Origin of the sequence: Terrabacter sp. 2RAF25 (assembly GCF_052115265.1) — a bacterium.
Lineage (GTDB): Bacteria > Actinomycetota > Actinomycetes > Actinomycetales > Dermatophilaceae > Terrabacter.
The window spans coordinates 1-110,694 of sequence record NZ_JBFRGJ010000006.1; the positions used below are offsets into that span (position 1 = coordinate 1).

General features: G+C 71.6%; 114 protein-coding genes (1 of these 114 only partly in view). 68 read left to right on the top strand and 46 right to left on the bottom strand.

Annotated features, from left to right (window positions below; translation table 11 throughout):
* The first annotated feature begins 286 nt into the window (after positions 1-286).
* The 7 genes from AB4091_RS15075 to AB4091_RS15105 all read left to right on the top strand — a co-directional run bounded on the left by AB4091_RS15075 (position 287) and on the right by AB4091_RS15105 (position 7,504).
* Complete coding sequence (locus AB4091_RS15075) at positions 287-1,330, top strand: S66 family peptidase (protein WP_442292575.1); 1,044 nt, start codon at positions 287-289, stop codon at positions 1,328-1,330.
* Positions 1,331-1,525: 195 nt separating this feature from the next.
* The gene (gene ftsH / locus AB4091_RS15080; RefSeq protein ID WP_442292576.1) at positions 1,526-3,634 is read left to right on the top strand and encodes an ATP-dependent zinc metalloprotease FtsH; all 2,109 of its coding nucleotides are present in this window, start codon (positions 1,526-1,528) and stop codon (positions 3,632-3,634) included.
* Between the two features lie 2 nt (positions 3,635-3,636).
* Positions 3,637-4,209, top strand: a complete 573-nt coding sequence (gene folE / locus AB4091_RS15085) for a GTP cyclohydrolase I FolE (RefSeq protein WP_442292577.1) — start codon at positions 3,637-3,639, stop codon at positions 4,207-4,209.
* Positions 4,210-4,262: 53 nt separating this feature from the next.
* On the top strand, positions 4,263-5,084 hold the full coding sequence (gene folP / locus AB4091_RS15090; RefSeq protein ID WP_442293104.1) for a dihydropteroate synthase: 822 nt from the start codon (positions 4,263-4,265) through the stop codon (positions 5,082-5,084).
* Positions 5,084-5,971 carry a 2-amino-4-hydroxy-6-hydroxymethyldihydropteridine diphosphokinase gene (gene folK, locus AB4091_RS15095; RefSeq protein ID WP_442292578.1) on the top strand — a complete coding sequence of 296 codons (888 nt, stop codon included), beginning with the start codon at positions 5,084-5,086 and terminating at the stop codon, positions 5,969-5,971. Before folP ends, folK begins: the two co-directional genes overlap by 1 nt.
* On the top strand, positions 5,968-6,447 hold the full coding sequence (locus tag AB4091_RS15100) for a DUF3180 domain-containing protein (RefSeq protein WP_442292579.1): 480 nt from the start codon (positions 5,968-5,970) through the stop codon (positions 6,445-6,447). Before folK ends, AB4091_RS15100 begins: the two co-directional genes overlap by 4 nt.
* Before the next feature lie 88 nt (positions 6,448-6,535).
* Complete coding sequence (locus tag AB4091_RS15105; RefSeq protein WP_442292580.1) at positions 6,536-7,504, top strand: hypothetical protein; 969 nt, start codon at positions 6,536-6,538, stop codon at positions 7,502-7,504.
* A 45-nt stretch (positions 7,505-7,549) separates the two neighbouring features.
* Here the strand turns inward: AB4091_RS15105 and AB4091_RS15110 are convergent, their stop codons facing one another.
* On the bottom strand, positions 7,550-7,804 hold the full coding sequence (locus AB4091_RS15110) for a hypothetical protein (protein ID WP_442292581.1): 255 nt from the start codon (positions 7,802-7,804) through the stop codon (positions 7,550-7,552).
* Positions 7,805-7,812: 8 nt separating this feature from the next.
* A complete protein-coding gene (locus AB4091_RS15115; protein ID WP_442293106.1) occupies positions 7,813-8,916 on the bottom strand; it encodes an NADH-quinone oxidoreductase subunit D in 1,104 nt (367 codons plus the stop codon).
* A 235-nt stretch (positions 8,917-9,151) separates the two neighbouring features.
* Between AB4091_RS15115 and AB4091_RS15120 the strand changes: the two genes are divergently transcribed.
* On the top strand, positions 9,152-9,547 hold the full coding sequence (locus AB4091_RS15120) for a VOC family protein (RefSeq protein WP_442292582.1): 396 nt from the start codon (positions 9,152-9,154) through the stop codon (positions 9,545-9,547).
* A 16-nt stretch (positions 9,548-9,563) separates the two neighbouring features.
* Here the strand turns inward: AB4091_RS15120 and AB4091_RS15125 are convergent, their stop codons facing one another.
* Together AB4091_RS15125 and AB4091_RS15130 are read right to left on the bottom strand one after the other, a co-directional pair.
* The gene (locus tag AB4091_RS15125; protein ID WP_442292583.1) at positions 9,564-10,118 is read right to left on the bottom strand and encodes a copper resistance CopC family protein; all 555 of its coding nucleotides are present in this window, start codon (positions 10,116-10,118) and stop codon (positions 9,564-9,566) included.
* A gap of 4 nt (positions 10,119-10,122) precedes the next feature.
* Entirely contained in the window at positions 10,123-11,166 is a 1,044-nt protein-coding gene (locus tag AB4091_RS15130) for an SAM-dependent methyltransferase (protein ID WP_442292584.1), read from the bottom strand.
* Between the two features lie 32 nt (positions 11,167-11,198).
* On the opposite strand from AB4091_RS15130, the gene AB4091_RS15135 reads away from it, so the two are divergent.
* The 6 genes from AB4091_RS15135 to AB4091_RS15160 all read left to right on the top strand — a co-directional run bounded on the left by AB4091_RS15135 (position 11,199) and on the right by AB4091_RS15160 (position 18,024).
* Positions 11,199-12,098, top strand: coding sequence for a Rossmann-like and DUF2520 domain-containing protein (locus AB4091_RS15135; RefSeq protein WP_442292585.1), 900 nt, complete (start codon positions 11,199-11,201; stop codon positions 12,096-12,098).
* Positions 12,099-12,124: 26 nt separating this feature from the next.
* Positions 12,125-12,997: a pantoate--beta-alanine ligase gene (panC, locus tag AB4091_RS15140; RefSeq protein ID WP_442293108.1), complete on the top strand. Its 873-nt coding sequence runs from the start codon at positions 12,125-12,127 to the stop codon at positions 12,995-12,997.
* Between the two features lie 47 nt (positions 12,998-13,044).
* Positions 13,045-13,479: an aspartate 1-decarboxylase gene (gene panD / locus AB4091_RS15145; RefSeq protein ID WP_442292586.1), complete on the top strand. Its 435-nt coding sequence runs from the start codon at positions 13,045-13,047 to the stop codon at positions 13,477-13,479.
* Positions 13,480-13,490: 11 nt separating this feature from the next.
* A complete protein-coding gene (locus AB4091_RS15150; protein ID WP_442292587.1) occupies positions 13,491-15,269 on the top strand; it encodes an L-aspartate oxidase in 1,779 nt (592 codons plus the stop codon).
* The gene (gene nadC / locus AB4091_RS15155) at positions 15,266-16,150 is read left to right on the top strand and encodes a carboxylating nicotinate-nucleotide diphosphorylase (RefSeq protein ID WP_442292588.1); all 885 of its coding nucleotides are present in this window, start codon (positions 15,266-15,268) and stop codon (positions 16,148-16,150) included. The genes AB4091_RS15150 and nadC overlap by 4 nt, the downstream gene beginning before the upstream one ends.
* A 233-nt stretch (positions 16,151-16,383) precedes the next feature.
* On the top strand, positions 16,384-18,024 hold the full coding sequence (locus AB4091_RS15160; RefSeq protein WP_442292589.1) for a LuxR C-terminal-related transcriptional regulator: 1,641 nt from the start codon (positions 16,384-16,386) through the stop codon (positions 18,022-18,024).
* Positions 18,025-18,050: 26 nt separating this feature from the next.
* On the opposite strand, the gene AB4091_RS15165 is transcribed toward AB4091_RS15160, so the two are convergent.
* The 3 genes from AB4091_RS15165 to AB4091_RS15175 all read right to left on the bottom strand — a co-directional run bounded on the left by AB4091_RS15165 (position 18,051) and on the right by AB4091_RS15175 (position 20,854).
* The gene (locus AB4091_RS15165) at positions 18,051-19,169 is read right to left on the bottom strand and encodes a flavin-containing monooxygenase (RefSeq protein WP_442292590.1); all 1,119 of its coding nucleotides are present in this window, start codon (positions 19,167-19,169) and stop codon (positions 18,051-18,053) included.
* A 189-nt stretch (positions 19,170-19,358) separates the two neighbouring features.
* On the bottom strand, positions 19,359-20,057 hold the full coding sequence (locus tag AB4091_RS15170) for a class I SAM-dependent methyltransferase (protein ID WP_442292591.1): 699 nt from the start codon (positions 20,055-20,057) through the stop codon (positions 19,359-19,361).
* On the bottom strand, positions 20,054-20,854 hold the full coding sequence (locus AB4091_RS15175; protein WP_442292592.1) for a hypothetical protein: 801 nt from the start codon (positions 20,852-20,854) through the stop codon (positions 20,054-20,056). The genes AB4091_RS15170 and AB4091_RS15175 overlap by 4 nt, the downstream gene beginning before the upstream one ends.
* Positions 20,855-21,050: 196 nt before the next feature.
* Here AB4091_RS15175 and AB4091_RS15180 point away from each other — a divergent pair, with 196 nt between their 5' ends.
* On the top strand, positions 21,051-22,388 hold the full coding sequence (locus tag AB4091_RS15180; RefSeq protein ID WP_442292593.1) for a hypothetical protein: 1,338 nt from the start codon (positions 21,051-21,053) through the stop codon (positions 22,386-22,388).
* 51 nt (positions 22,389-22,439) lie between these two features.
* Here AB4091_RS15180 and AB4091_RS15185 read toward each other — a convergent pair whose 3' ends face one another.
* Positions 22,440-22,799, bottom strand: coding sequence for an SPW repeat protein (locus AB4091_RS15185; RefSeq protein WP_442292594.1), 360 nt, complete (start codon positions 22,797-22,799; stop codon positions 22,440-22,442).
* Between the two features lie 138 nt (positions 22,800-22,937).
* Between AB4091_RS15185 and AB4091_RS15190 the strand changes: the two genes are divergently transcribed.
* The 5 genes from AB4091_RS15190 (at position 22,938) to AB4091_RS15210 (ending at position 26,978) form a co-directional block, all read left to right on the top strand.
* Entirely contained in the window at positions 22,938-23,552 is a 615-nt protein-coding gene (locus tag AB4091_RS15190; RefSeq protein WP_442292595.1) for a TetR/AcrR family transcriptional regulator, read from the top strand.
* A 10-nt stretch (positions 23,553-23,562) separates the two neighbouring features.
* Positions 23,563-24,342 (top strand): ABC transporter ATP-binding protein, encoded by a 780-nt coding sequence (locus tag AB4091_RS15195; protein ID WP_442292596.1) that lies wholly within the window; start codon positions 23,563-23,565, stop codon positions 24,340-24,342.
* On the top strand, positions 24,339-25,073 hold the full coding sequence (locus tag AB4091_RS15200; RefSeq protein WP_442292597.1) for an ABC transporter permease: 735 nt from the start codon (positions 24,339-24,341) through the stop codon (positions 25,071-25,073). Before AB4091_RS15195 ends, AB4091_RS15200 begins: the two co-directional genes overlap by 4 nt.
* A gap of 128 nt (positions 25,074-25,201) precedes the next feature.
* A complete protein-coding gene (locus tag AB4091_RS15205; protein ID WP_442292598.1) occupies positions 25,202-26,131 on the top strand; it encodes a Ppx/GppA phosphatase family protein in 930 nt (309 codons plus the stop codon).
* A 49-nt stretch (positions 26,132-26,180) separates the two neighbouring features.
* Positions 26,181-26,978, top strand: a complete 798-nt coding sequence (locus tag AB4091_RS15210) for a sugar phosphate isomerase/epimerase family protein (protein ID WP_442292599.1) — start codon at positions 26,181-26,183, stop codon at positions 26,976-26,978.
* A gap of 58 nt (positions 26,979-27,036) precedes the next feature.
* Here the strand turns inward: AB4091_RS15210 and AB4091_RS15215 are convergent, their stop codons facing one another.
* The 3 genes from AB4091_RS15215 to ku all read right to left on the bottom strand — a co-directional run bounded on the left by AB4091_RS15215 (position 27,037) and on the right by ku (position 30,163).
* A complete protein-coding gene (locus AB4091_RS15215) occupies positions 27,037-27,780 on the bottom strand; it encodes an SDR family oxidoreductase (RefSeq protein ID WP_442292600.1) in 744 nt (247 codons plus the stop codon).
* Positions 27,781-27,854: 74 nt separating this feature from the next.
* Positions 27,855-29,081 carry an acetyl-CoA hydrolase/transferase family protein gene (locus tag AB4091_RS15220; protein WP_442292601.1) on the bottom strand — a complete coding sequence of 409 codons (1,227 nt, stop codon included), beginning with the start codon at positions 29,079-29,081 and terminating at the stop codon, positions 27,855-27,857.
* Positions 29,082-29,185: 104 nt separating this feature from the next.
* Positions 29,186-30,163 carry a non-homologous end joining protein Ku gene (gene ku / locus AB4091_RS15225; RefSeq protein WP_442292602.1) on the bottom strand — a complete coding sequence of 326 codons (978 nt, stop codon included), beginning with the start codon at positions 30,161-30,163 and terminating at the stop codon, positions 29,186-29,188.
* Positions 30,164-30,181: 18 nt separating this feature from the next.
* On the opposite strand from ku, the gene ligD (AB4091_RS15230) reads away from it, so the two are divergent.
* The gene (gene ligD, locus AB4091_RS15230; RefSeq protein WP_442292603.1) at positions 30,182-31,129 is read left to right on the top strand and encodes a non-homologous end-joining DNA ligase; all 948 of its coding nucleotides are present in this window, start codon (positions 30,182-30,184) and stop codon (positions 31,127-31,129) included.
* Positions 31,129-32,013 carry a non-homologous end-joining DNA ligase gene (gene ligD / locus AB4091_RS15235; RefSeq protein WP_442292604.1) on the top strand — a complete coding sequence of 295 codons (885 nt, stop codon included), beginning with the start codon at positions 31,129-31,131 and terminating at the stop codon, positions 32,011-32,013. The genes ligD (AB4091_RS15230) and ligD (AB4091_RS15235) overlap by 1 nt, the downstream gene beginning before the upstream one ends.
* A gap of 88 nt (positions 32,014-32,101) precedes the next feature.
* Here ligD (AB4091_RS15235) and AB4091_RS15240 read toward each other — a convergent pair whose 3' ends face one another.
* Positions 32,102-32,431 (bottom strand): histone-like nucleoid-structuring protein Lsr2, encoded by a 330-nt coding sequence (locus AB4091_RS15240; RefSeq protein WP_442292605.1) that lies wholly within the window; start codon positions 32,429-32,431, stop codon positions 32,102-32,104.
* A gap of 206 nt (positions 32,432-32,637) precedes the next feature.
* Positions 32,638-32,850, bottom strand: a complete 213-nt coding sequence (locus AB4091_RS15245; protein ID WP_442292606.1) for a hypothetical protein — start codon at positions 32,848-32,850, stop codon at positions 32,638-32,640.
* Between the two features lie 71 nt (positions 32,851-32,921).
* On the opposite strand from AB4091_RS15245, the gene radA reads away from it, so the two are divergent.
* Genes radA through AB4091_RS15260 form a run of 3 tightly spaced genes read left to right on the top strand, consistent with a single transcriptional unit; the run spans position 32,922 to position 36,409 of the window.
* The gene (radA, locus tag AB4091_RS15250; protein ID WP_442292607.1) at positions 32,922-34,337 is read left to right on the top strand and encodes a DNA repair protein RadA; all 1,416 of its coding nucleotides are present in this window, start codon (positions 32,922-32,924) and stop codon (positions 34,335-34,337) included.
* Positions 34,338-34,392: 55 nt separating this feature from the next.
* A complete protein-coding gene (gene disA / locus AB4091_RS15255) occupies positions 34,393-35,469 on the top strand; it encodes a DNA integrity scanning diadenylate cyclase DisA (protein ID WP_442292608.1) in 1,077 nt (358 codons plus the stop codon).
* Between the two features lie 19 nt (positions 35,470-35,488).
* The gene (locus AB4091_RS15260; protein ID WP_442292609.1) at positions 35,489-36,409 is read left to right on the top strand and encodes an A/G-specific adenine glycosylase; all 921 of its coding nucleotides are present in this window, start codon (positions 35,489-35,491) and stop codon (positions 36,407-36,409) included.
* A gap of 161 nt (positions 36,410-36,570) precedes the next feature.
* Here the strand turns inward: AB4091_RS15260 and AB4091_RS15265 are convergent, their stop codons facing one another.
* The 3 genes from AB4091_RS15265 to AB4091_RS15275 are packed head-to-tail and all read right to left on the bottom strand — an operon-like array spanning position 36,571 to position 39,091.
* Positions 36,571-36,960 carry a PPOX class F420-dependent oxidoreductase gene (locus AB4091_RS15265; protein ID WP_442292610.1) on the bottom strand — a complete coding sequence of 130 codons (390 nt, stop codon included), beginning with the start codon at positions 36,958-36,960 and terminating at the stop codon, positions 36,571-36,573.
* Between the two features lie 17 nt (positions 36,961-36,977).
* Positions 36,978-38,594 (bottom strand): GntT/GntP/DsdX family permease, encoded by a 1,617-nt coding sequence (locus tag AB4091_RS15270; protein WP_442293110.1) that lies wholly within the window; start codon positions 38,592-38,594, stop codon positions 36,978-36,980.
* A complete protein-coding gene (locus AB4091_RS15275; protein ID WP_442293112.1) occupies positions 38,594-39,091 on the bottom strand; it encodes a gluconokinase in 498 nt (165 codons plus the stop codon). Before AB4091_RS15275 ends, AB4091_RS15270 begins: the two co-directional genes overlap by 1 nt.
* A 149-nt stretch (positions 39,092-39,240) precedes the next feature.
* On the opposite strand from AB4091_RS15275, the gene AB4091_RS15280 reads away from it, so the two are divergent.
* From AB4091_RS15280 to AB4091_RS15290, 3 genes are read left to right on the top strand one after another with little or no spacing between them, the layout of a single operon-like run.
* Positions 39,241-40,035 carry an ABC transporter permease gene (locus tag AB4091_RS15280; protein WP_442292611.1) on the top strand — a complete coding sequence of 265 codons (795 nt, stop codon included), beginning with the start codon at positions 39,241-39,243 and terminating at the stop codon, positions 40,033-40,035.
* On the top strand, positions 40,028-40,852 hold the full coding sequence (locus tag AB4091_RS15285) for an ABC transporter permease (protein WP_442292612.1): 825 nt from the start codon (positions 40,028-40,030) through the stop codon (positions 40,850-40,852). The genes AB4091_RS15280 and AB4091_RS15285 overlap by 8 nt, the downstream gene beginning before the upstream one ends.
* A complete protein-coding gene (locus AB4091_RS15290; protein WP_442292613.1) occupies positions 40,849-41,781 on the top strand; it encodes an ABC transporter ATP-binding protein in 933 nt (310 codons plus the stop codon). Before AB4091_RS15285 ends, AB4091_RS15290 begins: the two co-directional genes overlap by 4 nt.
* Before the next feature lie 51 nt (positions 41,782-41,832).
* On the opposite strand, the gene AB4091_RS15295 is transcribed toward AB4091_RS15290, so the two are convergent.
* The 11 genes from AB4091_RS15295 to AB4091_RS15345 all read right to left on the bottom strand — a co-directional run bounded on the left by AB4091_RS15295 (position 41,833) and on the right by AB4091_RS15345 (position 54,284).
* On the bottom strand, positions 41,833-42,357 hold the full coding sequence (locus tag AB4091_RS15295; protein ID WP_442293114.1) for an amino-acid N-acetyltransferase: 525 nt from the start codon (positions 42,355-42,357) through the stop codon (positions 41,833-41,835).
* 5 nt (positions 42,358-42,362) lie between these two features.
* Positions 42,363-43,613 carry an LCP family protein gene (locus AB4091_RS15300; protein WP_442292614.1) on the bottom strand — a complete coding sequence of 417 codons (1,251 nt, stop codon included), beginning with the start codon at positions 43,611-43,613 and terminating at the stop codon, positions 42,363-42,365.
* Between the two features lie 22 nt (positions 43,614-43,635).
* Positions 43,636-44,967, bottom strand: a complete 1,332-nt coding sequence (locus tag AB4091_RS15305; protein ID WP_442292615.1) for an FtsX-like permease family protein — start codon at positions 44,965-44,967, stop codon at positions 43,636-43,638.
* The gene (locus tag AB4091_RS15310; RefSeq protein ID WP_442292616.1) at positions 44,964-45,866 is read right to left on the bottom strand and encodes an ABC transporter ATP-binding protein; all 903 of its coding nucleotides are present in this window, start codon (positions 45,864-45,866) and stop codon (positions 44,964-44,966) included. Before AB4091_RS15310 ends, AB4091_RS15305 begins: the two co-directional genes overlap by 4 nt.
* 221 nt (positions 45,867-46,087) lie before the next feature.
* Positions 46,088-48,706 (bottom strand): ATP-dependent Clp protease ATP-binding subunit, encoded by a 2,619-nt coding sequence (locus AB4091_RS15315; RefSeq protein WP_442292617.1) that lies wholly within the window; start codon positions 48,704-48,706, stop codon positions 46,088-46,090.
* Positions 48,707-48,958: 252 nt separating this feature from the next.
* Entirely contained in the window at positions 48,959-49,879 is a 921-nt protein-coding gene (locus tag AB4091_RS15320; RefSeq protein WP_442292618.1) for a hypothetical protein, read from the bottom strand.
* Between the two features lie 191 nt (positions 49,880-50,070).
* Positions 50,071-50,559 (bottom strand): nucleoside deaminase, encoded by a 489-nt coding sequence (locus tag AB4091_RS15325; protein ID WP_442292619.1) that lies wholly within the window; start codon positions 50,557-50,559, stop codon positions 50,071-50,073.
* Positions 50,556-51,308 carry an SAM-dependent methyltransferase gene (locus tag AB4091_RS15330; protein WP_442292620.1) on the bottom strand — a complete coding sequence of 251 codons (753 nt, stop codon included), beginning with the start codon at positions 51,306-51,308 and terminating at the stop codon, positions 50,556-50,558. The genes AB4091_RS15325 and AB4091_RS15330 overlap by 4 nt, the downstream gene beginning before the upstream one ends.
* A 75-nt stretch (positions 51,309-51,383) precedes the next feature.
* Positions 51,384-52,670, bottom strand: coding sequence for an alpha-hydroxy-acid oxidizing protein (locus tag AB4091_RS15335; protein ID WP_442292621.1), 1,287 nt, complete (start codon positions 52,668-52,670; stop codon positions 51,384-51,386).
* Between the two features lie 82 nt (positions 52,671-52,752).
* Entirely contained in the window at positions 52,753-53,571 is an 819-nt protein-coding gene (locus AB4091_RS15340) for a maleylpyruvate isomerase N-terminal domain-containing protein (RefSeq protein WP_442292622.1), read from the bottom strand.
* Positions 53,571-54,284, bottom strand: a complete 714-nt coding sequence (locus tag AB4091_RS15345) for a hypothetical protein (RefSeq protein ID WP_442292623.1) — start codon at positions 54,282-54,284, stop codon at positions 53,571-53,573. Before AB4091_RS15345 ends, AB4091_RS15340 begins: the two co-directional genes overlap by 1 nt.
* Positions 54,285-54,585: 301 nt before the next feature.
* On the opposite strand from AB4091_RS15345, the gene AB4091_RS15350 reads away from it, so the two are divergent.
* The gene (locus AB4091_RS15350; protein WP_442292624.1) at positions 54,586-55,536 is read left to right on the top strand and encodes a proline dehydrogenase family protein; all 951 of its coding nucleotides are present in this window, start codon (positions 54,586-54,588) and stop codon (positions 55,534-55,536) included.
* 11 nt (positions 55,537-55,547) lie between these two features.
* Positions 55,548-56,354 (top strand): pyrroline-5-carboxylate reductase, encoded by an 807-nt coding sequence (gene proC, locus AB4091_RS15355; RefSeq protein WP_442292625.1) that lies wholly within the window; start codon positions 55,548-55,550, stop codon positions 56,352-56,354.
* Between the two features lie 51 nt (positions 56,355-56,405).
* Here proC and AB4091_RS15360 read toward each other — a convergent pair whose 3' ends face one another.
* A complete protein-coding gene (locus AB4091_RS15360) occupies positions 56,406-56,987 on the bottom strand; it encodes a hypothetical protein (RefSeq protein WP_442292626.1) in 582 nt (193 codons plus the stop codon).
* A 108-nt stretch (positions 56,988-57,095) separates the two neighbouring features.
* On the opposite strand from AB4091_RS15360, the gene AB4091_RS15365 reads away from it, so the two are divergent.
* Both AB4091_RS15365 and AB4091_RS15370 read left to right on the top strand, forming a co-directional pair.
* Positions 57,096-57,662 (top strand): GNAT family N-acetyltransferase, encoded by a 567-nt coding sequence (locus AB4091_RS15365; protein WP_442292627.1) that lies wholly within the window; start codon positions 57,096-57,098, stop codon positions 57,660-57,662.
* 105 nt (positions 57,663-57,767) lie between these two features.
* On the top strand, positions 57,768-58,295 hold the full coding sequence (locus AB4091_RS15370; RefSeq protein ID WP_442292628.1) for a GNAT family N-acetyltransferase: 528 nt from the start codon (positions 57,768-57,770) through the stop codon (positions 58,293-58,295).
* A gap of 87 nt (positions 58,296-58,382) precedes the next feature.
* On the opposite strand, the gene AB4091_RS15375 is transcribed toward AB4091_RS15370, so the two are convergent.
* Complete coding sequence (locus tag AB4091_RS15375; RefSeq protein ID WP_442292629.1) at positions 58,383-59,051, bottom strand: potassium channel family protein; 669 nt, start codon at positions 59,049-59,051, stop codon at positions 58,383-58,385.
* A gap of 50 nt (positions 59,052-59,101) precedes the next feature.
* Here AB4091_RS15375 and AB4091_RS15380 point away from each other — a divergent pair, with 50 nt between their 5' ends.
* From AB4091_RS15380 to AB4091_RS15405, 6 genes are all read left to right on the top strand, one after another.
* Positions 59,102-60,298: an acetoin utilization protein AcuC gene (locus tag AB4091_RS15380; RefSeq protein ID WP_442292630.1), complete on the top strand. Its 1,197-nt coding sequence runs from the start codon at positions 59,102-59,104 to the stop codon at positions 60,296-60,298.
* 455 nt (positions 60,299-60,753) lie between these two features.
* Positions 60,754-62,034, top strand: coding sequence for an aspartate--tRNA(Asn) ligase (gene aspS, locus AB4091_RS15385; RefSeq protein ID WP_442292631.1), 1,281 nt, complete (start codon positions 60,754-60,756; stop codon positions 62,032-62,034).
* Positions 62,035-62,273: 239 nt separating this feature from the next.
* Positions 62,274-62,474 (top strand): helix-turn-helix domain-containing protein, encoded by a 201-nt coding sequence (locus AB4091_RS15390; protein ID WP_020145054.1) that lies wholly within the window; start codon positions 62,274-62,276, stop codon positions 62,472-62,474.
* Positions 62,475-62,719: 245 nt separating this feature from the next.
* Positions 62,720-62,818, top strand: a complete 99-nt coding sequence (locus AB4091_RS15395) for a 30S ribosomal protein bS22 (RefSeq protein ID WP_003792170.1) — start codon at positions 62,720-62,722, stop codon at positions 62,816-62,818.
* 255 nt (positions 62,819-63,073) lie between these two features.
* Entirely contained in the window at positions 63,074-64,120 is a 1,047-nt protein-coding gene (locus AB4091_RS15400; protein ID WP_442292632.1) for an NAD-dependent epimerase/dehydratase family protein, read from the top strand.
* Complete coding sequence (locus AB4091_RS15405) at positions 64,117-66,021, top strand: 1-acyl-sn-glycerol-3-phosphate acyltransferase (protein WP_442292633.1); 1,905 nt, start codon at positions 64,117-64,119, stop codon at positions 66,019-66,021. Before AB4091_RS15400 ends, AB4091_RS15405 begins: the two co-directional genes overlap by 4 nt.
* A 150-nt stretch (positions 66,022-66,171) precedes the next feature.
* Here the strand turns inward: AB4091_RS15405 and AB4091_RS15410 are convergent, their stop codons facing one another.
* The 3 genes from AB4091_RS15410 to AB4091_RS15420 all read right to left on the bottom strand — a co-directional run bounded on the left by AB4091_RS15410 (position 66,172) and on the right by AB4091_RS15420 (position 68,602).
* Positions 66,172-67,476: a hypothetical protein gene (locus AB4091_RS15410; protein ID WP_442292634.1), complete on the bottom strand. Its 1,305-nt coding sequence runs from the start codon at positions 67,474-67,476 to the stop codon at positions 66,172-66,174.
* Positions 67,477-67,562: 86 nt separating this feature from the next.
* Complete coding sequence (locus AB4091_RS15415) at positions 67,563-67,700, bottom strand: hypothetical protein (RefSeq protein ID WP_442292635.1); 138 nt, start codon at positions 67,698-67,700, stop codon at positions 67,563-67,565.
* Positions 67,701-67,822: 122 nt separating this feature from the next.
* Positions 67,823-68,602, bottom strand: a complete 780-nt coding sequence (locus AB4091_RS15420; protein WP_442292636.1) for an RNA polymerase sigma factor — start codon at positions 68,600-68,602, stop codon at positions 67,823-67,825.
* 143 nt (positions 68,603-68,745) lie between these two features.
* Here AB4091_RS15420 and AB4091_RS15425 point away from each other — a divergent pair, with 143 nt between their 5' ends.
* The 9 genes from AB4091_RS15425 to AB4091_RS15465 all read left to right on the top strand — a co-directional run bounded on the left by AB4091_RS15425 (position 68,746) and on the right by AB4091_RS15465 (position 77,570).
* Entirely contained in the window at positions 68,746-69,009 is a 264-nt protein-coding gene (locus tag AB4091_RS15425) for a glutaredoxin family protein (RefSeq protein ID WP_442292637.1), read from the top strand.
* A 209-nt stretch (positions 69,010-69,218) separates the two neighbouring features.
* Complete coding sequence (locus AB4091_RS15430; RefSeq protein ID WP_442292638.1) at positions 69,219-69,902, top strand: redox-sensing transcriptional repressor Rex; 684 nt, start codon at positions 69,219-69,221, stop codon at positions 69,900-69,902.
* The gene (hemA, locus tag AB4091_RS15435; RefSeq protein ID WP_442292639.1) at positions 69,899-71,281 is read left to right on the top strand and encodes a glutamyl-tRNA reductase; all 1,383 of its coding nucleotides are present in this window, start codon (positions 69,899-69,901) and stop codon (positions 71,279-71,281) included. Before AB4091_RS15430 ends, hemA begins: the two co-directional genes overlap by 4 nt.
* Entirely contained in the window at positions 71,278-72,246 is a 969-nt protein-coding gene (hemC, locus tag AB4091_RS15440) for a hydroxymethylbilane synthase (protein ID WP_442292640.1), read from the top strand. The genes hemA and hemC overlap by 4 nt, the downstream gene beginning before the upstream one ends.
* A complete protein-coding gene (locus tag AB4091_RS15445; RefSeq protein ID WP_442292641.1) occupies positions 72,243-73,892 on the top strand; it encodes a uroporphyrinogen-III synthase in 1,650 nt (549 codons plus the stop codon). Before hemC ends, AB4091_RS15445 begins: the two co-directional genes overlap by 4 nt.
* A 10-nt stretch (positions 73,893-73,902) precedes the next feature.
* The gene (hemB, locus tag AB4091_RS15450; protein ID WP_442292642.1) at positions 73,903-74,868 is read left to right on the top strand and encodes a porphobilinogen synthase; all 966 of its coding nucleotides are present in this window, start codon (positions 73,903-73,905) and stop codon (positions 74,866-74,868) included.
* Between the two features lie 35 nt (positions 74,869-74,903).
* On the top strand, positions 74,904-75,389 hold the full coding sequence (locus AB4091_RS15455; RefSeq protein WP_442292643.1) for a MarR family winged helix-turn-helix transcriptional regulator: 486 nt from the start codon (positions 74,904-74,906) through the stop codon (positions 75,387-75,389).
* 59 nt (positions 75,390-75,448) lie between these two features.
* On the top strand, positions 75,449-76,786 hold the full coding sequence (gene hemL / locus AB4091_RS15460; protein WP_442292644.1) for a glutamate-1-semialdehyde 2,1-aminomutase: 1,338 nt from the start codon (positions 75,449-75,451) through the stop codon (positions 76,784-76,786).
* Between the two features lie 163 nt (positions 76,787-76,949).
* Positions 76,950-77,570: a putative quinol monooxygenase gene (locus AB4091_RS15465; protein WP_442292645.1), complete on the top strand. Its 621-nt coding sequence runs from the start codon at positions 76,950-76,952 to the stop codon at positions 77,568-77,570.
* Between the two features lie 79 nt (positions 77,571-77,649).
* Here the strand turns inward: AB4091_RS15465 and AB4091_RS15470 are convergent, their stop codons facing one another.
* The gene (locus AB4091_RS15470) at positions 77,650-78,267 is read right to left on the bottom strand and encodes a LysE family transporter (RefSeq protein ID WP_442292646.1); all 618 of its coding nucleotides are present in this window, start codon (positions 78,265-78,267) and stop codon (positions 77,650-77,652) included.
* A 93-nt stretch (positions 78,268-78,360) separates the two neighbouring features.
* Between AB4091_RS15470 and AB4091_RS15475 the strand changes: the two genes are divergently transcribed.
* The 7 genes from AB4091_RS15475 (at position 78,361) to AB4091_RS15505 (ending at position 85,397) form a co-directional block, all read left to right on the top strand.
* Positions 78,361-80,034, top strand: a complete 1,674-nt coding sequence (locus tag AB4091_RS15475) for a DUF222 domain-containing protein (RefSeq protein ID WP_442292647.1) — start codon at positions 78,361-78,363, stop codon at positions 80,032-80,034.
* Between the two features lie 228 nt (positions 80,035-80,262).
* Entirely contained in the window at positions 80,263-80,931 is a 669-nt protein-coding gene (locus tag AB4091_RS15480) for a histidine phosphatase family protein (protein ID WP_442292648.1), read from the top strand.
* Complete coding sequence (locus AB4091_RS15485) at positions 80,931-81,545, top strand: TlpA family protein disulfide reductase (RefSeq protein WP_442292649.1); 615 nt, start codon at positions 80,931-80,933, stop codon at positions 81,543-81,545. Before AB4091_RS15480 ends, AB4091_RS15485 begins: the two co-directional genes overlap by 1 nt.
* Before the next feature lie 6 nt (positions 81,546-81,551).
* On the top strand, positions 81,552-82,295 hold the full coding sequence (locus AB4091_RS15490; RefSeq protein ID WP_442292650.1) for a cytochrome c biogenesis CcdA family protein: 744 nt from the start codon (positions 81,552-81,554) through the stop codon (positions 82,293-82,295).
* A gap of 193 nt (positions 82,296-82,488) precedes the next feature.
* Entirely contained in the window at positions 82,489-84,099 is a 1,611-nt protein-coding gene (resB, locus tag AB4091_RS15495; protein WP_442292651.1) for a cytochrome c biogenesis protein ResB, read from the top strand.
* Complete coding sequence (gene ccsB, locus AB4091_RS15500; RefSeq protein WP_442292652.1) at positions 84,096-85,094, top strand: c-type cytochrome biogenesis protein CcsB; 999 nt, start codon at positions 84,096-84,098, stop codon at positions 85,092-85,094. Before resB ends, ccsB begins: the two co-directional genes overlap by 4 nt.
* Before the next feature lie 9 nt (positions 85,095-85,103).
* Entirely contained in the window at positions 85,104-85,397 is a 294-nt protein-coding gene (locus tag AB4091_RS15505; protein WP_442292653.1) for a DUF4229 domain-containing protein, read from the top strand.
* Positions 85,398-85,400: 3 nt separating this feature from the next.
* Here AB4091_RS15505 and AB4091_RS15510 read toward each other — a convergent pair whose 3' ends face one another.
* The 9 genes from AB4091_RS15510 to AB4091_RS15550 all read right to left on the bottom strand — a co-directional run bounded on the left by AB4091_RS15510 (position 85,401) and on the right by AB4091_RS15550 (position 93,553).
* A complete protein-coding gene (locus tag AB4091_RS15510) occupies positions 85,401-86,630 on the bottom strand; it encodes a flavin-containing monooxygenase (protein ID WP_442292654.1) in 1,230 nt (409 codons plus the stop codon).
* Positions 86,631-86,736: 106 nt separating this feature from the next.
* Complete coding sequence (locus AB4091_RS15515) at positions 86,737-87,612, bottom strand: 1,4-dihydroxy-2-naphthoate polyprenyltransferase (RefSeq protein ID WP_442292655.1); 876 nt, start codon at positions 87,610-87,612, stop codon at positions 86,737-86,739.
* 19 nt (positions 87,613-87,631) lie between these two features.
* Positions 87,632-87,952: a PLD nuclease N-terminal domain-containing protein gene (locus AB4091_RS15520; RefSeq protein ID WP_442292656.1), complete on the bottom strand. Its 321-nt coding sequence runs from the start codon at positions 87,950-87,952 to the stop codon at positions 87,632-87,634.
* Positions 87,953-87,963: 11 nt separating this feature from the next.
* Positions 87,964-89,142: an o-succinylbenzoate--CoA ligase gene (gene menE, locus AB4091_RS15525; RefSeq protein WP_442292657.1), complete on the bottom strand. Its 1,179-nt coding sequence runs from the start codon at positions 89,140-89,142 to the stop codon at positions 87,964-87,966.
* Between the two features lie 95 nt (positions 89,143-89,237).
* Positions 89,238-89,624, bottom strand: a complete 387-nt coding sequence (locus AB4091_RS15530; RefSeq protein ID WP_442292658.1) for a DUF6188 family protein — start codon at positions 89,622-89,624, stop codon at positions 89,238-89,240.
* Positions 89,621-90,007 (bottom strand): DUF6188 family protein, encoded by a 387-nt coding sequence (locus AB4091_RS15535; RefSeq protein ID WP_442292659.1) that lies wholly within the window; start codon positions 90,005-90,007, stop codon positions 89,621-89,623. The genes AB4091_RS15530 and AB4091_RS15535 overlap by 4 nt, the downstream gene beginning before the upstream one ends.
* Positions 90,004-91,404, bottom strand: coding sequence for a hypothetical protein (locus tag AB4091_RS15540; RefSeq protein WP_442292660.1), 1,401 nt, complete (start codon positions 91,402-91,404; stop codon positions 90,004-90,006). The genes AB4091_RS15535 and AB4091_RS15540 overlap by 4 nt, the downstream gene beginning before the upstream one ends.
* On the bottom strand, positions 91,401-91,742 hold the full coding sequence (locus AB4091_RS15545) for a hypothetical protein (protein WP_442292661.1): 342 nt from the start codon (positions 91,740-91,742) through the stop codon (positions 91,401-91,403). The genes AB4091_RS15540 and AB4091_RS15545 overlap by 4 nt, the downstream gene beginning before the upstream one ends.
* Positions 91,743-91,801: 59 nt before the next feature.
* Positions 91,802-93,553: an MFS transporter gene (locus AB4091_RS15550; protein WP_442292662.1), complete on the bottom strand. Its 1,752-nt coding sequence runs from the start codon at positions 93,551-93,553 to the stop codon at positions 91,802-91,804.
* Between the two features lie 190 nt (positions 93,554-93,743).
* Here AB4091_RS15550 and AB4091_RS15555 point away from each other — a divergent pair, with 190 nt between their 5' ends.
* Positions 93,744-94,772: an alpha/beta hydrolase gene (locus AB4091_RS15555; RefSeq protein WP_442292663.1), complete on the top strand. Its 1,029-nt coding sequence runs from the start codon at positions 93,744-93,746 to the stop codon at positions 94,770-94,772.
* A 119-nt stretch (positions 94,773-94,891) separates the two neighbouring features.
* Here AB4091_RS15555 and AB4091_RS15560 read toward each other — a convergent pair whose 3' ends face one another.
* A complete protein-coding gene (locus tag AB4091_RS15560) occupies positions 94,892-95,845 on the bottom strand; it encodes a 1,4-dihydroxy-2-naphthoyl-CoA synthase (RefSeq protein ID WP_442292664.1) in 954 nt (317 codons plus the stop codon).
* A gap of 56 nt (positions 95,846-95,901) precedes the next feature.
* A complete protein-coding gene (locus AB4091_RS15565) occupies positions 95,902-96,429 on the bottom strand; it encodes a methyltransferase family protein (RefSeq protein ID WP_442292665.1) in 528 nt (175 codons plus the stop codon).
* 96 nt (positions 96,430-96,525) lie between these two features.
* Here AB4091_RS15565 and AB4091_RS15570 point away from each other — a divergent pair, with 96 nt between their 5' ends.
* The 5 genes from AB4091_RS15570 to AB4091_RS15590 all read left to right on the top strand — a co-directional run bounded on the left by AB4091_RS15570 (position 96,526) and on the right by AB4091_RS15590 (position 99,887).
* Positions 96,526-97,131, top strand: a complete 606-nt coding sequence (locus AB4091_RS15570) for a TetR/AcrR family transcriptional regulator (RefSeq protein ID WP_442292666.1) — start codon at positions 96,526-96,528, stop codon at positions 97,129-97,131.
* A 9-nt stretch (positions 97,132-97,140) separates the two neighbouring features.
* Complete coding sequence (locus AB4091_RS15575; protein ID WP_442292667.1) at positions 97,141-97,623, top strand: NUDIX hydrolase; 483 nt, start codon at positions 97,141-97,143, stop codon at positions 97,621-97,623.
* Between the two features lie 141 nt (positions 97,624-97,764).
* Complete coding sequence (locus AB4091_RS15580; protein ID WP_442292668.1) at positions 97,765-98,025, top strand: hypothetical protein; 261 nt, start codon at positions 97,765-97,767, stop codon at positions 98,023-98,025.
* A gap of 96 nt (positions 98,026-98,121) precedes the next feature.
* Positions 98,122-99,126: an o-succinylbenzoate synthase gene (locus tag AB4091_RS15585; RefSeq protein ID WP_442292669.1), complete on the top strand. Its 1,005-nt coding sequence runs from the start codon at positions 98,122-98,124 to the stop codon at positions 99,124-99,126.
* A 53-nt stretch (positions 99,127-99,179) separates the two neighbouring features.
* Positions 99,180-99,887 (top strand): 3-keto-5-aminohexanoate cleavage protein, encoded by a 708-nt coding sequence (locus tag AB4091_RS15590; RefSeq protein WP_442292670.1) that lies wholly within the window; start codon positions 99,180-99,182, stop codon positions 99,885-99,887.
* A 13-nt stretch (positions 99,888-99,900) separates the two neighbouring features.
* Here AB4091_RS15590 and menD read toward each other — a convergent pair whose 3' ends face one another.
* On the bottom strand, positions 99,901-101,643 hold the full coding sequence (menD, locus tag AB4091_RS15595) for a 2-succinyl-5-enolpyruvyl-6-hydroxy-3-cyclohexene-1-carboxylic-acid synthase (protein ID WP_442292671.1): 1,743 nt from the start codon (positions 101,641-101,643) through the stop codon (positions 99,901-99,903).
* Between the two features lie 7 nt (positions 101,644-101,650).
* The gene (locus tag AB4091_RS15600; protein ID WP_442292672.1) at positions 101,651-102,946 is read right to left on the bottom strand and encodes an isochorismate synthase; all 1,296 of its coding nucleotides are present in this window, start codon (positions 102,944-102,946) and stop codon (positions 101,651-101,653) included.
* A 103-nt stretch (positions 102,947-103,049) separates the two neighbouring features.
* Between AB4091_RS15600 and AB4091_RS15605 the strand changes: the two genes are divergently transcribed.
* The 8 genes from AB4091_RS15605 to nuoF all read left to right on the top strand — a co-directional run.
* Positions 103,050-103,742 (top strand): demethylmenaquinone methyltransferase, encoded by a 693-nt coding sequence (locus AB4091_RS15605; RefSeq protein ID WP_442292673.1) that lies wholly within the window; start codon positions 103,050-103,052, stop codon positions 103,740-103,742.
* Between the two features lie 243 nt (positions 103,743-103,985).
* Complete coding sequence (locus tag AB4091_RS15610; protein WP_442292674.1) at positions 103,986-105,305, top strand: geranylgeranyl reductase family protein; 1,320 nt, start codon at positions 103,986-103,988, stop codon at positions 105,303-105,305.
* A gap of 164 nt (positions 105,306-105,469) precedes the next feature.
* Complete coding sequence (locus AB4091_RS15615; protein ID WP_045187001.1) at positions 105,470-105,829, top strand: NADH-quinone oxidoreductase subunit A; 360 nt, start codon at positions 105,470-105,472, stop codon at positions 105,827-105,829.
* A 78-nt stretch (positions 105,830-105,907) separates the two neighbouring features.
* On the top strand, positions 105,908-106,462 hold the full coding sequence (locus AB4091_RS15620) for a NuoB/complex I 20 kDa subunit family protein (RefSeq protein WP_442292675.1): 555 nt from the start codon (positions 105,908-105,910) through the stop codon (positions 106,460-106,462).
* Positions 106,459-107,250: an NADH-quinone oxidoreductase subunit C gene (locus tag AB4091_RS15625; protein ID WP_442292676.1), complete on the top strand. Its 792-nt coding sequence runs from the start codon at positions 106,459-106,461 to the stop codon at positions 107,248-107,250. Before AB4091_RS15620 ends, AB4091_RS15625 begins: the two co-directional genes overlap by 4 nt.
* Entirely contained in the window at positions 107,250-108,638 is a 1,389-nt protein-coding gene (locus AB4091_RS15630) for an NADH-quinone oxidoreductase subunit D (RefSeq protein ID WP_442292677.1), read from the top strand. The genes AB4091_RS15625 and AB4091_RS15630 overlap by 1 nt, the downstream gene beginning before the upstream one ends.
* Before the next feature lie 82 nt (positions 108,639-108,720).
* Positions 108,721-109,488, top strand: a complete 768-nt coding sequence (gene nuoE, locus AB4091_RS15635) for an NADH-quinone oxidoreductase subunit NuoE (protein ID WP_442292678.1) — start codon at positions 108,721-108,723, stop codon at positions 109,486-109,488.
* Positions 109,485-110,694 carry the 5' portion of an NADH-quinone oxidoreductase subunit NuoF gene (gene nuoF, locus AB4091_RS15640; RefSeq protein WP_442292679.1) on the top strand. 152 nt of this gene lie beyond the right edge of the window, so only the first 1,210 of its 1,362 coding nucleotides appear in the window; the start codon lies at positions 109,485-109,487; the stop codon falls past the right edge of the window. The genes nuoE and nuoF overlap by 4 nt, the downstream gene beginning before the upstream one ends.

Genomic DNA, 110,694 nt, shown 5'->3' on the forward strand with positions numbered 1-110,694 from the left:
GGCACCGACTTCACCACCGTCACCGACGAACGCGTCACCGAGGTCGAACACCTGCTCAACACCAGACCCCGAGCCACCCTCGGCTTCCACACCCCGGCCGTTAGGCTCAACGAACTACTCACCGTTGCACACACGAGTTGAGACCGCCCACCCCGTCCCCGTCGAGTGCTCACTTCACTTCCCGACGCGTACGCCCGTCGGAGAGTGGGCACTCGATCGGGCGTCCGTGTCGGGACGTGGGCACTCGACCGGAGCGTTGGGCGGGGTTGCTGGTTGGATCGAGGCCATGACGCACGAGATCGTGAGCCCGCGCCGCTGCCGACCGGGTGACAAGGTGGCGGTGCTCTCGCCCTCGTGGGCCGCGCCCGCGCTCTTCCCCGCCGTCCACGACCAGGCGATGCGCCGGCTGCGCGACGAGCTCGGCCTCGAGCCGGTGGAGTACCCGACGACGCGGGCGCTGGCTTCGCCTGCCGAACGGGCGGGGGACCTCATGACGGCCTTTGCCGACCCCGACATCCGGGCCGTCATGGCCACGATCGGCGGCGACGACCAGATCACGGTGCTGCGCCACCTCGATCCTGACGTCGTGCGCGCCGACCCGAAACCGTTCCTCGGCTACAGCGACAACACGAACCTGCTCAACTGGCTGTGGTTCCACGGCATCGAGGGCGTGCACGGTGGTTCGACCCAGGTGCACCTCGGTCCCGGCCCCTCGCCCGACGCCGAGCACCTGACCTCGCTCCGGGCGGCCCTCTTCGGGGGCGACGTGACCCTCGCGCCGGTCGCCCGCACCCGCGACATGGGTCTGCGCTGGGACGACCCCGCAGCGCTCACCGACGCGCCGCCCGACGCGCCCGCCGAGCCGTGGACGTGGTCCGGGCCGCAGCGGGTCGTGACGGGCCAGACGTGGGGCGGCAACATCGAGATCCTCCGCTGGACGCTCGAGGTGGGCCGTTTCGTGCGACCGGTCGAGGCGTATGCCGGCTGCGTCCTGGCGCTCGAGGCGAGCGAGGAGATGCCGTCCCCCGAGGAGCACGCTCGCGGCCTGCGCAACCTCGGCGAGCGTGGCGTGCTCGGTGCGGCCTCCGCGCTGCTGTGGGCACGACCGTTCGCATCCGGCCCCGGGCACGAGCGCACCGTGGAGGAGGCGTCGGCGTGGCGTGCGGAGCATCGTGACCAGGTGCTTCGGGCCGTGGCCGAGTACAACCCCGAGCTCGTCGTCGCGCTCGACGTCGACTTCGGGCACACGTCGCCTCAGTGGGTGCTGCCCTACGGCGGCCAGGTCACCGTCGACGGGGTCGCGCGGACGGTGACGGCACACTTCTCCTGACGGTCGGTCTGCCCACCACGGAGTCGCCGCCCGGGCCCACGGTCCGCGCACGCCGTGGACGGGTACGAGAAGACGGCCACCGGGTTGGCCGTGCCACCCCGCCATGCGGAACACTGGTAGTCCGCCGGACGTTGTGCCGGTGGAAAGACTCACCGGACGAGCAGGAGGACCGGGGCGCTCGCGCCCCGCACGTACATGGACGCCAAACGCATTCTGCGCACACCACTGCTGTGGATCCTGGTCCTCATCAGCGCGCTCGTCTTCGGCATGATGTTCTCGGAGTCCGGCCCGCCCCGGATCGACACGTCGGCTGCCATGAAGCAGATCACCGACGGCAACGTCGAGTCGGCCAAGCTGCTCAACAACGAGCGCATGGAACTGACGCTCAAGACGCCGTACACCTCGGCCGACGGCACCGTGAAGGACGCGAAGTCGGTCTACGCCTTCTACGTCGACGCGCGCGGCAAGGACGTCGTCGACGCCCTCAACGCCAAGCCCCCGACGCAGGGCGTTGACGACCAGATCGACCAGCAGAGCTGGTTCGGCTCGCTGCTCTTCTCGATCCTGCCGATCATCATCATCCTCGGCCTCTTCTGGTTCCTGATGGGCCAGATGCAGGGGGGCGGCAACCGCGTCATGCAGTTCGGCAAGTCGCGCGCCAAGCTTGCGACGAAGGACACACCCAAGGTCACCTTCGCCGACGTCGCTGGCTGCGACGAGGCCATCGAGGAGCTCCAGGAGATCAAGGAGTTCCTCCAGGAGCCGGCGAAGTTCCTCGCGGTCGGCGCCAAGATCCCCAAGGGCGTGCTGCTCTACGGCCAGCCCGGCACCGGCAAGACGCTGCTCGCCCGCGCCGTCGCGGGTGAGGCCGGCGTGCCGTTCTACTCGATCTCCGGCTCCGACTTCGTGGAGATGTTCGTCGGTGTGGGCGCGAGCCGCGTCCGCGACCTCTTCGAGCAGGCCAAGGCCAACGCGCCGGCCATCGTCTTCGTCGACGAGATCGACGCCGTCGGTCGCCACCGTGGCGCCGGCATGGGCGGCGGCCACGACGAGCGCGAGCAGACCCTCAACCAGCTGCTCGTGGAGATGGACGGCTTCGACGTCAAGACGAACGTCATCCTCATCGCGGCGACCAACCGCCCTGACATCCTCGATCCGGCCCTGCTGCGTCCCGGCCGTTTCGACCGCCAGATCGCGGTCGACGCGCCCGACATGATCGGCCGCCACCGCATCCTCGAGGTGCACGCCCAGGGCAAGCCGGTCACGGCCGACGTCGACCTGCTCGCCGTCGCTCGCCGCACGCCCGGTTTCACCGGCGCCGACCTGGCCAACGTGCTCAACGAGGCGGCCCTGCTGACCGCCCGCAGCGACAAGAAGGTCATCGACAACGCCGCACTCGACGAGGCCATCGACCGCGTCATCGCGGGCCCGCAGAAGCGCACGCGCATCATGTCGGCCAAGGAGCGCAAGATCACGGCGTACCACGAGGGTGGCCACGCGCTCGTCGCCGCGGCGCTCAACCACACCGACCCGGTGACGAAGGTGACGATCCTGCCGCGCGGCCGGGCCCTCGGCTACACGATGGTCATGCCGGTCGACGACAAGTACTCCACGACGCGCAACGAGATCCTCGACCAGCTCGCGTACGCCCTCGGTGGCCGTGTCGCCGAGGAGATCGTCTTCCACGAGCCGACCACCGGTGCCAGCAACGACATCGAGAAGGCCACGGGCATGGCCCGCAAGATGGTCACCGAGTTCGGCATGTCCGAGCGCGTCGGTGCCATCAAGCTCGGCCAGAGCACGGGCGAGGTCTTCCTCGGCCGCGACATGGGTCACCAGCGCGACTACTCCGAGGACGTCGCCCGCATCGTCGACGAGGAGGTGCGCAGCCTCATCGACTCCGCGCACGACGAGGCGTATGCCGCCCTCAACGCCAACCGCGACCTGCTCGACCACCTCGTGCTGGAGCTGCTCGAGAAGGAGACGCTCAACGTCCACGAGCTCGCCGAGCTGTTCAAGCCCGTCGTCAAGCAGCCGGCCCGCCCGACCTGGCTGTCGTCGCAGACGCGCCAGCTGAGCGACCGTCCGCCGGTGCTGACGCCCGCCGAGATCGCGGCGCGCCAGAACGGCGCCGGGGGCCGGAACGGCCACCTGCCGCCGCCGGTCCCGGCCGACAAGGTCATCGAGGACCAGATCGACGAGGCCGCCTCGGTCGGCGCCCACCCGCTCGCCGAGGAGCACCCCGTCGAGCAGGTCATCGAGGTCCCGGACGACCAGCCGGTCAACCCCGGCGAGAAGGGCTGAGGGTGGCCATCGACCACGCGCGGGCCGAGGCGGCGGTTCGCGAGCTCCTGCTCGCCATCGGTGAGGACCCCGACCGTGAGGGCCTGCAGGACACCCCGGCCCGCGTCGCCCGGTCCTACACCGAGATCTTCGCCGGCCTCGACCAGACGGCCGAGGAGGTGCTCAGCACGACCTTCTCGATCGACCACGAAGAGCTCATCATCGTCCGCGACATCGAGCTCTACAGCACCTGCGAGCACCACCTCGTGCCGTTCCACGGCGTCGCCCACGTCGGCTACATCCCCGACAAGGACGGTCGCGTCACCGGCCTGTCCAAGCTGGCCCGCCTGGTCGAGGTCTTCGCTCGTCGCCCGCAGGTGCAGGAGCGGCTGACGTCGCAGATCGCCGACGCCCTGGTCGAGCACCTGTCGGTGCGCGGCGTCATCGTCGTCATCCAGGCCGAGCACCTCTGCATGTCGATGCGCGGCATCCGCAAGCCGGGAGCCAGCACGATCACCTCGGCCGTGCGTGGTCAGCTGCGCGACGGGGCCACTCGAGCAGAGGCCATGGCGCTCATGCTCGAGGGCAACAAGTGAGCGCGACCGACGACACCACTGCGCTCCTCGGCGAGCGTGACCGCACCGTCGTCATGGGCGTCGTCAACGTCACCCCCGACTCGTTCTCGGACGGTGGTGAGTGGTTCGAGCAGGACGCCGCCATCGCGCACGGCCGTGAGGTGCTGGCGGCCGGCGCCGACATCGTCGACGTCGGTGGCGAGTCGACCCGCCCCGGTGCGGAGCGCCCCTCTGTCGAGGAGGAGCTGCGCCGCGTCGTCCCCGTCGTCACGGCCCTCGCCGCCGACGGTGCGGTGATCTCGGTCGACACCATGCGGGCGGCCGTGGCCCGTGCCGCCGTCGACGCCGGCGCCACCATCGTCAACGACGTGTCCGGTGGCCTGGCCGACCCCGAGATGGTGCCGTGGGTCGCCGCGAACCGGCTGCCGTACATCGCGATGCACTGGCGGGGGCACAGCACGAGCATGCAGTCGCGGGCCGACTACGACGACGTCGTCGCCGACGTGTGTCGCGAGCTCGCCGAGAGGCGCGACGCGCTGCTCGCCGGGGGCATCGACGAGGGCAACCTCGTGCTCGACCCCGGCCTCGGCTTCGCCAAGAACGCCGGCCACAACTGGGCGCTCATGGCGGCCCTGCCCGTTCTCCACGACCTCGGACACCCGATCCTGCTCGGCGCCTCCCGCAAGGCCTTCCTCGGGCGCCTCGGCCTTGCCGCCGACGAGACCCCGCGACCGGCCGCCGATCGCGACGTCGAGACGACCGCCACCTCGGTGATGGCCGCGATGGCCGGACTGTGGTGCGTGCGCGTGCACGACGTCGCCTCGACCGTGCGCGCCCTGTCGGTCGTGCAGGCCGCCCTCGACCACGCCCCGGCCGACGGGGAGGGCCTCGACTGATGGCCGACCGCATCGTGCTGCAGGGCGTCTCCGCCCGCGGCAACCACGGCGTGCTCGACTTCGAGAAGCGCGACGGCCAGACGTTCGTCGTCGACGTGACGATGGTGTGCGACCTCGAGCCGGCCGGCCGCACCGACGCCCTCGCCGCCACGGTCAACTACGCGGATGTCGCGGCCGACGTGGTCGCGCGCATCACCGGACCGTCCTTCGACCTCATCGAGCGGCTCGCCGAGGTCATCGCCGACGACGTGCTCCGTCATGACCTCGTCGACCGGGTCGAGGTCGTCGTGCACAAGCCGGAGGCCCCGGTGGGCCAGCCCTTCACCGACGTGCAGGTGCGCGTCGAGCGCGACAACGCGGCCCACGTCGTCATCGCCCTCGGCACGAACCTCGGCGACCGCGGGCAGACCCTCGTCGACGCGGTGGCCTCGCTCACGGCGCTGCCAGGGCTGACCGTGACGTCGGTGTCCGACATCGTCGCGACCGATCCCGTCGGCGGCCCCGAGCAGCCCGAGTACCTCAACGCGGTCGTCGTGGCACGCTCGATTCTCTACCCGCACGACCTGTTGGCCGAGCTGCACCGCATCGAGGCCGATCACGGGCGCACCCGCGAGATCCGTTGGGGTGCAAGGACCCTCGATCTCGACCTCATCCAGTACGGCCAGCCCGGCGGTCACCGCGAGGTTGTCAGCGACGACCCTGCGCTCACCCTCCCGCATCCTCGCGCCCGCGAGAGGGCTTTCGTGCTCGTGCCGTGGAGCGACGCCGACCCGCAGGCGACGCTGCGCGTAGACCCCGGAGCAGACGGCATACGGCCCGTGGCGGATCTCCTGGCCGACCTCGACCGGTCGGGCGTGCGCCCCGGCCCCCGATGGGAGCAGCAGTGAGACCGCACTCCGGCGTGCGCGCCACCACCCTCGTGCTCGCGGCGGTGGCGATGACCGTGCTCGCATGGCTCGTGCTGCGGCTGCTGGCCTCCCGCGGCACCCCCGTGCCCGAGCCGGGCTGGGTCGGGGCAGCCGCGATGCTCTTCCTCGGTGGGGGCCTCCTCGTCGCCGGCTGGCAGGTGCGCAAGGTGCGCGACGGCTCGCCCAACCCTGCGGTCACGCCGCTCCGGGCGGCCCGCACGCTCGTGCTCGGCCAGGCCGGTGCGCTCACCGGTGCGGTGCTCGTCGGCTGGTACGTCGCGAACGTGCTGGTGCTGCTGCCCGACGCCGACGTCGTGTCCCAGCGCGGGCGGATCTGGCCCTTCCTGCTGCACGCCGTCGTCGCGCTGCTGCTGGCCGTCTCGGGCATGCTCGTCCAGGCCTGGTGCCGGCTGCGGCCGCGCGACGACGAGGACGACGACACCGACCGCGCCTGAGCGCAACGAACGGCCCGCCCGAGGTGTCATCCATGACATGGGATCTCTGGGGGCACGTACGCGGACGGCTCGGAGCGGCCGATGGGCCGTGACACTCGCGGTGGGGGCCGGCCTGCTGGTGGGCTGCGCGGCCACGGGGACGGACACCCCGGGCGGTTCGGGCGCGGTGACGAGCGTGCCGGCCAGGGACGACGTCGGCACGGATCCCGTGCCGGGAAACCCCGGCTCGACACCCTTGCCGGTTCGCGCACCATCAGCAGAGTTCGTCGACCGCGCCCGGCTCGTCGCCGATGCCGTACGCCGCGCCGGCGTGCCCGTGCCCCCGACCCAGCTGGTGCTGCTCTCGGGCTGGGGAGTCGACGAGGGCTTCGACACGAGCGAGCAGAAGGTCGCCTGGGGCTCCGGTCACATCACCCTGGCACCCGCTGTCGACAAGGCCGTCGCAGGCTCGGGCACGCTGCGCCTCGCAGACGGCTCGACCCGCCCCGTCGACCTGCTGGGCGTCCGCCGCGCGCTCGACCGCACTCTCGACGGCGCACTCGGCACGCCGACCGACTGCAACGCGGTCGTCGCTGCGCAGTGCAGGCTCGTCGTGTCCAGGGCCGTGCTCAGCGAGGCGAAGGTGCGCACGGCCCAGGGCGAGGTGACCGCACCGGTCTGGCGGCTGACCATCGACGGGCTGTCGCACACGATCTCGGTGATCGCCGTCGGCGACGGAGTGATGGTGCGTCCGCAGTACCAGGGACCGTTGGCGGGGCTGCCCGACGCGCCGGCCGGGCTGCGCGCCGCGGACTCGCTCAAGCGGGTAGACGGCGCGACCGTCGACGTGGGCATCGCCGGCGGTGGCTGCGACGTGGACCTCGCGGCACACGTCGTCGAGCTCGGCGACATGGTCGTCGTCGGTGGCACGGCGCAGCCGCCACCGAAGGACGTGGCGTGCCCGGCGATCTACATCTCCAAACCCGCCACGCTGCACCTGGCGAAGCCGCTCGGCACCCGGCCGGTCATCGACGTCGTGACGGGTCGCCCGCGGCTGCTCGGGGTGCCCGCCTTCTGACCCGAGCTGACCCGAGCTGACCCGTGCTGACCCGTGGCCTGCCTGTCAGGTGGTGCCGGCGACCGTGGACGTCGACGTGGGCGTCTTCGTGGTGGTCGTCGACGTCGGCGGCTGCGGGGGGCCGTCGGGCTTGGTGGTGCGGGTCGGCCAGGGCGGCGGGACCGTGTCGACGGTGTCCTCGTTCGAGCAGGCCGCCGCGAGCGTGACCGTCGCGGTGATGACGGTGACCGCTGCGGCGCGGAGGACGGTGGCCCGCGAGAGCGGGCGGAACGGCATACGCCCCAAAGGGTTTCGGCTCACGATGACCCTCACTTGTCGACGTCGCCGACGACGAAGAACATCGAACCGAGGATCGCGACCATGTCGGCGATGAGCTGCCCGGGCAGCATCTCCGAGAGCACGCTGACGTTGTTGAAGGACGCCGAGCGCAGCTTGAGCCGCCACGGGGTCTTCTCGCCGCGCGAGACGAGGTAGTAGCCGTTGAAGCCGAGGGGGTTCTCGGTGGCGCTGTAGATCTCGCCCTCGGGCACCTTGAGCACCTTGGGCAGCTTGACGTTGATCGGCCCCTGGGGCAGCTGCACGAGGCGGTCCAGACAGGCCTGGGCGAGGTCGAGCGAGACGTGGACCTGCTCGAGCAGCACCTCGAGCCGCGCGAGACAGTCGCCGGCGGTGCGGGTGACGACGCGGCCGGGTCCCTTGTCGCCGAAGAGCTCGCCGTAGGCCAGGTAGGGCGCGTCGCGGCGCAGGTCGACGTCGAGCCCGCTGGCTCGCGCGATGGGGCCAGAGACGCCGTACGCCTCGACCGTCTCGCGCGACAGCACCCCGACGCCGCGGGTGCGCGCCTCGAGGATCTCGTTGCCGACGATGAGGCGCTCGAGGTCGGGCAGGCGCCGCCGCACGTTGGCGATCGCCTTGTCGACGCGGCCCATCCACCCGGCGGGGAGATCCTCCTTGAGGCCGCCCACGCGGTTGAACATGTAGTGCATCCGCCCGCCCGAGACCTCCTCCATGACGGCCTGGAGCTCCTCGCGCTCGCGGAACGCGTGGAAGACCGGCGTGATCGCGCCGAGCTCGAGCGGGTAGCTGCCGAGGAACATCAGGTGGTTGAGCACGCGGTTGAGCTCGGCGAGCGCGGTGCGCGCCCACACGGCCCGCTCGGGCACCTCCATGCCGAGCATCTGCTCGACGCCGAGCACGACGCCGAGCTCGTTGCTGAAGGCGCTGAGCCAGTCGTGCCGGTTGGCGAGCACGATGATCTGGCGGTAGTCGCGCACCTCGAAGAGCTTCTCGGCGCCCCGGTGCATGTAGCCGATGATCGGCTCGGCGCTGACGATGCGCTCGCCGTCGACGACGATGCGCAGGCGCAGCACGCCGTGCGTGGCCGGGTGCTGCGGGCCGATGTTGAGCACCATGTCGGCGGTCGCGAGGCCGCCGGCGCCGACCCCCACGGTCAGCGCGCGGCCGGGTGTGGACGCCGTCGGGGTCGTCGGCGTCGTCGTCTCGCTCACGGAGTCGACCCTACGTGCCTCATGCGCCCGAGTATGCCGTGAGCCCCGTTCCGCACGTCGGCCGCGTAGCGTCGGTGCCGTGTCGGCACCGAGCCGAACAGACCAGCCGAACAGACGAGCCGAACAGTGCGGAGACGACATGAGCGAGCTGACCCCGTACATCTGCGTCTCGGACTCGCGCGCCGCCATCGACTGGTACCGCGAGCGGCTCGGGGCGGAGGTCGTGTTCGAGCCGATCGTCATGGACGACGGACGCGTCGGGCACTGCGAGCTCGAGGTCGATGGCGCTCGCTGGATGATGTCCGACGAGTTCGGGTCGGCGGGGGTCGCGCCGCCTGACCCGGCCCGGGGCAGTGCGGTCTCGCTGCACCTCACCGTCGCCGACGTCGATGCCGTCTGCGCCGCCGTGCGCGAGGGCGGCGGGACCGTCGACCGTGGTCCCGAGGACAACGCGCCCATCGGTCGGGTCGCTGTGTTCCATGACCCGTTCGGCCACCGGTGGTTCCTCAACCAGCCTCTGCCGCAAGCCGACTGAGCCGGCTCCGAGCCGATCAGGTGCGCCGGTCCGCCTCACGTCCGCGCAGGACGAGGTAGCCGGCGAGGGCGAGCAGCAGGATCGTCGTGACGACGGTGAGCAGGATCGGCACGAGGAGCGACCCGCGGGCGGCCTCCTGGTCGGCTGAGTCGGCCGGCCGCACGTGCACCGTGGCGCCCGCCGTGGCGGTCGACCCGTCGAGGCCGATGGTCGCGTGGAACGAGAACGTGCCCGTCACCGGGTGCCCGTCGTCCGAGGTGACGCGGTAGGTCACCGTGTAGTCGCCGCCGGGGGCGTTCGGGGCAACGGACTGCGTGACGTCACGACCGCTGATGGTCGGAGCCCCCGAGGAGACTGGGCCGGACGGTCCCGTGACGACCACCTGAGAGCCGATGTCGAGGGGCGCCTCGGAGAAGGTGAGCACGACGGTGGCGGGCATCTTCGAGACGGTCGTGCCGTCAGCGGGGTTGGTGCGTTCAAGCACGTCGTGCGCGGACGCCGCCAGCGGTGCCGCCCCGAGCAGCCCCACCGAGAGTCCGAGGCCGAGCAGGATGGAGACGAGACGACGCATGCCGTCAGGGTACGTCGGGCCCACCGACGCGCTTGACCGCCCACCAGAAGTCCCCGAAGCCACCTCGCCTCGAGAGCTCCGCCTCGGCGCCGGCGCGCTCCAGCGCCCGCAGGTAGCCGAGCGGGTCGGTGCCGGCCACGGCGTGGTCGGGCCGGGCCCCGGTGAGGCCCAGCTCGCGCAGCAGATCACGCTGCAGATGCAGCTCGTCGGCGTCGAGGCTGTCCACGGCCACGTGGGCGGTGAGGTCGCACGAGCCGTCGGCCACTGGGTGCACGAGCCCACCGCTCGCGTATGCCGTCAGCGTCCCCTCGCGCGGCCGCTCCGTGACCGTGTGGCCGTAGTCCACGGCCACCAGGGTGCCCGAGACGACCCGCGCGACGAGGTTGGCCCAGGCCTGGTCGCGGGCGAGGCCCACCTCGACCCGGTCGCCCGAGGCGGCGACGGGCCAGTGGGCGGCGGCCCAGGTGCGTTCCGCGTCCGGCACGAGTCCCCCGAGCGTCTCGTCACCCGTGGCAGGGTCGACCAGCACCTCGCGCAGCCCACCCGTCGCGTCGACCTCGGCGACGGTGCACGGCACGACGTCGAGCCACTCGTGGGCGACGACCAGCACGTCCTCCAGGCCTGTCAGCTCCACCGGGAGCATGGGCCCGCCCGGGGAGCGGAGCCACTCGATGTGCGGGTCGAGCCCGGTGGGTCGCTCCACGACGTCGACGGCCACGACCCGCACGCCTGCGCCGCTGGGTGGAGGTGGTTCGTCGCGACCCGGCGCGACGGTATACCTAGGCGGGGATGAGGTTTGGGCAAGGGCCGCCACGAGGTGCGTCGCCAGCTCGCCGCGTCCGGCGCCCACGTCGACGACCACCGATGGCGGGCGGGTGCCGTGCTCGGCGTGCCACACGCCGAGCAACGCCTCGGCGAGCACGCGCCCGGTCACCCCGTGGGCTGCGGTCGTGAAGTGCGCCGCCGGACCACCGCGCGCGACGTAGAAACCCCGCCCAGCGGCATACAGGGCGTCGTGCCACGCCTCGCGCCACGGAACGGGATCCACGCCTCCGGACTGTAGGCGATAGCGTTCCGTGGGTGAGCACCCCGCACGACCGCCCCGCGCGCTTCGACGTCGGCATCGTCGGAGCAGGGCGCGTCGGCGCCGTGCTCGGTGCGGCCCTGGTGCGGGCCGGCCACGTCGTCACCGGGGTCTCGGCCGTCAGCGAGGCGAGCCTGGAGCGAGCCGCCAGCCTGCTGCCCGGCGTGCCGGTCAAGCCGATCCCCGAGGTCGTGTCGGGCGCCCACCTCGTCGTGCTCGCCGTTCCCGACGACACGCTCGAGCCGCTCGTCGCGGGTCTCAGCTCGACGGGCACCTTCACGCCGGGTCAGCTCGTGATGCACACCTCCGGCGCCCACGGCATCTCCGTCTTCGAGTCGGCTGCGGCCAGCGACATCATCCCGCTCGCACTGCACCCGGCGATGACGTTCACCGGCACGGCCCTCGACCTCGAGCGGCTGGGCGGCTGCTGCTTCGGCGTCACGACGGTCGACCTCGCGCGCCCGGTCGGCGAGGCGCTCGTCATCGAGATGGGCGGCGAGCCCGTGTGGGTCGCCGAGGACGACCGCGTCACCTACCACGCGGCCCTCGCCCACGGCGCCAACCACCTGGTGACCCTGGTGGCCCAGTCGATGCAGCTGCTCGGCGAGACCGGCATCGAGGATCCCGCCCGCCTGCTGGAGCCGCTCCTCACGGCGGCGCTCGCCAACACCCTGCAGCGGGGTGACGCAGCCCTCACCGGTCCGGTGGCGCGGGGTGATGCCGGTACCGTGGCCGGGCACGTCGCGATGCTGCGCAAGGTCGCCCCCGACATCCAGCCGACCTACCTCGCGCTCGCTCGAGCGACGGCACAGCGGGCCTTGCTCAGCGGGCGCCTTCGTCCGTCCGCCGCCGGCCCGCTGCTCGAGCTGTTGGCGCACGAGGAGGACCAGCCGTGACACCACCCGAGGCACCCACCGCACCCATGGTGGCCCGCACCCGCGACGAGCTGCGCGAGGCACGGTCGGCGCTCGACGACGCCGACGTCGCGGTCGTCATGACGATGGGCGCGCTGCACGAGGGGCACGCGACCCTCATCCACCAGGCCCGCAAGACGCACCAGCACGTCGTCGTGACGATCTTCCTCAACCCGCTCCAGTTCGGGCCCAAGGAGGACCTCTCCCGCTACCCCCGCACATTCGACGCAGACCTCGAGATCTGCACCGCGGCGGGCGTCGACCTCGTCTTCGCGCCCACGCCCGACGTCATCTACCCCGACGGCGACCCCGGCGTACGCGTCTCGGCCGGCCCGCTCGGTGACGTCCTCGAGGGCCAGGCCCGTCCCGGTCACTTCGACGGCATGCTCACGGTGGTCGGCAAGCTCATGCACCTCACGCGGTGCAGCGCGGCCTACTTCGGGCAGAAGGACGCCCAGCAGCTGCTGCTCATCCGGCGGATGTGCCGCGACCTCGACTTCCCGGTGCGCGTCGTCGCCGTGCCGACCGTCCGCGAGGCCGACGGCCTGGCGATGTCGAGCCGCAACACCTACCTCACGCAGTCCGACCGCGAGACCGCGCTGTGCCTGTCAGCGGCCCTGCGCGCGGGTGCCGCCGCGGCGACCGAGGGTCCGTCGGCCGTGCGTCGTGCCGCGCGGGCCGTGCTCGTGCGCGAGCCCCTGGCCCTCATCGACTACCTCGTGCTCGTCCACCCCGACACGCTCGAGGACGTGCCCGAGTGGTATCGCGGAGAGGCCCTGCTCGCGGTTGCCGGCCGCGTGGGCACGACCCGCCTGATCGACAACCTGCCCGTGCTCGTCGGACCCGGCGGTGGGGCGCTCGAGATCTTCTCGCAGTCCTGAGTCCCTTTCTCCCACAACGATGCCCGAGAGTCTTAGGAAGTAACCCCGTGCAGCGCTTCATGCTCCACTCGAAGATCCACCGAGCCAAGGTCACGCAGGCCGACCTGCACTACGTCGGCTCGCTCACCATCGACCGCGACCTGCTCGACGCGGCCGACCTGTGGCCGGGCCAGCAGGTCGACGTCGTCGACGTCGACAACGGCAACCGCCTCACGACCTACGCCATCGAGGGCGAGCGCGGCACCGGGATCGTCTGCATCAACGGCGCCGCAGCCCGGCTCATCGCTCCCGGCGACACCGTCATCATCATCGCGTACGCCGCCATGGACGACGCCGAGGCGCGTACGTTCGAGCCGCAGGTCGTCTTCGTCGACGACCACAACCGCGTGGTCGAGGTGGGGCACGATGCAGGTGACGTCCCCGACGGTTTCGGCCTCATGACGTCTGCCGTCACCGAGCGGCACCACGACTACCAGGACTGAGAGGCCACCGTATGCCGCAGAGCGGGCTCCCCGACGTGACCGTGTCGCGGCGGCTGCGCGCGCTCCCGCCCGGCTGGACGACCACAGCCGACGTCATCGTCGTCGGCTCCGGCATCGCCGGCCTGACCACGGCCCTGCGGCTCCGGCGCCGGGTCGACCGTGTGCTGCTCGTGACGAAGACGGTGCTCGACGAGGGCTCCACCGCGTGGGCGCAGGGTGGCATCGCTGCCGTCATGTCGCCCGAGGACAGCCCCCAGGAGCACATCCACGACACCCTCGTCGCCGGGGTCGGGCTGTGTGACGTCGACGCCGTCGAGACACTCGTCACCGAGGGCACCGACGCCGTCTGGGACCTCATCGCGCTCGGGGCCGACTTCGACCGGGGCGACAGCGGCGACCTCTCGCTCACCCGCGAGGGGGGCCACCACCGCGACCGCATCCTGCACGCCGGTGGCGACGCGACCGGCCGCGAGATCAGCCGCGCCCTCATCGCGGCGCTCGACCGCGTGCGTGACGACCCCGGCATCGAGGTCATCGAGCACGCGCTCGTCGTCGACCTGCTCACCGACGCCGACGAGCGGGTCTGCGGCGTGACGCTGCACGTCATCGGCGAGGGACAGGTCGACGGGGTCGGTGCTGCGCACGCGCGAGCCGTGGTGCTCGCCACCGGCGGCCTCGGGCAGATCTACGCCTCGACGACGAATCCGTCCGTCGCGACGGGCGACGGCATGGCCGCAGCTCTGCGTGCCGGCGCCGTGCTCGCCGACCTCGAGTTCGTCCAGTTCCACCCGACCGTGCTGTGGCTCGGCGAGGGCTCGCGTGGTCAGCAGCCGCTCATCTCCGAGGCCGTGCGCGGCGAGGGTGCGTTCCTCGTCGACGAGGCGGGCGACCGGTTCATGCAGGGCCAGCACCCGCTCGCCGACCTCGCGCCACGTGACGTCGTGGCCCGGGCCATCATCCGGCGCATGCGCGAGACCGGCACCGACCACGTCTACCTCGACTGCCGGCACCTCGGCGCCGAGTTCCTCGAGCAGCGATTCCCGTCCATCGTCCAGCGCTGCCGCGAGCTCGGCTTCGACCCGGCCACGCAGCTGCTCCCGGTCGCTCCCGCCCAGCACTACGCGTCGGGCGGCGTGCGCACCGACCTCCGGGGCCGCACCTCGGTCGAGGGGCTGTACGCGTGCGGCGAGACGTCGTGCACCGGCGTCCACGGCGCGAACCGCCTGGCGTCCAACTCGCTCCTCGAGGGCCTCGTCTTCGCCCGCCGCATCGCCGACGACCTCACCGCCCGGCTCGGCGCCGGCGAGCTCCCCGAGACCACGCCCGTCGAGCCGGCGGGCGAGCCGGAGCTGATCCGTGGCAAGCGGCGCCTCGACGTGCAGCGCGCCATGACCGCCGGTTCGGGCACGGTGCGCTCGGCGACCTCGCTGGCCGAGACGCAGGCGACCCTCGCCGGGCTGGCTGCCCGCGCCGTCACCGACGACGCCGAGAAGCAGGGCGGCCCCAAGAGCTGGGAGACCTCCAACCTGCTGCACCTCGGGCGAGCGCTCACGTATGCCGCCGCGCTCCGTGAGGAGACACGCGGGGGCCACGTGCGCGAGGACTTCCCGGCCCGCGACGACGAGCACTTCCTGCACCACGTGCACCTGCGACGCAACGCGTCGGGCGTGGTCGAGGCCGAGGTGGTGACGGTGCCGCAGTCGAACCTCGACGGGCTGGATCTAGACAACACGGCCGCCGCCGAAACGGCTGTGGCGCATGATGACTCACGAATGGAGGGGCGCCGGTGACCACCGACGGCCTGAGTGGCTTCCCGCTGGACTGGGCTCGCGAGCTCGTCACCGTCGCGCTGCGCGAGGACCTCGGTCCCGACGGCCTCGACGTGACGACCCTCGCGACGATCCCTGCCGACCAGGTGCGCACGGCCGAGATCGTCGCGCGTGCGCCTGGTGTCGTCGCCGGTGTGCCCGCCATCGGTCTCGTGCTCGCCGCGGTGGCCGAGAAGCTCGGGCGAGAGACGCCGTCCGTCGAGGTGGTCAACGACGACGGCACGCGGCTCGACCGTGGTGACGTCATCGCGCGGCTCACCGGCACGACCCAGGTCATCCTCGTGGCCGAGCGAACCATCCTCAACATCCTGAGCCGGCTCTCGGGCGTCGCGACCCACACCCGTCGGTGGGCCGATGCCCTCGAGGGAACCTCGACCATGGTGCTCGACACCCGCAAGACGACGCCGGGGATGCGCTGGCTGGAGAAGTACGCCGTGCGCTGCGGCGGCGGCACCAACAAGCGCATGGGCCTCTACGACGTCGCGATGATCAAGGACAACCACAAGCTGGCAGCGGGCTCGGTCGCGGCGGCATACGCCCTCGTGCGTGAGCGCTTCCCCGACGTCGACGTGCAGGTCGAGGTGACGACTCCCGCAGAGGCGCGGGAGGCCTACGACGCGGGGGCCCGCTTCATCATGTGCGACAACATGTCGGTGGAGGTGCTGCGCGAGACCGTCGACCTGCTGCGCGCGGCGGGCCAGCCGGTCGAGATCGAGGCCACGGGCGGTCTCACGGTCGAGGCCGTCGCCGACTTCGCGGCGACAGGCGTCGACTTCGTCTCCGTCGGTGGCCTCACCCACAGCTCGCCGATCGTCGACATCGCCCTGGACCTCACCGACTGACCCCCACCCCACCCGTCGAAAGGCCAAACTTCGTGGGTCGCTGACCGTCGAAAGGCCAAGCTTCGTGGGTCGCCGACCGTCGAAAGGCCACACTTCGTGCGTCGACGACGCCGCGATCGTTGGCCCCTCGACCGTCGCGCATGCGCAGACTCTGGCCTTTCGACGGGTGGCACTCGCAGTCATTGGCTTCTCGACCGGGGGGGTGGGCGTAGCCTGCGAGGCAGGAGGGTGCCGTGGGTGTCGTCGACGAGCTGGCCAGCGCCAGAGCAGAGTTCGAACGCGGTGAGTGGTCGGCCGCCCTCGACCGTTGGTCCTCGGTCGGGCCTGGGGGTCTGGCGGCGGATGACCTCGAGTTGGCCGCTGCGGCCGCCCACCTGCTCGGCCGGATCGGGGACGCCGTCGACCGCTACCGACGCGCCTTCGACGTCCGACTTGCGGAGGACGACACGGCAGGCGCTGCCCGCTGCGCCTTTCACCTGTCGATGATCGGCAGGACCAGCGGCGACCCCTCCGCGGCCGCCGCCTGGCTCGCCCGCGGTGAGCGCCTCGTCGAGGCACTCCCCGACGGTAGCCTCGAGTCCGGCTACGTCGCGTTCGCGCGGATGTTCACCCACCTCGGGGCGGGTCGCTTCACGGAGGCTCACGCGTGCGCGGTCGAGGCGACCGAGGCCGGCCGCCGCCATGACGACGCCGGCCTGCTGTCGACCGGGCTGTGCGCCCAGGGGCGGATGGCCATCTACGACGACCGAGTCATCGACGGGCTCTCCCTCCTCGACGAGTCGATGCTCGAGGCGACGACCCGGACCCTGGCCCCGGTCATGCTCGGGCACGTCTACTGCACCGCCATCGAGGGCTGTCAGGAGGTCTCCGACCTGCGCCGGGTCGTCGAATGGACGCGGCTGCTGCACCGGTGGTGCACCGACCAGCCCGGCCTCGTGACGTTCACCGGTCAGTGCAGCCTGCACCGTGCCCAGGTGATGCGGGCCCACGGGGCCTGGGACGCCGCGCTCGACGAGCTCACCGCCGCGATCGAGCGGTATCGGCTCGCGAGCGCCACCGACGCCGTCGGGCAGGCCGCGTGCGAGCGCGGCGACCTGCTGCGCCTGCGTGGTGAGCTCGAGGCCGCCGAGGCGGCATACCAGCTGAGTGCCGAGCACGGCTACGACCCTCAGCCGGGATCAGCGCTGCTGTGGCTGGCCCACGGTAGGACGGCTGCCGCGCTCGCGGCCGTACGCAGGCTGCTCGGCGAGCCTGGACCGGCGGTGCGACGAAGCCGGATGCTGCCGGCCGCCGTGGAGGTCCTGCTGGCCGCGAACGACGTCGACGGCGCGCGTGCCTGCGCGCGCGAGCTCGACGGCCTTGCCGAGTCCTTCGGGTCCGAGGTGCTCACCGCGACGGCGGCCACGGCCTGGGGGCGCGTCGAGCTGGCCGCCGGTGACCCGGCAGGTGCGCTGCCCTACCTGCGCAAGGCGCACCAGGCCTGGCTCCGCCTCGGCGTGCCCCACGACGCAGCGCTCGCCCAGGCCTCCGGCGGACGGGCGCTCCTCGCACTCGGCGACGGCGAGTCGGCCCGACGGGCGGTGGCGTCCGCGCGGGAGGTGCTCCTCTCGCTCGGGGCTCGGCCGGACGTCGACGCGCTCGACCGGCTGGGCTCACCCGGCACGCGACCTGCCGGTCTCACCGAACGTGAGGTCGAGGTGCTCGACCTCGTGGCGGTCGGACGCAGCAACGCCCAGATCGCAGCGGCCCTGGTGCTGAGCGACCGAACCGTGGCTCGTCACCTGAGCAACATCTTCACCAAGCTCGGCGTCGGGAGCCGCACGGCCGCAGCCGCTTTCGCCTTCGAGCACGACCTCGTACGCAGCCAGCCCTGACCGGACCGGCACCCGAATCACGCGGTTCAACCGGCGGCGGCCTCGACCCCGGGCCGCGTCGTCGTCGCGGTGGCCGACCTGCTCACGATGTGGTTCGCGACGAAGGCCGCGTCCCGACCGACGCCTGGCAGCACCATCGAGGCGAACGCGTACTGAAAGGCAAGCCCGCAGAAGAAGAGGCCGGGCACGTCGGTCGAGACGCCGCGGTACTCCCTCGGCCAGCCGTCGTCGTCGAGGACGGGAAGGTCGATCCAGTCGAAGTGCTGCTCGAACCCGGTGGCCCAGACGACGTTGGCGACGTCGAGGACCGTGCCGTCGTCGAGCGTCGGGCGGCCGTCGGTCACACCGGTGACGCGCTCCACGTGCCGCTCGACGCCGCGGGCCGCCAGGTCCGCGCGCTTGACCCTGAGCATCGGACCGCCGTGGTGGCGGATCTCGGCCATCATCCGTCGACCGATCGGCGTGCGCCGCGTCAGCACGTGGCGCCATGCGAAGAGCAGGATCGGGAACACGACATGCACGGCAGCCGTGTCCCAGCGCACCGGGATCTGACCGCAGTCACGGCCGACGAGGACGGTCGGCCGACTCTGTGCCAGTTCGTACGCGATGTCGCAACCGGAGTGCGAGGCCCCGACGACGAGCACTGGGCCCTCGCGCAGCTGGCTGGGACGGCGGTACTCGCTCGAGTGCAGCTGGAGGATCTCGGGGTCGAGCGTCGTCGCGACGTCCGGCACATGGGGAGCCCTCCCGAAGGTCCCGGTCGCGACGACGACGTTGTGACACGCGATGCTGCCCCGGTCGGTCGTCACCACGAAGCCGTCACCGTCCGGGCCGGCAGCCAGTCGCTCGACGCGCACACCGAGCCGGACGGGCAGACCGAAGCGGGCGGCATACGACTGCAGGTAGGCCGCGACCTCGTCCTTGCCGGGGAACGACCTCGGGTCGCCCGGGAACCGCATCCCGGGGAGCGAGTCGTGCCGCGCGGAGGAGTAGAGGCGAAGCGAGTCGTACTGCTGGCGCCAGCCGTCCCCGATGGCCGCGTTGCGCTCGAGCACGACGCACTCGTGCCCGCTGTCCACGAGCTCTCGCGCCGTGGCGAGCCCGGCCTGGCCGCCGCCGATGATGACGGTCTCGATGGTCTCCATGGTGTCCTCCCGGTGGTCGATGTCTCGACCGTAGGAAGGCTGGGGCAGTCACCGCGTCGGCCGTGATGCCCATTCCGGTAGGGGGCATGGGTAGGAATGACCATGGCTGGTGGCCACTCGTCAGGCGCGCGCCCGCGAAGTTTGGCCTTTCGACGGTGGCGCACCCGCGAAGTTTGGCCTTTCGACGGGTCAGAAGCGGCGGTGCCAGAGGTTGACGGCGTAGTCGACCCCAGTCGCATCCGGGTGCTCGGCGAGGATGAGGTCGGCGTGTTCGGGTGCGAACTCGATGCCGACGACGGCCTCGAAGTCCTGGCGTGAGTCGAAGTCCCACCTGATGGTGAGGCGCTCGCGCTGCCAGCCCCGGCGCTCCCAGAACCGCTCGACGGCGCGCGGGTCGTAGGACGGCAGTGCGCGCCGGAACCACGTGCCGAACGTCGAGCGCGTCGCGTCGTTGTCGATGACGAACGCCGCGCCGCCGGGGCGCATGACGCGGTCGAGCTCGGCCAGGCCCGGCTCGGAGCCCGGCCCGAAGAAGTAGGACCACCGGGCGTGCGCGACGTCGAACGACGCGTCGGGCACGCCGATCTCAGCCGCGCCCTCCTCACGAACCGAAACCGACGGCATGTCTGAGATCCGTTGTGCTGCAATGGCGGCCAAGGGGGGATGTGGTTCGACACCGGTGACCGACCGGGCAGTCGTGGCGAAGTACGGCAGGTGGAAGCCGGTGCCGCAACCGATGTCGACGACGTCGAGTCCTGCCCAGTCGAGCACGGAACGCATCGCGTCCTCGATGACGTGGTCGCGGTCGACGCCGCGGTTCTCGATCTCGTAGACGTCAGGCGTCTTCCAGATGTTGGGGGAGGGGATGATGCCGGAGTCGTCGCTCATGTGTTCCGCTGCGCCTCGATCGTGGCGGGGTGCACGAGCAGCGGCAGCAGCTTGCGCACGCCACGCGCGCGTACGGCCTTGACCTGGGCCAGGTGCGCCTCGGCGCGGATGGCGAGCTCGGCGTACGCGAGCGGCCCCATCAGCTCGGTGAGCTCAGGCGCGTTGGAGCGGTAGACCGGCTCGCGACCCACGTGGGCCTCGGGGTTGCCCGAGCAGTACCAGTCGAGGTCGTGGCCGCCGGGACCCCAGCCGCGACGGTCGTACTCGGTGATCGTCACCTCGAGGTAGCTCGTGTCGTCGGGCAGCTCGACGGTGCGGAACGTGCGCCGGATCGGCAGCTGCCAGCAGACGTCGGGCTTGAGGGTGTGCGGCTCGACCCCGGTGAGGACCGCGTGCTGGTGCAGCGCGCAGCCGGCCCCGGCGGGGAAGCCGGGGCGGTTGAGGAAGATGCAGGCGCCGTCGACGACCTTCGTCTTGCGAGCCCCGTCCTCCTTCTCGGTCCAGTCGTCCTTGCTGCCGGTGGCGCGCCCGACGGAGTGGTACTCCCACTCGTCCCCGCCGAGCTCCTCGACGGCCTTCTCGACGCGCTTCCAGTCGTCCTTCTCCGTGAAGTGCGCACCGAGGGTGCAGCACCCGTCGTCGGGCCGGCCGGCATAGATGCCCTTGCAGCCGCTGCCGAAGATGCACGTCCAGCTGCTCGTCAGCCACGTCAGGTCGCAGCGGTAGCGCTGGTTCGCGTCGGCGGGATCGGTGAACTCGACCCAGACGCGAGGGAGGTCCAGAGGTGCTTCAGCCACCGGCACACCTTATGCCGCAGACGTTCAGGACGCGTGCGAGGCGCCCACGTGGTGGAAGCCGCGTACGCTGATCGTGGCGTCCAGGTCGCCACCGGTGCGCGGGAAGGGGCTCAGCCTCCCTGGTGGCACGACGTAGGCGGTCCGACCTCCTTTCGGCCCGACCAGCGCACAGCGGGCACGACGAGAGGAGGCCGTCATGGCCCTGTCCCTGCCCGGCAACCCCGACCTCGAGCGGTTCCGTCGCGACGCGCGAAGGCTGCAGCGTGCCGTGCGCGCCGCCGACCCCACAGCGCTCGCGTATGCCGCCCGCCACCATCCCGGGCGCGCGCCGTCCGACCCCGCCACGTTCGGACTCAGCGACGCGCAGCTCGTCGTTGCCCGCGCGTACGGCCTGGCCAGCTGGCCTCGGCTGCGCGCGTACCTGCGCGCGGCCGCGCCCCTGAGCCGCGACCCGGAAGTGCTCGACCCGGCCCCGCTCAACCCCGACGGTGAGCGTCACCGCGCCCCCGGTGCGGGAGCACCAGCCGAATCCGCCTCTGCCGTGGCTGCGCTCGCGTGCCTGACCTACACCGACCGGGACGAGCCGGCGAGGTGGGCGCGGGCCGCCGAGATCCTGGCGGACGACCCCACCCTCGTCGACAGGAGTGTCTTCGTGGCGGCGGTCGCGGGCGATCCCGACGCGATGGAGCGGCACCGGTCGGCGGACCCTGCGGCGGCGACGCGTGAGGGCGGCCCGTTCCGGTGGCCGCCGCTGTTGTACGTCGTCTACTCGCGCCTGCCGCAGCGTGACCCCGTCACGACGGCGCGCGTCCTGCTCGACGCCGGCGCCGACCCCGACAGCGGCTATCTCTGGCAGGGGTTGCCGACGCCGTTCACGGCGCTGACCGGCGTCTTCGGTGAGGGAGAGGCGGGTCCGTCACGGCAGCCGCGGCACCCGCAGTGGCGCCAGCTGGCAGAGCTCCTCCTCAGCCGCGGGGCCGACCCGAACGACCGCCAGACGCTCTACAACCGGATGTTCAACCGCGACGACAGCCACCTCGAGCTCCTCCTCGCCCACGGACTCGGGCACCCGGCGTCGGAGGTGTGGGCGAGGCGCACGGGCGAGTCCGCCGAGACGATCGACGAGATGCTCGCGCGCCAGGTCGGCTGGGCTCGGGGGCACGGCTTCGGCGACCGGTTGGCGCTCCTCGCCGAGCACGGCCTCGTCCGGACCGAGCCCGCGACCGACGGCGGCACGCTCACCGGCACACCGCCCGACATCCACCGAGCCGCGACGCCCGCGGCCGTGAGCGCCGCCGTCGCCGCGGGAGCGGACGTCGACGCCCGACGCGACGGGCGCACGGCCCTGCACCAGGCCGCCTTCATGGACGACGGTCCACTCGTGCAGGCCCTGCTCGAGGCCGGAACCGATCCCGAGGCCCGCGACGAGGAACACCGCACCCGTCCCCTCGAGTGGGCGGGCTGGGCGCGAGCCGCCGCCGCACAGCGTGTGCTCGAGCCGGTGACGAGGCCCGGCGAGCACCCTGATTCCTGAAGGGTCTTGCCCGGGCCGGAGCTGATGGTCCGACCCGGGCCCCGCAGGCGGTCAGTGCGACGTGGCGGTGCTGTCGCGGTGATGCATGCGGGTCACCTGGAGGTCGGCGGCACCGACGAGGAACGTGACGGCGCCGACGATCCAGGCCGTCCACGCCATCGGGCGGGTGCCACTGAACCCCATCACCCAGGGCGCGACGATGAACGCCACGCCGATCAGGGCCGTGAGGCCTTCGAGCGGGATCAGGTCGGGCCGCACCAGCTCGGCGACCGCCGCGAGCGCCGCGATGGCGCCGAGGACGATCATCGTCGTGGTGGCCCGGGTGGTGGTTGTCGTCCAGATGGGTGACAACGCTGCATAGATGCCGGCGACGAGCGGCAAGGCATCTTGCGGATGCGTCCATCGGTTCATGGTCGCATCGACCCTCTTTCATGTGGGTCCGTCGATCCTGATGGCGGACCGGACACCTCGATTGTCGGCCGCCGCGGACGGCCGGTCAACGGGCCCGGCGTGCACCCGGTGACGGCAGGGGCGGCATACGGTGTCCCCATGACGACGCGCGACGCCGTGCGGGCGCGAGGGCGGAGACCCGGAGGTGAGGACACCCGCTCAGCGATCCTCCATGCGGCGCGGAAGTCCTTTGCCGCCAAGGGATACGACAAGACCAGCCTGCGCGGCATCGCCCGTGAGGCGGGTGTCGACCCGGCTCTCGTGCACCACTACTTCGACGGCAAGGCGGCGTTGTTCGCCGAGACCCTCGACGTGCCCGTAAACCCGGCCGAGCTGATCGAGCGCATCATGGCCGGCGACGTCGACCGACTGGGCTGGCGCATCGTCGAGACGTTCCTCGGGGTCTGGGAGCCGCCCGAACGACGGGACGCGCTCATCGCCCTGGTCCGGTCGAGCATGACGAGCGAGGAGGCGGCCCGGATGCTGCGGGAGTTCCTCGGCCGTGAGGTCTTCGGTCGCGTCGCGGCGTCGACCGGGGTGCCCGACCCTCAGCTGCGCGGGGCGCTCGCGGCCTCCCAGATGATCGGTCTCGTCGTCGCCCGCTACGTGATCAAGGTCCCGGCACTCGCCGACGCGACCCGCGAGCAGCTGATCGAACGCATCGGGCCGGTCCTCCAGCACCATCTCGTGGACAGCGGGCTCCGACCGGAGTAGATTTCATCACATGATGAATAACAGTGGACCGGCAGTGGCCGTGAGCGGTCTGCAGGTCATCCGTGGCAAGCGACGCGTGATCCCCCGGCTGGACCTCGAGATCCCGTCCGGCCAGGTCGTCGGGCTCCTGGGGCCCTCGGGCTCGGGCAAGTCCACGCTGATGCGGTGCATCGTCGGCGTGCAGGTCATCGAGGCCGGCACCGTGACCGTCCTCGGCCACCCGGCCGGGTCGCCCGTGCTGCGCGACGAGGTCGGCTACGTGACCCAGAGCCCCAGCGTCTACGCCGACCTCACCGTCCGCGACAACGTCGCCTACTTCGGGCGCGCGGTGGGCCTGCGCGGCCAGGAGCTGCGCGACGCCGTCGACCGCACGCTCGCCGAGGTCGACCTCGAGTCGCACGCCGACCAGCTCGTGCAGGACCTCTCGGGCGGTCAGGAGTCGCGGGTCTCCCTCGCGGCCGCGCTCGTGGGCCGACCCGGCCTCCTCGTCCTCGACGAGCCGACCGTGGGCCTCGACCCGGTGCTGCGTCGTGACCTCTGGGAGCTCTTCCGCAACCTCGCCGAGCGCGGGCACTCGCTCGTGGTCTCGAGCCACGTCATGGACGAGGCCACTCGCTGCGACCGCCTGGTGCTGCTGCGCGAGGGCCAGGTGCTCGCCGACGTCACGCCCGACGAGCTGCTCGCCCGCACCGGCGCGGCCGACGCCGACGCCGCCTTCCTCGCCCTCATCGACGCCGAGGCCGCCCGTGCCGGCGCAGCGTCGGCCCCCACCGACAGGAGCGCATCGTGAACGCCGGCCTCACCACCGCCACCTCCGGACGCGTCCTGCGCCAGGTCCGCACTGACCACCGCACCATCGCCCTCATCATCGTCGTCCCGTGCGTGCTGCTCGGCCTGCTCGCCTGGATCTACGACGGGACCCCCGTCTTCGACGCCATCGGACCCGCCCTGCTCGGCGTCTTCCCGATGGTCGTGATGTTCATCGTCACCTCCGTGGCAACCCTCCGGGAGCGGCAGTCGGGCACGCTCGAGCGGCTGCTCACGACGCCCATGGGCAAGGGCGACTTCATGCTCGGCTATGCCGCTGCCTTCGGAACACTGGCAGTCGTGCAGGCCCTCGTGGCAACAGGATTCGCTGTCTGGGTCTGCAACCTGGAGGTCGCGGGTCCACTCTGGCTGCTGATCGTCGTGGCCGTCTTCGACGCCGTGCTCGGCACCGCCCTGGGCCTGCTCGCCAGCGGCTTCGCCCGCACCGAGTTCCAGGCGGTGCAGTTCATGCCGGCCTTCCTGCTGCCGCAGTTCCTGCTGTGCGGCCTGCTCATCGCGCGTGACCAGCTGCCGACCGTGCTGGAGTGGATCTCCAACGTGCTGCCCCTGTCGTATGCCGTCGACGCGATGAAGGAGATCGCCCGCAACCCCGACCCGGTCACGACCGTGCTCACCGACCTCGGCATCATCGCGGCCTTCATCGCCGGGGCCCTGGCCCTCGGCTCGCTCACCCTGAGCCGCCGCTCCGCCTGACGGCATACGCCCTCACCTCACCGAACGCSGCGTTCGGTCGCGAACTCAGTGTTAGAACACCGCGTTCGCGACCGAACGCGGCGTTCGCGCGGGAAGGGTGTGCGGCGAGGGGCCGATAGGGTCGGGCCATGCGCCTTGGCGTCATCGACATCGGGTCCAACTCGGTCCACCTGCTCGTCGTCGACGCGCACCCCGGCGCGCAGCCGCTGCCGGCGTTCTCGCACAAGACCGAGCTGAGGCTCGCCGAGAGCCTCGACCCAGACGGACGCGTCGGTGAGGCCACCGCCGACCGCCTCGTGTCGTTCATCCGCGAGTGCCTCGTCGTCGCCGAGGACCAGGGCGTCAGCGACCTGTTCGCCTTCGCCACGTCCGCGCTGCGCGAGTCGCCCAACGGCGAGGCCGTCATCGACCGGGTGCGGCACGAGACCGGTGTCGAGCTCGAGGCCCTCAGTGGCACGGACGAGGCGCGGATGACCTTCCTCGCGGTGCGCCGCTGGTTCGGCTGGTCGAGTGGTCGGCTGCTCGTGGTCGACATCGGGGGCGGTTCGCTCGAGCTCGCCGGCGGCCTCGACGAGGAGCCCGACGTCGCCTTCAGCCTTCCGCTCGGCGCGGGACGCCTGACCCGCGAGCGTCTGCCCGGCGACCCGCCCACCGAGTCGGCCGCCCGTGAGGTCCGCGCGCACGTGCGCGCCAGCCTCGCCGAGCGCGTACGCCCACTGCTGGCTTTCGGTGCCCCGGACCGTGCCGTGGGCACGTCCAAGACGATGCGCTCGCTCGCGCGCATCGCAGGTGCCGCCCCTCGCGACGACGGGCCGTTCGTGCCGAGGACGTTGTCGCGCAACGACCTTCGCGGCATCGTCCAGCGGCTCGCGAGCCTCGACTCGGTCGCCCGCGCGCAGCTGCCGGGAGTCTCCGAGGGGCGAGCCCACCAGCTGTACGCCGGTGCCCTGGTCGCCGAGGCCGCGCTCGACCTGCTCCAGGTCGAGCGCCTCGACATCTGCCCGTGGGCCCTCCGCGAGGGGCTCATCCTCCGCAGGCTCGACCACCTGACCTCGTGAGGTGGCACCGGCGTGGGCCCGCCCGGAGGCCGTGCCGGACAATGGCCGCATGACGATCCGGGTCGGCCTCTCGACCGCCTCGCTCTACCCCGACAACGCGGCGACCGCCTTCGCGACCGCCGCGCGGCTCGGCTACGACGCGATCGAGGTCATGGTCTGGACCGACCCGGTGACCCAGGAGGCCGGGGCCCTGCGCGCCCTGTCCGAGCTGCACGGGCTTCCCGTCGTGTCGATCCACGCGCCGACGCTCCTGCTGACCCAGCGCGTCTGGGGTACCGACCCGTGGGGCAAGGTCGACCGGTCGATCGAGCTCGCCCTGGAGGTCGGCGCGAGCACGGTCGTGCTGCACCCACCGTTCCGCTGGCAGAGGGAGTATGCCGCCGGGTTCGTCGACGGGATCGCCCTGCGCGAGCACGACCACGGCATCACGCTCGCCGTCGAGAACATGTACCCCTGGCGCACGGCTCGCCGTGAGGTCATGGCCTACCTCCCGCACTGGGACCCCGTCGACCAGCCCTACGACAACGTGACGCTCGACCTGTCGCACACGGCGACCGCGGGTTCCGATGCCCTCGAGATGGCGCAGCGCCTGGGCTCCCGGCTGGCCCACCTTCACCTGGCCGACGGTCTCGGGTCGTTCCTCGACGAGCACCTGGTGCCCGGCCGTGGCACCCAGCCGTGCGCCGAGGTGCTCGAGCACCTGGCCGACACCGCCTGGACCGGCGACGTCGTGGTCGAGGTGTCGACGCGCAAGGGCGACCGCGAGCAGCGCGAGGTCGACCTCGCGGCCTCGCTCGCCTTCGCCCGCCTGGCGCTGATGCCCACGCGCGGCTCCAGCCGCATCTGACGGGCCGCTCCGGATCCCCGGCCCCGGGTGAGGCCGGGGTCGCGGCGAGGCGCTGGGGTCAGGCGGAGGTGTTCGGGCGCCAGCCGCGGGGGCGCACCGAGATCATGTCGATGCTCGCGTCGTCACCGGCGTCGATGGCGAGGCGCGCGGCCCGCACCACCGACTGCACGTCGAGGTAGGCCGAGGCGTCGTAGTCGGCGCCCTCGAACTCGACGAGTTCGTGCTGCATGTCGGTGTCGACGCGTCCGGGGTGCAGTGAGGTCACGCGCACGCCGTGCTCCCGCTCCTCCTGGCGCAGCGAGTCGGTGAGGGCCCGCAGCGCGAACTTCGAGGCGCAGTAGGCGCCCGATGACGGCGACGCCGTGAGCCCCGACCCGGAGTTCACGGTGATGACGAGGCCGTGGGCGCGGCGCAGAGCCGGCAGCAGCGCCTTCGTCACCGCGGCGACGGCGGTGACGTTGACGGTCAGCGACTCGGTCCAGTCGCTCACCGGTGAGTCGGCGACGCTGCCGTTGCGCAGCACGCCGGCCGAGTGCACCAGGACGTCGACCCGGTCGAGCCTCGGGACGAGCGCGTCCAGCGCCCTCTCGAGCGAGCCGGCGGAGGAGCAGTCGGCGAGGTCGGCGACGAGGCCCTCCGCGGACGGCAGCCGGTCGACCACCGACGCGACGGACTCGGCGCTGCGGCCGCCGACCACGACGTGGTGGGTGTCGGCGAGGTCCTCGGCGACCGCGAGGCCGATGCCTCGCGTCCCGCCGGTCACCACGGCCACGGGTCGAACGGGACGGGGGTTCTCGCTCATGCTCGCCACCCTACGAGCAGCCACGGGGCGCGCTCGACGCCCCCGACGGCATACGCCCTCGGATGTCCTGAGGCTCAGGCGAGGCCGAGGCTCGCGGCCTCCTCCCACAGGTCGTCACGCACCCGCGGGTGCGCGCACTCCTCGATGATGTCGTGGCACTGCTCGCGCTCGCTGCGGCCCCAGAGCGGCGCGCAGCCGTGCTCGGTGACGATGGCGCTCTGCTGGAAGCTCGTCACCGGCTCGTCGAGCAGCGGCACGATGGTCGAGACGTCGGCCTTCGGGTGCCACGAGCGCAGCGCGATGAACGACTGGCCACCGGGGGAGTGCAGCGCGCCGACGATGAAGTCGGTCTGGCCGCCGAAGCCGGAGTGGATGCGGGCGTTGATGCGTGACGCGTTGGCCTGCCCGAAGAGGTCGACCTCGAGCGCCGTGTTGACCGACGTCATCTGCCGCTGCTGGGCGATGAGCCCCGGATCGTTGGTCTTCTCGGTGCGCAGCATCCGCACGCGCTCGTTGCCGTCGAGCCACGCGTAGAGGTCGGTCGACCCGAAGGCGAACGAGGTGACGAGCGGGTGGTCGGGGTCCAGGGCCCCCGCCGCGTCGAGCGCGAGCACGCCGTCGGAGAACATCTCGCTCCACACCCGGATGCCGCGTCGCTTCGTCAGGCCAGCCAGCGTCGCATCGGGCACGGCGCCGATGCCGAGCTGCATCGTCGCCCCGTCGGCCACGCGGGCCGCGACGCGCTCGCCGATGAGCCGGCTCTCGGGGTCGGGCTCCGAGGGCGCGTGCGAGGCCAGCTCGGCGTCGACCTCGACGACGAGGTCGACGTGCTCGAGCGGCACCTGGGCGTCGCCGAAGGTGAAGGGCATCCGCGGGTTGACGACCGCCACGACGAGGCCGCCCCTGGCCCGGCAGGCCTCGATCGCGGCCGGCAGCACGTTGACCTCGAGACCGAGGCTCACCTGTCCGTCACGCGGCGGGGCGCAGTGCAGCAGCACCGCGTCCGGGGGGAGGGCCCGACCGTAGAGCAGCGGCACGAGCGACAGCCTCGACGGCACGTAGTGCAGCCTCGGGTGGCGCCGCATGCCGGGTCCGACGAAACACGTCTCGACGGTCACGCCGTCGCGGTCGGGCAGCCCGGCGGGCGCGTTGAGCGCGTGCAGCACGTAGGAGGGCTGCGCCGCGTCGAGCGCACGCACCGCCTCCCAGGGCACCGCCATGTTGCCGCTGACGACGACGCGAGGGTTGGTGGGCAGGGTCCCGAGCCGCCGGGTGAGCTCGTCGATCGTCGCCGTTCGCACGCTCTCATCCTCGCGCAGCCGCGACCACGGGGCTTGCGTATGCCGCCGACGTGACGAACGTCGCTCACCTCGCTCGCGTACGCCCCGAGGTCACCGCAAACGGGTCAGCTGGCCTTCTTGGTGGCGGCCTTCTTCGTCGTCGACTTCTTGGCAGCGGTCTTCTTCGCCGTGGACGTCTTCGCGGTGGTCTTCTTGGCCGTCGTCTTCTCAGCGGTCTTCTTCGAGCCGTCCGAGTCGTCGCTCGAGTCGGCGGCGCTCACCGCCGAGCCCGAGCCGCCCGAGCCCGAGCCGCTCGAGCCACCCGACTTGGCGGCCTTGGCCTTGTCGACGCTGCGCTGCAGCGCCGCGAGCAGGTCGACGACCTCGGTCTCCTCGCCCTTCGCCTCGGGGGTCTCGGTGATGTCGCCTCCCTCGATCTTGGTCGCCACGAGCTGGGTGACGGCGTCGGAGTAGTCGTCCTCGAACTCGTCGGGCTCGTAGTCGCCCGACAGCGAGTCGACGAGCGAGGAGGCCATCGCGAGCTCCTTGGCCGTCGCGTGGGTGTCCTCCGAGAGCGACTCGAACTCCGGGGTGCGCACCTCGTCGGCCCACAGCAGCGTCTGCAGCACGATGACGCCGTCGCGCACGCGGAGCACGGCGAGGGTCATGCGCGTGCGCACCGACACGGTGACGAGGGCCATCCGGTCGGCCTTCTCCAGGGCGTCCCGCAGCAGCACGTAGGGCTTGAGGCCGGTCTTGTCGGGCTCGAGGTAGTAGCTCTTGTCGAAGAGGAGCGGGTCGATCTGCTCCGACGGCACGAACTTCTCGATCGAGATCTCCTTCGACGACCTCGACGGAAGGCTCTTGAGGTCCTCGTCGGTCAGCACGACCATCTGGCCGTCGGCCGCCTCGTATCCCTTGGCGATGTCGGAGTAGGGCACCTCCTCGCCGTCGATCGAGCAGACGCGTTGGTACTTGATGCGGCCGCCGTCCTTCTCGTGGACCTGGCGGAACTGCACGTCGTGGTTCTCGGTGGCCGAAAAGAGTCGGACCGGCACATTGACCAGGCCGAACGACACGGCGCCTTTCCAGATGGCTCGCATGAGAACAAGAATGCACCCATGCGCCCCATGCTCGCGACGCCCGCGTCGACCATTCCGGCCGACGACCGCTGGCAGCACGAGGTCAAGTGGGACGGCATGCGCGTCCTGGCCGACGTCCGCGACGGCGAGATGCGCCTGTTCACCCGCACCGAGCGGGACGTCACCGTCGCGTTCCCCGAGCTGCGGGGTCTCCCGAACGAGTACGCCGACATGCTGCTCGACGGCGAGATCGTCTCGATGCGCGACGGCATCCCGTCCTTCGCAGCGATGGCCGAGCGCTTCCACGTCACCGACGCGCGCCGGGCCGCGCTGCTCGCCGAGCAGGCGCCGGTGACGTTGATGACGTTCGACCTGCTGCGCCTCTACGGGGTCGAGCTGCTGGGCCGCACGTGGACCGAGCGACGCTCGACGCTCGAACGCCTAGAGCTCGCGGGCGCCCGCTGGCAGACGCCGCCGACCTTCTCCGACGGCGCCACCCTGCACGCCGCGACGAAGGAGCAGGGGCTCGAGGGCATCGTCTCCAAGCGGGTCGACGCCACGTACGTCCCCGGGCTGCGGTCGCCGTACTGGCTCAAGTCCCCGCACCGGGGCACCGTCTCGGTCGTCATCGGTGGGTGGCGCCCCGAGTCCACCGGCACCGTCTCCCGGCGGCTCGGCGCGGTGCTCGTCGGCGTGCCCAGTCCCGGCGGCCTGCGCTACCTCGGGCGTGTCGGGTCGGGCCTTGCAGGTAAGACGGGACAGGCACTGATGCGCGATCTCGACGCGCTGACCTCGGTCGAATCCCCTTTTGCCACAGATGTTCCCGCCGAGGACTCCACCGGTGCGACCTGGGTGCACCCCGTGCTCGTCGCCGACGTGCAGTCGCTGGGACTCAGCGGGCAGGGCAGACTGCGCCAGCCGGCATACAAGGGCTTGCGCAGCGACCTCACCCCTGGAGACGTCGACGACCACGGGGACGGTGAGTGATGCCCTACGAGGCGCCGAAGGTGACCGTCGAGGTGGATGGCAGGCGGATGAAGCTGTCGAGCCTCGAGAAGGTCATGTACCCCAGGGCCGGCACGACCAAGGCGCAGGTGATCGACTACTACGCGCGCATTGCGCCGGTCATCCTGCCGCATCTGCGCGACCGCGCCGTCACGCGAATCCGCTTCCCGCACGGTGTCGGTGACATGCAGTTCTTCGAGAAGAACATCCCGTCCGGCACGCCGGCGTGGATCCGGCGCGCCGGGCGCGACCCCGTCTTCCCCTTCATCGACGACCTGGCCGGCCTCACCTTCTTCGCCAACCTCAACTCGCTCGAGCTGCACGTGCCGCAGTGGCGCTACGAGGGCGAGGGGCGCGACGCGGTGCCGCTCGGGCCCGACCGCCTCGTCATCGACCTCGACCCGGGACCCGGCACGGGGCTGCACGAGTGCGCCCGCGTGGCACTCATCGTGCGCGAGCGGCTGAGCGGCATCGGCCTCGACACGGTGCCGGTCACCAGTGGTAGCAAGGGACTCCAGCTGTATGCCGTGCTGCCGGGGGCGTACACGAGCGACCAGATCCGCGACACCGTGCAGCAGCTCGCGCAGGAGCTGACGAAGCAGCACCCCGACCTCATCGTGTGGAAGATGGCGAAGGAGCTGCGGCCGGGCAAGATCTTCCTCGACTGGAGCCAGAACGTCGCGGCCAAGACGACCGTGTGCCCCTACTCCCTTCGTGGTCGCGACCGGCCCACCGTGGCGGCGCCGAGGTCGTGGGACGAGATCGAGGCCGGGGCCTCGGGCGACGACCTCGTGCAGCTGACGGCCGACGAGGTGCTCGACCGGGTCGCCCGCGACGGCGACCTGGCGGCCGAGATCACCCGGTAGCTCTCAGGCAGCAACCGCCTCGGGGCGTGGCGGACGACGAAGGGCCCGGCATCCGTGCGGATGCCGGGCCCTTCGTTCGGACTGCTCGTCAGTGCGCCTTGTCGTAGGCGGACTGGATGTCGGCCGAGATGCGGCCACGGTCGGAGACCGTGTGCCCGTTGGCGCGCGCCCACTCGCGCACGGCGGTCAGGTCGGTGCGCTTCGCGGAGCCGGCCGCCCGACGGCGCGTGGAGGCCTTGGCGGCTCCGGCACGACGCGCGTGACCGGTCCAGGTGGCAAGGTCGTCGCGCAGCTTCTTGGCGTTCTTGTCGGACAGGTCGATCTCGTAGGTCACACCATCAAGGGCGAAGGTGACGGTCTCTTCGGCGTTTCCGCCGTCGATGTCGTCGATCAACACCACTTCGACACGCTGAGCCATTTTTCTCCATCTGAAGTTGTCGGTCTGGGAGGGGAAAGCCGCGAATACATGACCCGCGGCAGGATCAATTTACAGGTAATCGCGTCTGAATGCATTTCCTCTATGCACATTCAATGCGACGACTGTCGGTTCATCCATCAATCGTCACGGTCGATGTGCGGCGAATTGCGCGGGAGTGACGCTTCCCCGACCTTTGTTCGCGCCTTTCAGCGGCCGCTCGACGAGCTGTCCGGAGCGGTGTTGCCGGTGTTGCCGGTGGAGTCGGCGGCGGAAGTGCGGTCGTGAGCGGCCTCCCAACGGGCCTGTGCCAACCGCTCGCGACGGTCGCCCTCGAGGATGCTCTTGATCACGAAGTAGAAGAGCGTGCCCATGCCGATCGTCGGGACGATGGCGAGCACATACGGCAGAACCGATTCCATGTACGCCATTTTCTCACGTGCGGCGGCCCGCCCTGCCCGGCGCTGTCCCACCCGGCCCGTACGGTCATGCCATGGCTACCAGGACGACGACCCGGCGCACCCCCGGATTCCGCTGCGGCGAGTGCGGGTGGACCACCGTCAAATGGGTCGGCCGCTGCGGCGAGTGCCAGGCGTGGGGCACCGTCGCCGAGACGGGCGCGGCCACCGCGGCCCGCACCACCGCGGCCTCGGTGGTCACTCCGGCCCAGCGCATTGCCGACGTCGACGTGACGCGCGCCGCCGCCCGTCCGACGGGCGTCGCCGAGTTCGACCGCGTGCTCGGCGGCGGTCTCGTGCCGGGTGGGGTGGTGCTCGTCGCGGGCGAGCCCGGGGTCGGCAAGTCGACGCTGCTGCTCGACGTCGCCGCGCGCACCGCCCGTTCCGGCGCCGACGTCCTTTACGTCAGCGGTGAGGAGTCCGCGGCCCAGGTGCGCACCCGCGCCGAGCGCATCTCGGCGATGGCCGACTCGCTCTACCTCGCTGCCGAGACCGACCTCGCGACCGTGCTCGGCCACATCGAGTCCCGGTCGCCCTCTCTGCTCGTCGTCGACTCGGTCCAGACCATCGCCAGTGCCGACGTCGAGGGTCAGGCGGGCAACGTCTCGCAGGTCCGCGAGGTCGCGGGCAGCCTCATCCAGGCCGCGAAGGCGCGCGGGGTGGCCGTCCTGCTCGTGGGCCATGTCACCAAGGACGGCTCGATCGCCGGCCCGCGCGTGCTCGAGCACCTCGTCGACGTCGTCATCCAGTTCGAGGGCGACCGGCACTCACGCCTGCGGCTCGTGCGTGCCGTGAAGAACCGCTTCGGCCCCACCGACGAGGTCGGCTGCTTCGACCTGTCCGACGTCGGCATCACTGGCCTCCCCGATCCCAGTGGACTGTTCCTGTCCACTCGCGACCACGCGGTGCCCGGCACCTGTGTGACGGTCACGCTCGAGGGCCGCCGGCCCCTGGTCGCCGAGGTGCAGGCACTCGTCGCGCCGTCCACGCTCCCGTCGCCGCGGCGCACCTCGAGCGGGCTCGACTCGTCGCGTCTGGCCATGGTCATCGCCGTCCTCGACAAGCGCGCCGGCGCCCCGGTCGGCTCTCGCGACATCTTCGCCGCCACCGTCGGAGGCGTGCGCATCACCGAGCCGGCCGCCGACCTCGCCATCGTCTGCGCCCTCGCGTCCTCCGTCGTCGACCAGCCGCTCGCCACCGACGTCGTCGCCTTCGGTGAGGTCGGGCTCGCGGGCGAGGTGCGTCGCGTCACCGGTCTCGACCGCCGGCTGGCCGAGGCCGCTCGGCTCGGGTTCCGCCACGCCCTCGTGCCGGCGGGCAGTCTCGCCGACTCGACGGTGCCTGACGGCATCCGAGCGGTCGAGGTGTCCGACGTCGCGAGAGCCATCGAGGCGATGGGCCGCCTCGCCGGTGGGCGACCATCGGCGGCACCAGCCGTCGGCACCGTCTAGACTGCGACCGACCGGGGTGGACGCCCTCGGCGCCCCCATTGCGAACAGGGAAGTGATGGACCGGAACGACGAGCTGCTGCTGCGCGCGGCCCTCGCCGCGGTAGCCCCGGGAACGGATCTGCGCGACAGCCTCGAACGCATCCTGCGCGGTCGCACCGGGGCGCTCATCGTGCTCGGCTTCGACCGTGTGGTCGAGTCGCTCTGCACGGGCGGGTTCACGCTCGACGTCGAGTTCTCCGCCACGCGCCTGCGCGAGCTGGCCAAGATGGACGGCGCCGTCGTGCTCGACCGCGAGGGCACGCGCATCCTGCGCGCCGCCACCCAGCTCGTGCCCGACTCGAGCATCGAGACCACCGAGTCTGGCACGCGCCACCGCACGGCCGAGCGGGTGGCCAAGCAGACGGGCTACCCCGTCATCTCGGTGAGCCAGTCGATGGGCGTCGTGGCCCTCTATGTCGGCGACCTGCGCCACGTCATCGAGGGCTCGCCCACCACGCTGTCGCGGGCCGACCAGGCGCTACAGACCCTCGAGCGCTACAAGGCCCGCCTCGACGAGGTCACGGGCACGTTGTCGGCCCTCGAGATCGAGGACCTCGTCACGATCCGCGACGTCACCGCCGTGCTCCAGCGCCTCGAGATGGTGCGCCGCATCTCGGCCGAGATCCAGGACTACGTCGTCGAGCTCGGCACCGACGGCCGCCTGCTCAGCCTGCAGCTCGAGGAGCTCGTCGGCGGCCTCGGCAACGACCGCGAGCTCGTCATCCGCGACTACCTTCCCGCGACGAAGTCGGGTCTCGACCTCCCCGAGGCGCTCGGCAACCTCCAGACCCTCAACGCCGTCGAGCTGCTCGACCTCGCGGCCGGCGCTCGCGCCGTCGGCTTCTCGGTCGTCGGTGACAGCCTCGACGCGCCCGTGTCGCCGCAGGGCTACCGGCTCCTCACCAAGGTGCCGCGCCTGCCCGCCGCGATCGTCGACCGCCTCGTCAACCACTTCGAGTCGCTGCAGCGCCTCCTGGCGGCCGGCATCGAGGACCTCATGCTCGTCGAGGGCGTCGGCGAGGGCCGTGCCCGCGCCGTTCGCGAGGGCCTTTCGCGCCTCGCCGAGTCGAGCATCCTCGAGCGCTACGTCTGACGCGCGTCTTTTCTTGCGAATGCCGTCCAGCCAGGTTCCGCTGTCCCAGCGCCCTCCGCTGTCGCTGCTCTCCGTGCTCCACGAGCGGGTCAACGAGTGGTACGGCAAGGCCGGGCGCACGCACTTGCCCTGGCGCGAGCCCGACTGCAGCCCGTGGGGAGTGTTCCTCTCCGAGGTGATGTCGCAGCAGACGCCCCTCGCCCGGGTCGAGCCCGCCTGGCGCGAGTGGATGGAGCGCTGGCCGACGCCGGCCGACCTTGCCGCCGCACCGCCCGGCGACGCCGTGCGGGCCTGGGGCCGACTCGGCTATCCGCGTCGGGCGCTCCGGCTGCACGAGGCGGCGACCGTGATGGTGGCGCGCCACGGGGGTGAGGTGCCCTGCACGCCCGAGGAGCTCCTCGCCCTGCCGGGGGTCGGCGCCTACACGGCCGCCGCGGTGTCCTGCTTCGCCTTCGGCATCCCTGAGGTCGTCGTCGACACGAACGTGCGACGCGTGCTCGCGCGCACCCTCGAGGGCAAGGCCTTCCCGAACCCGACCCTCAACCGTGCCGAGACGCTCCTCGCGGCCGAGTCGATGCCGGCCGAGCGCGACACCGCCAACACGTGGAACGTCGCCGTGATGGAGCTCGGCGCGCTCGTCTGCGTGGCCCGTGGCCCGCGCTGTGACGACTGCCCCGTCGCCGACCTCTGCGCCTGGAACGTCTCGGGCAGGCCGGCCTACGACGGACCGCCGCGCAGGGGGCAGGCGTGGCACGGCACCGACCGCCAGGTCCGTGGCGAGCTGCTGCGACGGCTGCGGGAGGCGCACGACGCGGTGCCGTTCGCGACTCTCGAGGACTCGGCCGACGACCGTGCGCAGGTCATGCGCTGCCTCGACTCGCTCGTGGCCGACGGCCTCGTCGAACCGCTCTCCCGGCGCCGCTTCCGCCTCCCCGCCTGAGCCCCCAACCACTTGACCCGTTCGGTCGCGAGGACCACCCGCGTAGCTCCCCCTCCCCGTCGAGTGCCCACTTCCCGACATGGTTCCGGGGCGCCAGGAACTGCGCTCTCGACGTGTCGGGGTGCCTTCCCCCAACGTCGAGTGCCCACTTCCCGCCCGGGTCAGACGTTGCCGAGCACGATCGTCACGTCGACGGCGAGCACCACGCGCTCGGGGTTGGGGCGCGGCTGCCGGTAGCGGACGGCATACCGCTCCTCGGCGTCGGTGACCGCGGCCGGGTCGTCGAGGAGGCGGGCGGTGCCCTCGAGCGACAGCCAGTGCCGGCCGTCGACCTGGCACAGCACCGCCGAGCAGCCGGCCAGGGCGTTGCGCGCCTTGCGGCTGCCGCGGCTCGTGATCACCCGCGCGACGGACGTTGCCGGGTCCCAGGTGAAGCCCACGGGAACGACGTGGGGGCGGCCATTCGGGCGGAGGGTCGTCAGGGTCGCCAGGTGTCGGACGGTGAGGAAGTCGAGTGCCTCGGGGGAGAGGTCGTCGGGTCGGGTGCCCACGTCGGTGCCGTCGCGGTTCAGACGAGGAGGCTGAGCAGCATGACGAGCGCGAAGCCGACGACGGAGATGACCGTCTCCATCACGGACCACGACTTGATCGTCTCCCCCACGGTCAGGCCGAAGTACTCCTTGACGAGCCAGAACCCGGCGTCGTTGACGTGGCTGAAGAAGAGCGAGCCGCAGCCGATCGCGAGCACCAGCAGCGCGAGGTGGCTCGTCGTGAGCGTCGACGCGAGCGGGCCGACGATGCCGGCCGCCGTGATCGTGGCGACGGTGGCGGACCCGGTGCCGAGGCGGATGAGGACCGCGACGAGCCAGCCCAGCAGCAGCACGGAGATGTTCACGCCGGTGGCCCAGTCCTTGATGACGTCACCGACGCCGGCGTCGACGAGCGTCTGCTTGAAGCCGCCACCGGCAGCCACGATGAGGATGATGCCGGCGATGCCCGGCAGGCTGGCGCCGAAGCTGTCGCTGACCTGCATCCGGGTCATGCCGGAGGCCAGGCCGAGCCGGAAGTAGCAGAAGATGACGGCGATGAGCAGCGCCACGACGGGAGTTCCGAAGACGTCGATGACCTTGCGCACCCCAGCGTTCTCGTCGGTCACGAGCAGCTTGGTGATCGCATCCACGAGCATGAGCAGGACCGGGAGCGTGATGGCGATGATCGCGGAGCCGAAGCCGACCCGCCGGCGCCCCGGCGCGAGAGGCGCGTCCAGCTCGTCGAGGTCGGTGAACCGGCCGCTTCCGCCTCGCCCTTCAGAACGGGCGCCGGAGCGAACGTCAGAACCCGGTCCACGCCCTCGATCGGCTCGTGCGGTCCCGCCGGTCCCGCCGGTCCCGACGGTCCCGCCCGTCCCGACGGAGCTCGCGCCAGCCCCCACCGCCACCGGGACGCCCGCCGGCGCCTCGACGTACTTGGGCACCCACTGGTCGACGAAGCGGGCGAGCACCGGCCCGGCGACGATGACGGTCGGGATGGCGATGATGATGCCGTAGAGCAGGGTGCGGCCCAGGTCGGCGTTGAGCAGGCCGATGGCGGTCAGCGGGCCCGGGTGGGGCGGCACCAGCCCGTGCAGCACCGAGAGACCGGCAAGCGCCGGGATGCCGACCTTCATGACGGACAGACCGGTCTTGCGGGCCACGAGGATGACGACCGGCACGAGGAGGACGACGCCGACCTCGAAGAAGAGCGGCAGGCCGAGGATCGCCGCGATCGCCGCCATCATCCACGGCAGGCCGTTCTGGCCGACGCGGCCGACGAGGGTCGACACGATCCGGTTGGCGCCGCCCGAGTCCTCGAGCATCTTTCCGATCATGGCGCCCAGCGCGATGAGCACGCCCACCGAGCCCGTCGTCGAGCCGAATCCCTTGATGAAGCTGTCGACGATGTCGCCGGGTGGCATGGTCGCGACGGCGCCGAGCACCGCGGACCCGAGCATGAGCGAGAGGAAGGGATGCAGCTTCACGACGGTGATGAGCAGGACGACGGCGAGGATGCCGAGGACGCACGCGGCCACGAGCTGACCGTTGCCGGCGTACGGCGCGTCGGCGCTGCGCGCCACCGTGGGAAGCAGGCCTGAACGGTGGTTCGGGGCGAGGGCGGTCGTCAGGGTCGGTGCCAGGGCGGAGAGCATCATGACTGGTGGTCCTTCCGTAGGTCGAGAGCCCGCAGGGCCCGGTCGAGCACCTCGGCGGCGCTCCCCTCGTTGACGACGTTGACGCCCGGCTCGTCGGGCTCGAGAGGTTCGAGGGTGGCGAGCTGGCTGGGCAGCAGCGACGGCGGCATGTAGTGCCCGGGCCGGTGCTCCATGCGGTCCTGGATCACCTCGCTCGGTGCCTCCATGTGGAGGAAGCGCACGTGCGGGCGGCCCCGGCGGAGCAGATCCCGGTAGACCCGGCGCAGCGCGGAGCAGGTGACCACCGCGGACTCGCCAGCGGCCTCCTTGCCGCTGATCCAGTCGCCGATGGACTCGAGCCACGGCCAGCGGTCGTCGTCGGTGAGCGGCCGGCCGGACGCCATCTTCGCGACATTGGCCTCGGAGTGGAAGGCGTCGCCCTCGGCGAACTCCCAGCGCATGACCGTCGAGATGCCCTTGGCGACCGTCGTCTTGCCACTGCCGCTCACACCCATCACGATCACGACGTCAGGTGCCGTCGCGTCTCGGGCCGTGTCGGGCTCTTGCTCGGGGTCAGGGTCGGGCACGCCTCGAACGTACTCCGTTGAACCAGCGCAGACGCGTCTGTAGGGTCGCTCTTTGTGCCCGATCCCCCCAGACCGTCGTGAACACCTTCTGGGTGCTCGTGCGGGCCGGGTTCCGGCGGCACTCGACCTACCGCCTGGCGCTGCTCGCGGGCATGACGACGAACTCCGTCTTCGGCATCATCCGGGCCTCGATCCTGCTGGCGGCGCTGACGTCCGCGAACGCCTCCATCGGTGGCTACGACAGGCCGACGACGATCGCCTTCGTGTGGTGGGGCCAGGCACTGCTCGGCGCCGTCAACCTCTGGGGCTTCGCCGAGGTCAAGGACCGGGTGCGGTCCGGGGACATCGCGGTCGACTTCCTGCGGCCGATCGACCCCCAGTTCGCTTACCTCGCAGGTGATCTCGGAAGAGCAGGCATCAACCTGGTCGGTCGAGGGCTGCCCGCCCTGCTGCTCGGGGCTCTGCTCTTCGACATGGCGTGGCCCCCCTCAGCGGTCAGCTGGGCGGTGGGGGCCGTGTCGGTCGGGCTGGCCGTCGTCGTCGCCTTCTCCGGCAACTTCGTCATCAACCTGCTGGCGTTCTGGCTCATCGAGATCCGTGGCATCACGCTGCTCTGGATGATCACGGGCGGGCTGTTGTGCGGCCTCTATCTGCCCGTGCCGTGGTTCCCCGACTGGCTGCGCACGCTGGCGCAGTGGTCGCCGTTCCCGTCCATGTTGCAGAACCCCATCGACATCCTGGCCGGCCGCGTCGTCGGCGCCGACATCGCGTCTGCCGTTGCGGTGCAGGTCTTCTGGGCGATCGTGCTGCTCGCGCTCGGCCAGGTCGTGCTGCGTGCCGGCCGCCGCCGACTGGAGGTGCAGGGTGGCTGACTCGCGTCCTTCGCTGTCGCAGCGGTTGCGGCCGTACCGGGTGCTCCTCGCGTCGCGCGCCCGCGCCCAGATGCAGTACCGCGCCTCCTTCGTCACCGACATCCTGGGGACCGTCGGGGTGGGGCTCGCCGAGTTCGCCGAGGTGTGGGTCATCTTCCACAACGTCACGTTCCTCGGCGGGCTCGACTTCAACGCGGCCCTGCTCGTCTTCGCGCTGTCCAACCTCGCCTTCTCGCTGGCCGACATGTTTGTCGGCCACCTCGACCAGCTGCCGGTCTACATCCGCGCCGGGCAGGTGGACGCCTTCTACGTCAGGCCGCTCCCGCTGCTCGCCCAGCTGATGACGAGCGAGCTGTCGATGCGACGGATCGGCCGGCTGTCCGTCGCCCTGGTCGCCCTCGTGGTGTCACTGACGACGGGCTCCGTCGAGTGGTCGCCGACGAAGGTGCTGCTCATCGTGCTCACGGTCGTCAGCGGCACCGCGATCTTCGCCGCCCTCTTCACGGCCGCCGGAGGGCTGCAGTTCTTTCTCGTGGACGGCTCGGAGTTCACCAACGCGTTCACCTACGGCGGGTCGTATGCCGCCCAGCAGAGCCAGCAGGTCTTCCCCGGCCCGCTCCGGATCTTCTGGACCTTCGTCGTCCCCACGGCCTTCGTGGCCTACCTTCCTGCGGTCGCGATCCTCGACCTGCCCGGAGACCACCTCGCGCCCCAGTGGCTCGCCTGGTTCACGCCCCTGGCTGCGCTGCTCGCGTGGGGCATCGCCGGGCTGTGCTGGAGACTCGGGACCCGTCACTACCAAGGAGCCGGCGGATGAGCATCATCGAGACCCGTGACCTCGTGCGCGACTTCAAGAAGACCCGCGCCGTCGACCGCATGACCTTCACGGTCGAGCCGGGCGAGTCGGTCGGCTACATCGGGGCGAACGGCGCCGGCAAGTCGACGACCATCAAGATGCTGACCGGCATCCTCAAACCCACGTCCGGCCATGTGCGCACGTGCGGCCTGGACCCGATGCGCGAGCGCATCGCCGTGGCGCGCCGGGTCGGAGTCGTGTTCGGGCAGCGGTCCCAGCTCTGGTGGGACCTGCCCCTCCGCGACTCCTTCTCGATCCTGGCCGCGATCCACAGCCTCGACCAGCAGGAGGCGCGGGCGCGCACCGACATGCTCGTCGAGCAGCTCGAGATGGGGTCGCAGCTCGGGACCCCCGTGCGTTCCCTGTCGCTCGGGCAGCGCATGCGCGCCGAGATCGCAGCCGCGCTGCTGCACTCGCCCGACCTGCTCATCCTCGACGAGCCGACGATCGGACTCGACGTGCTGTCCAAGCAGCGCCTGCGCGAGTTCCTCGTGGCCGAGCGCCGAGAGCGCGGCACCACGCTGCTGCTGACGACGCACGACATGGGCGACATCGAGCGGCTCTGCGACCGGGTGCTCGTCGTCGACCGCGGACGGCTCGCCTTCGACGGCACCCTGACCGGACTGGCTGCGACCGTGGGGGCGCAGCGCATCCTCGTCATCGACCTCGCGCAACCGACACCCGACCTCGACGACATCCCTCGCGCCCGGCTGCTCGGCAGCGAGTCCGACGGGCTGCGCCAGCGGCTCGCCTTCGACTCCGAGGCGACGACCGCCGCGGCCGTGCTGGCGCAGGTCTCGGCCCGGCACGAGGTGCGCGACCTCACCATCGAGGAACCCGACATCGAGGACGTCGTGCGTCGCATCTACGCCGCGTCCGGCCGCAGCTGAGCCCCGCAGCTGAGCCCCGCAGTTGAGCACCGCAGTTGAGCACCGCGAGGGTCAGAGGGTGCGGAGCATCCGGGTGTTGCCGAGGGTGTTGGGCTTGACCCGTTCGAGGTCGAGGAACTCGGCGACGCCTTCGTCGTAGGACCGCAGCAGCTCGGCGTAGACGTCCATCGGCACGGCCTGCCCCTCGATGGCCTCGAACCCGTGTCGCACGAAGAAGTCGGTCTCGAAGGTGAGGCAGAAGAGGCGCTCGACCCCGATCTCGCGGGCGTCCTCGACGAGAGCCTCGAGCAGCCGGCCGCCGAGTCCGGTGCCGAGCATCTCGGGCGCGACCGCGAGGGTGCGGATCTCGGCGAGGTCCTCCCACATGACGTGGAGCGCGCCGCAGCCGACGACCCGCCCGTCGAGCTCGGCGACCCGGAACTCCTGGAGGCTCTCGAAGTAGGTGACCGCCTCCTTGCTGACGAGCACCCGACGCTCGGCGAGCGGGGCCACGAGGGCCCGGATGTCGCGTACGTCGGACGTGCGCGCCCGTCGCAGGACGGGCGTGGAGGCGTACGCGTTCGGCTCGTTCGTCACGTCGCTCACGTCAGGTTCCCGTCGCGGAACTGCGCGAACAGCCGCCGGGCCTCGTTGCCGAGCACGACGATCGACTGCGCGCCTGCCGTGCCGAAGGCGCCCTTGGCGACGCCGCGGCCGACCTCGAGTGGGCTCACCTGGTGCAGCCCGGCCGTGAACGTGAGGATCTGCTCGGCGGTCAGGTTGCTCTTGCCGACCTTGCTGAAGCTGGTCAGCGCCGACGGGATCGCGATCGGGCCGGCGAGCTTCGCCTTGACGGCAGCCGCGAGGATCACCTCGCCCTGGTGACGTGAGCGGCCGAAGTCGCCGTCAGGCAGGGTTTTTCGCTCACGGGCGTAGGCCAGCGCCTGCTTGCCGGTGAGGGTCTGCGGGCCGGCCTTGATGACCATGTTGCGGGCGTGCGAGGCGACGACGGTCTTCGGGATGACGATCGGGATGCCGCCCTGCTCGTCGACGATCTTCGTGAAGCCGGTGAAGCCCAGCACGACGTAGCCCTCGACCGGCAGGCCGGTGACGTTGCGGACGGTGCTCACCTGCGCCTTCGGGCCGCCGAACACCATGGCGGAGTTGATTTTCCCCCTGCCGCCGGTCGAGAGGGGCACGTAGAGATCACGGGCGATCCCCATGACGCCGCCGCCCCCGTTGCCGTCGATGCCGATGACCTGGAGCACGTCGGCGCGCGTGCGCTCGAGCGGCTGGCCCGGGCGCGCGTCGGACCCGATCGCCAGCACCCAGCGCGGCCCCGGGCCGAGGCTCGGCTTCTCGACGCCCAGCGACGGCCACCAGCCGCCGACGACCTTCCAGGTCGGCCCGACGGCGAGCGTGACGTCGTCGCCGGAGGTGACCACGGCGACGGGGGTGCCCATCCACGAGCCGACCTCGGCCCTCGCGTCCAGGGTGCCCGTCGCCGCCCTGCGACCCTTGAGCGCGGCAGCTGCGGTGGGCGAGGCCGTACGCGTGAGGTCACCCCCCGCGTACACGGTGCGCACCAGCGCGGCGAGGGACGCGGGTGCGCCGACGATCTGTGGACCTTTCTGTGCCGGGGCGTCGGACGTCGTGCCCGAGGTCGCGCTCGACGTCCTTCGGGACGCTGAGCCCGCGGACGGCGTGGACGGGCCCGACGTGCACGCGCCGAGCGTGAGCGCCACCGCCGCCGTGGCCCAGCCCGCGCGCACCGCGAACGAGCGTCGTGAACGCACCGGACGGCATACGTCGTCGGCGCGCCCGCGGTCGGCGGGGCGGTGCTCTGAAGTCACCGCCCCACCGTAGACGACCTGTTCACGCGACGCGGGAGGCCGTCCGGACGAGGGACCGGGAGGCCAGCACCGACGCAAGCACCACGGCCCCGGCGATGGCCGAGGTCACGACGAACCGCAACACCAGTCCGCTGTCGAGCCTGCTCTGGAAGGGCAGCATGAGGACCACGACGAAGCCTGCGGAGAGCGCGATCGTCACGGCCAGTGGGAGCGCCACCTCGAGCGCCCGGGCCCGGTGCAGCGACCGCTCGCCGGTGCCGGCGAGGGCGAGGGCGCGGTACTGCTCGCGCTGGTCGAGCACTCGCGCGGCCTGCACCACGCCCGTCGACGTCGCCCCGACGATGGTGATGATGACCAGCGTGACGAGGGCTCCGGTGCCGAGGTCGGCCGCGAGATAGCGCTCGAGCGGCGACCCCGGCTCGTCGATCTGCGCCAGGCTCGTGAAGCCGACGACGACGACGGCCAGGCCCAGCGCGCCCACCGCGCGCCAGGTGCTCTTGGGGTCGTCGGCGATCCGACGAGCCGCAAGCAGGGTCGCCGCCGTCGGGGCGACGCGGGCCGCGAGCCGGCCGGCCACCATGACGACCCATGGTCCGACCGCGTTGACCGCGAGGATCATCGCGCCGAGCACGAGCACGATGGTCATCCGCTGCGGCTCCTTCATCGGGGTGATGACGAGGACCCAGGCAGCGCCGGCTGCCAGGGCGACGAGGACGCGCAGCAGGCTGAGCCGCTTCGGGCTCGTCCGGGCCGCGACGCCGAGCGGGCTGATCGCGACCCGCGCCAGGCTCGACGCGCCCGACACGACCGCCACGACGACGACGGCCGCGACGACGGCGAGCGTCTGCCACAGCGGCAGCACGAGCTCGCGCAGCTCGAACACGCGGCCCTGGAAGCTGAGCCGGGCCACGAGGGGGAGCACGGCGAGGTAGAGCACGACGCCCGTCAGCGCACCGACGACGGCCTGGGCCGCCGCCTCGGCCAGCGTCATGACGGTGACCTGTCCCGACGTCGCACCGGCGAGCCGGAGCGCGGCCAGGCGCTGGTCGCGCCGGGCGATCGCGAGACGTGCGGCCACGCCACCGAGGGTGAGGATCGGGATGACCATGCACGTCGTCGCGATCCACGCGAGCGTGACGTAGAGGTTGCCGAGTGCCGCCTCGTCGCTGAGGTGTCCCTCGAGGCCGCCCGGCGGCAGGGGGTTGCGCGCCTCGAAGGCCTGGAGTCCGGCGACGCAGACGAGCAGGGCAGCCGTCGCCACCGCGAACGAGACGACCGCGAGGATCCCGGGAACCCGGTTCTCGGCCGCGTCCGCCCGACGCAGCCGCCACCACAGCGTGCCAGCGGCCTTCATCGAGCCACCTCCGACGCCATACCGTCGGTGCGGTCGACGTTGTGCCCGACGCTCTGTCCGACACTCTGCCCGACGCCGTGGTCGACGATCCTGCCGTCACGTACGTGCACGATGCCCCGGCACCAGGCGGCGACGTTCTCGTCGTGCGTCACGACGACCAGCGAGGCCCCGGTGTGGGCCGTCAGCTCGGTCAGGTGGCGCATGACCTCGGCGCTCGTCGCCTGGTCGAGCGCGCCGGTCGGCTCGTCGGCGAAGACCACACCGGGCCGCGCGACGAGCGCCCTGGCGATCGCGACGCGCTGGGCCTGGCCGCCCGACAGCTCACCCGGTCGGCGCTTCTCGAAGCCGGACAGCCCGAGCGGCGCGAACAGGGCTGCAGCCCGGGCCGTTGCCTGGGAACGGGAGGTTCCGTCCAGCATGAGCGGGAGGGCGACGTTCTCGATCGCGGGGAGCTCGGGCAGGAGCATGCCCTGCTGGAAGACGAAGCCGAAGTCCTTGCGGCGCAGTACCGTTCGCTCGCGGTCCGACATCCGCGCGATGTCGCGGCCACGCCAGAGCACCTGGCCGCCGGTCGGCCTGAGGATGCCGGCCAGCACGTGCAGCAGCGTCGTCTTGCCCGAGCCGGACGGGCCCATCACGGCAAGGCTCTCGCCTGAGCGGAGGGTGAGGTCCACCCCGCCGAGGGCCGGTGGGCCGGCCGGAGCGCCCCTGCCGGCCTTGCCGTAGGTCATGACGAGGTCGCGCGCCACGAGTCCGGTGGTGGATCCGGTGGCGGGTCCTCCGACGGGGTCGCCCGCGAGGTCGTTGTCGGGGTCGCCCGCGAGGTCGCTGTCGAGGTCGCTGGCGAGGTCGCTGTCGAGTGATGGGCTGGGTGAGTTGCGGGGTGAGGTGTCGCTCATGGGGACCACCTTCGCGGCGCACGCCCCCGTGCCACATCGGACCGGGGTCGGCTCCGCCGGCGCGCGAGTACGACCCCGGTATGACACCCGGCCAGACGGCATACGCCCTCGGGGTCGTCGATCGTGTCTCCGGATCGTGTCTCGGGCACGACGAAGGGGTCGGGGACCGTGGTCCCCGACCCCTTCGGCCGGTCAGTCCTGCTGAATCGTGCTCTGTGCGGTCAGCGGTCGGTGCCGGTCAATCCGGAGTCCGGGTAGACCTGGTCGTCGGGCACCGTCGACGGGCCTGCCGTCACGTTGACACCGAGTGCCTCGTCGAGAGCAGCACCCTCGGGAAGCTCCGGCAGGTCGTCGGCCGGCCGGTGCGCGTCGGGGTGGGCCATGTCGGAGAAGGTGAACTTCTCCTCCTTGCCCTCGCCCTCCGTGTCGATCTTGATGTACTGACCCGACGTGAACTCGGCGAAGAGGATCTTCTCCGAGAGGGCGTCCTCGATCTCGCGCTGGATGGTGCGGCGCAGTGGGCGCGCACCGAGCACGGGGTCGTAGCCCTTCTTGGCGAGCAGGTCCTTGGCCGCGGGCGTGAGCTCGATGCCCATGTCCTTGTCCTTGAGCCGCTTGTCGAGCTTGGCGATCTCGAGGTCGACGATCTGCGTGATCTCCGCCTTGTTGAGGTGCGGGAACACGATGGTGTCGTCGACGCGGTTGAGGAACTCGGGCCGAAAGTGCTGCTTGAGCTCGTCGGTGACCTTGGCCTTCATCCGCTCGTAGTCGGTGCGGCTGTCGGGCCCGGACGAGAAGCCCATGTTGGCCTTGGAGATGTCCCTCGTGCCGAGGTTGGTCGTCATGATGATGACGGTGTTCTTGAAGTCGACCATCCGACCCTGCGAGTCGGTGAGGCGGCCGTCCTCGAGCACCTGCAGCAGCGAGTTGAAGATCTCCGGGTGGGCCTTCTCGACCTCGTCGAAGAGCACGACGGAGAACGGCTTGCGGCGCACCTTCTCGGTGAGCTGGCCGCCCTCCTCGTAACCCACGTAGCCGGGAGGCGAACCGAACAGGCGGCTCACCGTGTGCTTCTCGGAGTACTCGGACATGTCGAGCTGGATCAGCGCGTCCTCGCTGCCGAAGAGGAACTCGGCGAGCGTCTTGGCGAGCTCGGTCTTACCGACACCGGTGGGGCCGGCGAAGATGAACGAGCCACCGGGGCGGCGCGGGTCCTTGAGGCCGGCACGGGTGCGGCGGATCGCCTGGGACAGCGCCTTGACGGCGTCGTCCATGCCGACGATGCGCTTGTGCAGCTCGTCCTCCATGTGGAGCAGCCGGCTCGACTCCTCCTCGGTCAGCTTGAACACCGGGATGCCGGTGCTGGCAGCCAGGACCTCGGCGATGAGCTCCTCGTCGACCTCGGCCACGACGTCCATGTCGCCCGACTTCCACTGGGCCTCACGGGCGGCCTTCTCCTGACGGAGGCGCTTCTCGTCGTCGCGGACGCGGGCCGCACGCTCGAAGTCCTGGCCGTCGATGGCCGACTCCTTCTCGCGCACGAGCGCAGCGATCTTCTCGTCGAACTCGCGGAGGTCCGGCGGAGCGGTCATGCGGCGGATGCGCAGTCGCGCGCCGGCCTCGTCGATGAGGTCGATGGCCTTGTCGGGCAGGAAGCGGTCGTTGACGTAGCGGTCGGCCATGTTGGCCGCCGCGACGAGCGCCCCGTCGGTGATCGTCACGCGGTGGTGCGCCTCGTAGCGGTCGCGCAGGCCCTTGAGGATCTCGATGGCGTGCGGCAGCGTCGGCTCCTGCACCTGGATCGGCTGGAAGCGCCGCTCGAGGGCCGAGTCCTTCTCGATGTGCTTGCGGTACTCGTCGAGCGTCGTCGCACCGATTGTCTGCAGCTCGCCACGGGCGAGCATCGGCTTGAGGATCGACGCGGCGTCGATGGCGCCCTCGGCGGCACCCGCACCGACGAGCGTGTGGATCTCGTCGATGAAGATGATGATGTCGCCGCGGGTGCGGATCTCCTTGAGGACCTTCTTGAGCCGCTCCTCGAAGTCACCGCGGTAGCGGCTGCCGGCCACGAGCGAGCCGAGGTCGAGGGTGTAGAGCTGCTTGTCCTTGAGCGTCTCGGGCACCTCGCCCTTGACGATGTCCTGGGCCAGGCCCTCGACGACGGCGGTCTTGCCGACGCCGGGCTCGCCGATGAGGACGGGGTTGTTCTTCGTGCGGCGGGACAGCACCTGCATGACCCGCTCGATCTCCTTCTCACGCCCGATGACCGGGTCGAGCTTGCCCTCGCGGGCAGCCTGCGTGAGGTTGCGACCGAACTGGTCGAGCACGAGGGAGCCCGCGGGCGTGCCCTCGGTCTGGCCCTGGCCGACACCGGCGCCGGCCTTCTCGCCGCTCTGGCCACCCTGGTAGCCGGAGAGCAGCTGGATGACCTGCTGACGCACCTTGTTGAGCTCGGCGCCGAGCTTGACGAGCACCTGGGCGGCAACGCCCTCGCCCTCGCGGATGAGGCCGAGCAGGATGTGCTCGGTGCCGATGTAGCTGTGGCCGAGCTGGAGTGCCTCGCGCAGCGAGTACTCGAGAACCTTCTTCGCGCGAGGCGTGAAGGGGATGTGGCCGGTCGGGGCCTGCTGCCCCTGGCCGATGATCTCCTGGACCTGGGCCCGGACCGCTTCGAGCGAGATGTCGAGCGACTCGAGGGCCTTCGCGGCGACGCCTTCGCCTTCGTGGATCAGACCCAGGAGGATGTGCTCGGTCCCGATGTAGTTGTGGTTGAGCAGGCGTGCTTCCTCCTGCGCGAGGACAACCACCCTCCGGGCCCTGTCGGTGAACCGTTCGAACATGTTCTTCTCCTGACTGATCGAGAGACATCTCGATGCTATCCGTGCCCGCTGTGGACGAGCACAACCCGACCAACGCGAGCCGTGCTCGTCCTGTTCCCATCCTGAGCGTGATCGGCTCAGGTTCCGCCTCTGTTCGCCGTGGGCGGACAGAACGGGTGCGCGCCCTACTCAGGAAGACGGCATACGGCCCGCCCCCGTTCGGATCGAGGTGGACGTACCCGCCCATCCCGACGACGTATGCCGCCTGCCCCCTCACGCCGACACCGCCAGGTCGCCGGGGCGGCCGGGGAAGTGTCGGCGCCACTCGTCGCGAAGGCGGGGGACCGGCATACCTGCTCGGCGCATCGCCTTCGTGATCCTGGCCAGCGTGTTGGCCGGCGTCGAGTAGAGGTCGCGCGACACGATCACGAGGCGGCGGATGCGCTCGTCGTCGAGCACCTCGTCGCGGCCGATGTCGGAGAGCCACTGCTGGTCGGACTCGGCGTGCTGACGACCGTCGTACTCGATGATGAGCGGGAACGGCAGGTAGGACAGGTCGTAGCGTCGGAGCAGTGCGCCGTCGTGATCGTGGACCCGGTGGTCGATCTCGGGCTCGGGAAGTCCGGCGAGCACGATCAGCAGGCGTAGCCGCGTCTCCATCGCGGAGTCGACTCCCGCGCGGACAAGGGAAGCGGCGCGGCGGGCCAGGTGCGAATAGGGCCCGGACTTGGCGCTCGCCCTCGAGACAAGCTCGGCCGAGGTCGTGCGCTTGTGGCGGACGAGCGAGTCGCCGAGCACCACGAGGTCGACGAGCGTCAGGCAGTGCGCCATGTCGAGGAAGGTCTGGGCCGGCGATGTGATGCGCAACCCACCCCAGGTCATCACCTGCTGCCCGACCTTGCGACGATGACCGACCAGTCCCGCACCCTTGACGCGGATCCGCGGCGAGGTGACGTGCACGTTCGGATCAGCGGGCACGATCCCGCCGAGAAGGCGAGCAGCGGTCTGGTGCGACACGTAGCTCCCCGGCTCGGCGACCAACAGACCGGCCTCTGCGAGCGTGGCCACGGTTACCGACGCCTGCCTCGAGACGTGGACCCCGTGAAAGAGCGTGCGGTAGCCGCGGCGGAGCTGCCCGTCGGACAGGTGCCGAGCAGCGGAGCGGAGGAAGGGCTTGCCGTCGTCCGGTGTCATGGGCAGACGATCCAGCACTCCGGGTCGCGCGCGCTCCCGTCCTCCACAGCCCGACGGTTTGGGGCCGTGGCGCTGGTTCTGGCGGGGCTGGGGGGCCGGGGGCGACGGTTTGGGGGCCGTGGCGCGGGAAGGTGCGCGGTTGGGGGCCTGCCCGCGACGGTTTGGGGGCCGTGGCGCCGGATGGAGTTTGGTCAGGGGCGGGTGGTGGTCGCGAACCGTTCGTGCAGGGCCTTGACCTCGGCCTCGAGCTCGGGGGCCGGGCCATCGACGACTGCGTCGGGAACGACGTCACGGATGGACAGCGCCGCGACGGGTGACGGGGACGCCCGCCACGCAGACCGCCACGTGCCCAGCTGCGATGAGCTGACGGCATACACGATGCGGCCGAGGCCGACCCACGCGTGTGCCGCGGAGCACATCGGGCAGTGCTCTCCCGAGGTGTAGACGGTGCAGGCCGCGCGCTGCTCGGGCGTCAGGTGCGCGCCGGCCCACCGGGCGATGGCGAACTCCGGGTGCTGGGTCGCCTCGAGCGCGACGACGTGGTTGTGGTCCTCGAAGAGCACCTCGCCCTCGCCCGAGACGAGCACCGAGCCGAACGGTTCGTCGCCGCGCTCGAGGGCGAGGCGCGCGAGCGAGACCGCGCGCCGCAGGTGCTCGAGGTCCACGTCGCTGACGGTCATGCGACCCGTCCCGTCACGAGCGCGAAGGTCACGAACGCCCCACCGTCGGCCTCGAGCATCGACTGCACGGGCGAAGTCACCTGGCCCTTGAGCTCCATGACGGCACGCTCCCACAGCAGCCAGTTCGCGCAGGCGTCCTCCTGCGCGCGGGCCATCACCGAGGTGAACGCCCGGCTGAACTCCCACTGGCTGCGCAACCACTCGGGCGTGTGCCAGGCAGCGGTCTCGGCGCCGACGACCCGGTCGATGTGCTCCGGGATCTCGCCGAGCTCGCGCACCTCGCTCGTCAGGGCCGGGGTCGCGACGCCGAGCTGCCCACCGGGCCTCAGGAACGTCGCGAGGTAGGGCGGGTAATGGTCGCCCGTGCCGAAGTACTCCCACGCGTCGATGCTGACGATCGCGTCGAACGAGCCTCTCCCGAACGGAAGCGCGTGGGCATCGACGCGCATCGGCAGCACCCGGTCGTCGACGCCTTCTTTGCGGAAGACCGCTCCGGCCTCGGTCGGGTCGACCCAGAGGTCGGCCGCGACGACCTGCACGCCGTACTCCTTCGCGAGGAAGACCGACGTCGCCCCCAGACCCGACCCGAGGTCGAGCACGCGCATGTCGGGTCGCAGGTCGAGGTCGGCCGCGAGGTCCTCGAGCAGCCACAGCGGGTGGGGACCCATGTCGAGGTCGACGAGCCACTTCGCGTCGTACTTCGACGACCGTGGGAAGGCGTCGCGGGTCAGGTGGTCGAGGGCGGGCATGTGCCGATCCTGCGTGACGAGAACGTATGCCGTCGAGCCTGTTTCACGAGTCGGCCCCCTCCGGTGAGGGCTACGTCAGTCGACGCGCGTGAGGACGTCGGGAGTGAGTGAGGCGACGGAGGTGTGCCCCGACAGGGCGACCTGCAGGTCGAGCTCGGCGCGCAGGTTGCGCAGCACCTGCGACACCCCGTCGGCTCCGGCGAGCGCGAGACCGTAGACGTGCGGCCGTCCGATGCCAACGGCCGTCGCGCCGAGGGCCAGCGCAATCAAAGCGTCTGCGCCGCAACGGATCCCGCTGTCGAAGACCACCGGCATCGGTGACCCGGCGCCCCGCAGCGCAGCGACGACGCCGGGCAAGGCGTCGAGCGCGGCCACCGACCGGTCGACCTGCCGCCCACCGTGGTTGGAGACGTAGACGCCGTCGACACCGGCATCGACGGCCCGTCTGGCGTCGTCCGGGTGCAGGATCCCCTTGAGCACGATCGGCATCGAGGTCATCGACCGGAGCCGAGGCAGGTCGTCCCACGTCAGCGAGGGCCGGCTGAACACGTCGAGGAACGTCTCGACGGCGGCGCGCGGCTCGGGTGCGGTGAGGTTGTGCCGGGTGTCGCCGGGATGGTTGCGCGACATGGACAGCAGGGTCGCGACCGCGGCCGGCGTGGGCCGAGGGCGCGGCTGGGGCGTCGCGGCCGCCACCCGATCGGCCACGAGGCGCCTGAAGACGGGGTCCGACGTGTACTGAGCGATGCCCTCGCCGCGCGCGAACGGCAGGTGGCCGAGGTCGAGGTCGCGCGGCCGCCAGCCGAGGTATGCCGTGTCGAGCGTGACGACGAGGGCCTCACTCCCGCAGGCCTCTGCACGCGACACGAGGCTCTCGACGAGGTCGTCGTCGCTGCTCCAGTAGAGCTGGAACCAGTGACCCGAGCCCCCGAGCGTCCGGGCGATGTCCTCCATCGGGACCGACGCCTGCGTGCTGATGACCTGGGTGATGCCCTGTTCGCGTGCGCCGCGTGCGACGGCGAGGTCGGCCTCGTCGTGCGCCATCGAGAGCACTCCGACCGGGGCGACGAGGAACGGGCTCGCGTGGCGTCGGCCGAAGAGCTCGACCCCGAGGTCACGCTCCGTCGTGTCGACGAGCATGCGCGGCACCACCCTCCACCGGTCGAAGGCTCGGGCGTTGGCCGAGGCGCTCGCCTCAGAGCCAGCGGATCCTGCAACGTAGGCAAACCCCCTGCGCGACATGACTTTTCGCGCTGCTGACTCGAGCTGGGTGCCGTCGGTCGGGACCTCCGGTCGGTGACCGAACGCACCGGCCCGGTAGATGGCGGACTGCACGGTCCGGCCGAAGCCCTCCGACGGCATACCTGCTCCTCGCGTCTCGGTCGGGTGCGTCGTCGCGCCCGGCCTCGCCCATCCTGCTACGTGGCGCCCTCGGCGGGGCCTGTCACCACGTGACCGAGATCGACTCTCGCCACCAGCGCTCGAGGTCGTCCACCGGTTCGGCGGCGCCCCGGCTCCAGAGCCGCAGGTAGAGGTCCACGGGGTCGCCCGTCCACACGTGGTCGGCGCCGGACGCGTCGGGGGAGCCCGGTCGCACCCTGCGGGTCCGGAGCGGTCGACCGGTCGCGAGGTCCACGAGCCAGGCCACGTCGCAGCCGTCGGGTGCCACGAGCAGGCGGGTCGACTCGGTGGATCCGCCGGGTGAGGCGCCCTTGCGACTGCGGGTGACGAAACCCACGAGTAGCTCGTCGATGCCGTCGACGGCGACCTCGGGGACGATCCACGTCTCCTCGGCTCGCGGCGGTCGCCGCAGCCGGGCGCCGAGCGCGTCGACTGCGTGGACGGTCGTCTCGTGGCACTGTCGCCGGGTCCAGAAGAGCCGCGCGGCAGGAGCCTCCTCGAGGAACACGAACGCCTCGAGGTCGTCGGGTGCGTCGACGATCGCCTGCAGCAGGCCGGTCGCCCCCTCGTCGAACCACCCCAGCACGTCGGGCGACTCGCGGCCCTCGACCTCGAGCGGTTCGGGCGGGTCGACCGGCGCACCGCGCAGCTGGCTGGCCGCCCAGCGGTGCACCATGCCCTGGTGGGCGACGAGGTCGAGCACGGTCCAGCCCGGGCAGGTGGGGACGGGTGCGTCGAGGCCGGCGGCCATGGCGTTGGCGCGCAGCACCGTCGACGCGGCCCCGAGCGCATCGCCCAAGGCGTCGAGGGACAGGCCGAGAGGACCGGGCGTCCGCAGGGCGTCGTCGTCGAGGGTCACCATCACAGCCCCTGGACGTCGCGGGCGAGACGGGCGAGGGCGGTCGACCCCTTCTCGTTGGCGGCCTTGCCGTCGGGGGAGGAGAAGGTGAGCCGCACGCCGACGTTGCCGACCTGCACGACACCGACGTAGTCGTGCACGGTGCCGGCGGCGGAGGTCCGCGTGAGGTCGACCCGGCCCAGCGGCATACCTTCTGCGACGTCGCGTCGCTCGTTGTCGACCGTCGTCGTGATGCCCTTGTGGGGCTTCGGCGCCCGGCACGAGGCGGCGGCGTCGAGCACGGGCTCGACGGCTCGGGCCGCGGAGGCGAGGTCGGGGTAGGTGATCGCGGCGACGTCCGCGCGGGTGGCCGCCGGGCCCTGCCAGGACCGGGCGTACGCGTCCGGTCCCGTCACCTTGGTCAGGCGCGCGGCGTCGGGGCAGGCAGCGAGGTCCGCCGGTCCCTCCGCGGTCGAGCGGGTCAGCCCGGCCACGTCGTAGCCGTCGAGGTGTGCCGCCACGGCCCCGGTCGCGTGCACGCGAGGGGGCGTCAGGCTCGACGGCGGTGCAAGCGGCTCGTCCGACGCGGCCGACGCCGCGCGCGTGGTGGCGACGCCCGTCGTGGACGGGACGGCCACGGGCATCGTGGCCGCCGGGTCCGAGCACGCGGCCAGGCAGGGCAGGAGCGTCAGGGGCGTCACGGCGACGAGGAGGTTCCGGGTGGTCGGTCGACGCATGGCAGCGAGTCTGCCGCATGGCGATCCCGTCCCGGCGGAGCAGGCGGGCAGGCGGACAGTTGGGCAGGCGGGCAGGCGGGCAGGTGGGCAGGTGGGCAGGCGGGCAGTGGGCACTGGGCAGGTGGGCACTGGGCAGGTGGGCACTGGGCAGGTGGGCGCGGGGCCGACCGGCAGGCGACCCGTCCCCACGGCGGTAGATTTGGCGGGCGGGCGGCCACCGCCGTCCGCCGCAGTCCCACACCAGGGGCCGGCACCCCGGTCCCGACATCCGACACCACCCGAGCACCACCCGGAGGCCCCCGTGGACGCCAGCGACCTGCTGCGCAACTCGCTCCTGCAGCTGTCCAAGCAGGAGAAGATCCGAGACGTCATCGAGAAGGCGCCCGTGTCGCGCTCGGTCGTCAAGCGCTTCGTGCCCGGCGCCGAGCGCGCCGACGTCGTCGGCGCGGCGGCCGAGATCGCGGCCTCCGGACGGCTGTCGACGATCGACTACCTCGGCGAGGACACCACCGACATCGCCCAGGCCCGGCACACCCGAGACGCCTACCTCTCGCTGCTGACGGCGCTGCGCGACCAGGGCCTCACCGGCGCCGGCACGGTGGAGGTGTCCCTCAAGCTCAGCGCCCTCGGCCAGGCGCTGCCCGGTGACGGCAACGCCATCGCGCTCGCCCACGCCCGGGAGATCTGCGAGCTCGCCAAGCAGGCCGGCACCACGGTGACGCTCGACATGGAGGACCACACGACGACCGACCTCACGCTCGACGCGCTTCGCGAGCTGCGTGCGGACTTCCCGACCGTGGGCGCCGTCCTGCAGGCCTACCTCTACCGCACCGAGGCCGACTGCCGTGACCTCGCGCACGCGGGCTCACGCGTGCGCCTCTGCAAGGGCGCCTACAAGGAGCCCGAGTCCGTCGCCTTCCAGGCCGGCGGCGAGGTCGACAAGTCCTACGTGCGCTGCCTGAAGATCCTCATGCAGGGCGAGGGCTACCCGATGGTGGCGTCTCACGACCCTCGTCTCATCGAGATCGCCGGGGCGCTCGCGGGACAGGCCGGCCGCGACCCGAAGTCGTTCGAGTACCAGATGCTCTACGGCATCCGGCCCGAGGAGCAGAAGCGCATCGCCGACCGCGGCGACCAGATGCGCGTCTACATCCCCTACGGCCAGGAGTGGTACGGCTACCTCATGCGACGCATGGCCGAGAAGCCGGCCAACGTCATGTTCTTCCTGCGCGGCGTCGCGACCAAGGGCTGAGGCGGGCGACGATGACAACGACGGCCATCTTCGGCGCGGGAGTCATGGGCGAGACGCTGGTCTCTGGCCTGATCCGGTCAGGGCGCACGCCGGGTGACCTCGTCGTCACCGGCCGCACTCCCGACAAGGTCAACGCGCTCGCCGAGCGCCATGGCGTACGCGTCCTGCCGAACGCCGAGGCCGCTGACGTCGCCGACACGCTGGTGCTCTGCGTCAAGCCCCAGGACATGGCGGCCCTGCTCGACGAGATCCACGACCACGTGGCCCCCGGCAACGCCGTCATCTCCCTCGCGGCCGGCATCACGACCGAGTTCCTCGAGTCGAGGCTGCCGGAAGGCACGTCGGTCATCCGTGTCATGCCCAACACCCCGGCGCTCGTCGACCAGGGGATGGCCGGCATCTCGCCCGGCCGCCACTGCACCGACGACCACCTCGCCGAGGCCGAGTCGCTGCTCAGCTCGTGCGGCCGGGTGGTGCGCCTCGCCGAGAAGCACCTCGACGCCGTCACCGCGATCTCCGGCTCGGGCCCGGCGTACATCTTCTACGTGGTCGAGGCGATGATCGAGGCCGGAGTGGTGCTCGGGCTGCCGCGGGCGACCTCCACCGAGCTCGTCGTGCAGACGCTCTACGGCGCGGCGACGATGCTGCGCGAGACGCACGAGCACCCGACGGTGCTGCGCGAGCAGGTCAGCTCGCCGGGTGGCACCACCGTGGCCGCCCTGCGCCAGCTCGACGACCACAAGGTGCGCGCCGCCTTCGTGACCGCCATCGAGGCTGCGGCGGCCCGGTCGAAGCAGCTGGCGTCCGGTCAGGCCTGACCGCAGGGCGTCGCGGTCCGCGTCCGACTGCCAGGGTCAGGGGCGGCGTTCTCAAGTCGACGGCGTCGCCGCGCTGACCGCGCCCCAGACGACCTGCTGGTCGGGGATGACGACGCGGTGGCGGCGGTGCTGCGACGTCGTGTACGTGTAGGTGTAGCGGCCGGTGCTCGAGGCATAGGCGTACTTGAGCGGTCGCCACGGCTGCCCGGGGGCGGCGTACTCGATGGTGCCGCGGACCCCTGTCCACGGCCCGAACGCGTGCGTGGAGGTCCAGTAGTGATAGGCCCGAGCGGTGACCGTGACCTTGGTGCCCCGGCGGGTGGCCGAGGTGTGGGCGACCGAGCCGAGGCGGACGTCCATGCTCGTCGTGTTGAGTGAGGCCGTCGTCAGGGGCGCGTGCGCACTGAGCGGGCGCCACGTCCACACTCCGAGGCGGTCGGGGTCGGAGAGCGTCGCGAACGTGCACACGAACGGGTCGGGGCCGGCGGCCGCGGCCGTCTCCGGTGCGACCGCAAAGGCCGCAAGCACGACGGGCACGGCCGCCGTGGCGAGCGCTGCCCGAAGGCGGCGGTCCGAGCGCCGCGGGCGTCGTTGGCGCGGTGCCGACGTGAGGTCGCCACGGCGACGGTTCATGATCGGGATGCTGCGCGCGCGGATGTGCCTGCGGGGGCTTTGAGGGTTGCCGGTCGGTGAGCGGTCGGCACAGGTGACGCCGGGCCGTGGGGCGGGCACAGTGGAGGCGTGCCCGCACGCGACGCAGAGCTCCCCGAGACCCCGGCCACCACCGGCGCCCATCAGCAGGACCGCACCGCCGGCGCACCGCGAATGCACCTGCACGCAGTCACGCCCGACGACTGGGAGTCGCATCGCGACGTGCGGCTCGCGATGCTCCAGGACGCGCCCGACGCCTTCTGGTTCACCTACGCCGACGAGGCCGTCTACGACGAGGCCGACTGGCGCGAGCGCATCGAGGGGGCCTGGCTCGTGCAGGCGCGTGACGCCGACGGCATCCTCGGCAGCGCTGGCCTGGGGTCCCACTGGGAACCCGAGCGGGCAACCACCGCAACGCTGTTCGGCATGTACGTGGCTCCACGAGCGCGCGGGAGAGGTGTGGGCGAGGCGCTGGTCCGTGCGGTGCTCGACGAGGCACGGCGGCTCGGCAAGTCCGAGGTGGTCCTCGAGGTGACCAGCTCCAACGGCGAAGCCGAGGCCCTCTACGCCCGTTGCGGGTTCGAGCGAACCGGTGCCCTTCACGACCACCCGCGTCGCCCAGACCTGACCGAGATCGAGATGGTCCACAGGTTCTGAGCGCCACTGTCGGCCAGTCCGGTTCGTCGTCCCTCCCCGAGGGGCACCGAACGTTCACCGACCCGCTGGTGCGTTCGCGTGGTGGGTCGTGCGAAGGTGGACCACATGACCGACATCACCGTGCGTCCCCTCGGCGAGGACGACTGGGAGGACTACCGCTCCGTCCGGCTCTCCGCCCTGCGTGAGTCGCCCGAGGCGTTCGTGGCCACGGCCGACGAGGAGGAGTCCTACGACGAGGCCTTCTGGCGCGAGCGCATGCAGCGGTCGGCCCGCCTCGTCGCGGAGCGCGAGGGCAGCGCCGTCGGCGTCGTCAGTGTCGGCACCGCCAAGGCGGACGACGGTTCGGCGGGAGAGCTCTTCGGCCTCTGGGTGCGACCCGAGGCGCGAGGTCTGGGCGTCGCCACCCGCCTCGTCAAGCAGGGTGCGGCGCTGGCCGCCAAGCGCGGCAACTCACACCTCGTCTACTGGGTCGGCACCGACAACGGGCGGGCGGTCGCCTTCGCGAGCGGGATGGGCTTCCGGCCGACCGACTACCGCCGCCCGATGGGCGTCGTCAGCGAGGAGGACGGCGACGAGGAGGTCGCGATGGTGCTCCCCCTCGGCAACGATCCCGGCCCACAGCCTCACCTCTGACCGCGCGCAAGTCGCGCCCGGGGGCGTCCACTACGGAACGGCTTGTCTCCCAAGCGTCGCGGCCGTTCCTGGACCAGGTGTCGTCGCTCACGGCCGGGCGGCGAACCGTTCGATGAGCTCGGTCGGGCCACTCACGATGAGCATGTGGTGCGCCGAGATCTTCGTCTGCGGCACGGCATACGTGAAGTCCTCGCCGGGAGCCTTGACGCCCACGATCGTGACCCCGTACTTCCGCCGCACCTGGCTCTGCTCGAGGGTGAACCCGATGGTCTCGCTCGGCGGCTTGAGCTTGACGATGGCGAAGCCGTCGTCGAACTCGATGTAGTCGAGCATCTTGCCGTTGACGAGGTGGGCGACCCGCCGACCCGAGTCTGCTTCGGGGGAGATGACGTGGTGCACGCCGATGCGGTCGAGGATGCGCTTGTGCTCGGGCGACATCGCCTTGGCCCAGATCGAGGGCACGCCGGCGTCGACGAGGTTGGCCGCGGCGAGCACCGACGACTCGATCGACGACCCGATGCCGACGATGGCGATCTTGGGCTCGGCGTCGCGGATCATGTCGAGCCCCGTCGCGTGCGAGAGGTCGGCGTGGACGACCTTCGCCACCTTGTTGACGTAGCTCTCGGCGATCGCGTTGTCGCGCTCGACCGCGATGACCCGGTGACCGAGCCGGGTCAGCTCGAGCGCCACGGCCGAGCCGAAGCGTCCCAGCCCGATGACGATCACGTCGTCGTCGAAGAGCCGGTTGCGGGCCATGGGTCGTACCTCCGTCGTCCGGGTCGCGTTTCCGCGATAGCGTCTCAATCATGCCAACTCAGGCCAGGGTCGTCTGGGACTCCTCCTTCACGAAGTACAACTTCGGCCCCACGCACCCGATGGCACCGGTGCGTCTCGACCTCACGGCACGCCTCTGCCAGGCCCTCGGGGTCTTCGACGCCGACGGCGTCGAGGTGGCCGGGGCGGAGGTCGCGTCCGACGAGCTGCTGGCGACGATCCACGACCCCGACTACCTCGCCGCGGTCAAGGCTGCCTCGGCCGACCCTCGGTCGGCCGACGAGGCGTACGGACTCGGCACCGACGACGACCCCGCCTTCGAAGGCATGCACGAGGCGAGCTCGCGGGTGGTCCAGGGCACCGTCGACAGCTGCCGGGCCGTCTGGGAGGGCGAGGCCGCCCACGCCGTGAACTTCACCGGCGGGCTGCACCACGCGATGCGCGGCGCGGCCAGCGGCTTCTGCGTCTACAACGACATCGCCGTCGGAATCCAGTGGCTGCTCGACCACGGAGCCGAGCGAGTCGCGTACGTCGACGTCGACGTCCACCACGGCGACGGCGTCGAGCGGATCTTCTGGGACGACCCACGGGTGCTCACCATCTCCGTCCACGAGACCGGCCGCGCGCTCTTCCCGGGCACCGGGTGGCCGGGAGACGTCGGCGGCAAGGACGCAGAAGGCAGCGCGGTCAACGTCGCCCTGCCCCCCGGACTGTCGGATGCCGGGTGGCTGCGGGCCCTGCACGCCGTGGCCGTCCCCGTCGTCAGAGCCTTCAAGCCCGACGTGCTCGTCACGCAGCACGGCTGCGACACGCACACCGAGGACCCCCTCGCCCACTTCGCCGTCACGGTCGACGCCCAGCGCGCCGCCGCCGACGCGATGCACCGGCTCGCCCACGAGGTCTGCGACGGCCGCTGGGTGGCGCTCGGTGGTGGCGGCTACGAGGTCGTCGGCGTCGTGCCCCGCACCTGGACGCACCTGACCGCCATCGCCGCCCACGCCCCGATCAAGACGGCCACCGAGGTCCCCGAGGACTGGCGCTCGCACGTCGAGCAGGTCTTCGGCCGTCCGGGCCCGCGGCGCATGGGCGACCTGACCGCGGAGGACGGGCCACTATGGTGGCGTTCCTGGGAGATGGGCTACGACCCCGCCAGCGAGGTCGACCGCGCCGTCATGGCCACGCGCACGGCCGTCTTCCCGCTCCACGGCCTGGACGTCCACTTCGACTGAGTCTTTGGCGCCTCGCTTCGCTGCGGCGCGTGCCTTGGCGCCCAGTTGTCGTCGCCTTCCTCCGCTTCGCTCGCTCGTTCCTCGCTCGCTGCGCTGCGTCCAGGCGACGCCGGCGCCGCGGCCTGTTTGTTGGCGCCTCGCTTCGCTCCGGCGCGTGCCGCGGCGCCCTGCAGGCGTCGCCTTCCTCCGCTCCGCTCCGTCCAGGCGACGCCGGCGCCGCGGCCTGCTGCCTCGGAAATTGGACGGAGTGTTCCTTCGATTGCGGGTAGGGTTGCCGGCACGGCGACGACGGGCCTGACGATCCTGAGCCGAGCACGACCAGAGGCTGTCCGCGATCCGCGGCGGCGAAGGTGTGGTGGCACAGCGACATTCCCCATCGCCCACACCTCCGGGGCACCAACCCTCTGGAGGTGAACGGAATGCAACCAACCCAACCCACAACCCTTGCTCCGCGCGTGCTCGCGCGGGACCTCGGCTCCGTCGAGCCCGGCGAACGCGCCACCCTCGCCGGCTGGGTCCATCGGCGTCGAGTGCTCGCGAGCGTCACGTTCCTCGTGCTGCGCGACCGCACCGGCCTGGCGCAGATCGTCGTCAAGGACGAGGCGACCATCGCACAGCTGGCAGGTCTGCCCGAGGAGACCGTCGTCGAGGTGACCGGAACGATGTCGGCCAACTCTGCCGCGCCCGGAGGCGCCGAGCTCGTCGAGCCGACCGTCACGCCGCTCACCGAGCCGGCAGCGGCCCCACCGGTCGAGCTGTGGCGCCCGACGTTCGGGGCGGGGCTCCCGACCCACCTCGACCACGCCGCCGTCACGCTGCGTCACCCGAGACACCGCGCGGCCTGGCAGATCGCCAGTGCGTCGATGCGCGGATTCCGTTCTGCGCTGGGCTTGCTCGAGTTCACCGAGATCGCGACGCCGAAGCTCGTCGGCACCGCGACCGAGTCCGGTGCCAACGTCTTCACGGTCGACTACTTCGGTCGCACGGCCTACCTCGCGCAGAGCCCGCAGCTCTACAAGCAGATGCTCGTCGGGGTCTTCGAGCGCGTCTTCGAGGTCGGCCCGGTCTTCCGGGCAGAACCGCACGACACGGTGCGCCACCTCGCGCAGTACACCTCGCTCGACGCCGAGCTCGGCTTCATCCGCGACCACCGCGACGTGCTGGCCGTCCTGCGCACCGCTGTCGCCGGCATGGTCGAGGGCATCACCACGTATGCCGGCGGCGCCGCTGCGCTCCTCGGCATCGAGCTGCCCCGGGTGCCGGACGAGTTCCCCGTCATCCACTTCAGCGACGCGCTCGCCAGGGTGGGAGCCGACCCCGACGAGCCGGACCTCAGCCCTGCGCACGAACGCGCGCTGGGGGAGTGGGCGCGGACGGCATACGGCTCGGACTTCCTTGCGGTCGAGGGCTACCCGATGGCCAAGCGGCCGTTCTACACGCACCCGCAGCCGGGCGACGAGCGGTGGAGCAACAGCTTCGACCTGCTCTTCCGAGGTCTCGAGCTGACCACCGGCGGGCAGCGCCTGCACCGTCCGTCCGACTATGCCGCGGCGATGGCGCGCACCGGCACCGACCCGTCGGTCCTGTCCGGCTACCTCGACGCCTTCGCGCACGGCATGCCTCCACATGGCGGCTTCGCGATCGGTCTGGAAAGGTGGGTGGCGCGCCTGACAGGCGCCGAGAACGTGCGCGAGGTGACGCTCTTCCCGCGGGACCTGCATCGGCTGGAGCCGTGACGAAGCGGGTGCACGGTCGGTGGCTTGCGCCCGACAGGGCGGACGCGGAGATCGATGAGCCGGGAGATCCACAGGGATCCCACCGGCGTGTCGAGTTGCGTCGGGCCGATTCGTTACACCGTTCGCTTCCCCTCCAGTCACATCTGCCCCTAGTGTTGCTTCTTGCACCTGCGTGAAGTTTCGTCGGAGGGGAAGCCGTCGACGCGTGGGTGCGACCCACCTGAAGATCGGGGTAACACATGTCGAATGAGCGTCAGCTCGCCGAGGTGCGGTTTCTGACCGTCGCCGAGGTCGCCTCGATCATGCGCGTGTCGAAGATGACGGTCTACCGACTCGTCCACGGCGGAGACCTTCCGGCCGTACGCGTCGGCCGCTCCTTCCGGGTTCCGGAGGACGCGGTTCACAAGTACCTCCAGACCTCCTACATCGACACCGCGTGAGCACGGCGTGACACCCGCGTCACCACGCACCCGAAGGGGCGGCCCCGACCACCAGGTCAAGCCGCCCCTTCGGCGTTCCCGCAGGTGGGCAGGCGGGGAACGGGCACTCCTTTTGGGCCAGAGGCCCGCACACGCTAGGCTGTGGAGCCTGTTCGGCTCGTGAAGTTCGACCTCGCCTCTTCGAGGTGTGTCGACGCAGGTCGGCATCAGCTCATTCGGAGACAAGTCGCACGACAAGGACAAACATGGGTTCTGTCATCAAGAAGCGCCGCAAGCGGATGGCGAAGAAGAAGCACCGCAAGCTGCTGCGCAAGACGCGTCACCAGCGTCGCAACAAGAAGTGACCTGAGCTTCTCAGGTTTTCGGCGGATCGCCCCGCACGCTCTCGACCCTCACCGACGGTGGGGGTCGTTCGCGTCTCCCGCGACGGTGTCCGGCGCGTCCTGCTCAGGACACGTGGGCCTCGCCACATCAGCGCTCCCAGCGGCCACGCCGACCACGTATGCCGTAGCGCCTCGATAGGCTGCACGTGCGGGGGGAGCGAGCCCCCTCCGCCGGGTTCAGCACACGTCCGCCGCGACCGACGACAGGAGGAGCCGATGGCCAAGGTCGTCCTCGTGACGGGGGTGTCCCGCTACCTCGGCGGCCTCTACGCGCGCCGCCTCTCCGCCGACCCGTCGATCGAGCGGATCCTCGGGGTCGACGTCGTGCCCCCGAAGCACTCGATCGGGCGGGCCGAGTTCGTGCGTGCCGACATCCGCAACCCGATGATCGGGCGCATCATGGCGCAGGCCTCCGTCGACACGGTCGTGCACATGAACGTCATCGCGACCCCCAAGGACACCGGCGGGCGGGTGACGCAGAAGGAGATCAACGTCATCGGCACGATGCAGCTGCTCGCTGCCTGCCAGAAGTCGGAGTCCGTGCAGCGCCTCGTCGTGAAGTCGTCGGCGGCCGTCTACGGCTCCTCGCCGCGCGACCCCGCGATGTTCAGCGAGGACATGAACCCCAAGACCCTGCCGCGCACCGGGTTCGGCAAGGACTCCGTCGAGGTCGAGGGCTACGTGCGGGGCTTCTCGCGCCGCCGGCCCGACGTCGAGATCACGATGCTGCGATTCGCCAACGTCGTGGGTCCCAGCATCCACACCGCGATCACCGACTACTTCTCGCTGCCCGTCGTGCCCGTGCCGCTCGGGTTCGATGCCCGGTTCCAGTTCATCCACGAGGACGACGCCACCGCGGCGATGATCCTGGCCACCACCGGACCCGCCGTGGGGATCGTCAACGTGGCCGGCGACGGCTTCCTCACCGTCACGCAGTGCACGGCCATCGCCCGCCGCCCGATCCTGCCCCTCCCGCTCGCTGCCGCGGGCCTCATCGGCAACATGGTCAAGCGAAGCGGTCTCGCCGACTTCTCCTCCGACCAGCTGACCTTCCTCGCGTTCGGGCGTGGCCTCGACACCCATCGGATGCGCTCGGTGTTCGGCTTCGAACCGCACTACTCCACCCGTTCGGCCTTCGAGGACTATGCGAGCCATCTGCGTCCGGCCGTGCCCGGTGTCGAAGGTGTCGGTGACGTCGTCAGCGATGCCGCCGGTGGCACGGCGGCAGCCATCTCCCGAGTCTTCGACAGGATCCAGCCGTGACGACAGAGCCGACCGACCCGACTGCGCCGAGCGGGCAGAGCGCGCCGACCGTGCGCAGCCGGAAGGCTGCCGCGAAGGCCACGCCGGCCGAGATCGCCACGAAGCCCACCGCGGCGAAGAAGGCCGCTGCGAAGAGGGCGTCGGCCACGAAGGCGACGGCCACAAAGGCGACGGCCACAAAGGCGACGGGCACGAAGGCCACCGGCAAGACGGCCGCCGGAGCGAAGGGCGCAGCCAAGAAGGCGGCTCCGCCATCGCGCGCGACGTCCACGCCGGCGCGCGCGGGCGGGGCGTTCGCGGCAGGCGCCGCACGGGCCTCGGGCGAACGGCGACGTCGCACCGGCACACCGCTGCTGCCGGCCCAGCCGGTCGAGGTGAGCGACGCGAGGCGACGCTCGGTCGGCGCGGCCGGCCCCACACCCCCAGACGGGGTGGTGGAGGTGACCGACACGCCGGTGACGGTCGACGTGCCGACCGGACAGGCCGATGACGTCGAGCTGGCCACCATGGAGCCGAGCGCCACGCCAGCAGGTGATGACTCCACCACCCGGGACGCGGCCGCTCAAGCCACCGCCACCGACGCCACCGCCACAGACGCCCCCGCCGCCGACGCCACCGACGCCAGCGCCACCGCCACAGACCAGACGGCGGCCTCTACCGATGACACCGCGAGGCCCGCTGAGCCGACCGCCCCAGCCGGGTCGACCGAACCGACCGAGCCGACCACTCCGCGCTCGCGGCCGAGCCGGGCCTCGATGCGTTCGACCCGTCCATCCGCGAACGGTGAGCCGAAGCGCCTGCGCGCCGTGCCACCCGTACACGAGCCCGCCCCCAGCCACCCCCAGCCGGACGCCCAGGGCACCCGACGGCATACGCGTTCGGGCGACGAGGGCTGGGACCACGCGCTGACCTCCGGCCTGCAGTCGCGCGCCGAGAAGCTCGTCGGCGCCGTGCTCGAGGGGGCCGAGTTCACCTCCGAGTCCCGGCCGGGGCCTGCCGAGCTGGTGGAGCTCGCGGTGAACGTCCTGCGTGCCGCGGCGACGTCGGCCGGGGTCCCGGCAGAGGATGTCGAGCGCCAGGTGGCCGAGACCCTCTCCTACGTTCGGCGCCGCTTGTCGGGCGACTACGTCGTCGACGAGTTCGGCTTCGACGAGGACTACACGATCAACGTCCACCTGCCCCTGCTGCGCCCGCTGTACAAGAAGTGGTTCAGGGTCGAGGTGCGCGGCATCGAGAACATCCCCGACGAGGGCGGTGCGCTCGTGGTCGGCAACCACTCCGGCACCGTCGCCATGGACTCGCTCATGACGCAGGTCGCCGTCTACGACGAGCACCCGAAGAAGCGTCACCTGCGCATGCTCGGGGCCGACCTCGTCTTCCAGATGCCCTTCATCGGCACCATGGCGCGCCGCTCCGGCACGACCCTCGCGGCCAACACCGACGCCGAGCGCCTGCTCGCGGGCGGCTCGCTCGTCGGCGTCTGGCCGGAGGGTTTCAAGGGCGTCGGCAAACCGTTCAGCGAGCGCTACAAGCTGCAGCGCTTCGGCCGCGGTGGTTTCGTCTCGGCGGCCCTGCGTGCGGGCGTGCCGATCGTCCCGGTCTCGATCGTCGGCGCCGAGGAGATCTACCCCATCCTCGGCAACATGCCGGCGGTGGCCAGGCTGCTCGGCCTGCCGTACGCCCCGATCACCCCGACGTTCCCGCTGCTCGGCCCGCTCGGCATGGTGCCGCTGCCGAGCAAGTGGCTCATCGAGTTCGGCCCGCCGATCCAGACCACCACGTTCGGGCCCGAGGCCGCCGACGACCCGATGCTCGTCTTCGACCTCACCGACCAGGTGCGCGAGACGATCCAGCAGACGCTCTACAGCCTGCTCATGCAGCGCAAGTCCGTCTTCCTCTGACGGCGCCGACATCGCGGCAGGCCGGCTCGCGTATGCCGCCGCGCCCGGTCCGTTTGGGCGGCCATCGGTCGCGCGCGGGCTCCGGGCAGCAGGGTCAGGGCAGCAGGGTCAGGGCAGCAGGGTCAGGGCAGCAGGGTCAGGGCAGCAGCGTCAGGGCAGCAGCCGAGTCGGGAGCGTCGTCGCGGGAAGCCGCGGCAGGGCAGGCGGCGTGACGACGAGCGTCGGCACCGGGATCGTCGCGCCGGGCAGCGTGACGCCGCCGCCGCCGACCCGCACCGTGGTGCTCGAGACACCCACGTGAGGCAGGCTCACCGTCGCGCCGGGAAGGGTCACGCCGCCCCCGCCGACGCCCACCGTCGTGCTGTTGAGGCCGGCGCCGGGAAGGTTGATCGTGCCGCCCGGCAGCGTGACGCGGCCGGTGACGCTCACGCCGCCGCGCGGAAGAGGCACCGTGGGCAGCGTCGCCGACGGCAGGCCGCCGCCCGGGAGCGTGGCGGACGGCAGCTGAGGCCGGGGCAGGGAGGCCGAAGGCCGCGGTGCGGTGGCCGGCGGGCGGGAGTTCGCACCCGCCGTCGGCCGGATCGAGGTGATCCCGCTGAGCAGCTGCTTGGCCTGGTCGGCGCGCTCGCCGCAGGCGGTGCACGACGCGAGGTCGCGCAGTGTGGCCACCTGACCTGCACCGAGCAGGTCGCGCAGACGCTGCCAGGCCGGCAGCGAGTCCGTCGGCACGCGCGGCCGCATCGCGTCGACCTGGGGGATCGCCCGCGTGTAGAAGTCGGACAGCTCGGTCAACGCGTCGGTGCGACCCTCGGTCCGGTAGGCCTCGACGAGGATCGTCTGGGCGCGGCGGGTGGCATCGGACGCCGCGTCGTAGGCGGTGTCGAGGTCGTGCGTAGAGGGCCCGCCGCGGTCGATCAGGTTGCGTGCGTCGCCGATGTGCTCCTGCGCCTGGGCCAGGTAGGTCAGCCCTTGGTCGTAGCGCGAGCCGGCCAGCTGGACGGCCGCGCGGTCGAGGAGCTGCTTGACGCCGTAGAGGGCGTCGCCGGGCACCGCGGACCTCGAGGCGAACCCGAGGGCCCCGCCGAGAACCAGGATGGCCGCGGCCGCAGCAGCGAGCAACTTCAGCGGGCGTGCGGCGACTCGCAGCACCGAGACGGTGCCGCCGACGCCGACACCGACACCGGCATCGGTGTCGGGGGCGCCGGTCGCAGCGTCGGTGGGGGCGTCGACGTCGGCAGGGACCGGCACGAGCGGGACCACCGTCGTGGCGTCGTCGGCGAGGAGCCTGGCCCGCAGGTCGGAGACGAACTCGGCCCGAGGGGCGAGCCCCGCCTGGTCGACCGACTGGACGGCGTGGAGCACGGCGACGAGCTCGAGGATGCCGGGGTCGGTGACCCGCTCGCCGTCGAGAGCGCGCTGCAGCAGCTCGCCGTCGGCGTTGGCGCCGAGGTCCATGGTCCCCTCCTTCGGTCTCGGGTGCTGGTCAGCTGGTTCTGTGGTGCTGGTGCTGGTGCTGGTGCTGGTGTACGGGGTCGCGCCCGTCAGGGCGTGCGGTGCCTGGACGCCGGTCCCCGGGGTCCGAGCAGGCCTGCCGCGACACGGCATACCTCGGGTTCGACGGCGAGGGGTGGGTCGTGCAGGTTGCTCGTCAGGGGCTCCAGCACGTTCGTCGCTGCCATCGAGCCGCCTGCGTTCACGCGATCCGCGGTCGCGCCGGTCGGCGCGCCGAGCGTCGGTCCGGGCCCACACGCACCGTCCCTACGCCGTGAGAACGACGCTGGTGTCGGTGGGGTTACGCCTTTCACAGCTCGACTCCTTCGAGCGACTTGCGCAGGGCGCGGGTGGCTCGCAGCTGGAGCTGCTTGACGGCCCCTTCCGACTTGCCGATCACCTTGGCGGTGTCGGCGAGGCTGAGGCCCTGGAGGAAGCGCAGCGTGATGCACTCGGCCTGGTCGGGGCCGAGGCCCTTGATCGCCTCGACCAGACGCTCGTCGCGCAGCCGTGTGAGCACCTCGGTGTCGGGGGCGTCGACTCGTTCGTCGGCGTCGCGCATGTCGGCTGTCGCGACCTCGAAGCGGAACTTCGCCGACTTCACGTGGTCGGCGATGAGGTTCCGCGCGATGGTGACGAACCACGCCGCGATGTCCTTGCCCTGCCAGGTGAAGGAGTCGATGCGACGCATGGCCCGCAGGAAGGTCTCGGAGGTGAGGTCCTCGGCGAGGGACCGGTTGGCCACCCGCACGAGCACGTAGCGGAAGACCGTGTCGACGTAGCTGTCGTAGAGCTGCGCGAAGGCCTCCTTGTCGCCACCCTGGGCCAGCTCGACGAGAGCGGCGATGCGGGCCTGGTCAGCGGCGTCACGCTCCGGGTGCACGCGCCGCGGGCCGAGCGGACCCGTCGGCGGTCCCACCTGGGACGGTGCTGCGCTGTCGTTGGCGAGGGACGCCCAGATCGCGTCGAGCGCGGCCCGCCAGGTGGGCAGCGAAGGCGCGAGGGCAGGCGGGACCGACACCATCGCCGGGATCGTCCGCGGCGCGGAGACAGGGGCGGGTCGGCGGGCCGACGTCCTGTTCGAGCGCATTGGAGACAGTCTGTCGGACCGGGGCCGAAACCGGGAGTTCGATCGCCTTTTGTGGCGCAAAACCTACTCACGGGTACGTTCGCGCCCCACGCGTCCCGGACGGAGACGGCCCCGCGGCAGCCGGACCGGCCTAGAGTTGGGCCATGACGAGCGATCAGCCTGCGGTCGAGGGCGAGCCGCGAGTCGTCCTGCTGGGCCGACCCGGTTGCCACCTGTGCGACGCGGCACGCGAGGTCGTGGTCCGGGTCACCGGCGAGCTGGGGGTGTCGTGGGCGGAGCGGTCGGTCGACGACGACCCCGAGCTGCTGCGCCGCTACGCCGAGCAGATCCCGGTGACCTTCGTCGACGGGCGGCGCCACGACTTCTGGCGGGTCGACGAGGCCCGGCTGCGCGCGGCCCTGCGCTGACGGTCACGGAGCGTGCAGCCCCGGCAGGCTCGTTGGCGAGCGGTTCGGCACGACCTGCCTCGAGGTCGCGTCCCATGCCGTGGTAAGTCCCCGAAAGTCAACTTTGTGCATGGCTTCACAAACGTCTAGCCTGAACAGGTCCCCACGTGCTCCGCGTTCGGCTCGAACCCGTGCCCGAACGCCTCGCTGAGAGGAGCCGGTGAGCAAGCGTGTCCGCCGACCCTGCACTGCGTCGAGAGATTCCCGACGCGACCGTCGCGCGGCTCCCCGAGTACCTTCGGACGCTCTCGCGCCTCGCTGAGGACGGCGTCCTGTCGGTCTCGTCCGAAGAGCTCGCCGCCGAGGTCGGAGTGCGCTCCGCCCAGCTGCGCAAGGACCTCAGCCACCTCGGCTCCTACGGCGTGCGCGGTGTCGGCTACGACGTCGAGACGCTCGCCCTCGAGATCTCCCGGGCACTCGGTCTCACCGAGGACTGGCCGGTCGCGATCGTCGGCATGGGAAACCTCGGTCACGCGCTCGCCTCCTACTCCGGCTTCGTCACCAAGGGATTTCGCATCGTCGGTCTCTACGACGACGACCCTGCCCTGACCGACGAGCGCGTCGTCGGGGTGCGCATCCGCCCGCTCCGCGAGCTCGTCGACCACCACCAGGTCGACCCCATCGCCATCGGTGTCATCGCGACGCCGGCCCCCGCGGCCCAGGCCGTCTGCGACGCCCTCGTGGGTGCGGGCATCAGCTCGATCCTCAACTTCGCGCCGGCGGTGCTCTCGGTGCCCGACGGCGTGGACGTACGCCGGGTCGACCTCTCCACGGAGCTGCAGATCCTCGCCTTCCACGCCCAGCGCAAGTCGCTCGCCACGGGCGACCTCAGGTCGGCGGTGGTGGCCCCGTGAGCCTGCTCGTCATCGGACTGTCCCACCACACCGCGCCGCTGTCGGTGCTCGAAGCGCTGTCGGAGCGCCCCGACCGGGCCGAGGCCATCGCGTCGTCGGTGCTGGGGTCGGCCACGGCCACCGAGGCCGTCGTGCTCTCCACGTGCAACCGCCTCGAGGTCTACGCGTCCGTTCCGGCCTTCCACCCGGCCGTCGCCGCCATCGGCGAGGCGCTCGCCCTCGCGGCCGGCATCGAGGAGCCCGAGGGCCTGCGCGAGCCCGCCGAGCTGCCCCCGGGCGACCCCGCCGACGCCCTGGCCGCGCGGGCCGAGGCACTGGCCGACCACCTCTACGTCCGCTATGACGACGCCGCCGTCGCCCACGCCTTCACGGTCGCCTGCGGCCTCGACTCGATGGCCGTCGGCGAGGCGCAGGTCCTGGGCCAGATGCGCGACGCCCTCGCCGGGGCCCAGCACCGCGGCCAGGTGGGCGAGATCCTCAACGCCCTCTTCCAGGGGGCACTGCGGGTCGGCAAGCGGGCCCACACCGACACCGACATCGACCAGCACAGCGTCTCGCTCGTGCAGATCGCGCTCGAGGAGGCGGCCGCCGTGCTCGGCCCGCTCGAGCACACGGCCGCCGCGGTCATCGGCGCCGGGGGCATGAGCGGCCTCGCGGCAGCGACGGCTGCGCGGGCCGGCGTCCGGTCGCTGACCATCGTCAACCGCACTCCCGAGCGCGCCGAGCGTCTCGCCGAGGACACCTCGGGCACGCCACGCCCGTGGAGCGACCTGGGCGACGTCGTGGCCGAGAGCGACCTCGTCATCACCTGCACCGGCGCGGTCGGCCACATCATCACGGCCGACCTGCTCGCTGCCGGCGCGACCCGGCGCGGCGGTCGGCGGCAGGTCGTCATCGACCTCGCCCTGCCGCGCGACGTCGAGCCGGTCGAGACGTGGCACGTTCCCGTGCCCGGCGTGACGCTCATCGACCTGCAGGCGCTCGGCCTGCTCCTCGAGGGCCGCGCCGACACCACCCAGGTCGTCCGCGTGCAAGACCTCGTCACGGGCGAGGTCGCCGACTACCTCACCCGTCGCATGGAGAAGTCCGTGGCTCCCACGGTGGCAGCGCTCCGCGCCCGCGCAGCAGACCTGGTCGCGTCCGAGATGGACCGTCTCGACCAGCGCCTGCCCGGACTCGACGAGACGACCCGAGCGGAGGTCGGCCTCGCCGTCCACCGCATCGTCGAGAAGCTGCTCCACACGCCCACCAAGCGCGTCAAGGAGTTCGCGATGGAGGGCAGCGGCGACGACTACGCTGCCGCCCTGCGCGAGCTCTTCGACCTCGAGCCCAAGGACGTCGCCAACGTGTCGACCCCACCGAAGCGGGGGCAGTCATGACCGCCCTGCGTCTCGGCACCCGTCGCTCCGCCCTCGCCACCACCCAGTCCGGCTGGGTGGCCGACCGGCTGCGCGCGGCCGGTCACGAGGTGGAGATGGTCGAGATCACGACCGAGGGTGACGTCTCGGGCGAGCTGCTCACCGCCATCGGCGGCACCGGTGTCTTCGCCGCTGCGATCCGCCACGCCTTGCTCGACGGTCGCATCGACGTCGCCGTGCACTCACTCAAGGACCTCCCCACGACGCCCGAGCCGGGGCTCGTCATCGCCGCCGTGCCGGTCCGCGAGGACAGCCGCGACGTGCTCGTCGCGCGCGAAGGTCTCACGCTCGGCGAGCTGCCGGCCGGCTCGGTCGTCGGAACCGGCTCTCCGCGGCGCACCGCGCAGCTCGCAGCCCTGGGGCTCGGACTCGACATCCGTCCGATCCGCGGAAACGTCGGCACGAGAATCGGTTTCGTCACCTCCGGCAAGCTCGACGCGGTCGTCCTCGCCCGTGCCGGCCTCTCCCGGCTCGGCCGTCTCGACGAGGCGACCGAGGTGATCGACCCGATCCAGATGCTTCCGGCGCCGGGCCAGGGGGCTCTCGCCGTCGAGTGCCGGTCCGACCGGGCCGACGTCGTCGCCGCGGTCTCCGTGCTCGACGACGCCGACACCCGAGCCTGCGTGCTCGCCGAGCGTTCGCTGCTCTCGACCCTCGAGGCGGGCTGCACCGCACCCGTGGGTGCGCTCGCCGAGGTCGTCGAGGGCGACGAGGGCCTCGAGCTGTCGCTGCGCGCCTTCGCCGGCAGCGAGGACGGCTCGGTCGAGCTCCGCCGCTCGCTCGTGGGCCGTTATGACGAGCCGGCGGCCCTCGGGTCCCGACTCGCGCACATCCTTCTCGAGGACGGCGCCGCCGACCTCCAGGTCTCATCGTCAGCTGGACCCGCACCAGACCACGCCCCACACCAACCGGAGCAAGTTTCGTGACTCCTTCCCGCCAGCCGTCCGAGCAGACGGCCTCGAATCCCACCCACGCGACGACGCCAGCTCGTGTCGCCTTCGTCGGGTCCGGTCCCGGTGACCCCGGCCTGATGACGTTGCGCGGCCGCGACCTGCTCGCCGCTGCCGACGTCGTCGTGACCGACCGCATCGCCCGTGACGACGTCGTGCTCGAGCACGCCCGGCCCGACGTCGAGATCGTCGACGCGGGTCACGGCGAGCAGGGTCAGGAGCTGACCCAGGCCGTGCGCGCCAAGCTCGTCGTCAAGGCCGCGAAGTCCGTGGGGCCGAACGGCCTCGTCGTGCGCCTCATGGACGGCGACCCGGCGACCTTCAACGGCCTCGTCGAGGAGGCGCGCGCCTGCCGCAAGGCCGGCATCACCTTCGACGTCGTGCCCGGGGTCTCCGCGCTCACCGCCGGACCGACGTATGCCGGTGTGCCGCTGACCTCGAAGTCGACCGGCGCCGTGCACGTCGTCGGCGTCGACCGCCCGGGCCTCGACTGGTCGGCCTACACCGCCGACGACGACAGCCTCGTGCTGCTCGGCGGCACCGACGGCATGCGGGCCGCGCTGGCCGGGCTGCTGGCCGCCGGCCGCACCGCCGAGGCTCTCGTGGTCCTCTCGGCCAACGCCACCACCGTGCGCCAGTCGTCCGTCGCGACGACCCTGGGCGAGGTCGACACCGTGTTCGCCGGCAAGGAGCCCCTCGAGGTCTCCCTCGCCGTCGTGTCGCCGAACGTCGGCCTGCGCGAGGAGTTCTCGTGGTTCGAGAACAAGCCGCTCTTCGGGTGGAAGGTCCTCGTGCCGCGCACCCAGGCCCAGGCAGGCCCGATGGTCGACCGGCTCGCCGGCTACGGGGCCACGGCCGACGTCGTCCCGACGATCTCGGTCGAGCCGCCGCGCACGCCTCAGCAGATGGAGAAGGCCGTCAAGGGCCTCGTCACCGGTCGCTACGAGTGGATCGGCTTCACCTCCGTGAACGCGGTCCGCGCCGTCCGTGAGCGCTTCGAGGAGTTCGGCCTCGACGCCCGCGCCTTCGCCGGGCTCAAGGTCGCAGCCGTCGGCGGCGTCACGGCCGACGCGCTGCGCGAGTGGGGCATCAACCCCGACCTCGTGCCCACCGGTGAGCACTCGGCCGCGGGCCTGCTCGAGGTGTGGCCCGAGTTCGACGAGGTGCTCGACCCGATCAACCGGGTCCTGCTGCCCCGGGCCGACATCGCCACCGAGACGCTGGTCGCCGGGCTGCGCGAGATGGGCTGGGAGGTCGACGACGTCACCGCGTACCGCACGGTGCGGGCCGCTCCGCCGGCAGCCGCCATCCGCGACGCGATCAAGGGCGGCGACTACGACGCCGTCGTCTTCACGTCGAGCTCGACGGTGCGCAACCTCGTCGGCATCGCCGGAAAGCCCCACGCCGCAACGGTGGTCGCCTGCATCGGACCGGCCACGGCCAAGACGGCGCAGGAGCATGGGCTGCGCGTCGACGTGCTCGCGCCGGAGGCCTCGGCCGTGAGCCTCGTCGACGCCCTCGCCGGTCACGGCGTGGGCCTCGCCGTTGCTGCAGCAGAGGCGGGCCAGCCCGTCCAGCGACCCAGCGACAAGCGTCCGGCCTCGCGCCGCCGCGCCCGCTGACGGTCCGCCGATGATCGAGCGTCCCCGTCGGCTCCGCCAGACCGCGGTCCTGCGGTCCCTCGTCGCCGAGACCCGGCTGCACCCGCGCGACCTGGTGCTCCCGGTCTTCGTGGGCGAGGGACTGACCGAGCCGCGTGCGATCGAGAGCATGCCCGGCGTCCAGCAGCACACGCTCGCAGGCGTCGTCGACGTGGCGCGGCAGTGCGTGGCCAAGGGCCTCGGCGGCATCATGCTCTTCGGCGTGCCCGTCGAGAAGGACGCCACCGGCTCGGGCGCCGTCGACCCCGACGGCATCCTCAACGTCGCGCTGCGCGCCGTACGCGACGCCGTCGGCGACGACCTCGTCGTCATGGCCGACACGTGCCTCGACGAGTTCACCGACCACGGCCACTGCGGCGTCCTCGACGAGCAGGGCCGGGTCGACAACGACGCGACGAACGAGCTCTATGCGCAGATGTCCGTCGCGCAGGCGCGCGCCGGCGCCCACGTCGTCGCGCCGAGCGGCATGATGGACGGTCAGGTCGCCGTCATCCGCGAGGCGCTCGACGCCGAGGGCCTCACCGACGCCGTCATCCTCGCGTATGCCGCGAAGTACGCCTCCGCGTTCTTCGGCCCGTTCCGCGAGGCCGTCCAGTCGAGCCTCCAGGGCGACCGCCGCACCTACCAGCAGGACCCCGCCAACGTCGTCGAGTCGTTGCGCGAGATCGACCTCGACATCGCCGAGGGCGCCGACATGGTGATGGTCAAGCCCGCGATGTCCTACCTCGACGTCGTCGCGGCCGCCGCCGAGCGGTCGTCGGTGCCGGTCGCCGCCTACCAGGTGTCGGGGGAATACTCCATGATCCAGGCGGCCGCCGCCAACGGCTGGATCGACCTGCGCGCGACGGCTCTCGAGTCGCTGACCTCGATCCGCCGGGCCGGCGCGCAGGTCATCCTCACGTACTTCGCGCTCGACGTGCCGGACTGGATCGCCTGAGACCACTACCATCTGGTACGTCGCAGGAGGTTGACATGGCAGGTACAGGGGATGACGGCGTGCAGTGGCTCAGTGATGCCGAACAGGCGTCGTGGCGTGCCATCCTGCGCGGGACCCGGCTGCTCGAGCAGGCGCTGGACGACGCGCTGGGTGACGCCGGGCTGCAGCTGAGCGAGTACGAGATCATCTCGATGCTCTCCGAGAGCGCGAACCACCGCCTGCGCATGTCAGAGCTGGCCGCGATGGTCGTCCAGTCGCGCAGCCGCCTCACCCACACCGCGAAGCGGCTCGAGGACCGCGGGTGGGTCACGCGTGAGCAGTGCGCCGACGACCGGCGTGGTGTCGAGCTCGTGCTGACCACCGGGGGCCTGGCCGCGGTCGGCGAGATCTCCCGCGTCCACGTCCAGAGCGTTCGCGACAACCTCGTCGACATCATGACGCCGAAGCAGTTCGCCGCCATCGGCGACGCCATGGCCATCGTGCGCGACCACCTCGACCCCGACGGCGTCAGCGGCCGCTGAGCCGACAGCTCGACGGGCCCACGGCGTACGCGTGCGTCGGTGTTGAGAGGATGGGGCCCATGAGCTCGCAGCCCGCTCCCGTCCAGACCAGCCCCGATGCCCCGGCGTCCGCCGCGCTCCTCGCGAGGGCGAGCCAGGTGATCCCCGGAGGCGTCAACTCACCGGTGCGCGCGTTCCGCGCCGTCGGTGGCACGCCGCGCTTCATGTCGAGCGGGTCGGGCCCGTGGCTCACCGACGCCGACGGCAAGCGCTATGTCGACCTCATCTGCTCGTGGGGTCCGATGATCCTCGGGCACGCGCACCCCGACGTCCTCGCCGCCGTGAACAAGGCCGCAGCGCGCGGCTTCTCGTTCGGCACGCCGTCTGAGAACGAGGTCCTTCTGGCCGAGGAGATCGTCGCGAGGGTCGAGCCGGTCGAGCAGGTGCGCCTGGTCAACTCGGGCACCGAGGCGACGATGTCCGCCATCCGTCTCGCGCGTGGGTTCACCGGGCGCGACGTCATCGTGAAGTTCGCCGGCTGCTACCACGGCCACGTCGACGCGCTGCTCGCGTCGGCCGGGTCGGGGGTCGCCACCTTCGCCCTGCCCGACTCGGCCGGCGTGCCCCGCTCGAGCGCCGGCGAGACGATCGTGCTGCCCTACAACGACCTGGCAGCAGTCGAGGCGGCGTTCGCCGAGCGCGGCCACGAGATCGCGGCCGTCATCACCGAGGCGGCCCCCGGCAACATGGGCGTCGTGCCGCCCGCTCCGGGCTTCACCGAGGGCCTGCTGCGGGTGACCAAGGCGCACGGAGCGCTGCTCGTGTCCGACGAGGTGATGACGGGGTTCCGCTGCAGCGCCTCCGGGTTCTACGGACTCGAGGGGCCGTATGCCGCAGGGTCGCCCGACCTGTTCACCTTCGGCAAGGTGATGGGCGGCGGCTTCCCGACGGCGGCCTTCGGAGGCCGGGCCGACGTCATGGCGCTGCTGGCGCCGCAGGGTCCCGTCTACCAGGCCGGCACGCTCTCGGGTAACCCTGTCGCGTCCGCCGCCGGCCTCGCCACGCTGCAGGGCTGCACGCCTGCGGTCTACGAGCGCCTCGACACCGTCGCGCACACCATCGCCGACGCCGCCACGCGCGAGCTGACGGCGGCCTCGGTGCCGCACACCATCCAGTGGGCGGGCTCGATGTTCTCCGTCTTCTTCCGCGACGGCGCCGTGACCGACTACGACGACGCCAAGGACCAGGACACGGCCGCCTTCCGCCGGTTCTTCCACTCGATGCTGTCCCAGGGCGTGCACCTGCCCCCGAGCGCCTTCGAGTCGTGGTTCGTGTCCGCCTCGCACGACGACGAGGCGCTCGAGCACGTCATCGGTGCCCTGCCGGCCGCGGCCCGGGCCGCGGGCACTCCCGACTGAGCCGACCGGGCGAACCGCCGCGCCTGCTGGGACCGCGCCCGACGGCATACGCAATCGGCCTGTCGAGGGGGCGTCGGGGCATTGTCGGCGCGGGCCCGGGGGAGGAGTCTGGACGGTGACGGCGGCGCCGTCCGGGCGCTGCCTCGAGCGAGGGAGGTGGGCCGTGCACGCACGTTCCACGACGGTCATGGGCCGTCCCGGCATGATCGAGACCGGAATCGCGCACGTGCAGGACGTGGTGATGCCGAAGGTCAGGGCGATGGACGGGTGCATCGGGCTGTCCATGGTGGCCGACCGCACGAGCGGCCGCTGCATCGTGACGACCGCCTGGCGTGACGAGGACGCGATGCGCGCGACCGCGTCCATGGTCGAGCCGCTGCGCACCCAGGCCGCGGAGCTGCTCGGGGGCGAGGCGACGGTCGCCGAGTGGGAGATCGCCTACCTGCACCGCGACCACCGGGCCGCCGACGGCTGCTGCGCCCGTATCACGTGGACGGAGTCCGACCCGGCCTCGATCGACCGAGTCATGGACTCGTTCCGGATGGGGATCATGCCCCGCGTCGAGCAGCTCGAGGGCTTCTGCAGCGCCAGCATGTTCGTCGACCGTGCGTCCGGGCGGGCCTGCGTCACAGCGACGTACGACTCGACCGAGGCGATGATGACGACCCGCAACGCGGCCATGGGCCTGCGCGCGGACCTCGCGGCCGACACTGGCACGCGCATCACGGAGGTCGGCGAGTTCACGCTCGCCATCGCGCACCTCGACGTGCCCGAGATGGTCTGACTCGGCCGACCTACGCCGCTTGCGATGGCGTCACCCGAACGGGTGGCGCCATCGTCAGGTCCGCCGGCGGGCCTGCGACCTAGTGGACGGCCGCGAGCAGGACCCCGACCCCGACGAAGAGTCCGCCGAAGACGCGGTTGAGGGTGCGCTGTCCCGACTCGCGCTGCGTCAGGCGGCCCAGCCCGCGCGCCGCGGCGGCGAAGAAGAACCACATGACGACCACGTCGACGGCCACGATGGTGGCGGCGAGAACCGCGTACTGGGTCAGCAGCGGTTGCTCGGGGCGGACGAACTGCGGGGTGAAGGCGAGGAAGAAGACGACGGCCTTCGGGTTGGTCAGGTTGACGAGCAGCCCGCGGCGGAACATCGACCCGGCCGACTCGCGCCGCAGCTCACCCACCTTCGCGGCCGCTGCGCGCGAGCGGTACTGCCGCACGCCCAGGAACACGAGGTACGCGGCGCCGGCGTAGCGGATGACGTTGAACAGCAGGGGCGAACCGGCGACGAGCAGTCCGACGCCCGCCGCGACGACGACGATGTGGGCCAGCAGGGCCACCTGCTGCCCGAGGATCCCCCAGATGGAGCGGGTCCAGCCCGAGCCCAGGGAGTTGGCCATGGTGTTGATCGCGCCCGCACCGGGCGTGAACGAGATCAGCGTCCCGGCGGCGACGAGGGTGAACCAGAGTGACCACGACACGGTCGCGAGTGTAGGTCGGCCTCGCCCTCGACGGCCGCCTCATCCGGGGAGCGAGTCGGGGCCGCTGTCGGTGGTCGAAGATATGTTCGACTCATGGCAGCAGACCTGTCGACGCTCGAGCTCCTCCGGGGCCGGCTCGCCGACCTGGAGGCGCGACAGCGCGCCGCCGGTGGCGCGTCCGAGCCTGGTTTCTGGGAGCAGTTCTCGGGGCGTATGCCGTCGCAGCCGTCGCAGCCGTCGCAGCCGTCGCAACCGTCGCAGCCGTCGCAGCCGTCGCCGCCGTCGCAGCCGTCGCCGCCGTCGGTCGGGTCTGCGCGGGGCCGGGTCAGGGCGGGGCGGGTGGCGCCTGAGGCGCGGCCGGCCTCGAAGCCGGGTGGAGCCTGGGCCGGGCTGTCGATGGAGCAGCTCGAGTCGGTCGACCTGCTCGAGATGCGGTGGCTCGACACCGCCGGCTACGAGCAGATGGTCAACGACCCCGCCTGGATCGAGTCCGTCGAAGAGCACATCGAGGCCCGCACGCAGGCCGGCGCGGCGGCGAGGAACGACGCCGCGGCGGACGTGATCACCATCGAGGCGAGCCTCGGCGTCGGGCTGCGGTCGCACGGTGAGGTCGACCTGCTCGCGGCGACGGAACGGGTGGCTCAGCAGCGGCGCGGGTTGGAGGTCACGCTGGTGACGCTGGTGTCCGAGCTGGTCTCGCGTGGCGTGCAGGCGCCTGGTGGGCTCTCGCACACCGACTGGCTGCGGGCGCACGACCCGAGCCTGACCGCGGGCCAGGCGACGGCGTTCGTCACGGTCGGCGCCGCGTTGGCGCAGGCGCGGTGGGCCAGGTTGCGGATGCTGGTCGCGACCCAGCAGGTCACCGTGGCCAATGCGGCCCAGGTCATCGAGTTCGAGCAGCGCGTCGCCCCGGTCGCCGACCCGGACGACCTGCAGACGGCGCTGGCCGACCTGACCGGGCAGGCGGGGCGGTTGCGGGCTGAGGAGCTGGCCCGGCTGGTGCGCCACCACACCGAGCAGGTCCGGCCACCGCACGATCAGGACCGCCTCGACCGGGGCCGCCGCGCGGCACGCGGCCTGTGGTTCACCCAGCCCACCGCGACCGGCATGGTCGGGCTGCGCGGGATGCTCGACCCGGAGGGCGCGGCGGTCCTCAAGGCCGCGATCGACCCGCTGTCGGCCCCGCGCCCGGACAAGGACGAGACGGGCCGTATCGTCGCCACCGACGCCACCGACGAGCGCACCGCGGCCCGGCGCCGGATGGACGCGCTGCTCGCGATCGTGCAGCGAGGGGTCGCGGCCGCACCGGGTGTCGCGGTCACCGACAAGGCCAAGGTGATCGTCCTCATCGACTACGACACCCTCACCGCCGATGTCGACCCGATCGCGTCCGTGACGGGCGCCGGAACGACCCTGACCGGCGAGGTGCTCTCGCCGTCGGTGGTGCGCCGGATGGCGTGCGAGGCCGAGATCATCCCGATGGTGCTCGGCCGTGACGGCGCACCCCTGGATGTGGGCCGCGGGCAGCGGCTGTTCACCTACAGCCAGCGCCTGGCGTTGATCGCCCGCGACCAGGGCTGCAGCTTCACCGGCTGCACCGTCCCGGCGACCTGGTGCGAGGCCCACCACGTGCTGCCCTGGCACCGCGGCGGCAGGACCGACCTGACCAACGGGGCACTGCTGTGCCCGAAGCACCACACCCACGTCCACGAGCACGACCTGACCGCGACCGTCACTGCGACCGGCGTCACCTGGCACACCAGATGACCCCGCCCCGCACCCCGCCCCAAGCCGGCGGGGCCACCGCCATGCCCGCCAGCGGGACGTCCGGGTGCCGGCAGCTGTCGGCGCCCGGTCAGGGGCCGCAACTCACAGCGCGTGGGTGCCCCATCCGTACAGCCCCCGCGCACCGCGATTCGTGGAACGGGTCACAGGGGGTGCACAAGAGTGGGTGCGGATTCGGTCCTGAGCATGACGTTTGAGAGACTGTCGCCCATGGGTCAGAGCACGGGCGGGGCAGCGGCGCGTGCCGACGACCTCACGGTCGTGCACCTCATGCGACACGGTGAGGTCCACAACCCGCACGGCGTGCTCTACGGGCGCCTCGACGGCTTCCACCTCTCCGCCCTCGGCGCCGAGATGGCTCACCTCGTCGCGGCTCACCTCCAGACCAACGACATCACCCACGTCGTTGCCTCGCCGCTCGAGCGGGCGCAGGAGACCGCCGCCCCGATCGCGGCCGACCACGACGTCGAGGTGCACTCCGACGCACGCGTCATCGAGTCCGAGAACCGGTTCGAGGGCCGCGGCACGAGCGCCGGCGAGCTCTTCCACCCGCGCAACTGGCACCTGTTCCGCGACATCACGAAGCCCTCGTGGGGTGAGCCCTACGAAGAGATCGCGGCCCGCATGCTCGCCGCCATCGCCGACGCGCGCGACGCGGCACGCGGTCACGAGGCCGTCATCGTCAGTCACCAGCTGCCCGTCTGGACCGTGCGCAACAAGCTCGAGGGACGCCGACTCTGGCACGACCCTCGCAAGCGCGAGTGCACCCTGGCCTCGCTCACGTCGCTGACCTACCAGGGCGACGAGCTCGCCTCGATCGCGTACTCCGAGCCGGCCGCCGAGCTGCTCGCGAAGGCGAGCAAGAGCGTGGGCGCCTGATGCCGAACGTCGACCGACGCACCGCGCTGCGTTGGGGCGCCGTCGCCATGGCGGGGGGCCTCGCGACGTTCGCCGCAGCCTGCTCGTCCGACCCGAACTCCGTCGCCGACCAGGCCCGCTCGGGTGACCGCAAGGGCTACGTCGCCGGTGACGGCTCCATCGAGCAGGTGCCCGTCGCCGAGCGTGGCGAGCCGGTGCGCCTCCGCGGCACCACCCTCGAGGGCAAGCCCTGGGACATCGCGGAGCGGGCCGGCACGGTGCTCGTCGTCAGCGTCTGGGGCTCGTGGTGCCCGCCGTGCATCGAGGAGACTCCGGCACTGCAGAAGGCGTGGGAGACAGTTCGGGCCAAGGGCAAGAAGGTCGAGTTCATCGGCCTCGACAAGCTCGAAGGCGCCGAGACCGGCCTCGCCTTCCAGACGGCCAACAAGGTCACCTACTCCTCGCTGGCGTACGACGGCGGCGTGCCGCTGCTCGCCCTCCAGGGCAAGGCGTCGGCCACCCCGACGACGCTCGTGCTCGACGGCGAGGCCCGCATCGCCGCCCGCGTCTCGGGGCCGGTCTCGACGACGACCCTCCTCGGACTCGTCGACGACGTCCTGACCGGGAAGGCCTGAGTCGCCGTGGGCGCCGAGATCGCCACCGGTTCGCTGCTCGTCGCGGCGGCCGTCGCTCTCGTGGCCGGCTTCGTCTCGTTCGCGTCGCCCTGCGTGCTGCCCCTCGTCCCCGGCTTCCTCGGCTACGTGACCGGCCTGTCCGACGTGTCGCTCGAGAAGCGCTCGCGGGGGCGTCTCGTCCTCGGCGCACTGCTCTTCGTGCTGGGCTTCACCATCGTCTTCCTCATCGCGGCCGCGGCGGTCTCGGCGGTGGGCCTCGCGTTCCGTGAGCACCAGAGCGCCCTGCTCCGGGTGGGCGGCGCTGTCGTCCTGGTCATGGGCGTCCTGTTCCTCGGCGTGGGCCGGTCGTATGCCGTGCCGGTGAGCTGGCGACCGCGCGCCGGACTCGCCGGGGCGCCGCTGCTGGGCGCCGCCTTCGCGGTCGGCTGGTCGCCGTGCATGGGGCCGACCCTCGGCGCGATCCAGGCGATGGCGGCCCCGATCTCGGCCGAGTCCGGGTCGATCGGCCGGGGCCTGGCGCTTGCGGCCGTCTACTCGATCGGGCTCGGACTGCCGTTCGTGCTCATGGCGGCACTCTGGGAGCGGGCCGGTCGCGCGAGCGACTGGTTGCGGCGCCACCGCCGTGCGCTCCAGAGCGTCGGTGGCCTGCTGCTCGTCGTCGTCGGACTGCTCATGCTGACCGGGGTGTGGGAGACCGTCGTGGTCTGGCTGCAGGTGCGCCTCGTCAACGGCTTCCAGGTGGCGATCTGAGGTGAGCACCGACACGAACCCGGTCACCAACTCAGCGACCGACTCAGCGACCGACTCAGCCACCGACCCAGCCACCGACCCAGCCACCGACCCAGCCACCGACCCAGCCACCGACTCAGCCACCGACTCATTTACTGGGCAGGGCTCGAAGGGCGGGTCAGGCACCCAGGGAACCCAACGCATACGCAAGGGGATGCGGCCCGACCGTCAGGAGCCGACGCTGCCGCCCCTCGGTCCGGTCGGCCTGCTGCGGTGGGGCTGGCGCCAGCTGACGAGCATGCGCACCGCTCTCTTCCTGCTGCTGCTGCTCTCCATCGCAGCCGTGCCGGGCTCGATCTTCCCGCAGCGCAACATCGACGCCGGTCGGGTCGCCGACTACATCGCCCAGAACCCGACCACGAGCCCCTGGCTCGACCGCCTCGGCTTCTTCGACGTGTACGCGTCGCCGTGGTTCTCCGCGATCTACCTGCTGCTCTTCATCTCGCTCGTCGGCTGCATCGTGCCGCGCACCAAGGTCCACGTCGCGGCCCTGCGAGCGCGCCCGCCGAAGGCCCCGGCGAGACTGCACCGTCTCGACGAGCACGCCGAGGTGACCACGTCGCTGACGCCCGACGAGGCGCTCGAGGCCGCCCGTGGTGCCTTGCGGCGCAAGCGTTTCCGGCTCCACTCGCACGACGGCGTCAGCATCTCTGGAGAGTCCGGCTACCTCCGCGAGACCGGCAACCTGCTGTTCCACCTCGCGCTGACCGGCATCATCGTGGGGATGGCTGTCGGCCACGTGCTCGGCTGGCGCGGCGACATCATCCTCGCCGAGGGCGACAAGTTCGCCTCGTCGGCGGGCACCTACAACACGCTCTCGCCGGGCCCGTGGGTCGACACCGAGAGCCTGCCACCCTTCGTCCTGTCGCTGAACAAGCTCGACGTCGAGTTCAACGAGACGCCCGGCCGCGGCTTCGGGGCGCCGCGCCTCTTCGACGCCCAGACGCGGCTGCAGCGCGACCCGGCGTCGCCGGCCAGCGACGAGACCGTCTCGGTCAACCACCCGATCACCGTCGACGGCGCCGACATCTTCCTCCTCGGCAACGGCTACACGCCGGTCGTCACGGTCCGCGACGCCAAGGGCACCGTGCTCTACCGCGAGGCGACGCCCTTCCTGCCCCAGGACTCCAACTACCGCTCGGTCGGCGTCATCAAGGTGCCGTCCGCGTCGCCGAAACAGCTCGGCTTCACGGGTTTCTTCCTGCCGACCGCCGAGCCGACCTTCGCCAACGGGCCAGCCTCCCTCTTCCCCGACACGAAGAACCCCGAGCTGGCGTTGTCGGTGTGGGAAGGCAACCTCTTCCCCGGAGGGGCCCCGCAGTCGGTCTACACCCTCAACACCGACCAGATGAAGCAGGTGACCAAGGCCGACGGCTCGCCGGCGCTGGTGCGCCTCAAGCCCGGACAGACCTACCAGCTGCCCGGCGAGCGAGGCTCGATCACCTTCGACGGCGTGAAGCGCTTCGCCGGGCTCTCGGTGCGCACCGACCCCGGGGCGCCGATCAGCCTCGTCAGCGCCGTCCTCGCCACCCTGGGGCTGATCCTCGGCCTCACGATCAAGCGCCGACGCGTCTTCGTGCGCGTGCGCCCCGTAGCCGAGGGCGCTGCCGGCGCCGCAGGCCCTCCCGGCGCCGACGGGACACCGACTACCGTGGTCACCATCGGTGGCCTCTCGAAGGACTCCGACCCCGGGCTCGCCGCGATCGTCACCGCGATCACGACCGGCGTGCACGACCGCCTTGCAGAACGGACCGACCGCTCGTGAACCTCGCAGCCAACGCCAACGCCGCGCTCTACGCGTCGATGATCGTCTACACGCTCGCCATGCTCGCCTTCACGTGGCACCTGGCGGCGCGCGCACCCAAGGTGGCCGACTCCAAGGCCGGCGCGAGCGTCACCGCCGACGCACGCGAGCAGGTGCTCGTCGGCTCGGGGGCTCCGACCTCCGAGCGGCGCGCCGCGACGCCGTACGCCGCGGGGCCCGGTTTCGAGGAGAGCCTCAAGAGCCGCCAGCGCGGCAGCATCGCCCTGATGCTCACCTACCTCGCCACTGCGCTGCTCGTCGCGTCGGTGCTGATGCGCGGGCTGGCCGTGAGCCGCCCACCGTGGGGCAACATGTTCGAGTTCGCGACGGCCGCAGCCGCGGCGGTCGGCGCCGCCTACAGCGTGCTCGCCAGGCGCAACAGCTGGCAGTGGCTCGGCGTCTTCATCGTCACGCCGATCCTGCTGGTCCTCGGGCTCGCCCTCACCGTGCTCTACACCGAGGCGGGCGAGCTCATGCCGGCCCTCAAGTCGTACTGGCTCGGCATCCACGTCTCCGTCGCCTTCATCGCGGTCGCGTTCTTCACGATCGCCGCCGCGGTCGGCCTGCTCTACCTCGTGCGGCTCCGCCGCGAGGAGAAGCCGCCGGCGAAGCCCAGCTTCATCGAGTCGCTGCCGAGCTCACAGTCGCTCGAGCGCACTGCCTACAGCCTCAACATGGTCGGCTTCATCCTCTGGACCTTCACCCTCATCGCCGGGGCCATCTGGGCCAAGCAGGCGTGGGGCGCCTACTGGCAGTGGGACCCCAAGGAGGTCTGGACCTTCGTCATCTGGACCGTCTACGCGGCCTACATGCATGGTCGGGCCACGGCCGGTGTCGACCACCGCAAGTCGATGTACATCGCCCTCGCCGGCTACGTCGCGGTGATCGTCAACTTCACGCTGGTCAACCTCGTGTCGACCTTCGTCGGCATGCACAACTACTCCGGCATGGGCTGAGGGTCTGCCGTGGTCCGTTACTCCCTGCTGCGCATCCTGATCTTCTTCGGGTTCCTGTTGCTGTTCTGGCTCATCGGCCTGCGCAACAGCCCTGCGCTGCTCATCGGCGCTGCCGCCCTGGCGTCGGCGGCCGCCTCCTACATCCTGCTCCGGGGCATGCGTGACGAGATCACCGCCAAGCTCGTCGAGCGGCACGAGGCGAAGGCCGAGGGCCGCCGCCTGGAGCCCGACCCGACGAGCGACGAGGCGGCTGAGGACGCCGAGGACGCCGGGCACGAGGGCCCGCTCAGCTCCGGTCGCTGAGGGTCACCCGGCCAGGCCGAGCCGGCCGGCAATGCGGGTGGCGGTGGCGCGGGCGTCGTCGCCGACACCGAAGAGCAAGGCCGAGCGTCGTGTCCTGAGGAAGTGCACGCCGACGAAATGCAGGTCGGGCGCCACGGTGCTCTCGCCGTCGTCGTGGCGAGGGAAGCCCTGCTCGTCGACCAGGCCCGGAACGTCGATCCACTCCGTGTAGCGGCTACGGAAGCCCGCGGCCACGACCACGGCCCCGAGGTGTCTCACGGGCACGCTCTCGACCGGCCGTGGCGAGAACGGCGCAGGATCGGGGACGTCGGGGGACGCCTGCCCTTTCTGCGCGCAGCTGGCCGTGATCAGGTCGCGCAGCCAGTCGTGTGCGGCGTCCGAGGCCCCGAGCGTGGCCTCGAGGTCGGGGGCCATCCGCACGGTGGTGTCGTCCGAGCCGACGAGGTGGCCACCGAGCCGCACGCCGAGGGCCGCGAGCGTGCGGAAGCTGAGGTCGTGGCCGCCGCCCCGGCCGCTGACCTGCGGGTTGGCACCGAGACGTGCAGCGGGCGTCGGCAGGTCGCTCACGCGGTGGTCGAAGAACGGGGTGTCCAGCAGCCACTCGAAGACGTCGCGCCCTCCAGTGCGCCGCGGGAACCACGGTGCCCTGCCGCAAGCCATGACGACCTCGCGACCGGCCTCGGCGAGCTCCTCGGCGATCTGGCAGGCGCTCTGCCCGGAGCCGACGACGAGCACCGCGCCGTCGGGCAGACCGGCCGGGTTGCGGTACTGCGAGACGTCGACGCGGGTCAGCCCGGACGGGAGCGACTGCACGGCTGCCGGCTGGTTCGGTCGCTGGTAGGCGCCGGTCGCCACGACCACCACGCGGCTGCGCACGGTGCCGTGGTCGGTCTCCAGGTCGTAGCCACCCGCCCGGCCGGGTCGCAGCGCGCGCACCGGGGTGTCGTGCCGGACGTCCGCATTCAAGCGTGACGCGTAGTCCTCCAGGTGGTGCGTGATCTGCTCCCGTGACATGAAGCCGGCGGGGTCGTCACCCTCGTAGGGTGCCCCCGGCAGCAGCACGAGGTGGTTCGGGCCGACGAGGGTGAAGCTGTCCCACCGGTGCGCCCATGACGCGCCCGGCGACTCGGCCTCCAGCACGACGTGCTCGACCCCACGCAGGCCCAGCTCGTGGCTGGCCGCGAGACCGGCCTGCCCGGCGCCGATCACGACCACGTCGATCTCCTCGTGCACCTCTCCACGGTGGCACTCACGCCGGGTCCCCGTCAGCGAAACCGAGACGCCCCCGTCGAGGTATGCCGCCGCGCTGGGTCGCGAGGGATCACCTCGACCGCTGGAGTCAGCGTCGGCCCAGGACGAGGCCGACGGCGAGGAGCAGCGACCAGGCCAGCAGGAACTGTCCGGTGCCAGCCAGGGCCGGGATGAGACCGCGGCCCGTGGCCCGCCCCACGACGGCCTGCATCGGCTTGACCACGAGCGGCGCGGCCAGCAGCGCGAGCAGGACCCAGGGCGAGGTGAAGGTCGCGAGCCCGGTCATGACGAACGCGACGGCGATCAGGGAGACGTAGAACCAGCGGGTGCCGGACTCGCCCATGCGCACGGCGAGGGTGCGCTTGCCGTGCTCGCGGTCGGTGGGGATGTCACGCAGGTTGTTGGCGACGAGGATCCCCGACGACAGGGCGCCGACGCCGATGGCGCCCCACCAGCCCGCGGCGGTGGGCGGGGTCATGGTGGCCATCGTGCCGAGGGTGGCGACGAGCCCGAAGAAGACGAAGACGAACACCTCGCCGAGCCCGAGGTAGCCGTAGGGCCGGGAGCCGCCGGTGTAGTACCAGGCCGCGACGATGGCCGCGGCGCCGATCGGGATCATCACCCACAGACCCGAGAGGCCGACGAGGGCCAGGCCCATGAGGCCCGCGAAGAATAAGCACGAGAACGCCGCGATCTTGACCGAGCGGGGGGCTGCGAGCCGCTGGCCGACCAGACGAACCGGCCCTACGCGTACCTCGTCGGTGCCGCGGATGCCGTCGGAGTAGTCGTTCGCGAAGTTGACCCCGACCTGGAGGGCGAGGGCGACGACCAGGGCGAGGACGGCATACGCCCAGACGACGTGACCGGTCTGGTAGGCGGCGCCGGTGCCGACGAGGATGGGGGAGACGGCGGCGGGCAGCGTGCGTGGACGAGCGCCCTCGATCCACTGGGACAGGGTGGCCATGGGGTCTGGGGGAGTCCTTCTACAGCTTGCGGAGGAAGTCGGGGTCGTCGTCGGGGCCTCGCGGACCTGCTGGGCCGCGGGGGCCGGGTGGCCGTCGGCCGGGTCCGCGCGGTGTGGGCCCGCCACGAGCGTCGCTGCGACCCGCGACCAGCCAGAAGATCGGTCCGAGTACCGGGACGAGGGTCGCGAGCAGCCAGACGGGCTTCGGCATGATCCGCACCAGACGGCTGTTGGTCTGCACGCAGTCGACGAAGGCGTAGATCGACGCGAAGACCACGAGGGCGACGAGCACGACGCGTGGCACGTTGATCTCCTTCGTCGACCGGGTGGACACCCCCATCTTGCCACCGCTCAGGCGGACCCCCGCACAGCGCGTCGGATGGCGGTGCGGTCGGGCTTGCCCGGACCCCGCTGCGGGATGGCCGGCAGCACGAGGACACGCCGCGGTAGTGCGGCGTCGGGCAGGATCCCGCGCAGGCGCTCGCGCACCTGTGCGGTCGTCAGGCGGCCTGTCGGGTCGACGAGGGTCACTGCGGCGCAGACGGACTCGCCCCACTCGGCGTCGGGCAGGCCGACGACGACGACATCGAGCACGTCGTCGAGGTGACGCGACATGGCGTCCTCGACGACGCCGGGGTTGACCTTGAGGCCCCCGGTGTTGATGACGTCGTCGGCGCGGCCGTCGATGATGAGCAGGCCTTCGTCGTCGAAGTGGCCGAGGTCGTCGGTGCGGAACCAGCGGATGCCGTCGAGGTCGGTGCTGAAGGCGTCACGGCTGAGCGCCGGCTCGCCCAGGTAGCCGTGTGCGACCGTGTCACCGCCGAGCACGACGTGCCGGTCGTTGTCGACATGGACGCGGCTCACGGGCAGCGGACTCCCGTCGTAGACGCACCCGCCTGCGGTCTCGCTCATGCCGTAGGTCAGGTTCAGGTTGACGCCCAGGCGCCGGGCCTGCTCGACAAGGGCACTCGGTGTCGCGGCGCCACCGACGAGCACTCCGTCGAAGCGGCACAGGGCCTCGAGCCCTGCGGGGTCGTCGACGAGGCGGCTCAGCTGGGTCGGCACGAGCGAGGTGTAGCGGCGTCGCGCCGGCCCGCTCGGGTGCACCTTGGCGCTCGCTGCCACGAAGGAGTCGGCTGAGAACCCGTCGCGCAGGTCGAGGACCACGGGCGTGACTCCGGCCGCGACCGATCGCAGCAGCACCTGCAGGCCGGCGATGTGGTGTGCAGGCATCGCCAGCAGCCAGGCCCCGCTGCCGCCGAGCACCTGGTGGGTGGCCCACGCAGAGCGTTCGAGGCCCTGGGCCGTGAGCAGAGCGCGCTTGGGGCGCCCGGTGGAGCCGGACGTGCCGATCGCGACGGCGAGTCCGTCGGGCAGGTCGTCCGGGTCGTGGGACGGCACTGACGGCGGGGTGTCAGCGGCGGCATACGGCAGCACCGGCGAATGACCGGCCACGGCGGCCTCCAGAGCGGGCAGCACGTCGAGCACGTCGGGTCCGGCGGGCACCGGGAGCAGCTGCAGCGCCGTCATGGACCCCATTGTGCCTGCGGCCTCGCCTCGCAACGGAGACGCCCCCCGCCTGTGTATGCCTCATTGTCCGTGGCGTGGGACCTATGCCCGCGAGGTCAGGACCGGCCCTCCGACGGTGGACTCCAGACGGCGAGCTCCCCACCGGGCATGCACACGACCATCGCGCGGTGGGGGCCGTGGATCGTCCACGACTCGTAGGCAGGGTCGACTCGGCAGGAGACCTGGGCATCGACGAGATTGATGGCGAGGTCGTTGGTGCGTGAGACCAGCACACCGGTCACCTCCTGGCCGAGCAGGTCGGCGAGGACCTTGGGCGGGGTCTCGACGGACTGTGAGATGTCGACCTGGACGGGAGGCCGGCCTCGGTGGGTGACGAAGACGTCGCCTTCGAGATTGAACTGTCCGCCACCGCTCGTCCAGAGCCGGACCATCCAGTCCAGCTGCACGCGCGAGACGGTCATCCGGGTGAAATCAGGGATCATGATCCTTCCTCCATGGCTGCCCAGGTCACCAGCTCCCCTCCTGCGACGCACACGATCTTGGCGCCTCCGGCTCCGCTCAACTCCCAGGACTCCCAACGGTCGTCCGGGTCCACGCTGAGTCGGGCGCCGGCGAGGCTGATGTCGAGGCGACCCTCAGGTGAGATAGCAACTGAGTTGAACGTCTGCCCGACGAGGCTCTGGATGAGGTCGGTGTCCCTTGCCTCGGGAGGAGCGTCGTTGTCGATGGCCTGCGGTGCACGGCCGTCGATTTCGAGGACAGTGTGTCCGGCGAGTCGGAACTCCCAGTGGCGTTCTGTCCAGAGCTCGACGGCGTACTCGTGCCGGACGGCGATGACGATGTCGCCAGCGAAGTCGGGAATCACCATGACCACCCTTCAGGAATGGGGAACGTGCCGTCGCCGTCAACGGCAAGGTGTGTTTGCGATCTTGGACCAGGCTTGCCTTCGGCAGTCAGTGGCTGGCCCTCCGAGTTGTAGAAGATCACGTAGCCGTGTGGGTAGTCAGAGCTCGGATCCATGAAACGGATAGAGTTGACGTTCTCAGGTGAGCCCTTGGTCGCGAAGATGGAGTCGGGATCCTGCCAGACCTCGCCCTTGCCGTTGTCGGAGACGCGTCCCTTCCAGTTCGAGCCGGCCAGGTCGGGACGCGTCGAGTCGGGCAGGGGGTCGCCGGCCATTCCACGACCCACGGTGGGCGCATCGGCCTCGGTGAGCCAGCGGTTGTCGTTGGCGCGGGCGTGCTCGCCCAGACTCGTCGCGCCGTGGGCCACAGCACCGACGCCGGTCGCAGCGACGGCGGCGGCCGCGACGTTGAGCGGCACTCCGACGACCAGGCCGACGCCGGTGGCGTCGAGGACCGTCCCTCCGATCTCGCCCCCTGCGCCGAGGATGATCCCGCCCGTCCCGAGGGCGATCTCGAGCAGGTCCTCGGGATGCTCGATGACCGCCTGCCCGACGTCGGCTGCGCCGTTCACCAGTGGCACGGCTGTGTGGTTGTACGTCCACGCCCCGGCCTCACCCGCGTGCTCGAGGGCGTCCTCCCACCACTGGCGCTGCTCGCGCACCTCGATGTGACCGACCCTCGGCCGCGAGGCGACGTCGATGCGCTCCTGGACGAACCCCAGGTCGCCGATGAACGAGGCGCGAACGTCCGGAGCGCAACCCGCGGCCCCCGGCGGAGCCGTGGCGGCGCCGACGCTCAGTCCGGAGGCGCGCTGATGTGTGAACGCCTCCGCCGTCAGCGCGTCGAGCCGCCGCGCGCAGTGGCCTGCGGCAGCGCTCAGCTCGTCGAGGACCGTGCCGAGGGCGCGGTGCACCGAGCTGAGGGCCGTGTCGCGGTCGCGGCCGGCCAGGGCCACGGCAGCGGCATACGTCGTCGGTTCTGTCGTCGTGGCCTGCGCGGCGGCCACGCGGCGGGCGTGCTCGTCGATCGCGTCATCGGCGCGACGCCGAAGGCCGTCCACCTGTCCGGCCGCGCGCTCGAGCGCGCCGGCGAAGCGGTCGAGCCCGTCGGCAGCGTGGCCGAGACGAGGAAGCACGCGACGCGTTCGGGCGGCAAGGACCGCGAGATCGGATCGCGCCCTGGTAGCGGCATCGCCGTTCCAGACCAACGCGAGCTCGGCTGCGGCGGCGGCATCCAGACCGCCGTTCGCGAGTCCGCGCGCGGCCACCCGGCGAAGCTCGCGCGCCGCAGCCCGGATCGCCCCCGGGTCTCCGACCGGAGGGGCAAGCGAGGCGGTGCGTTCGACGACCCGGGTCATGGGATTGGGCGCGTCGGCCCGGAGAGCCCGGTCGGCCCGCCGGTCGACGCGAGGACCAGCGCGGCACGGACCTCGGTCGCATCGGCCGCCAGGGCAGTCTGGTCGAGCGCGTCACCGAGTGCAGCAAAGCCCGTCGACGCAGCTTCGAGCGCCGCCAGGTGGCTGGCCACGAAGGCGGCGAGCGAGACGGACAGGGCCGGGTGGGCGTCGCCGCAACCCAACTTTGCAGAGCGACCAGCCCGCGCGAATCCCCTTGCGCAGTCTGCGAGTCCGGAACCTGCCGTGAGCAACGTGGATCCCACGCGCCGCGTGCCCTGCGTGTCGATCGCGTAGCTCATGGGTCCGAAACCTACGGGCTCTCGCGCCGACGGTCAGAGAGTTCTCCACAGCCTCCGGGTCAGCCAGCAGGCCGGGGCGTCGCGCGCGCCGGGGTCGCCCGGCGCCGCTGTCGGGCAGCCATGACGACGGTCCAGACGAGCGCCACCGCACAGACCGGGAAGCCGATGTAGGGGTTGAGCGGGAGCACGATGCCCAGCGCGCCACCGACGACCCACAGCACCTGCAGCATCGTCTCGGACCACGCGAAGACCGACGTGCGCACGTTCTCTGGCACCTCGCGCTGCACGAGTGCGTCGAAGCAGAGCTTCGCGAGCTGCGCCGACAGGCCCTGCACGAGACCGAGCACGACGAGGGTCCAGACGCCGTACCAGATACCGGTGGCAAGGCAGCTGAGCGTGGCGGCGAGAACCGACACCATCGCGATGCGCTCGGGTCGCTGGTCACGCACGACGTTGCCGACGACGCTGCCCAAGGCGTTGCCGACGCCGATGCCCGCGGCGATGAACGCGAGCACGAGCTCGCCTCGGAAGCCGTCGATCGGGTGCTCCTTGGCGAGGAACGCCATGAACATGATGAGGAAGCCGGTGAGCACGCGGGTGCCACCGGTCGACCACATGGCGTGCATGACGGGCCACGGGATCGCCTGCTTGCGCCGGCGGAACCGGCCCAGCGGGCCCAGCGAGTCCACCGTCAGGGTTTCGTGCTCCGAGGACGTATGCCGTCCGGCTTCGTCCTCCGTCCAGCCTCGCCGGGTGCCCCGGAGCGAGCTGGGGCCGTCGGGTCGCGCGAGTCGCTCAGGTCGGTGCACGGTTCTCACCGCGATCGGGGCGGTGTCCTCGATCGGCACCTCACCGACCGACGAGTCCACGAGCGATGGCAGCCGGATCGCCTGCACCGTGCCGATGACGAAGACGACAAAGCCCACGCGCAGGGCCCACGCCGGCCCGGCGAGCATGCCCAGGCCGCCGAGCACGCCGCCGAGGAGGGCGCCTACGACACCGGCCATCGAGACGCGCGAGTTGGCCCGGACGAGAGTCGTGCCGGCGGGCAGGAGGCGCGGCACGGCGGCGGCGCGGGTGATGTTGTAGGCCCGTGACGCGACGAGGCAGCCGAGTGCGGCCGGGAAGAGCCAGCTGCTGTTGTTGTTGACCGCCTCGGCGAGCACCCAGCACAGGAAGGCCCGCAGCGCGAGGGTCGTGCCGATGGCCCACCGCCGCCCGTGGGCGAAGCGGTCGAGCAGCGGCCCGATGAGCGGCGCGACGAGCACGAACGGCACCATCGTCAGCAGCAGGAAGGTCGCGACGTCGCCGCGGGCCTGTGCCGTCTGGGGGTTGAAGAACAGGGTGCCGGCGAGGGCGAGCGTCATGATCGTGTCGCCGGCGGTGTGGCTCGCGTGGAGTTCGGTGATGCGGGCGAGGCCGGTCTCGCCGGCACCACCGGAGTGGGTGAAGGTATGCGCCTTCGTCGCCGCGAACCGGCCGGAGCGGGCCGTGGCCCGGGCGGTTCCGGCGGCCGCCCGCCCGAGGCCGCGGCCGACGGCGCGCGTCGCGTTCAGCGCGGTGGTGCGGGCCGGCTGGCGGAAGCTCGCAGGGCGGCCGCCCTCAGGCACATCGGGGTTCGGCGCAACGACATCCGGGACATCGGTGTCCGGCACATCGGTGTCCGGCACATCGGTGTCCGGCACATCGGGATCCGGCACGCTGGGGTGCGTCCGGGAACCGCGCCCGGGATCCTGCTCGCGAGCACGCGCGCTGCCGCTCGCGGGCGCGCGGCGTCCGCTGCCGGCGGTGCGCTCGTCGCTGGGTCCCACCCCAACATCCTGCCTCCTCGAGGTGGTGGAGGTGGGACCGACACCGGGAACGGCTGACGGGCGGCACGTGGGCCCTGGGCGGCCGGCGGCGGAAGCCGCTGCGGCGGGTCCGGCAAGTGTCGGAACTTGCCCCGGAACTTGCCCCGGGCGATGACCGGTTCGTCCCTCGCCCCCTCGCTACGCTCGAACGGTGAAGACCGTGGGGGACGCGGGTTTCGAGGGGGTCGATGGGGCCGACGAGGGAGTCGGTGGCAACGAGGGGACCGAGGGTTCGGCTGCCGTCGTCCACCGGCGATCGCGCACGCACCTGGGCGTCGTGCTCGGTGTGGTCTGGATCGTCGTCCCACTCGCCCTCTTCCTGCTCGACCAGTCGATCCTGTTGTCGGGCAACCCGGCTCAGGTGATCGCACTCGCCGCCAGCGGGCTCATCGGCGTCGTCCTGCTCGTCCGCGACAGGGCCGACGACCGTCGGCGGGTCCGCCGTCGGCCGCGCTGGAGACGAGTGTTCGGGCAGGTGGTGGGCGTGGTCGCCACCGTGGCCGTGCTCGGCGCGCTGGTCTGGCTCCGACCGTTCGCTGCGACCCCGGCCGCGGTGTCGGCCCTGGGCGGCGGCGCCGACGTGCGCGTCACGGACGCGGCGACCCAGATCAGCATCGCGCCCAAGGGGACCACGCCGACCCGCGGCCTGGTGTTCCAGCCGGGGGCTCGCGTCGACCCCCGCGCGTACGTGCCGATGTTGTCGCAGGTGTCGAGGCAGGGGGTGCTGGTCGTCATCGTCAAGGCGCCCTTCGACATCGGCCTGCTCGCGACGACGGCGCCACAGTCCTTCGTCGACGAGCATCCCGAGGTGCGGGAGTGGGCGGTGGGCGGCCACAGCCTCGGCGGCGTCGCGGCGGCACGCTTCGCCCTCGACCACCCCGGCCTCGTCCGCGGGCTGGTGCTGTGGGCGTCCTACCCCGACCAGTCGCTGGCGGGGCGCACCGACCTCGAGGTCGCCTCCGTGAGCGGCACCCGCGACGCGTTCACCACCCCGGCCGACGTAGCCGCGAGCCGCGCCCTGCTGCCCCGCACGACGGCATACACCCGCGTCGACGGGGCCGTGCACTCCTACTTCGGCGACTACGGCGAACAGCCCGGCGACGGTTCGCCCACGGTCGGGCGGGCGCAGGCGCAGCAGAAGGTCGTCGAGGCGACGGTCGAGCTGATGCTCTCGCTCTGAGCCGGCGACCGCCCGGCCCCGAAGCAGCCCGGAAGCAGCTCGGAAGCGGCTCGGAAGCGGCTCGGAAGCGGCTCGGAAGCGGCTCGGAAGCGGCTCGGAAGCAGCTCAGAAGTACCGGCTCAGAAGTACCAGGGGAACGGCGACCAGTCGGGGTCGCGCTTCTCGAGGAACTGGTCGCGGCCCTCGACCGCCTCGTCGGTCATGTAGGCGAGCCGGGTCGCCTCGCCGGCGAACACCTGCTGGCCCATGAGGCCGTCGTCGGTGAGGTTGAAGGCGAACTTCAGCATCCGCTGCGCCTGCGGGCTCTTGCCCATGATCTCCGTGGCGGCCTGCAGCGCCTCGGCCTCGAGGTCGGCGTGGTCGGCGACGATGTTGACGGCGCCCATCCGTTGCATGTCCTCGGCCGAGTAGGTGCGTCCGAGGAAGAAGATCTCGCGGGCGAACTTCTGGCCGACCATCTTGGCGAGGTAGGCGCTGCCGTAGCCGGCGTCGAAGCTGCCCACGTCGGCGTCGGTCTGCTTGAAGCGGGCGTGCTCCCGGCTCGCGATCGTCAGGTCGCAGACGACGTGGAGCGAGTGCCCGCCGCCGGCCGCCCAGCCGTTCACGACGGCGATGACGACTTTGGGCATGGTGCGGATGAGTCGCTGCACCTCGAGGATGTGCAGGCGACCGCCCTGGGCCTTCACCCGCGCCTGGTCGACCGTCTCTGCGGTCTCACCCTCGGCGTACTGGTAGCCGGAGCGGCCGCGGATGCGCTGGTCGCCGCCCGAGCAGAACGCCCACTTGCCGTCCTTGGGGCTGGGGCCGTTGCCGGTGAGGAGCACGACGCCGACGTCGGGGGTCATGCGGGCGTGGTCGAGGGCGCGGTAGAGCTCGTCGACGGTGTGCGGGCGGAACGCGTTGAGCACCTCGGGACGGTCGAAGGCGATGCGCACGACTCCCGACTCGGCGTGCGGGCGGCCCGGGGCGGCCCGGCGGCGGTGGTAGGTGATGTCGGTGAGGTCGAAGCCCGGGACCTCGTCCCACTCGGCCGGGTCGAAGGTCTCGGAGACGGTCGCGCGTTCGGTGCTCACGGCGGGCAGCCTACGCGGCCGGTGGGCCCCCCTGCCGAGGGCGTATGCCGCCCGGCTCAGTGCCCCGGACCCGGCGTGGTCGCGCCGGGGCGGGGCCAGACGCGGCCGGGCCGCGGCAGCCAGCGCGGCACGGTGGCGACGTAGCGGTCGTACTCCTCACCGTGCGTCTCGCGCAGCGTCGGCTCCTCGTAGAGGGCGACGAAGACGGTGACCGCGACGACGAACAGGACGGCATACGCGAGGACGGCGCTGCTGCGCCACAGCAACGCCTGGCCGGCGATGGCGGCCAGCACGGAGACGTACATCGGGTTGCGCACGTAGCGGTAGGGCCCGGTCACGACGAGGTGCTGGGTCGGGGCGGTGGGGGAGGGCGTGCCGAGTCCGTCGCGTGCGAAGCGGACGAACGCCTCGGCGAGGCCCGCGATGCCGAGCGTCACGAGGACCCAGCCGGCCGTGGTGCCTGGAGTCGACGCCGGCCAGGCAGCGGGAGCGGCGACACCGACGAGCCAGGGGATCACCCCGCCCATGGTCACCGGGACCGCGGCGAAGGCCGTCGTGCCGAGTGCTGCCGATCGAGCGTCCATGCTGTGCCTCCTGCCTCGCTGTTGCCAACACTTGTTGACAAATACGGTACGGCGCGCTCCAGCAGAAGTCAACGGGTGTTGGCTAACGTGGACCTCATGATCGACGAGCCCACGCGGGAGACGAAGTCCGACCGTGCCCGGCAGCGCATCCTCGAGGCGGCTCGGGCGCACTTCCGCGGGCACGGCTACCGGTCCGCGACGATCCGCGCCATCGCGGCTGACGCGCAGATCGACCCCTCGATGGTGATGCGCTACTTCGGGAGCAAGCGCGACCTCTTCGCGGCCGCGGTCGACCTCGACCTGCGGCTGCCCGACCTGACGGGTCGCCCGCGAGCAGGCTTGGGGCGCGGGCTCGTCGAGCACTTCCTCGCCCGGTGGGAGGGCGGCGACGACACGTTGGTGACGCTGCTGCGCTCGGCCGCGACCGAGCCCGACGCCGTCGACGTGCTGCGGCAGGTCTTCACCGAGCAGCTCACGCCGGCGGTGGCCCAGGTCGCGGGGCCCGAGACGGCCGCGTTGCGCGCCGGCCTGGTCGCGAGCCAGATGCTTGGGCTGGCGGTCGTGCGGGACGTCCTCGCGCTCGACCCCGTCGCCAGCGCGCCGCCGGCCGAGGTCGCCCGGCTGGTGGGTCCGGCGATCCAGCGCTATCTCACGGGTCCCGTGGGGTCGGGCGCCGCGGCGGCCGAGGCACCGCGCGGCTAGCGTGGCGGCATGCCGATCCCTCCCTACGTCGTCCACCTCCGCTCGATGATCGGGACCGAGCTCCTCTGGATGCCCGGCATCACGGCGGTCGTGCTGCGCGGGAGGTCGGAGGGCGCCGACGAGGTGCTGCTCGTCAAGCGCTCGGACAACGGCCGGTGGACCCCCGTGACCGGCATCGTCGACCCGGGCGAGGACCCCCACGTCACGGCAGTCCGGGAGGTCGAGGAGGAGGCCTGCGTCGTGGCCGAGGTGGAGCGGCTGGTCTGGGTGGCCGCCACCGGTGTCGTCACCCACGTCAACGGCGACCTGGGGCAGTACCTCGACCACACCCTCCGCTGCCGCTGGGTCTCAGGTGACCCGCGGCCCGGCGACGACGAGTCGACCGACGCCCGGTGGTTCCCGCTCGACGGGCTCCCGCCCATGTCGGACCTGCACCGCGAGCGCATCGCCGTCGCGGCCGACAACCCGGCGGACGTGCGGCTCGGCCGCTGAGGCCGTCCGCTCCAGGCTGACCCAGCGCGCCGGGGTGACATCTGTCAGGGGCAGGTCGTGACAGGGGACGCAGGACCCGCGGCGCACGCATACCTAGCGTGGAGGCATGCCGGGTGGTCCGGCGGAGCAACGGAGGTCATCGTGTTCGTCCCACGCACGTTCATCATCGCCGGCATCGCGCTGATCGCGATCTCGCTCGGCGCCTCGGGCCACGGTCTCTGGTGGCTCGTCGGGCTCGTCTGGGCGCTCGGGTGGACCAGCAACGGGCGGCGGGCCTGCCACGTCGGCCGCGACCGGCACCAGCAGCCCGACGTCACAGCGACCGAGGCATCGGGGCAGACCCCGCCCGCGGGGCGGCCCGACCCCACGCTCGACCGCCACGAGGCCTTCCCGACGCGCTGACAGGGTTCCTGACCGGTGTGCTGACAGGTGCGCTGACAGGTGCGCTGACGGTGCCGGGCATCGGTCGGGGATGATCTGTCGGTGATGATGGGAGGCATGACGCCTCTGCCCGCCGCCGCCGACCTGCTCGCGTCGGCCCATGTCGTCGCCCTGCCGATGCGGGTGCGATTCCGAGGTGTCGACGTGCGCGAGGCGGTTGTCTTCGAGGGCCCTTGTGGCTGGGGCGAGTTCGCGCCCTTCGCGGAGTACCCCGACGACGAGGCGGCCCGATGGCTGGCCGGGGGGATCGAGGCCGCGTATGCCGGGTGGCCGGCTGCCGTGCGCGACACCGTCCCGGTCAACGCGACCGTGCCTGCCGTGCCGGCCGACCGGGTGGCCGACGTGCTCGCCAGGTTCGACGGCTGCACGACGGCCAAGGTCAAGGTCGCCGAGCGTGGCCAGAGCGTCGACGACGACGTGGACCGCGTCGCGGCCGTGCGAGACGTCATGGGGCCGAGCGCCCGCATCCGCGTCGACGCGAACGGCGGCTGGAGCGAGACGGGCGCCGTCGAGGCGCTCGCGAGGCTGGCGGCATACGACCTCGAGTACGCCGAGCAGCCCTGCGCCACCGTCGAGGAGCTCGCCAGCCTTCGGATTGCTCTGGCACGCAACGGGATCAATGTTCTCGTAGCCGCTGACGAGTCCATCCGCAAGGCCGAGGACCCGGTCCGGGTGGCGCGTCTGGGCGCTGCGGACCTCGTGGTCGTCAAGGCGGCTCCGTTGGGCGGTGTGCGGGCTGCCCTCGAGGTCGTCGACGCCTGCGGCCTGCCGGCGGTCGTGTCCTCCGCCCTCGACACGAGCGTCGGGATCGCTGCCGGCATCGCGCTGGCGGCCGCGCTGCCGGAGCTCGACCACGCCTGCGGGCTGGGGACGGTGAGCCTCTTCGAGCGGGACCTCGCGGTGGACCCGCTGCGTCCTGTCGCGGGGCGCCTCGCGACGGCGCACCCCGTGCCCGATGCCACCGCCCTCGACGAGCTGGCGGCGGCGCCGGACCGCCAGCACTGGTGGCGTGACCGCCTCGCTCGCTGCCTCGACCTGCTCACGGAGGGGGTCCCCCGATGATCAAGGCCTGTCTCAACGGGTCGCGAACTCGTCGGCAGCACAGTCGGGTTCCCGTGACCCCCGCCGAGCTGGCCGTCGCGGCTGCGGACGCCTCCGCCGCCGGCGCCTTCATGGTGCACGTCCACCCGCGCGACGAGTCGGGCAGGGAGACCCTGGAGACGCGCCACGTCGTCGACGCGGTGACTGCGATCCGCGCTGCCACGCCCGGCCTACGGGTGAGTGTGTCGACGCGTGACGGCATCGTCGACAACGTTCGCCGCAAGGTGGCCCACGTCGCGGAGTGGCCCTCGCCAGACCTCGGCGGGCCCGACTGCGCGAGCGTCAACTGGCACGAGGAGGGCGCCGTCGAGGTCGCGCAAGCCCTGCGCGACAACGGGTGCGGCGTCGAGGCGGGCATCTGGACCCCCGAGGCGGCCAGCCTCTTCGTCGCGACGAACTGGCCATGGCAGGTCGAACGGGTGCTCGTCGAGCTCATCCCGGGTGTGACCCCGGGGTCGGACGGGCGCTGGGCCGCTGAGCGCATCCTCGCAGCGCTGGGCATGTCACCCGTGTCTGTCGTCGTCCACGGCGAGGAACGCTGGACCTGGCCGGTCCTGCGGTGGGCACAGGCCTCCGGCTACGACGTTCGCGTGGGACTCGAGGACACCCTTCACCTGGCGAGCGGGCGTGAGGTGCGCGACAACGCGGAGCTGGTCCGCGCCGCTGCGACCTCGGAGCCCAGCACGCCGTCGCAGTGGCCGGTCCCCGACCCACCCGGCTGAGAGTCGTCCCGCCTCAGGGGCGGGCCCGGGCGGCGAGCGACCGCAGCCACGTCGCCTCCGCACGGCGGTCTGCTCGCGACACCGGGACCTCGAGAACCCTGATGCCAGAGTGCGACTCGCTGAGGGCCTCGGTAAGGCGCGTCAGGTCGTCGATGCGTTCGTGGGCCGCGTGGTGCGCCGAGCACAGAGCCGCCAGGTCGGTGCCGTGCGGGGTCGCGAAGACCCTCTCGAAGGCGTCCGAGTAGCGAGGGTCGCCCTGCTCGAGCGAGCTGAAGATCGCGCCGCCGTCGTCGCTGAGCACGACGAAGGTGAGGTCGGGTCGAGGCTGGCCGCTACCGACGAGCAGGCCGTTGCTGTCGTGCAGGAAGGTGAGGTCGCCCAGGTAGGCGATGGTTCGCGCCGCGCGCGGTCGACCGAGGGCGATGCCGATCGCGGTGGAGACCATGCCGTCGATGCCGGCCAGGCCGCGGTTGCCGACGACGAAGCGGTGCTGCAACGGCGGCCAGGGTGTGCCCATGACGTCGAGGTCGCGTACGGCGTTGGAGGAGCCGACGACGAGCGAGGTGTCGGCGGCGACTGCCGAGGCCACCACGGCGGCCACGGCAAGGGGCGACAGGCCGGAGTCGAGACCTGGCGCACGCCGCGGATCCCCCTGTCCCGCAACCAGACCGGCATCGATGAGCTCCGAGAGTCGGACGTCTGCGTCGTGCCAGGCGGCGAACCACGCAGCATCGTCGGCCGCCTCGACGCGAGGCACGACGTCGAGGACCCGCGCGACGCGGCCCGGGTCGGTCGCGACGCCGTCACGCCCGCGCACCGCCAGCACCTCGAGACCCGGGTCGCTGATGAGCGTCGTGACCGGACGGGAGAGGGTGGGGTGGCCCACGACGACGACCCTCTCCACCCGGGCGCGCAGGTCGGTCGTGAGCAGGAGCCGGCCGGTGCGCAGCGCCTGGCGTCCGATGCGGGCTCCCGAGGTCGGCTCGGCGAGCATCGGCCAGTCCGCAGCCTCCGCGAGCAGCCGAGCGGCGGGTCCGGCGTCGTCACCGGCCACGACGACGGTGCGGGGCCCGAGCGGCAGCACCTCTCCGTCGCGCGGAACCCGCACGGACGGGTCGACGTTCGCCTCCGACCCGGCACGCAACCGCGCCGTGGCGGAGTTGTCGGGGGTGGCGTGGTCGGGGTGGTCGTGGGGAACGTCGGGGCGGCGCCACCAGGTGGCAGGGGCGGGGTCGGCCGGCAGCAGGTCGCCGTCGAGCTGGACGTTGAGCTGGGACGGCCCCCGACGCGAGCAGGCCTGCGCCACAAGGGCATCCAGCTCATCGCCCGAGACGTCGGCCGTCAGGTCGTCACAACCGGCGAAGACGCCGAAGATGCCGGCCTGCTGCGTGGTCTGGTTGGCGCCCGTGCCGCGCAGCCGGTCGGGCCGGTCTGCGCTGACGACGACCAGTCGGCGCCCCGTGTGGTGCGCCTCCATCACGGCCGGGAGGAGGTTGCCGACGGCCGTGCCAGACGTCGTGACGACCGCGACCGGACGTCGCGATCCGGTGGCCAGACCGAGCGCGAGGAACGCGGCGGACCGCTCGTCGACGCGTACGTGCAGGCGCAGGTCACCGGCGCGGTCGGCGGCGTGCAGCGTCAGGGCGAGGGGTGCCGAGCGTGACCCGGGCGCGAGCACGACGTCACGCACCCCGACGAGCCACAGCGACTGGACGAGCCGGAGCGCGAGCTCCGAGGCCGTGCGGGCAGCGGTCACGGGTCGGTCAGTCGCTCGCGAGCGCGTCGCGCATCGGGATCAGCTTGGCGTTGGACTCGGCCACCTCCGACTCGGGGTCGGACCCCGCGACGATGCCGCAGCCGGCATACAGGGTGATCTGCGACGGGTCCTCGGCGTCGAAGGCGCCGCTGCGCAGGGCGATTCCCCACGCGCCGTCGCCGTGGGCGTCCATCCAGCCGACGGGTCCGGCGTAGCGGCCGCGGTCCATGTGCTCGAGCTCGGCGATGAGCTCGACGGCCCGTGCGGTCGGCGTGCCGCCGACGGCGGCCGACGGGTGCAGCGACGCGGCGAGTGTGAGCGACGAGGCGTCGTCGGCGCTCACGGCGGCGACGTCGGTCGCGAGGTGCATCACGTTGGGCAGGTGCAGCACGAAGGGGGCCTCGGGCACGTTCATCGACGAGCAGTGCGGTGCCAGGGCCTCGGCGACCGAGCGAACGGCGTACTCGTGCTCCTCGAGGTCCTTGGACGACCGTGCGAGGGAGCCCGCCAGCGCCGTGTCCTTGTCGTCGTCGCCGGTGCGGCGGATCGTGCCGGCGAGCACGCGCGACGTTATGAGGCCCTGGTCGCGGCGGACGAGCAGCTCGGGCGTCGCGCCGACGAGTCCGGCGACGGCGAAGACCCAGGTGTTCTCGTAGCGCTCGGCGAGGCGGCGTAGCAGCCAGCGCGGGTCGATGGGCCCTGATGCCGTGGCGACGAGGTCGCGGGCAAGGACGACCTTGTCGACCCCGCCCGCCCCGATGCGCCCCACGGCCTCGGCCACCGCATGGGCGTAGTCGGCGGGTGAGACGGAGCCGTCAGCGAAAGCAACCCCCCGAGGTGGCTCGGGATCGTCTGCGACAGAAGGCTTCTCGAGAATCGTCAGCTGTGGGTCGAGCGAGACGGTGGTGAGCCAGGTGCGACCGTCGCGGCGTCCGACGATGGTCGACGGCACGACGAGGCGCGCGGACTCGGCCGAGTCGTCGGCGAAGGGGAACGACCCGAAGCAGACGAGCCCGGTGCCGGGGCGTCCGACCTCGTCGCGCACCACGGCGTGACGGCTGACCTCACGCCACCACGACTCGGCCTCGCGGAACCGGTCCTCACCGCGTGCCTCGAAGGTGAGCGCGCGGCCCCAGCCGACGAGCCCGTCACCGCGCCGCACCCACGACACGAGGTCGTCGTGCTCGCGGTCGGCCGGCAGGTAGGCGAGAAGGGGGTCCGCGGCCTCGAGCGGCACGGTGCGGACGACGACCGTCGGCCCCGCAGTGGGGGACGGCGCTTCGGGAGCGGGAAGCGTGGACATCGGTTGCAACTCTACGGCCGAACGAGCCCCACCCCGGCCGCGCGGGCTGCCACACCGCCGCCCGTGCGACCGAACGCACCCGCGCCGGTGCGAGGATGAGCGCATGAGCCGTGCGCAGCTGGACAAGAAGCCGGTCGACGTCGCGTCGATGTTCGACACCGTCGCCGAGAAGTACGACGTGACCAACGACGTGCTCTCGCTCGGGCAGGACCGGCTGTGGCGCCGCGCGGTCGTCAAGGCCGTCGCCGCACGTGCGGGGGAGCGGATCCTCGACATCGCTGCCGGCACGGGCACGTCCAGCGAGCCGTGGGCCAACGAGGAGATCGAGGTCGTGCCGGCGGACTTCTCGCTCGGCATGCTGCGGGTCGGCCGCCGCCGCCGTCCCGACATGGCGTTCACGGCCGCCGACGCGATGAGCCTGCCGTTCGCCGACGAGAGCTTCGACGTCGTGACGATGAGCTTCGGGCTGCGCAACGTCGCCGCCCCCGAGACCGCTCTGCGCGAGTTCCTCCGGGTGACGAAGCCGGGCGGACGCCTCCTGGTCTGCGAGTTCAGCCAGCCGGTCAACAAGGTCTTCCGCACCGTCTACACCAACTACCTGATGCGCGCGCTGCCGCCGGTCGCCCGCCGCACGTCGAGCAACCCCGATTCGTACGTCTACCTCGCCGAGTCGATCCGCGCGTGGCCGCCGCAGGGCGAGCTCGCCGGCATCATCGAGGGGGCCGGCTGGCAGCAGGTCGGCTGGACCAACCTCACGGGCGGCATCGTCGCGTTGCACCACGGCACCAAGCGCTGACGTTCGTCGCGACCGGGGGCGTATGCCGTCGCGCCGGGTCGCGGCCACGAGTGGCCTCTCGACGTCCGCGGAGCGGCCGAAGGCGGCCTCTCGACGTCTGAGAGCGGCCATGAGTGGCCTCTCGACGGGTGGGCGGGGGCGTTTGTTAGGCATGCCTTATCTGACAAGCGCGAAATCGCGGGAATAGACTCCCCGGAGAGTTCGTGAAGATCTTCACAAGCGGTTCGGAAGCGTGCAGGAGAGATGACCAGTTCGAGCGTGGCGCCCAGCCCCAGCGAGGGCGGCGGTGCACCCGTCGAGCGGGCCGACGTCATCGTCGTCGGTGCCGGCCCGGGTGGCAGCGCCACAGCGGCCTACCTCGCTGACCACGGCCTCGACGTCGTCCTGCTCGAGAAGTCGTCCTTCCCGCGCGACAAGATCTGTGGCGACGGCCTGACACCGCGCGCCACCAAGGAGCTCATCTCCCTGGGCGTCGACACCACCGGCTGGCAGCGCACCAAGGGCCTGCGCATCAAGGGCGGCGGCCACACGCTGCAGCTCGACTGGCCCGAGTCGGACGCCTTCCCCGGCTACGGCATGGTGCGCACCCGCGCCCAGCTCGACGAGAGCCTGGCCCGCCACGCGGAGAGGCGCGGTGCCCTCCTGCACGAGCGCACGAGCGTCACGGCCCCCGTCCGCGACGGCTCCGGCCGCGTCAGCGGCGTCACCGCCAAGCGACTCGACGACGCGGGCCGTGCCACCGGCGAGACCGTCACCTACCGGGCCCCGGTCGTGGTCGCGAGCGACGGCGTCTCGAGCCGTCTCGCCACTGCCGTCGGTCGCCCGAAGCGCGAGGACCGCGTCATGGCCATCGCGGTCCGGGCCTACTACACGACACCGAAGCGCGACGACTACCTCGAGAGCCACCTCGAGCTGTGGACCCGCGACGACAACGGCAACCGCATCCTCATGCCCGGCTACGGGTGGCTCTTCCCGCTCGAGGACGGCCGCACCAACGTCGGCCTCGGCACGCTCGACACGACGGCGGCGTTCCAGAAGACGGACTTCAAGGACGTCATGCGCCGGTGGGTCGAGGACATCAACCCGGAGTGGCAGCTCGAGCACGACGAGGCCGCCGGCCCGATCCGCGGCGCCGCGCTGCCGATGGGCTTCAACCGGACGCCGCTCTACGGCGACGGCCTGCTGCTCGTCGGCGACGCGGGCGGCATGGTCAACCCCTTCAACGGCGAGGGCATCGACTACGCCCTCGAGGCCGCCCGGCTCGGCGCCGAGCTCGTCGCCCAGGCGATGGCGCGCCCGAGCGACGCCGAGCGCGAGCGGGTGCTGGCGGCATACCCGAAGGTGATGAAGGACGAGCTCGGGGGCTACTTCACCCTGGGTCGCTGGTTCGCCCACGCCATCGGCAACCCCGAGGTCATGCGCCTCGCGACCAAGTACGGCCTGCCGCGCACGAAGCTCATGCCGTTCCTGCTCAAGATCATGGCCAACCTCGCCGACCCGGCGAGCAAGGGTGCGAGCGACCGCATCATCAACACCCTCTCGCGGCTGGCGCCGAGCGCATGACACATCCTGCCGCCGAGCGCACCGGCACCCCCGTGGTCGCCCCCATTGTGACGCCGAGCACAATCGTCACGGACGCCCATAGGATGGGTGCGCCGCGCATGTTCGCCCCTGCGATGCACGTCTCGAATGCACGTCTCGCACGACCGGAAGGCACGTGACCTCGGATGAACTCCTACGTCCCGATCCTGTTCATGCTGGGGCTCGGCTTCGCGTTCGCCGCGCTGTCGGTCTTCACCTCGCTCGTCGTCGGCCCGAAGCGCTACAACCGCGCCAAGCTCGAGGCCTACGAGTGCGGCATCCAGCCGACGCCCCACGCCGCCGGCGGCGGTCGCGTGCCGATCAAGTACTACCTGACGGCCATGCTCTTCATCATCTTCGACATCGAGTCGATCTTCCTCTATCCGTTCGCGGTGGCCTTCAACAAGCTGGGCCTCTTCGCGCTGGTGGAGATGGTCCTGTTCATCCTCACGGTCTTCATCGCGTACGCCTACGTCTGGCGCCGCGGCGGCCTCGAGTGGGACTGACGGACGGTGCCGCACGTGAGCGCCCGCACCTGCGGGTACGCGTCCACCGGGTCCGCCAGGAAAGGTAAGGAGTAAGCAATGGGTCTCGAAGAGAAGCTCCCAGCCGGGTTCCTGCTCTCGACCGTCGAGGGCCTCGCCGGTTACATGCGCAAGGCCTCGATCTGGCCGGCCACGTTCGGCCTCGCCTGCTGCGCCATCGAGATGATGGCCGTCGGCACCCCCGACTACGACATCGCCCGCTTCGGCATGGAGCGCTTCTCGGCGACGCCGCGCCAGGCCGACCTGATGATCGTCGCCGGCCGCGTCAGCCAGAAGATGGCTCCGGTCGTGCGCCAGGTCTACGACCAGATGCCCAACCCCAAGTGGGTCATCTCGATGGGTGTCTGCGCGAGCTCGGGCGGCATGTTCAACAACTACGCGATCGTGCAGGGCGTCGACCACATCATCCCGGTCGACATCTACCTGCCGGGCTGTCCGCCGCGGCCGCAGATGCTGCTCAACGCCATCATCGAGCTGCACCACCAGATCGAGACCTCCCCGCTCGGCATCAACCGCGAGGAGGCGGCCAAGGCCGCCGAGGCCGCTGCGCTGTCCGCGACCCCGACGCACCAGATGAAGGGCCTGCTGGCATGAGCGACGGCGAGAGGAAGAAGGACGCGACGCCGGCCGTCAACGCCGACACCACCAAGGACCAGACGTCGGGCATCACGCCCGGCGAGGTCGAGCTCGCGCAGCACGGTGGCGCCAACCCGAGCGAGCCCCAGGTCGTCGGCGTGCGGCGCGGCATGTTCGGCGCCACCCGCGGCGCCGACACGACCGGCTACTCGGGTCTTTTGCGCCCGATCCTCGTGGCCGGCGCCGCCGAGCGCCCCTACGGCGGCTACTTCGACGAGATCGCCGACAACCTCGAGCGCGGCCTCGTCGGTGGCACCGCCTCCTACGCCGAGGCCGTCGACCGCGTCGTCATCGACCGCGGCGAGATGACCATCCACGTCCGCCGTCAGCACCTGCTCGCCGTAGCCCGGGTGATGCGCGACGACGCGTCGCTGCGTTTCGAGATGTGCACCGGCGTGTCCGGCGTGCACTATCCCGACCGCGTCGGCGAGGAGCTCCACGCCGTCTACCACCTGCTGTCGATCACCCACGGCGGCAGGCGCGTTCGCATCGAGGTCTCGTGCCCCGACGACGACCGCCACATCCCGTCGATCGTCTCCGTCTACCCGGCCAACGACTGGCACGAGCGCGAGACGTGGGACATGTTCGGCATCGAGTTCGACGGCCACCCGGCCCTGACTCGCATCCTCATGCCCGACGACTGGCCGGGCCACCCGCAGCGCAAGGACTACCCCCTCGGCGGAATCCCCGTCGAGTACAAGGGCGCCACAGTCCCACCGCCGGACCAGCGGAGGTCGTACAACTGATGAGCACGCACACCGAGTTCTCCCAGACCGAGGTGCCGCAGCCCGGCGCCAACGACGTCTACGCCACGTCGGTGGCCGACGAGCAGGCGAGCGAGGGCGGCTACGTCTTCAACGCCGCCGGCGGCGACTGGAACGACCTCGTCGACGAGGCGACCTCGCTCAACGAGGAGCGCATCGTCGTCAACATGGGTCCGCAGCACCCGTCGACGCACGGCGTGCTCCGCCTCATCCTCGAGATCGACGGCGAGACGGTGACCGAGGCCCGCGCCGGCATCGGCTACCTCCACACCGGCATCGAGAAGAACATGGAGTACCGCACCTGGGTGCAGGGCGTCACGTTCTGCACGCGCATGGACTACCTCACGTCCATGTTCCAGGAGACGGCCTACTGCCTCGCCATGGAGAAGCTGCTCGGCATCACCGACCAGATCCCCGAGCGGGCCAACGTCATCCGCGTGCTCATGATGGAGCTCTCGCGCATCAACTCCCACACGGTCTGCCTCGGCACCGGTGGCATGGAGATGGGCGCGACCACCGTCATGACCGTCGCCTTCCGTGAGCGCGAGCGCGTGCTGCGCATCTTCGAGATGGTCACAGGTCTGCGCATGAACAACGCCTACATCCGTCCCGGTGGCGTGGCCCAGGACCTCCCGCCCGGCGCCATAGACGCGCTGCGCGAGATGGTGCCCGAGGTGCGCCGCGGCCTCGGCGAGCTCGAGGCGCTGCTCAACGAGAACCCCATCCTCAAGGGCCGCACCGTCGACGTCGGCGTGCTGAACCTCGCCGGCTGCATGGCGCTCGGCATCACCGGGCCCGTGCTCCGATCGACCGGCCTGCCGCACGACCTGCGCAAGCTCGACCCGTACTGCGGCTACGAGACCTACGACTTCGAGGTCATGACGCGCACCAGCCAGGACGCCTACGGCCGCCTGCGCATCCGCATCGACGAGATGTACGAGTCGCTGAAGATCGTCGAGCAGTGCATCGACCGGCTCCAGGAGAGCGAGGGTCCCGTCATGATCGCGGACAAGAAGATCGCCTGGCCCGCGCAGCTCGCGCTCGGTAGCGACGGCCTGGGCAACAGCCTCGACCACATCCGCGAGATCATGGGCACCTCGATGGAGTCGCTGATCCACCACTTCAAGCTGGTGACCGAGGGCTTCCGGGTCCCGCCGGGGCAGGCCTACCAGGCCGTCGAGTCGCCGAAGGGCGAGCTCGGCTGCCACCTCGTCTCCGAGGGCGGCACGCGCCCCTACCGCGCGCACTTCCGCGACCCGAGCTTCAACAACCTGCAGGCCGTGGCCGCGATGTGCGAAGGCAGCCAGATCGCCGACGTCATCGTCGCCGTGGCCTCGATCGACCCCGTCATGGGAGGTGTGGACCGATGAGCGCGGTAGTGCGCGAGGATCGCAGCGAGCGCCAGCGAGCGAGGATCGGAACGCACGTCGGCGCGCGAAAGGACAAGCACGTATGAGCGGTCACGACGCTTCAGGTCACCTGCACGTCAGCCCCGAGTCCAAGGCGCCGTATGCCGCCGACGTGCTCGAGAAGCTGCACGCCGATGCTGCCGAGGTGGTGGCGCGTTACCCGCAGAAGCGCTCCGCGCTGCTGCCGCTGCTGCACCTCGTGCAGTCGGTCGACGGCTACGTCACCGGTCGCGGTGTCACCTTCTGTGCGGAGGTGCTCGACCTCACCGAGGCCGAGGTCAGCGGTGTCGCGACGTTCTACACGCAGTACAAGCGCCACCCCAACGGTGAATACACCGTCGGCGTCTGCACCAACACGCTCTGCGCGATCATGGGCGGCGACCTGATCTTCGACCGCGTCTCCGAGCACCTCGGCATCGGCCACGACGAGACCACCGACGACGGCAAGATCACGCTCGAGCGACTCGAGTGCAACGCCGCCTGCGACTACGCCCCCGTGGTCATGGCCAACTGGGAGTTCTTCGACAACCAGACGCCTGAGAGCACGATCGGCCTGGTAGACGACCTGCGCGCCGGCAAGGACGTCGCCCCGACCCGTGGCGCCGCCAAGGTCTGCTCCTTCAAGGAGGTCTCGCGCGTGCTCGCGGGCTTCCACGACGGGCGTGGCGACGAGGGCGTGGGCGCCGGTCCCGCCTCACTGCTCGGCCTCACGATCGCCAACGAGAACGGCTGGGTAGCCCCTGCTGCCAAGCGCGCCGACCGCGCCAGCGGTTCCCGTGGCGCCTCCGACGGGAAGGACGGCACGAAGTGACCGACACGCTGACCCCGATCCTCACGAAGTTCTGGGACGACCCGCAGTCCTGGACCCTCGCGACCTACGAGCGCCACGACGGCTACAAGGCCCTCACGAAGGCCCTCGACATGGAGCCGCAGGCGATCATCGACGCCGTCAAGGACTCCAGCATCCGTGGCCGTGGAGGCGCCGGCTTCCCGACCGGCATGAAGTGGTCGTTCATGAGCCCGCCCGACGGCGGCCCGCGCTACCTCGTCGTCAACGCCGACGAGTCCGAGCCGGGCACGTGCAAGGACGTGCCGCTCATGATGGCCAACCCGCACTCGCTGATCGAGGGGGTGGCCATCTCCTCGTACGCCATCGGCTGCGAGCACGCGTTCATCTACCTCCGCGGTGAGGTCGTCCACGTCTACCGCCGCCTGCTGCGCGCCGTCGAGGAGGCCCGCGCTGCGGGCTACCTCGGCGACAACGTCGGCGGCAAGGGCGTCAAGGTCGAGATCACCGTGCACGCCGGCGCCGGCGCGTACATCTGCGGCGAGGAGACCGCGCTGCTCGACTCGCTCGAGGGTCGTCGCGGCCAGCCGCGCCTCAAGCCGCCGTTCCCCGGTGCGGCCGGCCTCTACGCCCGCCCGACGTCGGTCAACAACGTCGAGTCCATCGCCTCGGTGCCCGGGATCATCCTCGAGGGCGCCGACTGGTTCAAGGGCATGGGCACCGAGAAGTCCACGGGCTTCGGCATCTTCAGCCTCTCGGGCCACGTGACCAACCCGGGCCAGTTCGAGGCCCCGCTCGGCATCACGATGCGCGAGCTCATCGAGCTCGCCGGCGGCATGCGCGGCGGCCGCAAGCTGAAGTTCTGGACGCCCGGTGGCTCTTCGACGCCGATCTTCACCGATGAGCACCTCGACGTGCCCCTCGACTTCGACTCGGTCGCGGCGGCCGGCTCGATGCTCGGCACCCGCGCGCTGCAGGTGTTCGACGAGACCGTCTCGGTCGTGCGCGCCGTCGCCCGCTGGACCGACTTCTACGCCCACGAGTCCTGCGGCAAGTGCACGCCGTGCCGCGAGGGCACGTGGTGGCTGCGCCAGATCATGAGCCGCATCGAGAACGGCCAGGGCACGCAGGACGACATCGACAAGCTCGTCGACATCTGCGACAACATCCTCGGCCGCAGCTTCTGCGCCCTCGGTGACGCGGCGACCAGCCCGATCACCTCTGCCGTCA

Bases quoted from the DNA above. Each gene is read 5' to 3' on its own strand.
- AB4091_RS15390 (WP_020145054.1), top strand. From the start codon at position 62,274: ATGTCGAATGAGCGTCAGCTCGCCGAGGTGCGGTTTCTGACCGTCGCC.
- AB4091_RS15185 (WP_442292594.1), bottom strand. From the start codon at position 22,799: ATGAACCGATGGACGCATCCGCAAGATGCCTTGCCGCTCGTCGCCGGC.
- AB4091_RS15240 (WP_442292605.1), bottom strand. From the start codon at position 32,431: ATGGCTCAGCGTGTCGAAGTGGTGTTGATCGACGACATCGACGGCGGA.
- folP (WP_442293104.1), top strand. From the start codon at position 4,263: ATGGGCGTCGTCAACGTCACCCCCGACTCGTTCTCGGACGGTGGTGAG.
- AB4091_RS15530 (WP_442292658.1), bottom strand. From the start codon at position 89,624: ATGATCCCTGATTTCACCCGGATGACCGTCTCGCGCGTGCAGCTGGAC.
- AB4091_RS15425 (WP_442292637.1), top strand. From the start codon at position 68,746: ATGACGAGCGATCAGCCTGCGGTCGAGGGCGAGCCGCGAGTCGTCCTG.
- AB4091_RS15625 (WP_442292676.1), top strand. From the start codon at position 106,459: ATGAGCGACGGCGAGAGGAAGAAGGACGCGACGCCGGCCGTCAACGCC.
- AB4091_RS15315 (WP_442292617.1), bottom strand. From the start codon at position 48,706: ATGTTCGAACGGTTCACCGACAGGGCCCGGAGGGTGGTTGTCCTCGCG.
- AB4091_RS15195 (WP_442292596.1), top strand. From the start codon at position 23,563: ATGATGAATAACAGTGGACCGGCAGTGGCCGTGAGCGGTCTGCAGGTC.
- AB4091_RS15170 (WP_442292591.1), bottom strand. From the start codon at position 20,057: ATGAGCGACGACTCCGGCATCATCCCCTCCCCCAACATCTGGAAGACG.
- AB4091_RS15075 (WP_442292575.1), top strand. From the start codon at position 287: ATGACGCACGAGATCGTGAGCCCGCGCCGCTGCCGACCGGGTGACAAG.
- AB4091_RS15330 (WP_442292620.1), bottom strand. From the start codon at position 51,308: ATGCCCGCCCTCGACCACCTGACCCGCGACGCCTTCCCACGGTCGTCG.
- AB4091_RS15455 (WP_442292643.1), top strand. From the start codon at position 74,904: ATGGCAGGTACAGGGGATGACGGCGTGCAGTGGCTCAGTGATGCCGAA.
- AB4091_RS15180 (WP_442292593.1), top strand. From the start codon at position 21,051: ATGGCCCTGTCCCTGCCCGGCAACCCCGACCTCGAGCGGTTCCGTCGC.
- AB4091_RS15475 (WP_442292647.1), top strand. From the start codon at position 78,361: ATGGCAGCAGACCTGTCGACGCTCGAGCTCCTCCGGGGCCGGCTCGCC.
- folK (WP_442292578.1), top strand. From the start codon at position 5,084: ATGGCCGACCGCATCGTGCTGCAGGGCGTCTCCGCCCGCGGCAACCAC.
- hemC (WP_442292640.1), top strand. From the start codon at position 71,278: ATGACCGCCCTGCGTCTCGGCACCCGTCGCTCCGCCCTCGCCACCACC.
- AB4091_RS15540 (WP_442292660.1), bottom strand. From the start codon at position 91,404: ATGACCCGGGTCGTCGAACGCACCGCCTCGCTTGCCCCTCCGGTCGGA.
- AB4091_RS15520 (WP_442292656.1), bottom strand. From the start codon at position 87,952: ATGGGGGTGTCCACCCGGTCGACGAAGGAGATCAACGTGCCACGCGTC.
- AB4091_RS15565 (WP_442292665.1), bottom strand. From the start codon at position 96,429: ATGGACGCTCGATCGGCAGCACTCGGCACGACGGCCTTCGCCGCGGTC.
- ligD (WP_442292603.1), top strand. From the start codon at position 30,182: ATGCGCCCCATGCTCGCGACGCCCGCGTCGACCATTCCGGCCGACGAC.
- AB4091_RS15370 (WP_442292628.1), top strand. From the start codon at position 57,768: ATGACCGACATCACCGTGCGTCCCCTCGGCGAGGACGACTGGGAGGAC.
- AB4091_RS15245 (WP_442292606.1), bottom strand. From the start codon at position 32,850: ATGGAATCGGTTCTGCCGTATGTGCTCGCCATCGTCCCGACGATCGGC.
- AB4091_RS15275 (WP_442293112.1), bottom strand. From the start codon at position 39,091: ATGGGTGTGAGCGGCAGTGGCAAGACGACGGTCGCCAAGGGCATCTCG.
- AB4091_RS15125 (WP_442292583.1), bottom strand. From the start codon at position 10,118: ATGCGTCGTCTCGTCTCCATCCTGCTCGGCCTCGGACTCTCGGTGGGG.
- AB4091_RS15260 (WP_442292609.1), top strand. From the start codon at position 35,489: ATGCCGTCCAGCCAGGTTCCGCTGTCCCAGCGCCCTCCGCTGTCGCTG.
- AB4091_RS15600 (WP_442292672.1), bottom strand. From the start codon at position 102,946: ATGTCCACGCTTCCCGCTCCCGAAGCGCCGTCCCCCACTGCGGGGCCG.
- AB4091_RS15190 (WP_442292595.1), top strand. From the start codon at position 22,938: ATGACGACGCGCGACGCCGTGCGGGCGCGAGGGCGGAGACCCGGAGGT.
- AB4091_RS15585 (WP_442292669.1), top strand. From the start codon at position 98,122: ATGACGCCTCTGCCCGCCGCCGCCGACCTGCTCGCGTCGGCCCATGTC.
- AB4091_RS15345 (WP_442292623.1), bottom strand. From the start codon at position 54,284: ATGCGTCGACCGACCACCCGGAACCTCCTCGTCGCCGTGACGCCCCTG.
- hemL (WP_442292644.1), top strand. From the start codon at position 75,449: ATGAGCTCGCAGCCCGCTCCCGTCCAGACCAGCCCCGATGCCCCGGCG.
- AB4091_RS15120 (WP_442292582.1), top strand. From the start codon at position 9,152: ATGAGCGAGCTGACCCCGTACATCTGCGTCTCGGACTCGCGCGCCGCC.
- AB4091_RS15415 (WP_442292635.1), bottom strand. From the start codon at position 67,700: ATGGCAGCGACGAACGTGCTGGAGCCCCTGACGAGCAACCTGCACGAC.
- AB4091_RS15420 (WP_442292636.1), bottom strand. From the start codon at position 68,602: ATGCGCTCGAACAGGACGTCGGCCCGCCGACCCGCCCCTGTCTCCGCG.
- ku (WP_442292602.1), bottom strand. From the start codon at position 30,163: ATGCGAGCCATCTGGAAAGGCGCCGTGTCGTTCGGCCTGGTCAATGTG.
- AB4091_RS15630 (WP_442292677.1), top strand. From the start codon at position 107,250: ATGAGCACGCACACCGAGTTCTCCCAGACCGAGGTGCCGCAGCCCGGC.
- AB4091_RS15410 (WP_442292634.1), bottom strand. From the start codon at position 67,476: ATGGACCTCGGCGCCAACGCCGACGGCGAGCTGCTGCAGCGCGCTCTC.
- AB4091_RS15150 (WP_442292587.1), top strand. From the start codon at position 13,491: ATGCCGCAGAGCGGGCTCCCCGACGTGACCGTGTCGCGGCGGCTGCGC.
- AB4091_RS15215 (WP_442292600.1), bottom strand. From the start codon at position 27,780: ATGAGCGAGAACCCCCGTCCCGTTCGACCCGTGGCCGTGGTGACCGGC.
- AB4091_RS15340 (WP_442292622.1), bottom strand. From the start codon at position 53,571: ATGGTGACCCTCGACGACGACGCCCTGCGGACGCCCGGTCCTCTCGGC.
- proC (WP_442292625.1), top strand. From the start codon at position 55,548: ATGACAACGACGGCCATCTTCGGCGCGGGAGTCATGGGCGAGACGCTG.
- AB4091_RS15545 (WP_442292661.1), bottom strand. From the start codon at position 91,742: ATGAGCTACGCGATCGACACGCAGGGCACGCGGCGCGTGGGATCCACG.
- AB4091_RS15210 (WP_442292599.1), top strand. From the start codon at position 26,181: ATGACGATCCGGGTCGGCCTCTCGACCGCCTCGCTCTACCCCGACAAC.
- ligD (WP_442292604.1), top strand. From the start codon at position 31,129: ATGCCCTACGAGGCGCCGAAGGTGACCGTCGAGGTGGATGGCAGGCGG.
- disA (WP_442292608.1), top strand. From the start codon at position 34,393: ATGGACCGGAACGACGAGCTGCTGCTGCGCGCGGCCCTCGCCGCGGTA.
- AB4091_RS15515 (WP_442292655.1), bottom strand. From the start codon at position 87,612: ATGGCCACCCTGTCCCAGTGGATCGAGGGCGCTCGTCCACGCACGCTG.
- AB4091_RS15335 (WP_442292621.1), bottom strand. From the start codon at position 52,670: ATGCCGTCGGAGGGCTTCGGCCGGACCGTGCAGTCCGCCATCTACCGG.
- panC (WP_442293108.1), top strand. From the start codon at position 12,125: ATGGTGGCCCGCACCCGCGACGAGCTGCGCGAGGCACGGTCGGCGCTC.
- AB4091_RS15115 (WP_442293106.1), bottom strand. From the start codon at position 8,916: ATGGTGCTCAACATCGGCCCGCAGCACCCGGCCACGCACGGCGTGCTG.
- AB4091_RS15605 (WP_442292673.1), top strand. From the start codon at position 103,050: ATGAGCCGTGCGCAGCTGGACAAGAAGCCGGTCGACGTCGCGTCGATG.
- AB4091_RS15620 (WP_442292675.1), top strand. From the start codon at position 105,908: ATGGGTCTCGAAGAGAAGCTCCCAGCCGGGTTCCTGCTCTCGACCGTC.
- menE (WP_442292657.1), bottom strand. From the start codon at position 89,142: ATGACGGCGCTGCAGCTGCTCCCGGTGCCCGCCGGACCCGACGTGCTC.
- AB4091_RS15375 (WP_442292629.1), bottom strand. From the start codon at position 59,051: ATGGCCCGCAACCGGCTCTTCGACGACGACGTGATCGTCATCGGGCTG.
- AB4091_RS15615 (WP_045187001.1), top strand. From the start codon at position 105,470: ATGAACTCCTACGTCCCGATCCTGTTCATGCTGGGGCTCGGCTTCGCG.
- AB4091_RS15570 (WP_442292666.1), top strand. From the start codon at position 96,526: ATGATCGACGAGCCCACGCGGGAGACGAAGTCCGACCGTGCCCGGCAG.
- AB4091_RS15610 (WP_442292674.1), top strand. From the start codon at position 103,986: ATGACCAGTTCGAGCGTGGCGCCCAGCCCCAGCGAGGGCGGCGGTGCA.
- nuoE (WP_442292678.1), top strand. From the start codon at position 108,721: ATGAGCGGTCACGACGCTTCAGGTCACCTGCACGTCAGCCCCGAGTCC.
- AB4091_RS15305 (WP_442292615.1), bottom strand. From the start codon at position 44,967: ATGAAGGCCGCTGGCACGCTGTGGTGGCGGCTGCGTCGGGCGGACGCG.
- AB4091_RS15575 (WP_442292667.1), top strand. From the start codon at position 97,141: ATGCCGATCCCTCCCTACGTCGTCCACCTCCGCTCGATGATCGGGACC.
- AB4091_RS15485 (WP_442292649.1), top strand. From the start codon at position 80,931: ATGCCGAACGTCGACCGACGCACCGCGCTGCGTTGGGGCGCCGTCGCC.
- AB4091_RS15270 (WP_442293110.1), bottom strand. From the start codon at position 38,594: ATGCTCTCCGCCCTGGCACCGACCCTGACGACCGCCCTCGCCCCGAAC.
- AB4091_RS15205 (WP_442292598.1), top strand. From the start codon at position 25,202: ATGCGCCTTGGCGTCATCGACATCGGGTCCAACTCGGTCCACCTGCTC.
- AB4091_RS15165 (WP_442292590.1), bottom strand. From the start codon at position 19,169: ATGGAGACCATCGAGACCGTCATCATCGGCGGCGGCCAGGCCGGGCTC.
- AB4091_RS15320 (WP_442292618.1), bottom strand. From the start codon at position 49,879: ATGACACCGGACGACGGCAAGCCCTTCCTCCGCTCCGCTGCTCGGCAC.
- AB4091_RS15360 (WP_442292626.1), bottom strand. From the start codon at position 56,987: ATGAACCGTCGCCGTGGCGACCTCACGTCGGCACCGCGCCAACGACGC.
- AB4091_RS15400 (WP_442292632.1), top strand. From the start codon at position 63,074: ATGGCCAAGGTCGTCCTCGTGACGGGGGTGTCCCGCTACCTCGGCGGC.
- AB4091_RS15310 (WP_442292616.1), bottom strand. From the start codon at position 45,866: ATGAGCGACACCTCACCCCGCAACTCACCCAGCCCATCACTCGACAGC.
- AB4091_RS15325 (WP_442292619.1), bottom strand. From the start codon at position 50,559: ATGACCGTCAGCGACGTGGACCTCGAGCACCTGCGGCGCGCGGTCTCG.
- AB4091_RS15290 (WP_442292613.1), top strand. From the start codon at position 40,849: ATGAGCATCATCGAGACCCGTGACCTCGTGCGCGACTTCAAGAAGACC.
- resB (WP_442292651.1), top strand. From the start codon at position 82,489: ATGCGGCCCGACCGTCAGGAGCCGACGCTGCCGCCCCTCGGTCCGGTC.
- AB4091_RS15380 (WP_442292630.1), top strand. From the start codon at position 59,102: ATGCCAACTCAGGCCAGGGTCGTCTGGGACTCCTCCTTCACGAAGTAC.
- AB4091_RS15395 (WP_003792170.1), top strand. From the start codon at position 62,720: ATGGGTTCTGTCATCAAGAAGCGCCGCAAGCGGATGGCGAAGAAGAAG.
- ftsH (WP_442292576.1), top strand. From the start codon at position 1,526: ATGGACGCCAAACGCATTCTGCGCACACCACTGCTGTGGATCCTGGTC.
- hemB (WP_442292642.1), top strand. From the start codon at position 73,903: ATGATCGAGCGTCCCCGTCGGCTCCGCCAGACCGCGGTCCTGCGGTCC.
- AB4091_RS15480 (WP_442292648.1), top strand. From the start codon at position 80,263: ATGGGTCAGAGCACGGGCGGGGCAGCGGCGCGTGCCGACGACCTCACG.
- radA (WP_442292607.1), top strand. From the start codon at position 32,922: ATGGCTACCAGGACGACGACCCGGCGCACCCCCGGATTCCGCTGCGGC.